This is a genomic window from Anaerocolumna sedimenticola (assembly GCF_009931695.1).
GTDB lineage: Bacteria > Bacillota > Clostridia > Lachnospirales > Lachnospiraceae > Anaerocolumna > Anaerocolumna sedimenticola.
In genome coordinates, this window is the sequence record NZ_CP048000.1 from 4,922,230 (window position 1) to 5,037,572 (window position 115,343).

Here is a 115,343-nt window from a genome sequence, read left to right on the forward strand (position 1 = left end):
TTCCATTTTCTATTCTAAACAAAACAGGTTTTATATTTCTGTTAAAACCGATCATATGATATTAATTCACTTAAAGATTTTCTAGGTTTTGCCTCCGGACTTTCATCCGCATACCCAATAGCAGCCAAAATCGGAATCTCATAATTATCGGGAACATTAAGAATTTTTCTTACAACTTCCCTTTCAAACCATCCAATCCAGCAGGAACCCAGCCCCTCATTCGTTGCTGCCAAGATAAGATGCTCCATGGCAATTGCCGTATCAAAAGCCCTGTCTTTTTCACAACAGGCTGCAACCAGAATCGGTGCGTCAAATAAAAAGTCCTGATGACATGCTTTGGAAGCTATCTCCCTTCGTATATTATCCTGCCTTACAAATATAAATCGATATGGCTGATGATTATTTCCCGATGGAGCTGCATTCATAGCTTCAAATAACCGCTGTAACACATCCTCCGGCACAGAATCCGTTTTATATTTACGGATTGCTCTTCTTAACGAAACTACCTTAGTAAATTCCATTTAAACACTCTCCTTTTTAATTAAATATTTTATAGGCATTTGCGAAACTATATAGTTTTCTGAATATACCATACAATTGATACGAATTTCAGAGCTTCAGTTGCCCTATGGGCAAAATTCAGCTCTGAAATTGTATTAATTGCATGGTATATAGATACAATATGTGAGTTTCGCAATTACCTATAAATTATTTTAGTTAATGCCCTTCTCTAATATCCCTCATTTATTTAAGTACTTCCTGTTATTTTGCCTGGGTTTTATATGCAATAATTATGTAGTAACTTTCGCTTTATCAAACATTTCATTTAATAATGCTGCCCCTAATATAAGAAACCCTCCGATTACCTGGGGAATGGTCATATTTTCCCCCAGAAAAATGTATGACATAATAATAGCTGAAATCGGATCTATATAACTTAAAATTGCTGTAGTCTGCCCATTCAGTTTATTTATAGATGTAAAATAGAGCAGATAAGCTAAACCTGTATGTATAATACCAACTATTATTAAATAAAGAATTGTTTTCCCGGACCACTCATGGATTGTAATCTTCTCTGTTAACAAAACATACGGCAATAAAACCACGGAAGCCGTACTTAGCTGGATTATCGTTGTCTCTAAACCGTTCAGGCCTTTCATAAACCTGTTTAATAGAATAACTCCAGCATAAAGAACGGCAGCACAAAATCCATAACCTATTCCCACCATATGGTTCTTTCCATACCCCCTCCAACACCAATGAGTAAAAACATTCCGCTTACGGCGCCTGCTATACTTATGGTTTTAACCAGGGTTAAACGTTCTTTCAGAAAAATTGGGGCTAAGAACATAACAAAAACCGGTGCAAAATAATAACTTAAAGTCGCATTGGATATGGTAGTATATTTATAGGCCTGAAATAAAAAGATCCAATTAAATCCAATTGCTGTACCGGACAGGATTAGAAATATCAGGTTTGATTTAATCGCTTTCCAGGATAATTTTTGCCTCATAGCAAAACCGGCGGTAATTAAAAATATACTTCCTATACATCCACGTACCAGAGCAACCAGACTTGACGCCAAATCAATATTTCGTACAAACAGCCCAATACTGCCGAATATGAGCATTACAAATATTAAATTAATTTTTATTTGGGTATTTTTCAAAAATTATTATTTCCTTTCGTTCTTTTCAATCTAAACAATCAATGTGAAATTCCATTGTTGTATTTATAATACCATACCATTAATACAATTTCAGAATTTATAAATCTAAAATATGATTTAAACACTTACCTAAAGTTCTTATTGACTTAATTATAACCGATGTATCATAACTTTCAAGTCATAATAATAAATCTGTAAAAATATTCTGTAAATTCATTTATTTTCTGTAAAATTTTAATTTCTTCAATTGACATCTTATTGATTATATTCTATCATCAGAGGTAAAGCAATTACAGGAAATTATTCCAGTCTAATGCTTTATTAAATTAACATTAAATTACATATTTACTAAGAATGGAGAAAATCTATGGAAACCTCAAAGGTATATTTTACGGATTTTAAAGCTACTTCAAATTGTAATCTTTTACAAAAATTAGATAAGCTGGTCAAAAAGGCAGGTATAACCAACATTGATTTTAATAATAAATATGCAGCAATTAAAATACATTTTGGTGAACCTGGGAACCTTTCCTATCTGCGTCCCAACTATGCTAAAGTTATTGTAGACCTTGTAAAAAAACAAGGCGGCAGACCTTTTCTTACAGACTGTAATACCCTGTATGTGGGTAGAAGAAAAAATGCATTGGATCACCTTGACTCTGCTTATGAAAATGGATTTAATCCTTTTACAACCGGCTGTCATGTAATTATTGCTGACGGATTAAAAGGTACGGACGAGGCTTACGTGCCTATTGACGGTGAATATGTAAAGGAAGCTAAAATCGGCCGTGCCATTATGGATGCAGATATTTTTATTTCACTGACCCACTTTAAAGGCCACGAATCAACTGGTTTTGGAGGTGCTCTTAAAAATATTGGTATGGGCTGCGGTTCCCGTGCAGGCAAAATGGAGATGCATAGTTCAGGAAAACCCAATGTGGATAAGGATATCTGTAAAAGCTGCGGTGCTTGTGTAAAGAATTGTGCCCATGATGCCATAACATTTGATGAGAACCGTAAAGCTGGTATTAACCATGATACATGCGTCGGCTGCGGCCGTTGTATCGGTGCATGTAATTTTGATGCCATCAATCCATGGGGCGATCAGGCAAATGATATTCTTAATTATAAAATTGCAGAATATTCATATGCCGTATTAAAGGACCGCCCACATTTTCATATCAGTCTGGTTGTTGATGTTTCCCCTAACTGTGACTGTCATTCCGAAAATGATATCCCACTTGTACCAAATATAGGTATGTTTGCTTCCTTTGACCCGGTTGCCCTGGATGCAGCCTGTGCAGATGCGGTAAATAAACAGCCTGTAATTGCGGGCAGCCAGCTGTCAAAAAAGAAACTGAACCATCATGATCATTTTACCGATATGCACCCAACTACAAACTGGAAAAGTTCCATTGACCATGCTGTCAAGATAGGTTTAGGTAATAAAGATTACGAACTGATTACGATTAAATAAACGGAATAGTTTAAAAAGTCTGTTTAAAAGAAAGGGTTATACCAATTCTTTCAAACAGACTTTTATATTATGAAACGGAACCTGTTGTAATTTATCTATCTCAAAACCATCATAGCCCTACGAAATTTATCCAAATAAATAATTTAATTTTCTTTATTTTTTTCATTGGCTCCAATATCAGTAATTCCTGATGTTTTTATCCGTTTATAAATAAAATCGGCAAATGCCTGATAACCAAAGTTATAAACCAATGTAAATCCCAGTATCAGTATCAACTGTATTATAATTGCTCCGGGTATTTTTACACCAAAGATCGAGATGCCTATCCCATAATTTAAAATGCATAAAAAAATTGTCTGTATTACAGAGCTAACCCCTACAGCCAGAAACTTATTTAATTTAAGATAGCTGGTAATCCCAAGTGATACTCCAACCACACCATTTGTAAACAAAAACATCAATGCTTCATGGGAACTCACAAAGAGGACAAGAATCACAGTTACAACATAGGATAAAGCTCCTGACATAGGATTAGTCCTTGCTGCCGTATAGATAGGAATTGCGCTTAATATGGTAAGTAATGCAAAGGCCTCGGATAAAAAGAACGGAATTGATTGAAAAATCGTTGCAATCCCGGCCATTAAAGCTCCTATCACAATTATTTTTGTACGGTTCATATATTATCCTTATTAAATATATTTATGGATTTATTATATGATTTTGTATATGATTTGTTAAACAGCGTAAATAAAACCTCAATCTGAATATACCATACAAAAACCTGGTTTCGTAATTGCTTTTTTATTATATATTATGATTGAATTATTATAACGATTCATAAGAAACATAAGCTTCCAGTGGAAGCCTTGTTTTGATATGCCTGTCAGGTGATGCTGCTTCTCCCTCCGGATAACCGATTACCAAAATACTTATCGGTTCCAGATTATCCGGTAATTGAAATTCTTCTCTGATCACATCCGGTTTAAAATAACATACCCAAACAGTTCCTAAGCCTAATTCCGTTGCTTGCAACATCATATGATCCGTTACAATACTGGTGTCGATATCATGGTATTTTTTACCGTCAAAGGGACGTGTCCATGACCGGTTAACATCTCCGCAGACAATAATCGCTAATGGTGCATCGTATATACCGGCTGCTTTACTTAATTTCTCCAGACCTGTCTTTTCCTGTAAGACTATTAATTTCTGAGGCTGACAATTAGCAGCGGTTGGTGCAACAAAAGCCGCTTCCAAAATTTTATCCAGTTTCTCTTTCTCTACTTTCCTGTCCTGGTACTTTCTGCAGGAATATCTTGTTTTTGCAATATCAATAAAACTCATTCTGTTACCATCCTTTCCTTTTATAAAGTTATCCTGGGTAATTGTGATACTATTTAGCTTCTGAAAATACTAATTTTATTTCTTAATTACCGATAGAAAACTATCCCTTTATTACAAGGTTTTATCATAACAAATGTTCCAACGAACATGTTACGTTTGCCATGAATGATAAGATAACCTCTTGTATTTCATATATGAATTATGATATGATTTTATCACTATTTTTCTATTTAACAAGTATGTACTTTATTGTAATATAGTATCCAAAAGGAAAGTGTAAAAAAGAAATTTAAAAGACCAAAATTCTTTCGAAAGAAGGTAAAACCATGAATCAGGTAGAAAGTAACCACAGCCGTACTGCGGTCTGCACAGAAAAAAAAGAAAATACAGATAAATTAAGCAGTAAATATAATTGCCCTATTGAAGCCACCCTTGACTTAATTGGCGGAAAATATAAATCCATTATATTATGGCATTTAACCAACGGAACGCTTCGCTTTAACGAATTAAGTAAAGTAATTCCCCAGGCTACTCCGAAAATGCTTACACAGCAACTACGTGAATTAGAAAATGATGGGCTAGTTAACCGTGTCGTGTATCCTGTCATACCTCCAAAAGTAGAATACTCTTTAACCGATTTCGGCAAGAGTATCATACCTATTTTGGATAGTATGTGTACCTGGGGAACCCGTTACTTGAGAGATTTTAAATGTGATTGAATAATCACATTCTCACCCCTAAAGTCGTAATTATTTATTTTTTTCTCTTTTTGAAACAACATCAAAAATTACTGCAGCGAGTAATACGAGTCCTTTTACAACTTTTTGATAGTTAGCGTCTACACCCATAATACTCATACCTAAATTGATAACACCCATTAAGATAGCACCGATTACAACACCCGGAATGGTACCGATACCACCGTATGCAGATGCACCACCGATAAAGCAGGCTCCGATAGCATCCAATTCATAGTTGGTTCCGGCTGTAGGGTTTGCTGAATTTAAACGGGCAATCGTTACCATACCCGCAACAGCTGCTAAGACGGCTAAATTTAAATAAGCAATAAAATATACTTTATTTGTATTGATACCGGAAAGTTTCGTTGCTTTTTCATTACCACCTACGGCATAGAAATAACGTCCGGCTGTTGTTTTAGAGGTGATATAAGCATAAATTCCAGTAATTACTCCTACCCATATTAAGACAGTTGGAATTCCTTTATATTGGGCAAGACGGAATGTGAATGCAAGAATGGCAATGCAGATAACTGCACCTTTAACGATTACACCTGTAAGCTTCTCCAGTTCATAACCATTTTTGACTTTATTCATGCGGCTTTTTATAATAACAAAGACATAAATAAGACAACCTGCTATACCTACAACCATACAGGTTAAGTTAAAGTTTTTCGGTCCTCCTAACACATCCGGTACATAGCTGTTAAATAAATTCAAATAATTATTTGGCATCGGGGCAACTGTTAATCCCTTTAATACTACGTTGGAAAGCCCTCTGAATATAAACATACCGGCTAAAGTTACTATAAAAGGCGGTATTCTTACATAGGCTATCCAGAAGCCCTGCCATGCACCGATAAGGCCGCCGACTACAAGCATAACCAGTATACAGACAAATATATTCCATCCGCTGTTTACCATTAAGGTACCGCCAATGGCACCAACGAAACAAACTACGGATCCTACGGACAAATCGATATTACCTCCGGTTAAGATACATAATAACATACCTGCTGCTAATATAAATACATATGCGTTCTGTGCAATTAAGTTATTTACATTTGGAGGCAACAGCATTTTACCATTGGTTACCCAGGTAAAAAATAATGTTACAAGCAGCAAAACCAGGACCATTGTATATTTTTTCATTACTATTTTTGCGTTTTCCATCGTTACTCTCCTTTACCTGATTTTAAAATATAGGACATAATCAATTCCTGTGATGCTTCCTCACTACTAAGTTCTCCGGCAATTTTTCCCTCATTCATAACATAGATACGGTCACACATACCTAAGACCTCAGGCAGTTCGGAGGAAATCATGATCACTGACTTGCCTTCCGCTACCAGGTTATTGATAATACAATAAATCTCATATTTTGCACCAACATCAATACCTCGGGTCGGTTCATCCAGAATTAAAATATCCGGATCTGCAAACATCCATTTACTAAGCAGTACTTTCTGTTGGTTGCCCCCGCTTAAATTACCTACATTCTGTTCTACTGTGGTACATTTTGTATTAAGTTTCTGTTTATATTGAACGGCTACTGCATATTCCTTATCTTTATCTATGATGGAATTATTGCTGACCGCTTGAAGATTTGCCAGTGTGGTATTTATTTTAATAGGATTGCTTAAGATTAAGCCGTTCCCTTTTCTGTCTTCCGTAACGTAAGCTAATTTTTTATTAATAGCCTCCTTTACGTTATTTAACTTCACTGCCTCTCCGTTAATTTTGAGATCTCCTGATATATTGGTTCCATAACTCTTACCAAATATACTCATAGCCAGCTCGGTTCTGCCTGCGCCCATAAGTCCGGATATCCCTACTACTTCACCGCTTCTTACATTTATGGATACGTTATCTACCACTTTACGATCCGTATACAAGGCGTGATAGACTGTCCAATCAGTAACTTCCATCTTAATATCGCCGATTTTTTTCTCTTTTCTTTTGGGAAAACGGTCAGATAGCTCTCGGCCAACCATTCCCTTAATAATCCTGGCTTCACTGATATTATCTTTCTTTTTATCCAAAGTCTCAATAGTAGCGCCGTCACGAATAATTGTGATTTTATCTGCTACGTAAGAAATTTCATTCAATTTATGAGAAATAATAATGGATGTCATGCCATTTTTTTTGAATTCCAAAAGTAAATCCAATAAAGCTTTTGAATCTGATTCATTTAAGGATGCGGTAGGTTCATCCAAAATTAATAGTTTTGCATTTTTAGCAAGGGCTTTTGCAATTTCAACCAATTGCTGTTTACCTACTCCTATATCTTTAACTAGAGTTCGGGAGGATTCTTTCAAACCTACGGTTCGAAGCAGGGTATCTGCCTTTCCATAAGTCTCATTCCAGTTAATTGCTGCCTTTTTTCCTCTTTCATTACCAAGAAAAAGATTTTCTCCAATGGACATGTAAGGAATTAAGGCCAATTCCTGATGGATGATAACAATTCCTTTTTCTTCACTGTTCTTTATGTTAGAAAATTTACATACATCACCATCAAAGATAATATCACCCTCATAGGATCCGTAAGGATATATACCGCTTAACACATTCATTAGAGTGGATTTACCGGCACCGTTTTCCCCTACAAGAGCATGGATTTCTCCTTGTTCCACTTTAAAATTTACATTATCCAATACTTTAACACCGGGAAAGGTCTTTGTAATATTTTTCATTTCCAGCAGTATTTTACTCAATTCATTCCCTCCCAATCTGAATTACAGGCGAGTAATCAAGACTCGCCTGTAGAATATGATGACGATTAGCTGTGTAACAGATGATACATTATAAGTATCAAATGTATCTCGCTAGCATTTTTTATGCAATAGGGATGTCATTTCCTATTGCATAAAAATTATTACTGTAAATCTGCTTCTTTATAATATCCTGAATCAATTAACAATTCTTTATAGTTCGTAGCATCTGCAAATACCGGTTCACACAGATAAGTAGGAATAATTCCTGTACCATTATCATAAGACTCTGTATCGTTAACCGGTGCTTCACCGCCTTTCATGATGGCATCAACCATTTGAACAGTCTGTTTAGCTAGTTCACGGGTATCTTTAAAGATTGACATGGATTGTTTTCCGGCAATCATATTTTTAACATTGGCGATATCACAGTCCTGACCGGTGATAACAGGATATTTTCCTGTGTAAGATGCTGCAAGAGCATTGGTTACACCAAGAGCGGTAGAGTCATTGGAGCAAAGAACAGCATCAAGATTCGTTCCGTCACCATAGTTGGAAGCAATGATAGCATCCATTCTGTTCTGTGCGTTTTCAGTTGACCAGTTAGCAGTTGCAACTGCTTCGAAATCTTTCTGTCCGGATTTAACAACTAATTTTCCGGCTTCAATATAAGGATTTAATACATCCATAGCACCGCCGTAGAAGAATTTTGCATTGTTGTCTCCTGGGTCACCAGTGAAGATTTCAATATTAAAAGGACCTGCTGCATTGTCTAAATCAAGAGCATCCCTGATATATTCGCCTTGTTTTGTACCAACCATATAGTTATCAAAAGTTGCATAGTATGTAACCGCGTCAGAATTCATAATCAAACGGTCATATGCAATTACAGAAATTCCTGCATCTTTTGCCTGTGTTAATACGGTTCCTAAAGAATCACCGTCGATAGAAGCGATTACTAATAATTTACATCCGTTTGCAATCATGTTTTCGATCTGGGAAACCTGAGTTGCAATATCATTACTTGCATACTGTAAGTCAACCTCATAACCTGCTTCGGTTAACAGTTTCTGCATATTATCACCATCTTGATTCCAACGCTGTAAATCTTTCGTTGGCATGGAAACACCTACTAATCCTTTTTCCGTACTAGCAGCCGGTTCTTCCGCTGTAGCTTCCGGTGTTGTTTCAGCAGTTTGTTCTACTGTTGCTTCGGCTTCTTTGGTATCAGCCGGTGCACTTGTGTTTTTAGATTTTGTACCGCAGCCTGCAAGCATAGATGCGGCTAAGGTAAGAACTAACAAAACACCAAGCATTTTCTTTTTCATAAAAAATACCTCCTATTTTTTCATGTTTTAAACATGTTTTTGTTTACAAATAAACTATACCATAGATGAAATAGCATTATTTTTCGATTATCTGTATATTTTTTTCTGGATTTTTTTTATTTTTGTGCTAGAGCAAAGTTCCAGACCGCTGATACTTTCGCTCCTGAACGGATTGCTTCGCAATATTTTTTCCTTTCCGTGGGTTGCGATCCCACCGGTCAGGTTTTTTATCATATAGGACACAATTTCTTATAAGATAAAAACAACCCGGACCTTAGCATTTTTTTGCTAATGTATCCGGGTTAATAATTAAAATTCTGCTTAGTCTAAGGGTATATTCTTAGATCCGCTGTTCTTACTTGTAAGGTTAAATTGCCGGTTATTTTTTGTCCTGTTCCTCTTTGGGTATATTTAAATAAACATCTTCCTCCAGGTGATAATCCCCGACAATAACCTCGTCCATATTATCTTTCGTAACCGCAATCGGTTCCAGTTTCTCATAAGGTACATCCTGCACACCGTCAAAAAAGGTATCTTTCGTTTCAACTTTTTCACCCTTTGCCATTGCTACCGCGTATTCCGCTGCCAGACTGGCCAATTTCTCGACTGGTTTATATACCGTCATATTCTGGGTACCCTCTACGATTCTTTGGCAGGCATCCAAATCCGCATCCTGTCCAACCACGCAAATCTCCCCAGCCAATCTTCTCTCGGCCAGCGCTTTTATGGCCTGACCTGCCAGATTATCATTTCCGCACATGATACCATCAAATTTACTGCGTACCATAAGATATTCATTGGTTACGGTAAAGGCTGTTTCCGGATGCCATCCTTCTGCGTATTCCGTTCCAATGACAGATAATTTCGTACCTTTAATGCCCTCTTTAAAACCGTCCATAACCAGTGAAACATTATTATCTGCCAAAGGTCCGCAGATCATTAAAATTTTGCCGTTAGAAGGTAAACTTTCTTTCATATAGTCTGCCATTAAGGCACCAACTTTTTCATTATCAAAAGATATATATAGGTCCACGCCGGAATTTAATACCAGACGGTCATAGGCAATTACTTTTATACCTGCTTTTTTCGCTTTGGTCACCGCATCGGAGATGCCCTCGGAATCAATTGCTATAACTACAATAACATCCATTTTCTTGTCAATAAAATACTCTATCTGTGATATCTGCTCCTTTAAATCCCCGTTGGCATTCTGTACATTCACTTCCGCTCCCAGTTCTTTGGATTTGGATACAAATACATCACGATCCCTTTGCCAGCGTTCCAAAATAAAGGAATCAAAGGTCATACCGATTTTAATGGAGGCTTTCTCTTCCTTTTCCTTTATGACCGGTTCCTGGCCTTTTTTACTGCATCCGGCTGTTAAAATAACTATCAGAAGATACATTAAGAGTAAAGCCGTCATTCTCACAATAACGCCCATGCTTTTGGGCCTTAAATCGTGAAGAATAGCTGCTTTTGCTATTCTTCTCAAGTCTCTTATTTCGAGACTTTTGGCTCGTATGTCTTTCGCGAGATAATTCATACCATCCCTCCCTCTTTATATTCCGTAGGTGTTTTACCGGTGTATTTCTTAAAGATGCGGCTGAAATAATTAGGATCACTGTATCCCACTTCTCCGCAGATCTCTTTCATGCTTTTTTCATTATCCTGGAGTAATATCTTAGCTTTTTCAATACGGACATTAGTAAGGTATTCAATAAAATTGGTTCCGGTATATTCTTTGAATATTTTACTGAAATAATAAGGGCTGATATCCAACTCTCTGGAGATATCATCCAGAGATATGTCTTTTTTATAATTAAGCAGGATATAATCCTGTGCTTTTTTTATCATGCTGTTAGAATTTTCTTCTTTCTTTATCACAATATTATGACAGGCTTCCGTTAACTTTGATACAAACCAGCTTTTTAATGCCGTGCTGTCCTTAAATTCAGTAACGGCTGCAAGATAATCCTCTCTTCCCGAAAATACATAGTTGGAACCGCCGCTTAAAAACACTTCATGTTCTGCAAACAAAACCAACTCCAATACTTTCAGTTTTACATTCATATCCCCCGATGGATACTTCTCAGTCATCCAGTCAAAAAATACATTGGCCTGCCTGATACAGTCTGCCGTATTTCCTTCTCTTAAGCTGTTTAAAATGGACTTTTCAATATCCACAGGATACCCCTCTTCATTATTGTAGCGAGGGGTTACATCATCCACATGAGCCACACTTCCCGTGGTATTTAATAAGGATTTTAAGGCTTCATTATAGGATTCCATAGATTCATTCAATGGCCGTATGGAGCCGATTCCGATACGGAAAGAGATGCCCAGGGTGTTTTTTAATTTACGTGCAAGATTTCTGGATTTCTCGATTAAGTCGATACGCTCATTATAATCCAGCTTCTTATTTTCACAGGGAACGAAAACCGCAATCTTATTGGACATAATGGAGCCTATGATACAGGGATATTCTTCTTTTACCAGCTCTCTGATCTTTTGATAGTTCATCTGGGTCTTTATGCTGGTTCCAACCGCGTTGGTCATATAATTACCTTTTTGGCTTTCTCCTGAAACCAGGGCAAGCATATAGCCATATTCTTCCGTTATACCAAGCATATTCCGGTAATTATCGATATCCTCCGTAAAATGTTCCTGAAACATGATGGAATAAATAAAACCATTTTCAATAATCGGTACAACGATTTCAAGTTTTTCTTTAATCATTAAATCATTGCTTCTTTTTTCCCTGTTTTCATCTACCAGTTTCATTGCTTTCTCTAATACTTCCACGATAACTTTCTGGCTTACCGGTTTATTCAGATATTCGATTACTCCTAAATTAATAGCTTTTTGAGCATAGTCAAATTTATCATAAGCAGACAGAACAATAAAAAGTATTCCAGGATTACTTTTCCGTATTTCTTTCATGGCATCGATTCCGTTAATTCCCGGCATTTGAATATCCATAAATGCGATATCAGGCCTGAAATGTTCCGCAAGTTCGATAACATTCCTCCCGGTTTTGGCAAACTCAACCTGGCATTTTCCTTTAAAATTCTTCTCAATAATAAATTGAAGAGATTCGATCACAATACCTTCATCATCTGCTAACATAATTTTATACATTTGCTACCTCCCCAGGGTATACAGGAATATGAATGATTACTTCTGTTCCTTTATCCTTACCTTCACTTTTTATTTCCAAAACATCTTCCCGGTTAAAATAAAGTTTCAACCGACTGATTACGTTTACAAGTCCTACCCCGTTTGAATTATACGGTAAATCCGTATCTAATTTCTGTCCAGCCAGGATTTGTTCAATTTTATCCTGTTCTATCCCGATTCCGTTATCCGTTATACCAAGACAGATGTCATTTTCACCACGGTATAATGATATTTTTATAATCCCGTCCCAATTAATACCGCGGATCCCGTAATTGACGGAATTCTCTACGATTGGCTGAAGTACCATTGCAGGTATCTGGGTATTTAAAAGAGTTTCATCGATTTCCCTTTCAAAATTAATATCACCGGAAAAACGTACATTTAAGATATAAATATAACTTTCCACCAAACGTACTTCATCTGCAATGGTCACCACCTGATCCATTTTGTTCATGTTGTACCGGAAGAATTCCGCCATATGTTCTATGAACAGACAGGTTTTATCCGCACCCTCCATCATGGCAAGCTGTGCTCCGGCATTTAACGTATTAAAGAGAAAATGGGGATTAATCTGTGCCTGGAGATATTTTAACCTGGCATCCTTTAAATGCCCCTCCATACGCAGTTCCTTTTCCTTTAATACCCTCTCTTTTTCCATGTTATCCCGAATCTGTTCGATATAAACCCTTATATTAAGAACCATCTTATTAAAAGCATTGGATACTACCCCTACCTCATCCTCTGACTCCACTTCTACCGGATCAATATATAATTTTCCTTTTGATACTTCATTCGCAACTTTAGCTAAATTATTTAACGGCTTTGTAATGGACCTGGTAAGTAAAATAATTAATCCTATATTAATTACGGCAATGATAATTAATATGGAAGTACTGATAACTTCCATATACCGAAGAGTATTTAACATTAATTGATAACTTACGGAATTATATTTAAATTGTTCATTATTCAGACTGTATATAAAGGCATTGATATCTTGAAATGCTGTTTTGGCAACTTCATAATTATCTTTATATTTTTCTACGTTCCGCCCCCGCTTTGCCTGTATGGTATCAAAAGCCGTATCCAGATAATTTTCCGACATGTTTTTTATATTCTTTTCCATTAAAAGCATCTCATTATCGGTAATGCTTACATTCAGTTTATCCAGTAATTTCCGATACTTTTGTTCATTTCTGTAATAAGAATCAATGGCATCCGAACTTTTTGTATTTAAATAATCTGTCATACTGTTTTGCAGGTCATTCAGGGAATCTGACAATTCATTTAAATTGATATTACTGATATATACCTCGTCAATTTTACCCATCATCTGATTCATGTTAAAATACATAATAAAATTAACAATCAGCATAATAACCGAAGTAAATACAAAAACTGTTGTTAATTTCCACTGCAGGGAGAGTTTATTCCATTTAATACGCATCAACTGATTTCTATTTTTCATATAACCCCCCTGTTTCATTCTGTTTCCGTGGTGCTATTGTAATATTCTGAAACATTAAGAGAGGTAATTAATTTCGTATCAACCGGCAAATATTCACTGACATGTCCAGTTAGGGAATACTCTTCCAATGCTTGTACACACAGACTTCCCATCTGCTCTGTATCTACGGAAATAGAGGAATATATAATGCCTTTTTCGATGGCACTTAAAATATTTTCAGAATCATAGTATCCTATTATATTTATTTTTCCTACTTTATTATGGTCTACCACCGCCTGATATGCACACCGGGTATAAGTTGAATCCAGGCATATCATAATATCAGGTACATTTTCCGAATCCATAATAATATCCCGGATTGTTTCCTCCGGACTGAAATCATCTTCATTATTTACAACAACCGCTTTTATTTCCATTCCATGGTTTTTACCAAGGGTTTTTTCGATGGTTTCCCTTATTCCCAGCAGGATAATGTTCTGACTGCTGTCGGGACTGTTTTCATCTACTAATACAAAAATCCTCTTTGTATTCTGATTACGCAGTTTAAGTACCTGTTTTCCATATTCCTGTCCCAGATTATAGCTGTTAATGCCGACAAAACACTGGCGTATACTATTGCTGGAATCTTTCAAAACCGTAATTACGGGAATCCCCTTATTTACTGCTTCATTAACCAATTCCCTGGTTTTATACTCGCCGTCACCTTCCAGAATAATTCCATCCACGGCAGCATCAATTGCCATTCTCATTAGTTCATCTTTATTATAATCGGAAAACAGTTTATTTCCAAAACGTTCCACATATATACTCTGCTCTTTCCCTTCCTTTAATGCACCCATATAAACTTCATTCCAGAAATCCTGCTCCCGGTTATTAGAAATAAAAGCATAATGTTTTTCATAAATGTCGTATCTGTTTTTTTGTGTCTCTTTAAATCTACTATTAAAATATTGAAAACTGAAAATTGTCACTAATACCATGAGAATGGTATTCCCTAATATAAAGAAAGAGGAAATTTTATGTTTATTTTTATGTGTTTTACTTTTTTTATCTTTCATGGTTTCCTCCCTTTGAACAGTTTTGACAAAACTTTAGGAATACCTTTCTGTTTTATATAGTTTATTAACAAAATTATGTGATAGTAATTATTATAACAAAACTGAATGGTATGTCAATAAAGGGGTTTACATTATAATTATTTTCCAGCTTGGTTTGTTCTAAATGAAAAACCTTCGGATATTTTCGTCCGAAGGTTTTATTTGATACTGTATATTACTTTCGATTACTTTATAAGTTAATTATCCAGTCAGAAATGTACTTGCTGCTAATCGGTAATTTCTTAAATTCGGCATTATTTAGCAGTCCTTTATTACATCTGGCAAACCTTATGAGGATTTAAGATATTTTTTGGGTCAAAAGCTCTTTTGATTCCGCGCATAATTTCTACGGTGGCAGGATCCATTGCTTCCATTAAATAAGTTTTCTTAGCGTACCCGATTCCATGTTCACCGGAAACCTGGCCGTTTAATTCTCTGGCTTTGCCGTAAATCTTGTCCATGGCAGCTTTCATTCTCTTCTCCCACTCTTCTTCCTTTAAATCATCTTTTAATATATAAGCATGGAGATTTCCGTCACCTGCATGACCGAAACTCTTTATTCGGACATTTACTTCCTTATATAAGCCATGAATATATTCTACCATTTCATTAACACAGCTTCTGGGTACTACCACGTCAACTTCGTCCATGTAGGTGGTAGATCACTTTACTGCTTAATTTATCAGTATCGATTTTACATTCCACAATTTCACCGGATTCTTCTACCTCTCTCTCCGGTGCATCCATAACTTTATAACGAACGGTCGCCATCTGAGGTCTGTGGTTCGGAGTCAGTATCTGAGCCATGATATTTCCGCCAAAAGCCGGTCTGATCTGTACTAAATCCGTATTTTCATTAATATCAAGGATGGTGCAATCCGCCGTCAGTCCGGTTTTTAATCTGGCCGCCAGCCTGGGTGCCAGCTGGCGTCCGACAGGGGTAGCTCCCATTAATATAGCAGTTGGTTTTACGTGGTTCACAAAGTCTTCAAATACAGCAGTATAGGGCTCCATGATGAAACGTGCTAATTGTTTTTGATCATAAACATATACTTTATCTACCTTATAATGAAGCAGTTCACGGCATTCTTTTGTTACATCGCTTCCCATCATGATTGCATAAACCGGGTGATGAATCTTTTCTGCCAATTCTCTGGCTTTTCCGATTAATTCATATGTTACCGGGTGAATCACTCCGTCGATATGATCTACATAAACTGCAATACCCTTCCAATTTTCTTTATCTATCGCTTCTTTTGATTCTTCCACATATTCAATAGCACCGGCTGGACCTTTTTTCACACACAATTTACACATTTTACAGGCTGCATTAATAAGCAGTTCTCCGTTTGTTTCTTCCATTGCTCCAAAGGGGCAAATACTGATTACTTCCTGTATATTTCCTACCTTAGTTTGGTTAATTACTAACTTTGCCATGCTTATTCCCCCTATACAAATTTTAATTCCCGTAATTTATTAAATAATATTCCAGTAAGTTCTTCCCCGGTTCCGTGATGGATTTCTCTGTGTGCATTGACCTCCGGAGGAAAGATACGCTGTACCTGCGTAGGTGAACCGTTAAGGCCGTAATGAAGTTCATTCTGATCATCCAAATCTGCCAGGCTGATTACAGTGATTTCACGCTCCTTGGTTTCCTGTTTTTTTACATAGGATGGAAGTCTTGGCATAAAAATATCTTTATCTACGGTAAGAAGGCAGGGGAACTGTATTCTGGTTATTTCAATATCGTGAATCATATCCATTTCCACTGTTATATCAAACTCATTTATCTCCACTATCTTTGATACGTTGGATACACATGGAATGTTAAGCCATTCGGAAACCTCCGGTCCTACCTGAGCCGTATCTCCATCCGTAGTCTGTTTTCCGCAGAGGATTAAATCAAACTCTCCCATAGTTTTAATTCCCTGAGAAAGAGTGTAACTGGTTGCCAATACATCCGCACCGCCGAATTTTCGGTCAGAGATTAATACTCCTTTATCAACTCCCATTGCAAACGCTTCACGGATTACCACGGCTGCCTGTCCGGGACCCATTGTAAGTGCATAGATGCTTCCTCCCATTTGCTCACGTATTCTGAGTGCAGTTTCAATGGCATATAAATCATAGGGATTCATTTTGGATTCCACACCGTTTCTTTTTAAAACTCCGGTAACCGGATCCACCTCCACCTTATTGCTGTCAGGTACCTGTTTAATGCATACTAAAATATTCATACTTTTCACCTTTCCCTTTTATTAATTCTTGATCATTGCGAAATTACAATATTGTATCTATATGCCATGCAATTAATACAATTTCAGAGCCAAATCTGTCCCGGAAGGCAAATGAAGCTATGAAATTCGTACTAATTGTATGGTATCTTCAAAAAACTAAATAGTTCGCAATTGCCTATAGCTCTGTTTATTCTCTGGTAAATTAATTACCCTAATAACTGGGCTCCCATATAAGTTAAGAGACCTACAATTCCTAAAAATAAGAGATAATATTTAAAAGTACCTTTTAAAAGCACACTTTCTTTACCCTGTAATTGAACCGCTGCAACAGCAACCGCGATACTTTGAGGAGAAATCATTTTTGCCGTAATGGCTCCTGCCGTATTGGATGCCGAAATCCAGACCTGGTTCAGATTGAGAGCTGCTCCGGTTTCAGCCTGTAAACCGCCGAATAATACACTGGCGGATGTACCGCTTCCCGTTACAAAAGTCCCGATAGAGCCAAGAAGCGGAGCAAATAACGGGTAAAAAGATCCGGTAACGGTAACAAACATAAGAGACATGGAAGCTATCATTCCGCTGTAACCCATTAATTTTGCTGTAGCCATAATAGAGATAATGGTTACTATTGTCTTAAACATCTGAATCATAGTCTTTTTCAATACGGTAATCATTTCGAAAAAACTCGCTCCCTGCAATTTCCCGCCTAAAAAAGCAGCAAGAATAATCCATAATCCGGGAGTGGTCAGCCAGGAGAAAGTATACGGAACAGCATCTTTTCCGGTATATATATTCACGGATGTTTTCACACTTGCCAATAATTCATTCAGCGGTGCAATTAATTTAGACGTTCCGAGTAAAAACAGGAAGATTAAAATAAAAGGGCTCCAGGCTATAAGAGCTTCTTTTCCGGTTATTTTATTTTTACTTTTCACTTCCAGACAATATTCGGAATTTATATCTTTTTTACCGAATAACTTAGCCGCACCTGCCGTACACAACATGGAACAGACGGAACCGATTACGACAGGCAGTTCGGCACCAAGAAATTTTGCTACCAGAAATTCAGGAATTAAAAAGGTTAACCCGGATATAAGGGTAATTAATCCAATACCTTTAAATGGATTTTTTGATCTTCCTGGATCTGAATTTCCTGTTGTACTTCTTTTGATCTCTTTTCCTTTTTCCGTTTTCCCTGTTAAATATACCAGGATAAAAGGTGTTAATAAAATCAAAGGTGCCAGCAAAATTACGGTATCGGTAGATAATCCGAACACATCAAGGTCTGTAATCTTGGCTAATGTTGTGGTGGGTATTCCGATAGATCCAAATGCGGTTGGAGTTGCATTGGCTATCAGGCAGACAATTGCAGCAAATACCGGATTAACCCCCAACCCCCACAGCATACTTGCCGGTATGGCAACTGCAGTGCCAAAACCTGCCATTCCCTCCATAAAACCTCCGAAGCCCCAGGCGATAATCAATACTAATACTCTTTTATCATTTGTGACACTCGCTAACATCTTTTTGATCATTTCCATCTTACCGGTTGCAAGACATATGTTGTAAGTAAAAATAGCGGCAATAATTACAATAATTATCGGCCATATAGCCAGGGCACTTCCCTCCGCCACAGCCGTGATACTGTCAGGTAACGGCATTTTCCATACGGTAACTGACAGTATATATGCAATAACCAGTGCTATGGCACATGCTTTAAATCCGGGGATTTTAAAAGCAGTTAAGGCCACAATCAGCCAAATGATCGGGAGTAATGCTAAAATAAATGCAACCGTCATATTCATTTTTTGCTCCTATCTACCTGCAAGCAGGGAACTTTTGTCGTATCTCTCAGCTTAGTTTCAATTGGATTGCATTTTTTAATCACGTGATTTTTTGTAAATTGGTAGGACCAATTTTGAAGTAAAAAAATAAACAGGAGAGTTTTGTAACACCCCTGCTCCACCAATCAAGTTTAAATTGGTAGGACCACTTTTGTAGCTTTATTATACTTTTCTTTTTTATCCCTGTCAACGAACGACAATTTTTTAACAAGTGATTTGTGATAAATTACTTTTTCAGGTTAATATTTATTAATTTATCACTATTTAACTGCAATTTTTCGTCAATTATACCAAAATGTTTGTTAATTGCTTCATAAGCAAGATTTTTATCTCTGTTTATCAGGCTTTTAATCATTTCCGTATGGGCTTCTTTTAGTTGCAGTTTACTGTCATTTGAGCTTAGTATCTCTCTTCTCAAATCAACAATAAACTGGTCAATTAACTCAGAAAGGGCCTGAAGAATGTCTACAATCAATGTATTATTGGAGGCTATGGCAATATTATAGTGTAGTTTCTTATCTAAAATTACATTATTCTCTTCCGTTTCATGCTCCAGTTTGCTGTTTATTTCATCCAGTTTCTTAATATCCGCAGTTGATATATTATCTATGGCCAATAAAAGTGCCTGCAGCTCAAGGCCGCGTCGTAATTGGGATATCTGCTGGTAATTGATTTGATTTAATAAAAACATCATTGACATGGATTCTACCAGATTATTTTCAAAGTTACCGGTTAAATAATTACCTGCACCTTGCTGACTTGATATTACACCCATAATATCCAAGGTACGGATTGCCTCCCGTACGGAATTACGGCTAACCCCAGAATCATGGAAAGTTCTCTCTCAGCGGGCAGTTTTCCCCCCATACTTAATTTACCATCCCGGATCTGGTTTTTAATATAATCGATTACCTTAATATAAGATTTTTTATGCAGCTCCTTATCTTCCATCGGTATCTCTCCTTGTCTATTCTTTCATTTCATTTTAACGGGATGTTTCATAAAAAGCAAATATTTTCTATTTTTATGTGCATTATAATATTTATCAGAAAATATATTATTTTTCATTACTGTTAAAAGAAAGTGTGTTTTTCTCTCTTCCTCCGATTATAGGAACACTTTAGTATGAAAACCATCTTCTGGACATTTTTTTATCTATGTATTAAAATAACAATTATCTTGTGTATAATTATATACTCAGTAAAGAAAGGAATCATTAAGATGAAACAGGTAAATTGGGGTGTTTTAGGAACTGCAGATATTGCCAAAGGATGCGTAATTCCTGCTATTATACAATCGAAAAATGGTAATTTATATGGGATTGCCGGAAGGAATAAAGAGAAGACAGATACTTTCTTAAAGACATATGGATTTGAAAAAGCTTATTACAGCTATGATGATTTATTGGAGGATGAAGCTATTGAGGCTGTTTATATTCCACTGCCAAATACTCTCCATAAGGAGTGGGTATTAAAAGCTGCTGCCAGGAAAAAACACATATTGTGTGAGAAACCGTTGTCCGGATCCGAAAAAGACGTAATAGAAATGGTACAAGCCTGTGAAGATGCGGGTGTTTATTTTATGGAGGCCTTTGCCTATTTACACAGTCCTATAGTAAAATCCATAAAAGAAGCTCTGAATTCCGGTGTAATCGGAGAACCAAGATTTATTGAGACGACTTTCTTAACACCAAAACCAAAAGATAATGACATTCGCTTAAGAAGAGATACCTTAGGCGGAAGTATTTATGATTTGGGCTGCTATAATGTAAGCTTAATTTTATCACTTCTTGGTGAAGAACCCAGTAAAGTAAATGCTCTGGCTAATTTTACCGATGAAAAAATAGATGATTTCACCGCAGCATATTTAGAATTTCCAGGCGGCTGCAGAGCATCCATAGTAACCGGGATGTGTGCGAATCAAAGAGGCGATCGTTATTATATCTATGGTACAAACGGGACAATTGAAGCGCCGGTTCCATTCAATGCCAGCGGATTATTAAAGTATTACATCCACACAGAGGACAGCACCAGGGAAGTTACGGCAGAGGTGCCAAATAATTATATGCTTGAGGTTGAACAGCTTGACAGATGTATCAGGGAGCAGGAACAGCCTTATGTCACTCATGAATTTTCTATCAAAACCGCCCGAACCATGGATAAAATTCTTTCCATTATCGGTTATTAAATAATTTAAATCTGTCAGGATGCATAAAACGCAGTTTTGGTCATCCTGACAGAGTGTTAGGATTAAATTGCTTAAATCGTGTTCCCTCTATTTATATTCTTGCAAAACGCTTTCTGGTATACATAATATAATATATAATAAATAGTACGGAAGTAGTAAACCATGTCAGCGGATAACTAAAGATTACGGTTTCAATATTCGGCCATATTGGTACAGCGACAAAGATCCACAGAATACGTAAAACGCATACCCCTAAACAGGTTAATATCATCGGTATAAAAGCGCTTCCCATTCCTCTTAAAGAACCGGAAAAAATTTCTATGGAAACATAAGTGAAATAAGTCGGTGCCAGAAAACGTAATATTTCCATTCCCTTGTTTATAACTAACTGGTCTTTGGTAAATAACTGAAAGATATAAGAACCTCCAAATGATAAGACAATACTTAAACTTACGGCTGAAGCCATAGCCATAACAAAACATACCCTGATTCCTTTTTTAACCCGGTCGTTTTTACCTGCACCAAAATTCTGACCGACAAAAGTCGTTACGGAGATACCAAAGGATCCCATGATCATCCAGAAGATACCGTCGATTTTACCATATGCTGTCCAGGCCGCTATGGTATCCGTACCAAACTGGTTTACGGTGGATTGGATTAATAAATTGGATAAGGAATACATAAGTGACTGGAAACCTGCGGGTATGCCGATATGTATGATTTTGGCCAACATTTCTTTATGGAAACGGATTTTATTTAAATACAGGCGATAACATTCATTTGTCTTAATTAAAGTAAGACAAACCAGAACTGCACTGAAGAATTGTGATATAACCGTTGCAACGGCCGCACCCACAACACCCCATCTGAAATATAAAACAAACAGAAAATCCAATGCAATATTTAATAAGCAGCTAAGTATCAAAAAGTATAAAGGTCTTCTGGAATCACCAATTGCTCTTAATATACCGGCCCCAATATTATATATGAGGTTTGCAATCATACCGCAGAAATAAATCCGCATAAAAACCAGAGAGTACGGCATAATTTCATCCGGGGTATCCATAAGTCTTAAAGCTGCCGGTGCTCCAAGAATACCGATAACCATAATAACGGCGCCGCCTGTAATGGCAAGCATGATAGCCGAATGAACTGCTTTACTTACGTCTTCATACTGCTTTCCACCGTAATATTGGGAAATAGTAACTGTCGCACCGGTTGATATTCCAATAAAACATCCTACAAATACATTTATAATAGCCGAGGTTGTACCGCCAACCGCCGATAAAGCTTCTTTTCCTACATATTGTCCTACGACAATAGCATCTGCCGTTGTATAAAGCTGCTGAAAAAAAGTACCAAACAGCAATGGAAAGAAAAAGAAAAGCAACTGCTTCCAAATGACTCCTTCTGTAATACTATATCTGCTTGACTTGTTCTGCCTCATAATTAGCTCCTTTGCCTTCGTATACTTTTTAACACCTGATAGTAAATTATACCCGATTATTATAACAGTTTCAATTATTTCAGTTTAATAATTTTGTATTACAAAAAGTGGTTTTAATTACTTGTTAAAAACAATTAATTCACCAATCTTTCCCATAATACATAAAATAACAATCTGGTAATTTCAAAATTTTTTTCTCAATCAAAAAATATGCATCCCATAATTTCTTTGAATCTGTTTATACTATAGATAAACTCAAGGAAAGAAAGGAATTTATATATGGACAATAATAAAAACAGAATGAAAGACAGAGAAAAAAGCAATCCTGAACTTAGAAAAATGAAACCTAAGGAAAATGCAGATGTTGGGATAGAAAACGGACAAATCATTGGTGTACACGAAAGAAAACATGAAAAAAGAAGATCTGAGAAATAGATCTGTTTTTTTAGAAATGATTGAGACTTATCATAACAACGCGAAAGCAAAGTGAGAATTAGCAAGCTTGCTTGCAATAATTCGAACGCGCACGCGAACCGAAGAAACTCGCAAAGCGTGTTTCTTCCGGTTAGAGATTTTTATCACATTTTAGGGTATCAAAATAGCATGTGATTATTATCCAACAGAGACACGTTCTCACTCGTTTGCCGCACATAGCGGTACCTAAGGCCGTGGCAAATAAGTGATTCTGCCACAACTTAAGTACCGATGGCGGCAAACGGTCTCTTAATGGATTAATAATCACACGCTAGTCTTTTACAAATCTATGTGATAAACATTCAAGATTTCTGAGGCGCCGTCCTAAGTCATTTTGCCGATAAATTCGGCTTCTATTACAACTTGTGATTGCCTTAAGTAAATCTCCCGATTTTCGTGTATCTACCAGTTATCCGTATCTTATACTCACCATGATATCAATATATAATTCAGACAAGTGTGACATTGTACTCTCCCCTTCGTTAACTGGAAACATTTCACGTATAGTCAATGATTTTTCAGTATTATATAATATCCATGCAGGGCTAAAATAGTCCGCGTGCGTCAGCTTCTTAGCGGGTAAACCAACCTATACAGCTTGCTTTCGCAAAAAATATAATGCCACAGGAAAGGCAGACGGGAGAGACATATGAAAAAAGTGGGGGTAATTTTACTTATATTTTCACTTATCGTTAGTATTTTTCCAAAAACAGCATTCGCTGCAGAAAATACTAATTTTGATCAGGAACTGGTACAATACTTAAATGAGGTCAGTGGGGAAAGAGGATTTGAGGTAACGAAAGAAGACATTGAAGCAATCCTTTCCACATATGATGAAAAGCTTGAAGATTTTGATTCGGTGGCGGACTTAAAGAGTTCCCTCGGAGAAGTCATTAAGTCAGATTTTAGTAACTTAGCAGGAATTTATGAAGACAATGATTTAGACCAGGAGAAACTTCAGCAATTACTTAAGGATAATGGTGAAACCTTAGATGATTATATTTATCTGAATGACCTGGTATTTGCCGTTTATTTTTATCAGGAAGACGGTGAATTTGTAAGAGATCCGGATTTTGACCGGAAATTCACAGAGTATTTAACGAAAATCAGCAGCGAAAGAGGTTTTGAAGTAACAAAAGAAGCTGTTGTAGCTGCTCTGGCAGGTTATGATATGAGTTTGGATAATTTTGAAACCGTTGAAGAAGTAAGTGATTTCTTAGGAGAGGTTATTAAAGCCGATCTTAGTAATCTGGATTATATTTATGAGACTTATGATCTGGATAAAGAAGCACTTCTGCAATTATTAAAAGACAATGGGAAAGATATCAATGATTTTATATTCCTGGATGACATAGAGGAAATTGTCTGGTCATCAAATGGGGGCGAGTTCCCTGATCTCGATGATGTTCTTGGCGAGATAACTTCTATAATGGGGAAAATAGGTCTCACCGAAGGTGAATTACAAAATCTTATGAATTATTTTCTATCCATGGAAGACTATTTCTCGAACCCTGCATTAGAAGAACAGTTAGATGCCATAGGAAACCGCTTATTACCTTTTTATGACTTAGCAGATGCCAAGCAGCTTACCAACGAACAGATTTCTGAATTAGCTTCCATCTATGAAGATTTACTGTCCTTCTTTAAGCTGAATGCTGATTTAACCCTTAAAACAAATGGTAAAGAGACCTCCATATCCTTTGAAAAATTATTTCAGATGTTAAATAATAAGGAGTTAAAAGACTTTAACCTAATCGTGGAATTACGCGGTTCCGATTCCCAGTTACTTGCTGATTTTAATATTTCAAGTGATATATTCGGAGAAGTAGTTGACGTAGTAGAAGATTCTACTGAAGGTGTAATCAATGCAGTAGATAAACCTGCTGTTACCAAGCCGGTAAAATCAAAACCGGAAGTTAGAACCGTAAAAGGCGGAAAACTGCCAAAAACCGCTTCCGATTATTTACCTAATGCCTTAATCGGTCTTTTCTTCGTTATCACAGGAGTTGTACTATACCGAAAGCCAAGGAATGAGAAAAATGAAATTATCAAAGAAAGCACCCAAGTGGAATAAATTTGTATTTTTTCGAATCTTTTCATTCATTATTATCATATCCGGTTTAAGTTTTACAGCAGATAATCTGTTTAAGTTTTCAAAAGGCTTTTTTGCTACCGGTAATGATGGATATATATCAGCAGCAGATACTTTAGATATGGAAACCAACGATGAGACTAAAAACAAAGTAATATCCAAAGCTTCTGATGATGATTCAAAGAATACAGGTTCTGATGACACAGCATTATATCCCGTTCGACCGACAATGGGTGAGAACATTGGAGAATTATATATTCCAAAAAAAGATGCTACCCTTCCAATATATGAGGGTACGAATGAGGATGAACTGGAAAAAGGTGTTGGACATTTTGCAGAAAGTGTTTTACCCGGTGAAAATGACAATACGGTATTAGCCGGTCATCGCGATACCGTATTTCGAAAACTTGGGAAAGTAGGAAAAGGTGATTTACTTATAGTCCGTACTTCTGCCGGAGAGTTTAAATACAAAGTGAAAAAAGTACGAATCGTTGATAAGGAAGACCGCACCGTTATAGTTCCAAAACCAGGTGCGACTCTGACTGTCAGCACCTGTTATCCCTTTGACTATATTGGCTCCGCTCCAAAACGTTATATTCTTGTAGCCTATCTTGCTGATGAAACCTTGAATTAATAAGTTCATATTGCAAAGGAAAACTCAAGACTATTGAAAGCTTGAGTTTTTCTTTGCTTTAAACAAAACACAGGTATAAAATTCCAGATTAGATATGTTAATTAAATAATTATTGTGATAAGTTAATAAAATCATTCATCAGCGTATGAATTTTTATTATTGTTCCTATTAAGATAATACGCACCATTTTCTTCTTCCCATTATATGAATAAGAAAATGTAACTTTGCCATATTGATTGGAGTTCACCAATTCTATCATTCTATTACAGATATTTTCAGCTTCTTCATTTTCAACATCTGAATAATCATATATCGAACAAACTGAATTTTCATTTTTAACCTCATTAGATAAATAATAAAAAACTATTCCGTTTTTTTTGCTCTGAACACTCTGATTTACAAAATCTACTTTTAAAAATTTTTCTATATCATTGGCAGTAAATCTCCATACACCGTCTACTTTTTCGCCGGATAAAAAACCTTGAATAATATAATTTCTAAGTGTTCTTGTAGATAACATTGTCATTACAGACAAGTCATCAATAGTAAAATACTCTTTCATACAAAACCCCTTTTCTTTTATTTGTTTAACCATATAAACTATATGGTTATTATAAAAAGAATTAGAGGTTATTTCAATTTGAAAAGTACCATGTTTTTCCTATCAATAAAAATTCATAGAGGTATTAAAGGTTTAATCGGAGTTTCTATCGTGTAAGCATAAATTTACAATCTAACATCATAACTTTCACGCCTACATCATAGATATTGATCCACAAAATCATAACTAGCCTACCTCTTTTACCTCATCCAATTCTTCTGCCTTTAAATTCAAAGAGAAGATTGTTTAAGCTACTGTAATATACTGAACAACGTTAAAATTACCATCTTTTTATATTATAATAGAGAAATGAAATTTCATAGTCTGAGGAGAAAGAGCGTTGCAGCCTTCTATTCCAAGACCGGCATTTTAACCAATACTTTATATACCATATCCTTTTTTACATCTTTGACAATACCGCCGTCTGCTAACTTGCCGTCTACATAAACTTCCGTTGCCTCAATTCCGGATTCCCTTTTTATTTCAATCTGAAGTTCTGCTCCTCTGAAATTACGGATAACACTTGCTTCCTGCCAATGGGATGGTAGTTTTGGATTAATGCTTAGCCCGTCTTTTATTCCCTTTAATCCAAACAAACCATCCGTCAGGCAGCGGTAATACCAGGATATAGTTCCGGTATTAAATAAATGGCTGGAACGTCCGGCGGTACGCGGGAATTGTCTGTAAGCTCCACGATAATAATTTGGTATAAATACTGGTAACTGTCCTCTTCTGATGATATCTTCCATATCCGGTCCCGGAAGCATCTTACGGAGTAAACGGTAAGCATTATCATTTTCCCCTACGGTATACAAGGCATAGATATAAAAGGCGGCGGCATGATTATAAACCGCACCGTTTTCTGCTGTTCCCGGATGTTTCTGGGTTACACGTCCAACATCTTCACGCATGGATGTATAAGAAGGTGCCAGTTTTTCAACACCATAAGGAGTTTCAAGCTGCTCTGCTACGGATTTTAATATTTTCTCTTTCTTGCTTTCATCTGCTGCTTTGCATAATAAAGACCACCCCTGGGGATTAATAAATATCTTTCCTTCTTTATCTTTACTGATACCAAAAACCACATTGTCATCCGTTATACCACGGCCGTACCATTCTCCATCCCATAAATATTTATTGATTATTTTGTTAGACTTATCAGCCTCTAAGCGGAACTCACTGCTAACCAAACTTCTGCCGTTTTGTTCACAGATATCAGCCCAGATAATAAAAGCATAGGCAGAAGCCATAGTAAGCCAGCCGGATACACCTTTTCCTTTATACCCTACCATATTCATAGGGTCACACCAGTCACCCTGTTTAATATAATTAAGGCCTCGGCCATCACGGTCACTGATTAACCAGCGCATTGCCCTGTCGATATGCTCGTTAACAGTCACTTTTTCCTTATTATCTGCAAATGGCACTAATTCATTTAAAATAGTAGAATCCCCTGTTTCTTCCAGGTATGCTCCGATACAAATCGGAAGCCATACGCAATGATCCGTATGGGGAACCTGGTTAATGTACTTTAATTCCGCATCTTTGTGTAAAAGAATACCATCCGGCATTGCACCGTTTTCATTCTGCTGGCTTAAAGCATGAAGAAAGGCAGCTCTTGCAATTTGGGGTTTAATATAACTCATACCCATATTATCCTGCAGGTAATTTCTGGTCTGAGGGTCAGTCGTAAGCCGGTTGGTAATGCCGTGGTAATACATTTGTCTTGGCAGCCAGTGATTTACAAAGTTATCAAGATCCTGATCCGGTGTATTTATCTGAATACATCCTTTTCCTTCCGCTATATAATCCGCATACTCTTTTTCAGCCAGGCGGAAACCGTCCTTGCCATTTTGGTCCTTATCTAAGAAATATTTAAAACGGATAGAATCAATCTCTTTCTCATCCTTGGCAGGGCCGAATAGGAAACGGTATTCCTTTTCCTCACCCGGTTTCATATCTAACTTATATTGAAAAACACAGACCGGCATCTCATATCTGGAATCCCCTTTTGCTAATTCCTCTTCCAGCACCGCAGACGGCATTGTAATACCGCCCTCTCCCTCAAACGCTTCTTCACTGACTTCCCAGGAATATGGCTTTTCTTCTGCTAAAAGATATGTCTTATCACTGAAATTCTTTATTGTTGCATAATCCTGATATTTCTGATAAGGTGAAACGGAAGAACATACAATGCTTTGTAACTCTTCGTTATATTCACCGCTTTGGTTCATCCAGGACATGTACCCTACTGTAAAATATGGATAAATACTTATTTTTCGATTCTGTTTTGACAGATTGATAACTTTTACCCGCCACATCTCTGCTACATCAGCTTTGGGCAGACTGAGACTCATTTCAATTACAATGTCTCCGCTTTGCACTCTCCATTTGATATCATGTTTACCTACTGAAAATTTATACTGATCCGGTAGTTTACGCACTGGTTCATAAGGTGCTGAAAAAACTTCACCGCTAACCTCATCTTTCACAAAAACAAACCGGCCGGGATGATTGATATAATACGGCTGCTCCGGCTGCATAAAGGATTTTGCCTCCATATTAGGGCCATGAGAGTATTTTGCAGGTTCCGGCTGCATAAACTGTGCCACTGCATAACCCCTGCAATTCACCTGAATCATCATCTTTTCATTCCATAAAAACCCGGTTGCCTTAGGTAGGCTTGTGGGACTGGTTAGTTCATAATAATTATTGTCTTCTGTTGCTCCAATCATAATATTCCTCCATTCCTGCATTTGATTTTTGTGTGTCTTAAATTATGTGCCGGTAATTAGGCAGATACACAAAATTAATAGTTTCGAAAGCGCTTTCTGTTTAAAGCCGATTTCTTTTTTTGTTACCATTTGGTAATTATTTGCAAACCTCAAATTTTTTATATTATAACAAATTTATATCAAATTGTATACCGTTTGAATGAATGAAACAAAATATCATTAAAAATAAGTAAAAAATGAGTATTAAAAATAAACACTAAAATTCTTTCTGTTCCCAGCCTATTTCACAAGGAATGATTGACAGAAACTCAAATCAGCATTATAATATCGATATTCGGATACTGATATATTCAAAAAGTATTAGTGAAAGAAAATATAGTTAAGAAAAGGATGCCGTATAAGATTTTATAATCTATTTTTCTGGCAGTGGGACTGTAAAATATGAACGATTTTAACGATTCCCCCATTTCAATTTCAACACAGGCATTGGAGCGTATGCCTTATTATCTTCAACATTTAAAGCAGCTTCAAAAAGAAGGGATTACCGTCATTGCCTCACCTGCAATTGCAGCAGATCTTTCCTTGAATGAAGTTCAGGTAAGAAAGGATTTAGCCGCTGTCAGCACTTCCAAAGGAAAGCCCAAATCCGGATTTATCATATCCGATTTGATTTATAATATGGAAAATATATTGGGATACCATAATGTGAAAGATGCTGTTTTAGTAGGTGCCGGTTACCTTGGCAGTGCACTTCTTTCCTATAAAGGATTTGATAGCTGCGGAATGCATATCGTTGCAGCTTTTGATATTGACGATACGATTGTAGGCACCGAACTATGCGGTAAAAAAGTCTTACCGGTTAATAAGTTAAGCGGAATGTGCAGACGTATGAATATTCATATCGGTATTATCGCAGTACCGGAAGACCAGGCTCAGACAGTATGTGATCAACTTGTTGCCGGCGGCATTCTGGCAGTCTGGAATTTTGCCCCGGTTCATTTAAATACACCGGAAACCATTATGGTAAAGAATGAAAATATGGCTGCTTCTCTGGCTATTTTATCAAAACACCTACAGGAAAAAATAAAACAATCGTAAATTAAATGGAGGTACACAGATTTGAACACATTATATTTTAAGTATGCTGTTGAAGTTGAACGCTTAGGATCTATTACTCAGGCGGCAGACAACCTCTATATGGCTCAGCCTAACTTAAGCAAAGCAATCAAAGAACTGGAGGACAGTCTTGGTATCTCCATCTTTAAGAGGACCTCAAAAGGGGTTATCCCCACTGGGAAAGGTGCGGAATTTTTAAGATATGCTAAAAATATATTAGCTCAGATGGATAAAATAGAAGCATTAAACACTTCTGAAGAGTCAGGAAAGCAATGCATCAATATCTCCATCCCACATGGAAGCTATATTGCAAAAGGCTTAACCAGCTTTGTTTCCGAGTTAGACCAGGATAAAGAGATCGTCATTAATATTAAAGAAACCAATTCCATGGAGGCAATTAATAATATAATATACGATAAATTTGATTTGGGGATTATCAGGTATCAATGTATTTATGAAAATTACTTTTTTAATTATCTTGCAGAAAAAGATTTCAGTTATGATCTCATATGGGAATATGAATATCTGGCTGTAATGTCAAAGAATCACCCTTTAGCGTCCTTAAAAGATATTCATTATGGGGAATTAAGCAAATTCATGGAAATCACCCACGGAGATATTTCTGTTCCTTATATTACCGGTGGTGACACGAAAAAGATCAAAGAACCCAATCCATTAAAAAAGAGAATCTATGTTTATGAACGCTGCAGTCAGTTTGACCTGCTCTCCCATATTCCAACCACATTTATGTGGGTATCACCGATTCCGGAGGATTTACTGGAGCGTTACGGCCTCATTCAAAGAAAGTGTTATGTACCCAATCACCAATATAAAGACGTCCTTATCTACCCAAAGGGTTATAAATTCACTCCACTTGATAAAAAATTAATCGATAAAATTTATGAAGCTAAAAATGAAGTAGCTTTTCGTGAGTATTGTTAAATTTAAAGGCATGTTAAGAATAACTTCTATCGCTCTGATTTTAGAATTCTGTTTTTTCACAACACTTTTCATATACATTAAAATAATGCAGATTACTTTATTATTAATCCATTCAGAGACCGTTTGCCGCCATCGGTACTTAGGTTGTGGCAGAATCACTTATCTGCCACGACCTTATGTACCGCTATGTGCGGCAACCGAGTGAGAACGTGTCTCTGTTGGATAATAATCACACGCTATTTTGATACCCTAAAATGTGATAAACATCCCTAACCGGAAGAAACACGCTTTGCGAGTTTCTTCGGTTCGCGTGCGCGTTCGAATTATTGCAAGCAAGCTTGCTAATTCTCACTTTGCTTTCGCGGAATGAAAAAGGGCCCGCATTTAGTGCGACAGCCCTTTTTTTACTTTGATACACCAAAAAAAACTCAAAATTACACCGGATTAGAATAAAATTTGTTTTCGGTAATCACTAGGAGAAATTTTGAACTCTTTGCGGAATACTTTTGCAAAGTAATTATTATCATAATATCCAACCTGCTCAGCAACATCTGTAATAGGCATTTGAGTTTTCTCTAAGTATTCCTTTGCTTTTATTAAACGAATATATTCCAGGTATTTTACTACGGTCATGTTTTCCTTTTTCTTAAAATAATGTGACAGATAGCTGGGAGAAATATAAAATTGTTTTGCCAAATCATTCAGAGAAATATTCTCATTAAAGTGATTCTGTAAGTAAATACAGATTTCGGTAGATAAATCCTTTGTTTTCTTAATTTTATTTATATCCTCGATTAATTTCTCACCCATACTGCATAAAGAATTTGTAATTTGCTGGTAAGTGTATTTGACCAAAGCAAATGGAAGCATACCTCTATTAACATTTTCCGGAACATGCAAATCATTTTTGTTATATTGATTTATTATAAATAAGATAACCTGTTGATAATAGGCATTCAGTTGAACGGTATTCTGAGTTTTATATATCTCATCCATTCTGCTGCAGATCTGTTTATGTAAAATTTCGGTATTTCCATGTTCCACTGCATAGTTAAGGATTTCCAGATTTTCCACCTTATATTTTTTCTCCTGATTCGTATTGATACATATATATTCACATCTCCGAAAAAATCTAAGGTTAAGTGTGCATTCAATATTATGCATTACCTGCTCAAAATTATCCTGGTTCAGATATTGACTGATAAATATTCCTTCATTTTTCCTATTAAAGTTTTTACTTACTTTTACCAATTTTTCATTCATAATATACTTATTGGAAAAGTAAAAAAGGCTTAGTGACTTTTCGTCTTTAAATAGAATTCTCTCTAAATTACTGATCTTTTTAAGATTTAAATATAAATCCGCAGCCTCATAACTATTAATAAAATTATTATTCTGACAGCTGTATACAAGAAGTATAGTCCCGTTAAGTACTTCGCCTGATAAACTCTCTTTAAATTCATCACAGTATATGTCTTCTTTGCATGATAGTAAATTCTCTGATTTTTCTTTATTTAATAAATCAATGGCCTTTTTTAAAATTTCCTCAAATTCTTCCGTAACAATCGGTTTTTGAATATAATCAAAAACGGAAAATTGTATTGCCTGTCTCATAAACTTAAAATCACTGTATCCGCTGATAATAATAAATTTAGTCTTGTTATTAGGGTCTTCTTTTGCTTCTTTAATAAATTGAAACCCATCTTTGTCAGGCATATTAATATCCACTAAGAAGATATCCGGGCTATATTTATAATAAAGTTCTAATGCTTCGTCTCCATTACTGGCAAATCCTTTAATTTCGATATCATAGGAAAATGCTATAATTCTTGCTTCCAAACTTTTTTGAACGTAATATTCATCTTCTGCTATACAAATTGAATACATCGTTATCACTCCCTAATAGGTATCCGTATTTCAGTTTTTGTTCCATAATGTAAATTGGTTTCCATCATAAAATCACATTCATTTCCATACTGTAGAAAAAGCCGGTAACATGTATTCATAATACCGATATGTCCGGAATATTGTACCTTTTGTCCGCTTTTTATTCGTTTGATTTTATCCTGCAGCTCCAAGAAATCTTCCTCTGGAATGCCATCGCCGTTATCAATAATATCAACATATAATTGATATTCCATTTTTTTAATAACAATGGTTAAATTATTATCTATTGGTTTTTCCCTAAAACCATGCTTAATGGAATTTTCAACAATAGGATGAATTATAAATTTTAAAATGGATAAGTTCATTACTTCATCATCTATCTCGTAGGAAACTGTCAGTTTTCCATTTCTGCATTGAATAATAGCCAAGTAATTCTTAACGTAGGACAATTCTTCTTTTAGTGATACAAAGTCTTCATCTCCCATATCATATCGATACATTTTTCCAAGCATTTCGCAGAAACGAACTGCTTTCATTTCCTGGCCTGACAGTATCATACCATTCATTATTTCAAGTGTATTACATAAAAAATGAGGATTGATCCGCTGCTGTAAAATTTTAAGTTCAGCCTCCTGCCTCAGTTTGTCTTTCATCCTGTTCTGCTGTATCAGATTCGATAATGCGGTTGACATTTCATTAAAACCATCGATCATCTGTCCGATTTGATCATTATAACGATTTGGTATTGTGATTCCAAACTGATTATTCCTTATTTTCTTCATGGCATTTGTACATAGGACTATGGGCTCAGTTAAATATCTTAAAAAAGAAGGGATATAATAAGTAAAATAATTACAACCGGCGGCAAAATAAGAAAGGCATAAATATATTTGCTGAAAGTATCAAATAAAGGCCTGTTCTTTTTAAAAATCCAAACATTCCAATGACCATTCATTAATGTATTTTTATATACTATATACCCATCTTTCTTAATTACTTTATCTGCCATTTCTTGATTTAGGATTCCGGTAATATCATCTGTATTGTCAAAATTGGACAGCACATAGTTACCATATTCATCTCTAATGATAATATATTCATCAACCGATGCTGCTTCCCGCAAAAAATCAAACTGATTATATCCCAGATTTACAGCATAATAACCAAGTAACTTAAAATTATAAATACTGTTTACAAGATAATAGACAGAGATAGACCTTTTCACCGTATTGTTAGTAAATAATCCACCTCCCGAATAATCAATATATTTATGATCTTTAAGTAATTTTCCATACCACGCCTCGTGTGTAATACTGTAGCCATTTTTCAGCTTAAAACTATTATTATTCTTTACGAATTTATTGTCCTTTGAAATGATGACACAATTCATATCATTATTAATGGTCGAAATGCTATTTAAAAAGTGTGTAGCATTTGCTTTATATAACTGATAATCTGCCTCAGAAGAAAACATAGTTTTGCTCAGCAGCTGCTGTGCCCACTTACTGCATACCACCGTATAGGAAGTCATAAACTGTTCATTCATAAATGTGTCCAATAAATCTTCTGCCCTATGATAATCTGCAGTCAATAATGCTTTGGTATCCCGAATCTCACGCCGGCTGAAAATAAAAGTAATAACAGTAAAACAAAGGATAAATATGATAGTAAAAGTGAATAAAGCTAAATATGTAAATTTCCAATTTAAATTTAGCTCCTTTTTATTATTCCTGACTCTTTTCATCATATAATTAGTACCCTTCTTTCAGTAATTAGCCAGCTGTTAAGTTTTATTTTCCATGGTAAAAGATGAATTATGAATTTATTTATTTTTAAAGTTGAGTTTGTAACGCACTTCGCATAGTAATCGCTTTTTTAGCAGTCTCCGCTGCAGTGGCTGCATCCGGAGTATAAAAATCTGCTCCGATTTGTTTTGCATAATTATCATTAACCGGTGCACCGCCAACCATAACAATGTATTTATCCCGGATACCTTTTTTATAAGTATGTCAATGATATCTTTCATATTGGACATTGTTGTTGTAAGTAAAGCAGACATGCATATAATATCGGCATCTTCTTCTTCCGCCTTATTAACAAACACTTCAGCATCAACATCTATTCCTAAGTCTATGATTTGAAACCCTGCACCTTTTAGCATCATAGAAACAAGATTTTTTCCTATATCGTGCAAATCGCCTTTAACTGTTCCAATTACAGCTTTTCCCAATGGTTGATTCCCAATTTCTGCCAATATAGGTTCAAGGAGCGAAAGTCCGGCATTCATAGCTCTGGCTGCGACCAGGACTTCCGGTACAAAAACTTCATTATTTTTAAATTTTTCGCCAATACAGGACATACCAGCAAGTAATCCCTCATTTAATATTTTTTTTGGATTCTCTCCTTCATCCAGTAATTGTTGTACTAATACTTTTACCTGTTTCGCTTTTCCTTTTTGTAATGCAGTTGAAATCTCCTCAATAATAGTCATATTTAAGTCCTCCTTTTGTATTTAACGTACCAGACACACCTGGGCATTTTTTTTGTTAAAGTTCAGGTAATTATTTGTATATTCATCCCATTTTATATATAAATAAATATTTGACAATTAAAATACTAAGCCACAAAACTTTGGATTGATAACACCTGATATTTGATAGATTATATAAGTAATTATATAATTTTTTAAAAAATCTTTGTGTATTAATTTTAGGTTTCATGTATTTATTTCAGGTATTTTGTGCTATTATTATAGTATTACATATAATGACTTAATTTTATATTGGATGGTGTAAGAAATGCAACAGCCTTTAATGTATTCCTTTGTAGAAAAAAAGCAATTAAATGAGATGATGGTGACTTTCCAGGAATGCCTGGATTTACCAATCCAGGTTATTGACGATCAGGGTCTAATTTTACAGTCTTGCGGTAAATTGAACTTTTTTTGCAGCAAGTTTCAGCACTATTTACCTATGGATGATACTTGTGAAAAGCTACATATTAATGCCAGTAAAAAAGCAATAAATTTAGGAGAAACCTATATTTTCTCCTGTCATGCAAACTTAAATCATATCGTGTTCCCATTACTGAACAACAAAGTTTTTCTGGGTTCCATTTTAGTAGGACCTTTTCTTATGGATTATCCTGATTCAATCCTGTTTCAGGATATAGCGAAACGCTATCAGATTCCAACAAGTAATCTTTTGGATTTGTATGATGAAGCCAGAAATATAAAAATACTTACCCCAAAATTGGTAACCCAGGTCAGCAAGTTATTATATTATCTGTTTTCTAATCTTATAACAGAGAGTAAGCAGCAGTTAATTATGAATAAAGGGAAATTATATCAACAGGCTAAAATAAATGAATCCATTCAGATGTATAAGTTTAATAAGACGGAATCCGATACTCTTTATCCTTATGAGAAAGAAAAAGAACTGCTTACAAAAGTGAGAACTGGCAATATTCAGGATGCCAAGGGAGTTTTAAATGATTTACTGGGTTATGTTTTTTTCTCAGCCGGCAGCAGCCTTGATATAATAAAATCACGTGCCGTTGAACTGTGTTCTCTTTTGTCACGGGCTGCAATAGAAGGCGGGTCACCTTCAGATACTATATTAAAAATAAATAATAATTTTATAAAAACACTACAACAGATTACCAGTTTTGATAACTTATGCTTTAAGTTACAAGAAATCGTGGAAGCATTTATGGAATCCATGTTTATATCTGTACCCACGAAACAGAATGAAATCACAAAAAAAGCGATCAATTTTATAGCAAAAAATTTTGCAGATGATATTACACTTGAAAATGTGGCAGAACATGTCCATCTAAACCCTTCTTATTTTTCCACCATATTTAAGCAGTACACGGGTTCATCCTTTAAAGAGTATTTAAACATGGTAAGGATTGAAGAAAGTAAACGGCTGCTTGCCAATACGGATTACTCTATCATTGACATAGCAGTCGCTACTGGTTTTGATAATCAAAGTTATTTTTCTAAGGTTTTTAAGAAATATACCGGTTTATCACCGAGACAATACCGATAATTTAGTTTTCACCGGTTAAATATTTATTCCTTTTCAGATCTGCCGCTGCCTTAAAACATGCAGTTAACTCAGTATTATCCGGAAGAATACTGACATACTTTATAATGCCGTCCACAACGATAGTGGGTACGTTTGTTGCTCCTAATTTAAGCATACAGGCTATACCCTCCTTTTGTTTAATTTTATGTTCAATTACCTTTACTTTGTCTCCTAACGGCAAAGCTGATGTTAACACAGCTTCCATTGTGTATTGGCAAGCGGCACAGCTCTCTGAATCAAGTGTAATACAATCCACAATTACCTGCTTTTCATTTGAATAGTCGGGAAGTTCATAGTCTGTAATATTAAGAACTTCATTCTCATCAAAAATATCAGTCATATTACCCAGGACTGTACTGGTAATTGCTTTAACATTCTCTATAGGAGTAGCATAAGGCATGTCACAACCCGGTGATAAAATAAATCCTTTTGTTCCACCAATAGTCATACAGTTCTTTGCATCATTTACATTATCCATTCTTGACCCGAATAACATGGTGAGGGTCAATTTAATATTGCCTCCTACAGATACACCATAAGGTTTGCAGGTCTCAATAACATATTCCAGCGGAATATTCTCATCAATAGAGATATTGTCCGGCTTAGTCCTGCACATTACTTCAATATTGCGTTTTGCATTACCGCAGACAAAAAAAGAGGATCCCTTTTTCTGTTCCCTGATATATTCCATTACAGAACTTACATAGGGCGTTACAAATTCATCAAAATTATCCGGTGAGATCTGGGATGTCATAGGATCGACAACTGCAATAATATCACACCCGGCTTCCATATACATTCTGGCAGTATTAATACATACCTTTTTACAAAATTCCATTAAACTTTTCACATCATCCGGCTCATCTAACATTTCATAGAAAATTTCTGTACCTTTTAAATGAAGAGCCAGGGTAAAAGGACCGGTAATCAGACCATAAATTGCAATTTTCTCTCCCAAAGCCTTAACAATTCTCCTGGTTGCTTCCAAAGCGACAGGGAACCTGCCGTCTTTCTCTGTAGGGACTTTGAGGTCTTTAAGTTGAACGCCTTCCTCCAGTATATGACTTGATACTGCCGGCGGATTATCCTTAGCGTAGATTAATTTGCACCCCATAGCTTCTGCTTCTAGCTGCAAATCAAATAAAGCCGGCAGTCCATCCGGCTGATACAGTTCATAAGCCCTGGTTACACCCTTAACGATAAGATCTGCATTCTTAAAATATTCTTCTGTGTCAGCATTAATTAAGCTCGCTGCATGACATCCAACAAAAGGTACCCATGGAATTCTCTCTACCTCTTTGTTATAGAGAGCATCTAATACTAACTGTTTTGAATTCATGACTACTTCTCCTTTTCTTTTGTATATTAATCTGGCATCCATCAAAATCATTATAAATCATGGGCTTTTTATCAAATACTGATTCCCAGGCATTCAGGATTTCTTTTTTAAAACCTGCTGTATTCTTCCCTACAATTGCTAATTTACTTGTAGTAAGTATATCCTTAATTCCAGGTTCTGCTTCAAATATTTTGACATCACCATCTACGACATCTACCTGCCACCAACCGTTGTTGCTTTTTTTCATAAATCCTTTTATTCGAAAGGAATAATTTTCTATAATCTGTATGAATTTTTTAATTTTTTCTTCCATAAATATCTCGTCACTTTCCAAAGAATACGTAGCCGGGCGATTGCTGGTCCGGTTGCTGGTTTCACCGAGATATCCGTTATCAATCAGCTTTTCCTCCAGAACAGGTATTGGTACTTCAGAATATATGGTTTTATAAATAAATGCAGATAAATTAATCCCATGAATCTTTTTTTCAATTTCCATAACCATAGACTGGTCTGCCTTATCTATTTTATTAATAATGATAAAGTTACTGGAAGCAATTTGATTCTGTACAGGTGCTAATACCCGTACAAGTTTTAAGAAGTTTACACTGTCTACAATACAGACTGCACCTTTATAGTTCAAAGACCTGTATGTCTTATTTTTCAATTCATCTAAAATCTGGTGCATATTAGAAGGATCTGCCATACCTGAATTCTCAATTAACAAAAGATCAATATCCGATTTAGAAAGTTCAATTAATGCTTTTACAAAACTTCCCTTAAGACAACTGCAGAAAATAGATCCATTATTTATCTCAATTAGCTCAATACCCTCCTTTTCAATTAATCTGCCATCAATTCCTATACTGCCGAATTCATTTATCAGAACCCAACCTTTCTACCCACCAGGTTTTTCAGCATATTTTGTAAGAAAGTAGTTTTTCCGGAACCTAAAAATCCGGAAATGAGATATAAGTCAATTTTTTTTTCCAATATATATTCCCCTTTCATAATATGAATACTCTAGATGATTTTTAAGGAGTATCCAAAGTTTTTACCAGAGTTTATATATATTATAATTAATTCACTTTTTTAACAATTGTAATAAATTTATAGTATTATTATTTTTTTAGTCTAATTACATAATCTTTAATAACTTAATACACTTTTCTTCTGTTTTTTCTTTATTTTTAACTATATATTTTATAGAAATAATATATCTTCAATATTTAAATTTATATTTACTATAACAAATCCAAAAATATTACAAATATCCAATAATAAGAAACACTATTATCTATTGTAATTATGTTTTAGTCAAAATTTATATTACATAAAAATTTTTACGAAAAAAATTGTAATTACATTTTACGCAGAAACAACGGCTGCTGACTCGTTTCAGCCAGCAGCCGTTGTTTCGTATATATTCAGTTTTAGTTCGAATAAAAATTCATCTTACCAACATCATTTGAAACAGTAATCTGTTGTAATTTAAATTCACCCGCCATAATTTCTAGCCAATTCCATCGCTATTCTTTCCCATTTAATCAAATTCTCAGGATGAAAAGCAACACTGCTTATATCCTTAAGTACTAAATCAAAAGAACAGCCGTTGCGGTAACAAGCATCAAAAATGTGTGTTAATTCACTGCGTATAGCCCTTCATCCACATTAGGTATTGCTACTGCTGCCGGATTCGCTTTGGCTGCCATAACATATTTCTTTCCAATACACTCAGCAGCGATATCAAAATCAGCCCAGGGCGTGACAGATATTTTCCTCAAGTTAGGTATTTTGGATACAATATCAATCTGATTATGCAAAGGTTCACAACACCCATAGTACACCAGCCCGAATTGTTCCATAGCCCTGCACATATAAGGAATATCAAACTCATTCCTGGCTTCTGGTGACGCAGACGCAAAAACCTGTGCTGCTCCTCTCCCCCACACATCCTTAGCTTTAAAATGTGTTCCGTCAAAATTTTTCGATGGTAAATCATCCGAATAAGCCGTGGTACTGTGTACCGTATCCTGATAACCTTCAAATAAATTTAATTCCTCATACTGACGTACTTTATCAATAAAAATTGATGTTAGTTTCTCTGCAATATCATGCATATACTCCGGACGAACCAGCAAATCAATCAGTGTATTTTCAACACCATGCAGTTGGGCAACATCATCCCAGAGAGTGTCAAATACCCAACGGTTACCGGTCAGCTTTACGGGAATAATATCACCAATCATGTTTGCAATCAGATTATAACGTCGTTCCGACTCTTCTTTATCATAAGTAATGACTTCATTATGTAAAAGTTCCAGACAGGACTCATCTTCCATCTGATCAATAAATTTATGGGAAACAATGTTATTCTCAGAATTTGTAGAAACCGTTTCTTCATTAATCTGCAATCCAATACCTGTTGTATGTATAACTTTACTAACTCCGATGAAAGGAGGGATTATCATATCGCCAGGAATATACTTCCATTTATAGAGTGTCTGCCTTATATATCTTTCTACGCTTTTAAGATATGGATCTTCGCATTGCAGGGTTAATTCACCGTTTTGATTTAGTTCGTTCCAGGGCAGTTCATCTATTAATATTACAGGGCGGACCATATGTAAGTCTACCACTGCTTTATGCAGTTCTTTCCGTTTTAGATTCATATCATCATTTGCTGCCACAGCGAACTCCCTGGACAATTTTCTTAATATTTGTTCATCATGTGTCATAGTAAGTATCAACCTCCTAATGTATTTATCAAACTTTGGGAAGCTCGCCCTATAATTTAGGCCGTTATAAAGATACTCCGTGCATCATTATCTGAAGTACTGATGCTTATCTGTATACTGCCGTTCTCTTTGCGTTCCCAGTCATTGGTTCCTATTATATTTACTTTTATGTCTGGATCTATAGGTTGCGTTAAATAGGAATAGGTCCAGACCATCTTGTAAAAATCCCAATCATCCCATTCCCGCTTTTATAATCTATTTTTTCATATATTTCCAGGTTCGACCCAATAGAACCGGTATTTACCGGATAATTTTCTACTACAGCTTTCGCAACTTTTTTATATGACTTTATAAAACTGCTTATTACATTTATCTCCTTTACGCTAAGACCTAACAAATCGCCCCATATTCCATTTCCGCCAAGTGTCATAGAAGTCATTGCGTTATTCCGGACCACAGTTGGTCCATCAGGGAAGAAATGTGCCAGAAATAGTATGGAAGGAATGAAAAATCATACAGTAAATTCTGTCTGCATATTTTTGACCTCATAACTCCCGGAAAACTAAATACATTCATAAAAGGCTCCATGAACACTTCTCTCTCATTTCCAAATAGCCGTAAATTCTGAGGTAATTCAAAATCCTTTGCATAAGGCCCATTATTAACATGAAAATACTTTCCAACAGAAAGATATCCTAAACCGACAAAACGCTTTTCTTCCGTAATATCATAATCTACTATAACATCAGGGCATAGTAATGCAACTTCTTCAACAACATGTATCATACTTAGCCCCATTTGATAGCTGTAACAATCCAGCCTTTCCTGTACCGAATTATTCTCCCCGCCATGATGGTGTTTCGTACTTTGACATCCATATTGTCCCACTGCATCCCATTTAAAATAACTGACGCCCATTTTGTGATACATATTTACCATAACCTGTATTAAATAATCAGAGTATCCCGATGCCAGACAAACCTCATAACTCTCTTCTGTTTCCCAAATATTTCCCAAGTTCCTAAAACCATTATGTTCCTCAATTACATATTCAGGATGCTCTAAAAATATTTTGGATGTTTTGGCAACCGCAATTGGATTTAACCATAATCCAAGCTTCATACCATAGGAATTCAGTTTTTCATATATTGGCGCAAGTCCCCTGGGAAAACGGTTACTATCAACTTCCCAATCACCGGTTTTTTGATACCATCCGGTATCTAATACAAAAACATCGATTCCTAATTGATGCGCCACTTCAATCTCTTTTAGCATATGTTCTTCATTCATAGCAGAAAGATAGGACTCGTTCTTAAAATTCCGGTTACGTTCTTGATTATTCCAGGTATTATAATATATATATGGAGCTCTGGAAGCATTGTGAAGACTAATATATTTTAAGATAAATTCTCTATAATATCGAAACATATCCTCCATATTACCTTCACAGACTGCAAATTCAAACCAGCAGGTCAGAAAAGGATTTTCAGAAGTAACTTTTTGACCTGAATAATAATTACCTTTTTTCGCAAGCAGCATAATGCTTAGTCCACCAAAATTTTTTATTTCAAATTCCAGATACCCGTCAGGATATTCCGCACCGTGTTCGTAAGCCATTAAAACACAATCCGTATCGCTGCATGCAAGAACTATCGGACCTACAACAGAAATTTGCTGTTTTTCAATATTGGTATTAATGGTATGCAAATATGGATGATAACTATGAACAATTGGGTTAAAATCTGCAAACTGTAATTCAGCACAGTTGTTAATATTTTTATCTATTTTAATAGATGTATAACATATGGCATCTTTACCTTTGTTTTTTGTTAAGACAACTGAGTCAGAGCTGCTTAGTTTATATCTGTATTTTATGACTGGTGAATTTGGGAATACCCTTAGCTGAACATATAAATCCAGTAACTCCCCACTCTTATATAATACTGTTATCTCTTTTCCGCCATTATTTAAATGCCTTTCATCTTCTATAGATACAAAGCGGAATTCATTTTCTCTATATTCTTTTCCATTTATTTCAAATACCGGCAGAGATAATGCATATCTCTTTTTCTTATGGGTAATTACCTCTAAAAGGTATTCATCTTTTCCATAACTTAAAATTGCATTATTTTCCAAATTGACACATAGCTCTTTCATCAAAATCCCCATATATTACTTAATTTTGATTAATGATTAGGGCTATTAATTCAATTGGTTCATTGGTACGATTGTAGACAGCATGGCCAGAACCGTGAGGTGTAACCAAAATATCCCCAACATGAGCTTCCATTTCCGTCCCGTTATCATCCATAACACAGCAGCCTTTTGCAACATAAAAAGATTCCATTTCTCCCTCATGTTCATGATAAGCTATGCTGCAACCAGGTTCAATTGTAATACGTGCATACATCCGGCCTTTATTATATAATTCTTCCGGTTCCTGCAGAAAATGCAGATGGACACCATCCTCTCCGATATGGATCCGTTGTTCTTCTATTTTATGAAACATAATATCATCCTTTCTTTCAGAATCATAAAAAGTTAACACCATACTATTAAGTTCTGAATCGACACTCAGTATAATTTATAATAAATATTCATGTGCCATAACAAGGAATACACTTGACGTCCAGGTGTAAGCTCTGTCCCTTAATCCAATTCCTGTGAGGGCATCAAAATTTTCAGCACATCCACTCTTTTGAATCATACCGCAGAACTTATTTGCTACATTCTTCACCAAATCAGTTTCACCGCATTTATAAAGTCCATCCAATAAAATCATGGTGCTTGGAGCCCAAATTGGTCCCCTCCAGTAACCATCCGGTTGATAGTATTTACTTTTAGGACTTTCTGTAGCATATCCATAATCCGTTAAGAATTTATCACTTTTTAATACTTCAATCATATTTTTACGTATTTCAGCGGGTAAACGATTTCCCAGTACAATTGATTCATAAAGTATTAAGCTGTCATTCTCAATGATTTCGTGAGTAGTATTCTTTACCGCTTTGGGAAGGCCGTTTTGAAAGCAATGTTTCAGCATAATCTGAAGCATATTTTCGGATTTAAGCTGCCACATTTCAGCTTCTTCCTCTTTCTTCAATTGCTTTGCAAGTTTTGCAAGTACTTCCATCTGTAAAATCAGAAATGCTTGTAATTCCGGCAGTTCCACCGGAGGCAAAATTCTAAAAGCAGTGGAATTATCCCACCCGGAATCATTACCGTGATTATATTCACATATACCGTCATGGTCATGATCACGGTATGAAAGCCACCAATTTGTCCACTTGGTTATTCGGTTATATGCTTCTGCTGCCTGTTCATCCGTTAATTTCATATGCTCCATCATCTTTGATAAAGCCCAGCCGTGTATCGGCGGCTTACAATAATTCCAGACAATATGTACGTCATTAACACTATCTGGTATTAATCCTGTCTTATCCTGAAAATCAAACATAAGAATAAATTGATCCCATGCCAGTTTTGCATTATTATAAGAAAGAGCTATTGCATTAAAGCAATGATCCCAGCTCCATACATTACACATCCAATTTTTTGACATATACATGGAATCTCTGGTAAGAAATCCATCCTTTCTTACAATACTGGACCAGTTTATATATGATGCTATTTCATGTTCATTTTTAAATTGATATGGAACGCTTGGCATGGATTGTGAGAAATTCAAAAAATCTCTTTCCGTTTTTTCTTTACACTCTTCATATTGAAAAGCATCGTAAATTCCGTCCCATTCTGTTTCTACTTCTTTTAAAATAATTAAGAACTTTTTATCTTTTGGTGCAAAATTTATTCTGCTGTATTCTGCACTACTTTCGTTCCAAACCTGATCTATTTCTGTTATACCTTCCTGTGCCCAAATCAAATATCTGCAATTATTTTTAAAACAATTTGCCATGTAACGGGTTTGATCCTGACCTGTTATTTCATAAATGTAATCGTATTGGGCATTATTTGTTAAAAAATCTAAAGTTAAACTTACATTTTCTCCAATACCCTTTAATAATATTGTATTTTCATCAGCAAAACATATTCTGATCTGATCCTCTTTCATTGTGATACATAGTTCCGCCGGCCTGGCTTCGCATACATATTCAACCATTTTATTATCTACCTTGGGAATCAATCTGGCAACGAAAGGTACATAAGACGAAGCATGGATTGTTCTTAAATATAATCCTGCCTCATTATTCTTTCCATGAAAATTAGCAGCATTGTCTGAAATCGCCATATAAGAACCGGATCTGCTAAATGGTATCTGCTTTAAGTCAAATTTCATTATAATATCCCCTTTTTCCGAATAAATCGTTAAAACTACTATTATATATTTTTCTGAGTCAACCTTTCAATCCAGAGAAAGATATTCCTTCTATAAAGTAGCGCTGTGCAAAGAAAAATACAATTATCATAGGAATAATGGCTACGGTTGATGCCGCCATAAGTAAATTCCAGGAACCCGTATATTGCCCAATAAATATCTGTAAACCAAGTGACATGGTTTTTAAATAATCTTTATCCAGATATAATAAAGGTCCCATAAAATCATTCCAGGTACTCATAAAAGTAAATACACCTACAGAACATAATGCCGGTTTCGCCATAGGCAGTACGATACGTGAAAAAATCACCAGATAGTTAGCCCCGTCAACCAGGGCAGCTTCATCATATTCCTTCGGAATCCCTCTTAAAAACTGACATACCAGAAAAATATTAAATGCATTTCCGAAAAATGCAGGTAAAATCAAAGGCCAGTAAGTATTATATAAACCTACGCTCTGCCAAAGAATAAACTGGGGATCATAATTACCGTATAAGGTATCATCATGGTAGAAAGAATCATTGCAAACCAGAAATTTTTTCCTTTAAAATTAAATCTTGCAAACCCAAATGCAATAAAACTGGAACTTGCAATCTGTCCGATAACATTTACTACAACCAAAAATATGGAATTTTCAAAATATCGTAAAAACGGAGCACGCTTAAATGCAAGTACAAAATTATCAAAGCTGTACGATGATGGCATCCATTGAATGGGCATCGACATAATTTCCCTATCAGACATAAATGAACTTCTTACCAGCCAAAAGAATGGAAAGATCATTATGAGCGAAAGTAAAACCAAAGCCGCCATGCTGAATTTATTACTGAGTGATTTCATTTTCATTATTTATCTCCTCCTGTTTCGTAATAAACCCACTTATTCGATGTAGAAAATATCACTAACGTTAAAGCACCGACTATAACAAATAAAATCCAGGATAATGCAGCTGCATAACCCATTCTTCCGAACTTAAATGCATTACGGTAAATTAACAAGGAAAAGAACAGACTTGAATCCGCCGGGCCGCCGTCCGTCATAATATAAGACTGGGTAAATGTCTGAAGACAGCCAATGGTAGTCATGACAACGTTATAAAAGATAATTGGTGTCATAAGCGGTATCGTTATATGACGGAATGTTTGCCTGCCCTTTGCCCCGTCAATTTTTGCTGCCTCATATAATTGGGGAGACACACCCTGGAGACCGGCCAGATAAATAATTACCGTATTTCCTGCACCCCATACGGCCATTACAGCCAGGCAGGGTATAACACTATTGGGCCCATATATAAAATTCTGGGTAGGCAGCCCCGTATTACGTAAGATACCATTTAATAAGCCATAGGTCGGATTATAAATATACATCCATATTGCAGCACTGGCTACAACCGGAACAATGGAAGGAATATAAAATATCGTCCTGGCTAAGGAGATTAACTTTACTTTCATATTCAGAAGCATGGCAACAAGAAACGAAACAGCTACAACTAACGGTACAGTTAATACAGTGTAATATGCCGTAACTTTTAAAGACTTCCAGGTTAGTTTATCACCGAAAGCTTCTGCATAGTTTTTTAGTCCGATAAATTTCATAGGTGTAATAATGTTCCAGTCCATGGTACTAATATACAGACTATAGAGCATAGGGCCCAGACTAAAACATAAAAAGCCAATAATTCCAGGAGTGATAAAAATATAACCCCATTTTAAGTTTGATTTTACCAGATTATTTTTTATAGGTTTATTTTTATTCAAAAGTACACCACCTTGTCATCTTTAATAACAGCCACTCACCTGCACTAACTTTAATGCAGGTAATGAGTGGCTATTATTATTAGTTTTTATGTAGTTATGTTATTTCCAAGAACCTTCCAGCTTAGACTTAAGTGTATCTTCCACTTCCGCCATTGTTTCTTTTGCTGATTTAGAACCCAACCAAACCAGATCCATTGCAGGCACCAGAGTCTCGTCCATGATAGTGGAAAAATTCTTTAGTGTTACATTTTCACCAACACGGGATGCACCTGTTAAAATACCGGATGAGACTTCAGCCATTGTCGGATCATAAGCTTTGTTCCAATTAGCATATTGTTCTGATGACGGATCCAGTGTTGTTTTTGTACTTGGAAGAGTTCCAATACCTACTCCTGTATCAAGAGATACTTGTACGGTATTATCAAAATCAGCCATAAAATCAAGGAATAATGCAGCTTCATCCGGATGCTCTGTTTTAGCAGACATTGAGTAAGCAGCAGACCAAACCATATTGCTGGCCGCAGCTCCGTTTGATGTAGGAATCTGGGTAATACCAACATCAAATTTTTCTTTAGTAAAGTTACCGAGCAAAAATGTTCCGCCTATAAACATACCCAGCTGTCCATTCATTAACATAGCTGATGTATCGGAAAATGCGCTGTCCATTACACCGGCCGTAGGTGCACATTGGTGAACCAGGGACAAATCTGCAATCGACTGAAGAGTATTGATAGCTGCATCAGAAGTAATATTTAGAGCATCACCGGCATCATTGGCAATTGAAGTACCGCCTGAATAAAGCAGTGGTAACCAATAAATCCAGCTGTTTGTCATAGTAGTTCCGAACTGTGTGCAGCTGTTATAATCAAATCCAGAATCTTTTGGTCCTTTTCCATTTACATCTTTTGTCATAGCAATTGCTGCATTAACATATTCATCCCATGTCCAGGGTTTTGTTGCATCAGTACCGGGAGCTTCAATTCCGGCTGTTTTAAGCATATCTTTATTATAATATAAAACGATTGTTGTGGAACCGTAATTAATACCATAAAGCGCATCGCCGCTCTTATAAAGCGCAGTATCAATCCATTTATCATCAGGATTGATATTCATTTTCTTGAACTCCGGAGCCAGGTCTGCAGATACACCGGAACTGCCCCAGTCATTAATAAGGTATTCATTTAAGTAATATACATCCGGAAGCGTATCGGCAGCTACCAATGTATTCAATTTGCTTAAATAGTCACTTTGTGCAATATAGGTAGGTTCTACATTAATATTTGGATATTTCTTTTCAAAAGCTTCAATTAATGCATTTCCCATCTCCTGTTCTGCATCTGCCCACCAGGAGTAGAAAGAAATAGTTACTTTCTCGTCGCTGCCTCCATTCGTGTTTGAATCTGCTGTTGAACTTGAAGAACCCATAGTGGCATTGGTACTGTCTTGTGTACCTTTGGAGTTACTGCATGCTGATAATGAAATTATCATAGCAGCAGACAGTAGAATGCACACAGCTTTTTTAATTGTCTTATGCATATTGTCCTTTCCTTTCTTATAAAATTCATTATTTTGTAATTTTTGTACTATCAGTTTAGCACTTTTATGGAGAACCTTATAGTAAAATTTTATTAATACAATAGTAAAATTGTGCTGTATTTTATTTATTCTTTTTTGGAGAAATAATAGCATAGACAGTTATTCCATATTAAGGTGATTCATCACCTTAGTATGATATGCCTTAGTATATCGATATTACAATACCGATATACTGATTTTTATATAACGGCACAAAATCTTAACGTTTGCTTGAATATTTTAACATACTGTCTGTTCATTAATTTTGTATGATTTTTTTATGTTAAACTATATGCATCTATATCCATTCTGGCATATCGATAACAGTATATCGATATGCCATCTTTATATTACAAGATAAAATCAGAGTTTGTTAAAATAATAACGATAAAATACAATCAACAAGATGTATCACACAGTTACGTCTTTAATAGGCATACTGTAACATTTACGGTCGCCTAAGCGGCCATGTTGCGTTCGTGTGAAAGAAAATATACTTAAAGGAAGGAATGCCACATTAAGATTCTTTCGCACTTTTTATTTTTGACAATAGAATGCATGTCTTATCTGAAATCTATTGTTTGTGGCAGTAACACATCTGCGAGCAGATGTGTTATGCAATGGGTATTAATATGAATCAAATAATAAAAAAACAAATATTAAATCCCACGGTTACATTAATGGAGATTGATGCACCCATGATAGCCAAAAAAGCTGAACCGGGTCAGTTTATCATTCTTCGTGTGGATGAAAACGGTGAGAGAATTCCATTAACGATTGCTGATTATAACCGTGAAAAAGGTACGGTGACCATTATTTTCCAAATCGTAGGCGCGTCAACAGAAGCCTTAAATCACTTAAATACGGGTGATTATATTCAGGATTTTGCAGGACCTTTAGGAAAAGCAACGGAAACAGAAGGTTTAAAGAAGGTTGCCGTAGTAGGCGGCGGTGTTGGTTGTGCTATCGCTTATCCGGTAGCGAAAAAACTTCATGAACAAGGCTGCGAAGTACATTCTATCGTAGGTTTCCGTAATAAAGATTTAGTTATCTTAGAAGAAGAATTTAAAAATGCCAGCAGTAAACTGGTATTAATGACAGATGACGGCAGTTACGGAGAAAAAGGGCTGGTAACCGATGCACTTAAAGCATTAATTGAAGACGGTAACCAATATGATACCGTAATCACCATAGGACCACTTATCATGATGAAGTTTGTATGCAGCTTAACAAAAACATATGGAGTTAAAACCATTGCCAGTATGAACCCGATTATGATTGACGGAACCGGTATGTGCGGCGGCTGCCGCTTAAGTGTCGGTGGTAAAACCAAATTTGCCTGCGTAGACGGACCGGATTTTGAAGGCTTTGAAATAGATTTTGATGAAGCTATTGCCCGCTCATCCATTTATAAACCATTTGAACTTAAAGCTCATGAAACGTTATGTAATCTATATAAAATGGAGGTGAAATAACATGCCGAATATGTCTCTCATTAAAAATGAAATGCCTGCCCAGGCACCCGAGATAAGAAATAAAAATTTCCTGGAAGTAACTTTAGGTTATACAAGAGAGCAGGCAATCGATGAAGCAAAGCGCTGCCTTAACTGTAAAAATAAACCTTGTATCGGCGGCTGTCCGGTACAGATTCATATTCCGGAATTTATTGAAGAGGTTGCAGAAGGTAATTTTGAAGCTGCTTATGAGATTATTACACGTTCCAGCTCCCTTCCCGCCGTATGCGGCCGTGTATGTCCTCAGGAATCCCAATGCGAACAGAAATGTGTCCGCGGTATTAAAGGGGAAGCTGTTGCTATCGGAAGACTGGAACGTTTCGTAGCGGATTATCATAATGGGGGCAGTATTGCTAAGGCAGTGAAACCTGCTTCTAACGGACATAAAGTAGCTGTTATCGGTTCCGGCCCCTCCGGACTTGCCTGTGCCGGAGACTTAGCGAAAAAAGGCTACGAAGTTACCGTATTTGAAGCATTACATCTTGCAGGTGGGGTTTTGGTATACGGTATTCCTGAATTCCGTCTTCCAAAAGCTATTGTGCAGAAAGAAATCAATACCTTAAAAGAACTTGGTGTTGAAATCGCTACTAATGTGATCGTAGGTAAAACCTTAACCATAGAAGAATTAAAAAATGAATACGGATTTGAAGCAGTCTTTATCGGTTCCGGTGCGGGACTTCCAAGATTTATGAATATACCGGGAGAAAACCTGAAAGGTGTTTATTCCGCCAATGAATTTTTAACCAGAGTTAATCTTATGAAAGCATACAATTCCGATAGCACCACACCAATACAAAAAGGAAAAAAAGTAACGGTAGTGGGAGGCGGAAATGTTGCCATGGATGCTGCCAGATGTGCAAAACGTCTGGGTGCAGATGTTACTATCGTTTACCGACGTACGGAAAAGGAACTTCCGGCAAGACTTGAGGAAATCGAACATGCCAAGGAGGAAGGAATTAACTTCCTGTTTTTAACCAATCCCCTTGAAATTAAAGGAGATGAAAATGGCTGGGTTTCCGGAATTCGCTGCCAGGAGATGGTCTTAAGTAAACCGGACGAATCCGGACGTGCAAAACCAATTCCTTTAGAAGACAGTGATTTTGATGTGGAAACAGAATGTGTCATTATGTCAATAGGTACCTCTCCAAACCCTCTCATCAAATCAACTACCAAAGGACTTGAAACCCAAAGATGGGGTGGAATTATTGCAGATGAAACTACCGGATTAACTTCTCTTCCCGGAGTATATGCCGGAGGTGATGCCGTAACCGGTGCAGCTACGGTAATCCTAGCCATGGGTGCCGGAAAGGCTGCGGCAGCTGCTATGGATACGTACATTAAAAGCAAAGGGGAATAATCATGATTTATAAGTCCATTTCCACGCAAACATTACAGCGGCTTCCAATGTATCTGAATTACCTGAAATCTTTGCCTGATAATCAGATTTTAAATATTTCAGCTACAACGATCGCCGAGGCATTAAAGTTTAATGATGTGCAGGTAAGGAAGGATTTAGCAATAATTAGTTCCGGCGGCCGGCCGAAAATTGGATATATTACGAAAAACCTGATCTTTGATATAGAAAAATTCTTAGGTTACGATGATGCAGACAGTGCTGTTATAGCCGGTGCCGGAGATTTAGGCCGTACTCTTCTCTCCTATGACGGTTTTTCCAAATATGGCCTTGATATTATTGCCGCATTTGATGTGAGAGAGGATATTATCGGTACTACTATTAATGGTAAGAAAGTACTCTCCTCTGATAAGCTGAAAGATTTATGCGGCCGTATGAAAGTCCGTATCGGAATAATAGCCGTACCGGCATCGGAAGCGCAGGAAATCTGTAATTCCATGGTAGAAAGCGGTATCCTTGCCATCTGGAACTTTGCGCCGGTTAATTTAAATGTACCGGACAGCGTTCTGGTTCAAAATGAAGATATGGCCTTTTCACTGGCTAAGTTATCCAAAAGTTTATCAAAGAAATTGTGTCTGAATTAGTAAGCTCATCATGTAATTTAATAAAAAAAGTTCATTTTCAGAATGGAGGATTATATGAACGAAACATTTGACTACAAGGTTATCGATGGAATCATCGATGAGCTTGGAAGTAAGCAAAGTGCTATTATCGCTATTTTGCAGAATATCCAGGAGTACTACCGTTACCTGCCGAAAGAAGTATTTCCTTATCTCTCGAAAAAACTTGGAATCAGCCAGGCTAAAATATACAGTGTGGCGACCTTTTATGAGAACTTCTCTCTGCAGCCAAAAGGTAAATATGTCATCAAAGTTTGTGACGGAACTGCCTGTCATGTAAGAAAATCAATTCCGATTTTGGATAGACTTCGTAAAGAACTAGGTCTTTCGGAAATAAAAGCCACTACGGATGATTTATTATTTACGGTTGAAACAGTATCCTGTCTTGGTGCCTGCGGACTTGCTCCGGTACTTACCGTAAATGACAAAGTATACCCTGCCATGACACCGGATAAAGCTACGGAACTTCTGAATGAATTAAAGGAGGAACAGTAATGCTTAACAATAGAGAAGATCTAGTAAAACTTCGCAGTACCTATGAAACAAGCCTTACTGCGGAAGAGAAAAAAATACTGGTTTGCGCCGGTACCGGATGTATCTCCAGCGGTTCCATGGAAATATATGACCGTTTGACTGAAATTTTAAAAGAACAGAACATCCCTTGCGACCTAGAGCTTCAGGAAGAGCCTCATGGGAATGCCATCGGAATGAAGAAAAGCGGATGCCACGGTTTCTGCGAAATGGGCCCTCTGGTAAGAATTGAGCCACAGGGTTACCTCTATACGAAAGTTAAACTTTCCGACTGTGAGGAAATCGTTGAGAAAACCATTAAAGAAGGAAAACACATCGAACGTCTGGCTTACCAGAAAGGCGGTACAATCCATAAAAAACAGGATGAGATTCCATTTTATAAAAAACAGACCCGTCTGGTATTGGAACACTGCGGACATATTGATGCTACTTCCATTTTTGAATACCTTGGAATCGGTGGTTATACTGCATTTGAAAAAGCTCTGTTTGATATGAGTGCGGATGACATTATTAATGAAATTTCAGAATCCAACTTAAGAGGCCGCGGGGGCGGCGGTTTCCCTACCGGAAGAAAATGGGCTCAGGTAAAACGTCAGAATACGGAACAGAAATATATCGTATGTAATGGTGATGAGGGAGATCCCGGTGCATTTATGGACCGAAGCATTATGGAGGGTGACCCTCACAGAATGCTGGAGGGAATGATGATTGCCGGCCTTGCCTGCGGTGCAAGTGAAGGTTACATCTATGTACGTGCGGAATATCCTATGGCAGTAAGCCGCTTAAAAACTGCTATTACACAGGCAAATGAACTTGGGTTGTTAGGGGATCATATCCTGGGTACGGATTTTAGCTTCCATCTACATATTAACCGGGGTGCCGGTGCTTTTGTATGCGGAGAGGGAAGTGCCTTAACTGCTTCTATCGAAGGTAACAGAGGTATGCCGAGAGTAAAACCTCCAAGAACCGTAGAACACGGGCTATTTGATAAACCTACCGTATTAAATAACGTAGAAACATTTGCAAATGTTCCTCTTATCATTTGCAACGGTTCCGACTGGTATAAAGGAATCGGTCCGGAGAAAAGTGCCGGAACTAAAGCATTTGCTTTAACCGGAAATATTGAAAACACTGGTCTCATTGAGGTGCCTATGGGCACTACCTTACGTGAAGTTATCTTTGACGTTGGCGGCGGTATGAGGGACGGCGGTGAATTTAAAGCCGTACAAATCGGCGGACCATCCGGTGGGTGTTTAACCAAAGAACACCTTGATCTGCCTCTGGACTTTGATTCTCTGAAAAAAGCGGGTGCTATGATTGGTTCCGGCGGTTTGGTAGTTATGGACAGTAATACCTGTATGGTGGAAGTTGCCCGTTTCTTTATGAATTTTACCCAGAACGAATCCTGCGGTAAATGTGTTCCCTGCCGCGAGGGTACGAAGCGGATGCTTGCTATTTTGGAACGTATCGTAGAGGGTAATGGCCAGGATGGTGATATCGAACTTCTTCTTGAACTGGCAGATACCATTTCCTCCACTGCACTTTGTGGTCTTGGTAAAACTGCTGCTTTCCCGGTAGTAAGTACCATTAAGAGTTTCCGTGAAGAATATGAAGCTCATATCTATGAAAAACGCTGTCCGGCCGGAAGCTGCCAGAAATTGAAAAAGATTCAGATTGACCCGGATTTATGTAAAGGTTGTTCCAAATGTTCCAAATCCTGCCCTGTTAATGCTATTTCCGGTAAAATCAAAGAACCGTTTAAAATTGATGAAACAAAATGTATTAAATGCCAGGCTTGTATTTCAACCTGTCCATTCCACGCTATTAAGGAAGATTAAAAAAAGAATATAGGTAATTGCGAAACTATGTAGTTTTTCGAATATACCATACAATTGATACGAAGTTTATAGCTTCAGTTGCCCTCCGGGGACAAATTCGGCTCTAAAATTGTATTAATGGCATGGTATATAAGATTCAATATTGGAGCTTCGCAATTACCTAAGAGAAAAATAGTATGAGAGGTAAGAGTGAAAGAAAATATAGATAAAGAAAGGTTGCCACAAGGTGATTCTTTCACTCCTTTTTATCTATGACAATAGAGTGTTTACTTTGTCTGCATTCTATCGTATGTGGCAGTAACATATCTGCTTGCAGTTGTGTTATGCAATAGGTGTAAAATATGAATACGAATAATTATATGATAATAGACGGAATGCCGGTTGAAATAAACGGAGAGAAAAATCTTCTGGAAGTCATTCGCAAAGCCGGTATAAAACTGCCTACTTTCTGCTACCACTCTGAATTATCCATATACGGTGCCTGCCGTATGTGTATGGTTGAAAACGAGTGGGGAGGACTGGACGCCGCCTGTTCCACACCTCCCAAACCGGGTATGCAGATTAAAACCAATACCCAGCGTCTTAGAAAATACCGCAAAATGATCCTGGAATTACTTTTGGCAAACCACTGCAGAGATTGTACTACCTGCAACAATAATGGAAAATGTAAGTTACAGGATCTGGCTATTACCTTTAATATCGAGGGCGTACGCTTTCCTAATACGGCTGCGGAACCTAAGATTGACGATTCTTCCAATTGTATTACAAGAGATCAGAACAAATGTATTCTCTGCGGTGACTGCGTACGTATGTGCAATGAAATCCAGAATGTCGGTGCAATAGACTTTGCTCACCGTGGTTCCAAAATGACCATAAGTACTGCATTTGACCAGCCAATTGCTTCTTCCCCCTGTGTAGGATGCGGTCAATGTGCGGCAGCATGTCCTACCGGTGCCATCGTTGTTAAAAATGATAAAAACAAAGTATGGGAAGCCCTGGATGATAAAAATGCGAAAGTTACGGTTCAGATTGCTCCTGCCGTGCGTGTAGCTATCGGCAAAGAATTAGGTCATTCCAATGGAGAAAATACCATAGGTAAAATCGTTGCTGCCTTAAGACGTATGGGCTTTGACGAAATCTATGATACTTCCACCGGTGCCGATTTAACCGTTTTGGAAGAGTCCAATGAGTTTTTAAAACGGTTGGAAGCAGGTGATAACAAGATGCCGCTCTTTACTTCCTGCTGCCCTGCCTGGGTAAATTTCTGTGAAAAAAATTATCCGGAATTGCTTCCTAACGTTTCTACCTGCCGTTCTCCGATGCAGATGTTTGCTTCCGTAATTAAAGAACAGAACAAAACTTCCAGCAGAAAACCTGTCCATGTAGCTGTAATGCCATGTACCGCTAAGAAACAGGAAGCAGCCAGGGAGGAATTCAAAGTAAACGGAGATCCGAATGTTGACTATGTTATTACTACCCAGGAATTGATTCAGATGATAAAAGAATCCGGTATCGTATTTGCAGATTTAGAACCGGAGGCAGTGGATATGCCATTTGGAACTATGACCGGAGCGGGTGTGATATTCGGTGTAACCGGCGGGGTTACGGAAGCCGTATTAAGACGTCTTTCTTCCGATAAATCTTCTACTTCTTTAATGTCAATTGCTTACCAGGGTGTTCGCGGTATGGAAGGTGTTAAAGAAACCAAAATTATGTTTGGTGACAGAGAACTTCGTATTGCCATCGTCAGCGGTCTTAAAAATGCAGGTGATTTAATTGAAAGCATTAAAGCCGGTGAGCATTATGACTTTGTAGAAGTAATGGCTTGTCCGGGCGGCTGTGTCAGCGGAGCAGGTCAGCCTTTCACTTCCCAGGAAGAAAAAGAAAAACGCGGAAAAGGACTTTATTCTGCTGATAAATTATCAAATATTAAACGTTCTGAAGAAAACCCTCTGATGATGTCCTTATATAATGGTCTGTTAAAAGGCCGTGTGCATGAGCTTCTGCATGTTCATTATGCAGACAGCGTTAAGGAGGATAAATAAAATGCTTGAACTTAGTGTCTGCATAGGAAGCTCCTGCCACTTAAAGGGTTCCTATAATATAATACAGCTCTTTCAGCAAATGATTGAAGAAAATGCCTTACATGATAAAATCGATTTTAAAGCTAATTTCTGTATGAAAGAATGCCAGGGCACCGGTGTTGCAGTCTCCTTAAACGGAACTGCCCACCATGTACAACCGGAAAATGCCCGTGAATTTTTTAAAAATACAATTATGCCTAATTTAAAAATGCCTAAATCAAAGAACGAATGAATTTAAAGGATTACCTGATTATAGGAATAAACAAATTTAAATACGCCTATATTTAAATTTTAAGTCTATGCCTTATAGAATACTATAATAGATAGGAAAATCACTTTAAAGAAGTAAGAAACATAGTAAATCTATGTTGCAACGTTCAAAATAATGTTCGCTAAAACAATTTTTTAACCTCTGTTAATATATATAGAAAAGCCGCACTCCAGGTAAGAAACGAAAATTATTTCTTATGGGAGATGCGGCTTTTTGCTATTATCTTTCCTCTTAAATAAACTATCCTTGACAGTAATGCTTTCTATGCTGGCCGTTTTAATTTCACTTTCAATTATTTAATTCTCTAACTTTCCAGCTCTGCAGTTCTATAATATTTCCCTCCGGATCCTTTGCATATACAAAAACGGCCTGTTTATCCGGATAATCCGCAGTAACTACGCCTCCAACCTGCCCTCCGCCGGCTTTTAAAATTTCTTTTAGAGTAACTTCAACATCATCCACTTCAAATGCCAGATGAGCTATTCCATAAGTATTAATAAGGGCTTCTTCTCTGTCATACATACTGTCATAGGAAAATATCTCTAATGTAGGATGATCTTCCCCGTATCCAGGCAGGCAAAGATGTTCACCTACAATGTGTGCTTCCTGGATTCCTGTTAGCTCATCCAACCATTTCCCTTTTAAATCTCTGCTTTCACCTATGCTTTTACAATGCAGTACCTCTTTATAAAATTGAATCAGCTTAGTATAATCTCTCGCTATAATATTAGTATGTACATATCGAAACATCTGTTTTACCTCCTTAGAAAAATAATTAACAATATAACGATTAAGGTTTAATCTATGAATTTTATTGTTTTAGCAATACTCTGAATGTTATTTTTATCTGCATACATGATAAAGAAATAATATTGATTTCCATTATTTTTTAAAACCTTTGGATATTTTATAATAACCTCCGCCTGATTATTAAATTCTTTTACCTGATCTTCAGACGGTATAATCAGTCCTGCTTCCTGTCCATCGATCACCCATTCTTCTGCCTTTAGCCGTACATTAATATCAGACATTTAATTTCGTTCTTCCCTTAAAATATCCATATATACCTCATCATAAAACCTTCCTTTTAAATAATAAGCTTGCCTTCTTCTCCCTATTTCTTTGAACCCGACCTTTTTATAACAATTTATTGCTCTTTCATTAAAAGAAAAAACTTTTAACATGATATTATTCAAATTTAAATAATCAAATCCATAATCTACCAATAAATTAAGTGCTTCCGCTCCATATCCTTTATTACGGTTTTCTTCTTCTCCAATAAATAATCCCACTTCCGCACATTGTCTTAATTGTTGAATATCTTGAATTCCACAATTACCAATGAGTTGATCATCTTCCAGACGAATTATTGCAAACTGGTACTGTCCTGAATTATGTTTAACCCATTCTTTTTCATTTTCCAAGGATGTAATTCTATTCGAGCTTCCCAGTCCATCCGTTATGTTGAAGTCATTCAGCCATTTAACATAAGTTTCGGCATCTTCTACGTTCATGGGTGATAAATACACCCGGTTACCTACTAATTTTTTAAAGTATCTCATTTTTTTATACCTCTCTCTCTTATTAGATGAATTTATTAGTCTGACTCCGGGTTCTTTCTTTTTCTATTTGTTTTTATAAGATATATAACACCAACTATTGATATCATAGCTGGTATAATAGTAAGAAAATTACCGGCTTGTGAAGCTGCCACATATATAGTTGTCGGTCCATCTGCTCCCCCTATAATACCTACGCTACTTGCATCTTTTAAATCGAAATTAAATTTATAGGAAAAATAAATTGGAAGTAAAAACTTATATGCTGCTTGGAATAAGGATATTATGATTGATAAAACCGTAATAATAATAATTAATTTTCTTTTTAAATTCAATGATTTTACCTCCGTGTTTTTATTATTTTTTATGTAAAATAACATGATGAAAAAATGCGATTGATTTAAACTCTTCCAATTCACTGACTTTCATTTCCATGGCAAGCATCTGTTCCTGCCACATTTTGTCCTTTTGAATTTCCTGCTGTTGCTGCAAATCCCAAAAAGTTCTCATTCCTAATATTTTATCAATTGCAAAATCATGGGACCATTCCAGAATATCGTTATCCTCATAGTAATTGATGGTACCAAACCTCTCCGCATGTCCCATTCCGCCTTCCAATAATTCATTTGCATGTTCAAAATTATTTAATAACACTACCATTTGCATTACCCGTCCGGCCTTATTATGTTTTAAAATCGACAGGCAGCCGCCTTTTTTTAATACACGCGCGAATTCCTTAATAATCACTTCTCTTTCCAAAGCATACTCTAAAACATTATGGCACAACACCACATCAAAAGATTCATCCTCAAAATTCCTGATATCATCCAGCCCGCCTGTTATCTGTGTGTATTCATTTACGGAAAACCTATTTTCAACCATCCTTTTGTCAGGTTCAATTGCTATCACTTCATTATCTATTGCCAAATGGTCAGCTGTCATACCATTACCGCTGCCAAAGTCCAGTACTCTCTTATTATGTATAAAGTTTAACTGTTCCCATGTCATTTTCTTTTGTAATAGCTCCCAAGGAGCAATTAAATTGGTATCCATTAGACTCTCCTATGATTAGATTTTAAATTTACTATTTTGTTTAACACTTCCCCGTTTATTTTTGTGCTCATTCAATAATTAGTTTTCATTCGATTAAATCTTAATGCTTTTTCATTATTGCTGTATCATATATGAACTGTCTTAGTAATTAATCAACATTTCCTATTTTCTTCCGTATGAAATTAGTAGTCCTTGAACAAATAGAAATGATTTATTTTTTTCATTACTTTGAAAATATTCAGCAATTGAAGATTGCATCTTAATATAAGCTTCTGCCTGAACTCTGTCTACTTCCCTGTTCATAAAGTATTCAATGGTGTTTTCATTATTGATTCCGGCAAATGATTTATCCCAACCATGAATAGCCATAATATCCTGCATTATCTGCTCATAATCCTGCATATCAGGACTCACATACAGAACTCTGTCATTCATACGGATATCAATATCATGCAAACCTAATTGATGCATATAAAACGGCAATCTCATTCCGATTGCATAATCTCTGCCCTCCTGTTCCAACTCTTTCTTCCACACTTTATGAAAATCAAATGCGGTACATAAATAACTATAATCCATACCATCTATGTATAATCCATCATTTTCAAATTCCCTGTTAACATCAATACAAATGATAATACCACCTGTTTTTACGGAGTTCGTCATTTTCTGTAAGACTTCCAGTGGTTTATTCATATGCCGTAAACCAGCCTGAATAATGGCTATATCATATTTTTTATTGGTTTCAAAGGAATAAATATCTGAATTGATAAATGTTGTATCAAAATTTGAGTTTTCAAAATTAAGCTTGGCTTTATCCGTGAAATACTCATTATCAACTCCTGTATAAGTACTTCCATTGGGTAAAATACCGAGTAATTGCTTCCCTAAATAACCCTGGCAGCATCTGAATTCAATTACATCCACCGGTTTTTCCACCTGCCAGACATTGTAAATGAGAAACTGCAGGTAATCATCATTCCAAAAGTATTTTCGGTTTTTGTAAAGGTTATTTTCCCTGCCGTTTGAGGTGTCATGATTATCTGAATTTCTTGGTATATATTCTTGATGGTGCAGGGGTTTCAGTCCTAATAATTCATCTACTGATATATTAAAATACTCTGCTATAACTGGTAATAAGGTAATGTCAGGCATTGTTATACCTGTCTCCCATTTACTAACGGATTGATATGATACACCTAGAACATCTGCTAAAGCCTGCTGCCCTATTCCTTTTTCTTTTCTTAATTCTGCAATTTTAAGTTTAACTGTCGCCATATAATAACCTCCTAAGTTTAATAAAATAATGTTAATATAACTATTCAGTTAAACCAATAACTTAACAAGCGAATTTACTCGCCTGTTAGGTGAAGCAGAAGCTTTGGAATCTTTCAATTTTTATCTTTGCTTTAATATCCACCTGTCAGCAAAAGCCTTATTAACAAATTCTTTTTTAGCCATATATTCTCTTAATAGATCCTTTAAATAGACTCCATTATAACTTACATTCTTATTATTTTTTAATGAAGTATAACCCGTTCCTCTTTGAAGATAATCTGAGGATGCGACTGAGTACCACTTTTCATGATTAAGCTTCTCTCCATTGATGAAAATGTTTATTATTTTTCTTCCACTATATTCAATAACTGCATTGGATACATGGAGCTTACCTAAATATTTGCCTCTGGATCCCGGTCCCGCTCCATCCGCATAGCAATAATCCGTGTCCAGGGAGTTTTGTAAAGCCTCCCATATAAACTTTCCCTGTATCTCAAAACGGGTAGGATTTAAGTATGAGGGACATAACTCCAGGATTTTTTTTAATGTAACATTACCTTTTCTGATACCTCCGTTTATAACACCGCTGTTTATCAATCCCAAATCACACTTAAATACATCCTCTAATGCATCTGCCAGTAAATTGGTCATAGGATTTTCTTCTACCACATCATGCCACAAATCAGTATCAATAGCATAGATCGGCTTACTTAATTCATCTAATGCCTTTTCTTTATTTTTATTTAATATATCAATGATATCATCACAAACCTCACAGTTTGTGGTGTCTATATTTTCACCGGATAGAAGTTCAACCTTATTATCACTTACTTCCAAATTTAATACCCCTAAATTCTTTGCGTAAGACCCTGATGTAAATATAATTTTACCATTCAATATTTCAGGCTTGTCCATTAATATGTGGAAATGTCCGCCTATAATCACATGAATTCCATCAAGCTGTTCTGCTATATTTTTATCTTTGTCCATCCCAAGGTGCGATAATACGATACAAACATCGTATTTTCCATTATTCGAAGCTATTTCTTCTCTGATTACTTCAATATAATCTTTAATGTGATAACCCAATAGCTCATTAAAGGGTCCTAAATCCGGTGACGCGCCGATAATTAAAATCCTTAATCCATTTTTATTTAACAGTGTGCTTTTTTTCACACAATTAACTTCATTAAACTCCAATCCGCATATGTTACTGCTTAAAAACGGAATCTTGGATTTACCGGCCATATATTTTAAGGTTTCGATTCCGTTAAAGGTTTCATTATTTCCAACCGTAATAGCGTCATAACCTGCATATTCTAACAGCTCTACGGCGGCTATTCCATTTGTTCCCTGTAATTCTATTTTTTTAAAATCCGCAAAATCACCTGCATCCAGTATAATGGTATTCTCATTCTTTAGTCCTTTGATTTTGCTTACTAACTTTGAAAAATTCTCGAAATTACAATGTATATCATTCGTATGTAATATATTTAATCTCATTTTTATCCCCATCTCATACCGCAGACTTGTCCGCGGTACCGCCTAAAATAAAACAGGTTGAAAATCATATGGCATCCTTTCACTAATAGTATTTTCTTTCAACCCTACTCCCATTTCATAAATCATCTGCTTTTACTTTTCTTCCAATGCTCGTTTTTCTATTGCGAGACAACTCACATACACTTCTTATTGTAATGATTTTAATAGCCTGCTTATCATTTATAGGGATAATAATTCTCTGATTTTAACTGAATAAAGATTATCCTGGTATATAAATTGCTTAATATCCCATTTAATTACATTACCTTTTTCATTCCAATCTTAAATTTATTCGTTTACTTTTGTAAGGACACCATCTTTTTTACATATTGCCTTTTTTCATTCTTTTCCATTTTGTTCATTATCTCTTGTTCTAAGTTAATCCCTAGAAGTTCTGATAGTCCTAATAGGTAGATTGCAACATCAGCCAATTCTTCACCCAAATCATCTTTCTTTTTCAAATATGCTTCACAAGCTTCTGATAATTCACCATATGTATAACAAAATTCTTGAAAAATATCAGTAACATTAAATCCTTTCTCAATTTTATTCTGATAAACTCTTTTTTGTAATTGTAATAAATCAATCATTTTATTTTCCATTGCATAACACATCTGTTCACAGATGCGTTACTGCCATTCCTTTCTTTAATTAAATTTTCATTCACACTAACGCTCCCATGCTTTATGGGCATAAATCCTGAAGAATAGCGCCTTTTGCTAAGTTCTCACAGCAATGATTTCAGCGATGGAAACGTGTCCCTCCCTTATTAGAACCCTGTATGAAGTGAGCTACTCATTTCGAGATTATCATGATTAATGATCTGAATACATGATTAGATACATCTGGATGACAAAATTTTAAATTCCGGTTGGGTTACATACGAGCTATAAAATACTTTTCCATCAAAATCAAGAATATTCTTAAATCTCAGTAATCCAGCCGGTGATGTGATATATTCCAAAACTTTCTCTTTAGGAACCCAAATTACCTCACTTGTTTCATTAGAGGTTGTTAATTCACCCTCTTCATAATCACAAATAAAATCAAAGATCACTTTCGTTGGAACCGGTGTGATACCATCATAATATATATTTTGTCCTACATTTGAATATACTCCGCTAAGACATCTGACAGATGCTTTTACCCCGCTTTCCTCCATTATTTCACGCAACACACCCTCTTCAAGGTTCTCACCTACTTCAATTTGACCTCCGGTACAATCCCAACCCCTGTTATGAGTTTTTACAATAAGTATATTACCTTTTTTGTCAAATACAAATCCCCCTGCTGCTACTATATGTGTTGGCCATCCCATAATAATTCCTCCCTTATAATCACTAGCCAGGCAATTGCCTAAATCACTAATCATTAAATTATTATAATATATTCAATAGTTCCGACAATTCATCAATTCTGTAATCTTCATTAAATGGAATTGAAATTGGAAGATTTACATTGTCTGGATTTATCCAAACACAATCCATTCCAATTTGCTTGGAGCATAATACATCCAGAGGTTGGTCTCCGACATAAAGACATTTATTAGCTTCCAACTGAAGTTCGTCAAGAATAATTTGCATAATACGTATATTAGGTTTTGCCACGCCTACAACTTCGGATATTATGATTGATTCAAAGTATGCTGCCAGACCGCTCTCTTTTAAGTATTCCATCAACCAGGTATAATGATTTGATACAATCCCTAAACGATAGTTACATTTAAGAATGTTTAAAACATCAAATACACCAGTAATTATTTTCATTTCCTGTTTAGGAATTTCGACTTTGTTTAATGTTTTCATGTGACTTTTTATACTGTCTTTATTATTTGTAATACATAACAGGGCAGTTTCATCTAATAATTTTATTAGTTCTTCCTCTGATATAGATGGGCTTCCACATTGTTCCTTGTGCGTCTGTCTACCAATCGCCCAATTCACTTCTTTTGAAATTTCTTTTGCTTTTTTATCAGATATTTGATAACCCAAACCTCTTAACCTATCTCCATAGATTTGAGCATAGTTGGGACTATATTCAATTAAGGTATCACTTACATCAAATATTACGGCATCATATTTCAAAATGGCTCATCCTTTCTATTTCCAGCCATTCCGTTGCATACTTATCACAAACGGCAGGATATTGATAATTCCACTTATTTGCAGTCTCAACGGATAATTTTCGAAATAAAACCATGGTTGCATTCAAAGCTCTGATAATATCTTTTTCCGAATAAATTGCATAAATATTATGGAACTCATTTACAACCCAGGGTTCTGCCCATTGTTCTATAAACCTTCCATTATGCCATGTATCGTAATCTTCACCATGTGAAGCATAGGAATCATATTCTATCATTTTTAGCAATATTGCTTTCATATAACCATCAATGCAGTTTATTGCTACCCAGAGCTCACCCCGTTTCACTTTTTTCCCGGCCCATATAACGTGGAACCAGAATTCATTGATAAGGTTTTCAAATTCTTTTTCTGACGGTTTGGAAAATACTTTTAATGATTTTGCTGCCCTCTGGATTATATTTGTAAAATTGCCTTTATCCAGAAGTATTTTGTAAGCTCTGGAAACAATCTCCGATACTTCATCGATTCTACTGAGATCTTCTGCATTTAAAAATATAAGATCCACATCCAGCGCACTCTCAAAAACAATTCGTCTTTCCATACCTCCGGCAACCGTCTTCTCAACAAATGATATGTAATGTGTTCCAAGGTAGTTTATCCATTCATCTGAATTAATAAAATAATCTATATCAGTAACAAATACAATAATATCAATATCCGAATATTCATCGGCAAGGTTAAATTGCCTTGCCTGGGAACCAATGAGAACTTCTGCTTTAATGAGCTCAGATGTTTGTCCGTATTTTATTAAATTGTTCATTATATTTTCATATCTAATGTTCAAATGAATATGCCGCCTTTCTCTTATAAACTATAACATTCCTAAGTACTTTTTTGCTCCGATACAAAAGGTATCGTAACGAATTTGCTTTGAGGAGTCGCTTTCTTCTTTCCAGACATCAAAGATATGCTCTTTTTCCAAATATAGAATTTTACAATATTCAAAAGCTGTTAACTGATCTTTTTCTACGACCTTAGTATAACTCATAATACGATGATCTAAAGTCTTATTCCATTCATCTTTTGAATTAACACCGGGTATGTGATCTATACTGTCGGTACATATACCATCCTCATTAATGTATATACAAGGTCCACATATGTCATCTTTTCCCGATGTTAATTGAATTTTGATTTCATGATTATTCATTAATTCATTTGCAACGGAGTAAAAATTATGCTTATACTTTTTATCAGGAACGAATTTTTCAATCCCCTTACCGTATAATTTAATTACGTCCAAAAAGTGGTGCGGTTTGATTGTAATCATTAAATCACCTCATTTTTTTCATCTTCTTTTCAAACACTACTAATTTAACCGGTCCTTCGTTAAATTCCTTAACAATGTTATAACCCATCTTTTTATAAAAATAATGATTTCTCACCTTATCAGCAGGTGTCTCTAACGTCCAGAGGTTGGCATCCGGGAACTCCTGTTCAATAAACTGAATGGCACTCTGCCCTATTCCTTTATTTTCATAATCCGGTATCACACAAAGGCAGCTAAGATAATATGTATTATCTCGATTATCTCTAATGCTAATATTGCCTACAACCTGGTTATTACAGATTATTTTATAGGAAATTTTATGTAAAATTGATTCCATCATTTGTTTTTTTGTAATATTATATCCAGGACATACACCATATTTTATATAGTCTTCGTAAAAGCACCGGTTTCGAATTTGAATCAATGTTTCCGCATCATCAATCGTTACTCTTTCAAATTTAATCTCCATTCTCTGCCTCCTTATTCGGAACATAACAATACTATATCACTTTTGACAAAAATTAGCAAAGGCTATTGACTTTGAATTGTTTTTCAAAGCCAATAGCCCTATTTACTTTAATTTTCTTCAATAATACATAAATTCCAAGGTTTAATCGTTAAGACGTCCCCTTCCTTTACTTCAATATTTGTAAACAACTCCTGACCGTTCTTATGGAAATAACAAACCTTTTGATCTTCTCTGGAATAATTCAAATAATAAATAACTTTTTTTCTTTTTGTATTGGTACCTTTACGGATAATAACAGGGAAGTTAATTTCCTGGTCCGGACTCCATATTCCTGTTTCTTTTAAAACCTTGGCAAACAGTTCTTTTAAATAAGCCGTACTGGTTTTACACCCAATATACACTGCCCAACCTTTGCCGTAAAAATTACTGGTCACAGCAGCATATTTGCCCCAGTTATAATGATCATAACTGGAAATCACCTCAGCCCCCTGTGGTTTTAGCAGTTCCATAAATAGTTCCGCTTTTCGTTCTTCCTCGGATACCGGAAAGGCGTCCCCTTTTAATCCAACATCAATCGGAAAAGTAAACTGATTATAAGTAACACCCATACATTGATTTAAGATTCCCGGCTGTTCTTCTGACCAGACCTTAACATTCTCATTGGCAAATGCGGTTTTAAAGGTGGCAACCAGGCAGCCTCCATTTTCTACATATTGGTTTAATCGTTCCAGAACTCCCCTGTCAATGGCATACAGGGCCGGTATAACAATCATTTGATAAGGGGAAAGATTCTTATCGTCTGCGGATATAAAATCACATTCCACATTCATTTCGTATAAAGCATCATAAATCCACCTTACGATATCATTATAATTTCTTCCGGTTATTTCCCTGGCTCCGGCTTCTATTTTAAACCAGTTCAGCGCAGATAATGCTTCGTTGCTTACCATAATGGCTACAGCATTACTTTTCTTAAGATGAATCAGATGGTCACTCAGTGCTGCAAATTCCCGCCCTATGGTTACAGCCTCCAGATAAGTATCATTTTCCTTAAAGTCATGGCTTAATAACCCTTTCCAATACGTCTCAAAGGAATTATGAATGGAATGCCAATGCCAGTACATAACCGAATCCGCACCGGATGCCAGGTGGCTGAAAGCCTGCAGTCTAAGCTGGCCCTCATATGGAACCCAGCCGGGGAACCCCTGTGCCTGGGTTTCCAGGATAAAGTAATTATTCTTTTTCGTTGACCGGATTAAATCTCCGCCAAATGCAATTTCTTTCCCGGTTAAGAAATCCTGGGTAGGATGATAAATATCACAGCCGGATATGGTTAAAGCTTTTGCTGCCTTAAAATGATCCAGGTTGGGCTGAACACCAAAAGACTGATTCCGCCACTCATAATCGAAATTATGAGTTATAAATTGATCTTCTCTTTTATATTCATTTACAATACCCGCCTGCCAGGTTATAAATTCTTCTACTAAGCCACGCTGAAACTTTTCAAATTCACATCCCAGGCTTCCGTTAATCGTCCCCCTCACATCCGGGAAATCCTCCCAGGCATTAATCCGGTTACTCCAGTAATCCAAACCGAATTCATGATTAAAAGCGTTAATATCATCCTCAAATTTAGTCCTGATATATTTTACAAAGGCTTGTTGAACATTTTCTGAGGAAGTACCGTAGTGTTTTGTTTCATTATCCAGCTGATATCCTATCACACATTTTTTGTGGCTGGTTTCTTCCATTAACTTACGTATTATCCGTTCTGCATAATACCGGTAGGCAGAATTGGTAATGTCCATAATCTGTCTGGCACCATATAGACGCCTGCCTGTACGGTCCGTAACCATAATATCCGGATAAGCTTTGGCTAACCAGGTTGGAATGGCATAGGTTGGTGTGCCGATGATCACATCAATACCTGCTTCCTCCATAGCATCCAGTACTCTTTTTACGGAACTAAAATCAAAAATTCCATCCTGCGGTTCATGGGTGCTCCAGGTAGATTCAGCGATACGTACCACATTAATCCCCGCGGTTTTCATCATTTTTATATCTTCTTCTAATCTTTCATATGGCATATATTCGTCATAATATGCCGCTCCATATAATAACTTATTCAATTCATCCTGCTACTCAAAATATGGACAAATATACACATATTGAGAATATTCCTGCTTCGACCTATCTGTCCTCGCTTATCTGCTACTAACATTTGATATGATAGTCCACAGGCGTAAATTCCCGACTAAGCCATCGGTACATATCTATAATAGCTTACCTATGCTATTTTATAGATTTTTGCATCTCTTAAATTAAGACTTGCATTGTAATCTCTATCTTCTATGTAACCACATTCACATACATAAATTCGATCTGATAATTTTAAATCGGAATTTATTCTTCCACATTTATGACACCGTTTACTGCTGGGATAGAACCTGTCTACAATTCTTAATTCAATTCCGAGCCGTTTGCACTTATTTCCCAATTTACTTCTGAATTCATAAAATTTCTGCCCGGCTACAGCTTTTGAAAGATGCTTATTCTTCATCATGCCTTTCACATTCAGATCCTCGATTGTAATATATTTTGGTTTGGTTTTTACCAGTTCAATTACAAATTGATTGATATAATCTGTCCTGATATTATCAAGTGTATGATGAAGTTTTTGTACCGTTTTAACTTGTTTTTGGATATTTTGTCCGGTAGCTTCTCCTTTCTTTGGTTTATTTCTTTGTTTTAAGCTTTCATATTTCCTTGAAAGCTTTCTCTGCTCTCTTTTATACTTTTTTGAAAGTTTCGAATGTACATACTAACCGCCATGTTATTTCCAACGCGCCTCATGTTTGCGCCGAGGATTTCGCAGGCACAAACATGTGTGTGAATTATGCCTTTCAATAATTCACACTATCATCCTATTTCATAAACCCTGGTTCCATATGGCTCAATTTCTATTTCACCTGTTTCTTCTATATCCTCATATAAGTTTTTAAGGGTTTGCTGTAACAAAATCGTGACAGGTTTCTTTGAATAATTAAGTACGAAAAGATATTTCTTTCCGTTTTTACTTCTAACTGCAATTTCACACTCATCGGGAGCTTCAATTATTTTCTTATATGGAGAAGCGATTCCTAAAACCTCTATAAAAACTTTCGCAGTTTCTTCCGTAAATGCTCCGCCAAAATAATAAACTTTACCCTTACCGTACCTGTTTTCAATTAATCCGGGACAACCTTTATAATAACTGGATATATAGGTTCCTACTGTTTTGGCATCTGCTCCCAAAGGCTGCAACAAATCATTAAATACTGCTGCTTCTACTTTGACTCCGTCCCAGTCTATATATACTTTACCCTCATCCGGAGCGATAAAAGAATACTCTGTGACATCAACTCCTGTCAAAGGCTGTAATAATCCCGGTAATTTTAACATGACACATTTACCGGTCTCATCCTTATATCCGGTACGGCATCCAAAAACGAGACATCCCCGTTAGCTGCATACGCTTCCAATAATTTTACTTTTTGTTCTGTTAATATGGTAGCATGAGGATAAAATAATACCGGGTATTTTGCTAGCTCCTGAACCGTAGTATTATCTCTCAAATAAATATAATCCATAGGGGTATGGGTAAGCTGGGAGGCTTTGAATATACTTTCCTGACTTAATTTCTCAACACTTTTATGCCAGACATCAAGCTGTGAATCCCAGATATTATCGTAATCTTTAATAACACCAAAGGCAGGTTCATAAACAGAACCGGCTATATCCTTTAGTTTATTCATTTTATCGTGTATTTCTTTTACTTCCCTTAACCGTCTGTTATCACGATTCGAATAATCCAGTATTCCGTGCCAGTATATCTCTGTTCCCATGGTACAGGTTCTCCATCTGAAATAACTGATGTAATCCGCACCGTGAGCAACACTCTGCATGGTCCATAAGGTCATCTGTCCCGGTCTTGGTGTTGGTGCTTCCATAGCGGTATTCCAGCCATTTGCACCGGACTGCTGTTCCATAATACCAAAAACAGGGGAAATGGAACGGACTTCCGTTAAATTCCTGCTCCACTTTCTATCATTTAAATCCGTACTGTGTTCGGGATCCGTTCCTATGCAATAAGCAAAGTTAGGATAGGAATCATACATTATAAAATCCAGGCTTTCTTCCGTCAAACGGTGATTATCCAGGTTTCCAAATAAACCGTTGGTTGTTACAAAATCTCCCTTTTTTATGTACTTTTTAATAATGTCACTTTGTATTCTGGCAAACCTGCAGGCACTGTCGGAAATAAATCTGGTATAATCCAGTACTTCGTGAGGATTAGTCGCATTGCTTATGGTTGTTCTTGGAACAAATATTTCTTCCCATGCAGTATAGGTCTGATTCCAGAAAGCAGTTCCCCAGGCTTGATTTAAAGCTTCCAGCGTCTGATATTTCTTTCTAAGAAATTCACGGAATGCAAAGGTATCACTTTCGGAATAAAATTCATTTTTCTCACAGTTAAGTTCATTGTCTATCTGCCACCCTATGATACTTTGATGGGGTGCGTAATGTTCCGCAATTTTCTCAACAATTCTTTTTGTTAACTCCTGATAGGTTTCTGAATTATAGTTGTAATGTCTTCTGGCACCATGTCGGTACAATACTCCGTCCATCGTTGCATTTAAACATTCCGGATATTTCGTGGTAAGCCAGGCCGGCGGGGTTGCCGTAGGCGTACCAAATATTACTTTCATTCCGGTTTCTTTTGCAATTTCCAAAAATTCATCAAAGAATTCAAAGGTAAAATTACCTTCCGTCGGTTCAACTTTACTCCAGGCAAACTCCGCTATACGGATGGTTTCAATACCGTTCTCCAGCATCCGGAGCAAATCTTCCCTCCATAAACTTTTATCCCAGTGTTCCGGATAATAGCAGGTACCAAGAGATATTCTGTCTGCTTTTAAAGATTTATTCATTATAACGTGACTTCCTTTCTTGTCTTTTAGGTATGGGCATTGGGTTCCGATTAAGTACACTGTTATCAGCACCCAGGCCATACTGCTTATTAAATTATATGTACATCCTATTCTTTAATTGCACCTGCTGTTAAACCGGACATAAAGAACTTGGATGCACTTAAGAATGCAATTAACAGCGGCAGGACCGCACAGGTACTTGCAAGCATCATGGCACCATAGTCAGTACCGCGGTCACTGACCATTGTTTTTAGCAATAACGGTAATGTCTGCAATTCATCCTTACGAAGGATCATTAAGGGCTGCATAAAGTCATTCCATACGTTAACGAACTGCATGATTCCAAGGGATGCATAAGCTGGTAATAGTACCGGAGCTATGACACGGAAAAAGATAGTCCATTCACTGCATCCGTCAATTCTTGCCGCTTCCATCAGGGAGGTGGGTACATTGTTCTGGCAATACTGGCGCATCCAGAAGATACCAAAAGCATTGGCGCAGCCTGGAATAATCAAAGCTTTAAAATCGTTGATCCATCCGAATCTGGACATCATAATAAACCAGGGAATAATACCGGCGGTCCAGGGAATCATCATGGTTGCCAAAAGAATGGCAAATAATTTCTTTCTTCCGGGAAAATCATATACTGCAAACGCATACCCGCCCATGGAGCAGAATAATAAAACCAATGTAGTATAGGATATGGTAATTATACAGCTGTTTAAGAAAGCCCGGGGAATATTTACGGCTGCTGCCATATTCGTAAAGTTCTCACCTAAGCTCTGCCCAAACCAGACAGCCGGCGGAAAAGAATAAATTTCATTGGTAGTATGGGTTGACATAACAAACATCATATAAAAAGGAATCAGCATAATTAATGCAATACAGCCTAATATAAAATACGTGGAGAATTTCCTGCCGCCCGGAATAAATTTAGCGATTGCAATTAATACAACAACGGTAATTAAAATAAGAATCAGTAATGTAATCATTTAATTTTCCTCCTTTTTACCGTGTCTTTTTCATCCGTAACTCTGTAAACACCAATAGAAATTAATATAATCATCATGGTTATGACATAAGCTACGGCAGAGGCGTATCCATATGCCGTACCGCCCTGAGGTGCTTTATTTAATAAATACATCATCAAGGTCAGACCACCGTTATTCTGGCCGCCGGTCCAGCTGGAATTGGTTAAAATAAACGGTTCCGTAAACAGGTTAAACATACCGATACTGGATTGGATGATGGTAAATACGATAATCGGCTTAAGCAGCGGAGCCGAAATATTAAAAAATACCCTGAAATGGCTTGCACCATCGATTTTGGCAGCTTCATATATATCATTGCTGATACCCTGCATACCTGCCAGATAAATAACCATGTTCCAGCCAATCCATTTCCATGCGAACATGACAATTACCGCAACTTTAATTAATGAGCCGTTACCACCAAGCCAGTTGATAGGCTCTTCTCCAAAGAAGCTTAAGATATAATTAATTAGCCCGTAATTGTTTCCGAATAAATTCTGGAAGATGATTGTAATCGCAACAGAACTGGTAACCATAGGCATAAAATAAATGGTTTTAAATATATTCTCACCTTTTACGATTTTGGAATTTAATACATAGGCGAGTGCCAGGCCGCCTAAAAGAATGGGGATATGGGCGATAATACCAATAATAAGTGTATTGCTGAGGGCTTTCCAAAATAAGGTATCTTTAAATAGATTAATATAATTGTCAATACCGATAAAATGCATGGCGGATAATCCGTCCCACCTGAAAAAACTGATATAAAAGCCTGCTGCGATTGGAAATATACCAAAGATTGCAAATAGAATATAAAAAGGTGCTATATAAGCATAAGCAACTTTATACCGCTTAATTTCTGCCCATCTGTTATGTTTTGCCCCAACTGTTTTTACTTTTGCCATAGGATATATCCTCCTCTATTCAGATAAGGCTGCTGCAAAAGCTAAGAGTTAAAATTTGCGGGAGAATATTTCAGACGCAATTTAAATCATTATAAACTTTTGCAACAGCCGTATAAGCTCAAAAACAATGAGCTATCTATTATTTATCCCATAGTCCGGCGTCTTTGAGCACCTGGATCTGCTGTTGTTTTACTTCAGCCGTAGCTTTCTCAATATCAGAAGCTACCAGGTCACGAATCTGCTCTGCACTAAGCCCCTGTTCCAATCCTGCATTTACCGAACTATAGATACATCCCTCCGCTGTGGTATCCATCATTGTTGTATTTACAGGCTGTAATTCGCTTGCGATTTTCGCCCAAAGTGCTTTTGTCTTTTCACCGCCAAAGTAGGGATCTTCTGCATCATAAATTGTTTTATCATCCCATGCAGGTTTATATGCCGGATAATAATCCACTGCCTTAAACATGTCATTTTGTCCTTTTGCAGTTGCCAGCATATATTTAATAAAAGCCCATGCAGCCTCTTTGTTCTCACTTTGTTTCGGAATAACCAGGAAAGAACCGCCCCAGTTGGAACTCTTTACAGCCCCGGTAAAGTAGTAACTGCCCAATGTCCTGCACCATCAGGATCTATATCGGTTTTTAAGAAACCTCCGAACCAGGCTCCGGTAAATACGGAAGCACAGGTTCCGGCCGCATATCCTGCATAAGCCTCGCTGCTCCACATATCTACATTCATATCCCATTTGTTCTGTCTCATTTTTATGACCGCATTAAGGCAATCCAAATCTCCGTCACGTTGGATTTGCAGATTTAAATCTTTATCATAATAGTCACGGTTACAGAATAATTCAAAATACAGATAGGAAGCATCCGGAATAAGCCATCTCTTTCCAGGAATATTAACTGCCTCAGCTACTTTTAAGACACCGTCCCAGGTGCTCATTAATTTAGCTACTTCATCCGGATCGGTAGGCAGGCCGACTTCCTTAAATACATCGGTGCGGTAGAAATAACTGCATGGACCGATATCCCAGGGAATAGCTACCAGTCTGCTGCCGTCGGCAGAATATGTCTGATTCCATTTATAAGCAACAAAATCATCTTTTAATTCTCCTGCATTATAGGGTTCCTCCAAAAGATTTGTTAATGCGGAGGAATCTCTGTATTGCGCTATGTAAGCTCCCTCAACCATTGCTACATCGGGGGCATCGCTGCCTGCTGCCAAAGCAGTCTGTAATGCCTGATGATGGCTGGTGGTATCGGTAAATTGTAATTCTACTTTAACATCCGGATATTGTTCATTAAATCCAGCCATGGCAGCTTTAAAAGCATCGTCACCGGATGGCCAGCCTCCAACGGTTATTTTACCAGAAACCTTGCCATCAGCTGCACCACTTGTACTTTTACTGTCCGAACTTTTACATGCGGTTAAAGATGATATTACTAATACAATTGTAAATAGTATTGCCGTGATTCTTTTCATGTTATTTTTTTTCATAATTTTCTCCCATCTCCCGTTAAAACGGGCAAATTCGTTAAGGAACGCGAATATGCTTTTTCCTACCTTTGTAAGTTACCGTTATGTAATATTCCCCCGAATATTCTTTACACTTTCACCCGGCATGATTTTAACAGGTAAGTGAATAACCCGTTTCACTTTTTTCCCCTCCAGCATATCTAACAAAACCTCTGTGCATTTACCGCCCTGCTTTTTCGCAGATAAGTCCACTGTAGTCATAAGAGGGGAAGTATACCTTCTTGCAAAAGTACCGTCAAATCCCATAACAGAGACATCTTCGGGTACCCTTACTCCCATCCTTTTGAATTGATTGCAGACTCCAAAAGCAAATACATCATTAAAACAAAGAATTGCCGTAGCATCTAATTTTCGCTCCAAAAATAGTTGTGCAGCCACCTCTCCTTTCCCGTAAAAGCTCTCTTCCACCGTAAAGTTATTCCCAGTCTGCTCCTCTATAAATCGAAGGAGGCGTTCATCCTCACCCATATCTTTTTTATGTATTCCCAAAACATACCTTTTTATATTTTCTTTCAATAAAGGTCTTAATTCTTCCAGATAACCATACATTCTGGCATTGGCTGAATTAAACTCATACGGTATTCCCAGCGCTATTTTTTCATGTCCGTTATCCCTCAGATATTGGATGGCAATCTTTGTCGCTTTGTACATATCAATTTCTACCCTGGGAGCGGCTTTGGAAAAACAGACCGGATTACCGTAACTGGCTGTTACAACCGGCAAAAAGTAATTTTTCCCGGAGGATTCCAGATACCACTGTGCCGCATTTTCATTTGGCATAATAATTCCGTCAATCATTGTTTCTTTGATACTTTCAAAATCCAGTGAACCATTGAACACAACCATGTACCCGCGTTCTTTCGCCGTCTCCATCATACCCTGATACATTTCAATATTGAATGAATTCTGTAAATCTTTGCAATAAAATAATATCTGCTTGGTTCTTCGCTTCTGTAAGGACATAGCCACAGGATGCGGATAGTATCCCAACTCTTCAGCAATTTTTAAAATTTTTTCTTTTTTGTCTTTGTCAACATAGCCACTATTGTTCAGTGCTCTGGAAACTACTGAAACAGATACGCCGGCCCGGTTTGCAATATCTTTTCTGGTAGCCATATTTCCTCCTATACTACTTGTGATTGTCTTTGCTTTAACATAGACATTTTGACTATAAAATGCGCATTTTTTTATCAATATTGTAGTAATTGATGTGTTTTATGATTTTATAATAATACATTTGAATATTATGTGCAATTCTCTTATATGTGGTCGCGTGTCCATGTGTTATATTGCACATTGATGTCGAAAAACTAATTTAATTTGGCTCTTATTTTGTTATAGATAGATTTATATGCTGCTTATACTCGGGTTGGATAGAAAAAAGTTGCTGTAAGATAGATCAACCTTTTTACTGGTCATATATTGTCTATTTTACAGCAACCCTAACGATTTTAATTTATTTAAGTGTATTGAAAATTATATTTATTATTTTAAATTACCTGCTTTTTTTTTGCTGAAATCAATAACATCATAGGTCTTCTAAGTTCATCCATCATTTCTGCAGAAGTATTTAATAACTTTTCCTCCGGTTTTGGTTCCACAATACCGATTATCTCAAATCCTGCTTTAATAAGTGTGTTCAAGTAGGATGATAGTGTCTTATGATACTTAATTACTTCCTCACCTAAAAAAACAGCTTTACGATCCCCCTCTTCAAAGTACCTGTCCACCGGCCAATGGAGGCGATTGCCCTGATTATCATAGTACCAATCCTGGGAACCGTTTGCGGTAAAAACAGGATGTTCCACCGAAAATACAAAATCTCCGCCTAAGGTCAGAAATTTATTAATTTTGTCCGCAATATTCTCAAATGATTGAATATAATGAAAAGCCAGAGAACTAATGACAACCTCGAAGGAATCCGGTTCGAATTCTATGTCTTCCATAGGCAGGCAAATATACTGTATTTTTTCGGAACCTGTTTTACTCTTTGCCTCATCTAACATCTTCTGTGAAATGTCAATTCCAATTACTGACTCAGCTCCCTTTTCAATTGCGTATCTGCAATGCCACCCAAAACCACAGCCTAAATCCAAAACTCTTTTGTTTGTAAAATCAGGCATCATCTTTCTTAGTTCATGCCATTCTCCGGCAGCCTGAAGTCCATATTTGGATCGATCCATGTTACTGTATTTATTAAAAAAAACAGGATCATCATATTTATTTTCTTTCATTTCTGCACCTTCCCTTTGGAATTATTTCAGTAGAAAATATTTTATAACAATACGAAGAAATCATTCAAGATAAAATATATTTCTGTATTATTTAAGGAAATCTAATTTTGGGATATGCTTCTCATCTTTTCCGCCATTTCTTTTTCCTTATCCGGTTGTACACGATATGCCACAAATAGATTCCCTAAAGAAAATGCTGCTGCCATAAAGAAAACCCACTGACTGCCCCACCTAGTCCATATAACTCCGCCGGCTAAAGCTGCTATAATGGAAACTACATGATCTAAACTGATTCCCATAGACAAAGTAGAGGTTACTTCATCCGGATTCCATGCAATTGAACGCAGATAGATTGAATTAACCATACCAATCTGCATGGACAGCCTATCCGATATAAACAGCAGATAGATAAACCAGACAGCCAATCCATGGTCAGGGAGTTTTCCTGATAAAATGCCCCAAACCACAAAGCCATATATAATGTAGACCCCAATAAATGTAAGCGCATCAAAATACATCATTTTCTTAATACCAAATTGATCCATCCATTTTCCCAATAGATTGTAAAAAAATATGGATATAAATCCGACCACTATGGTAAGTAAAGCAAGCGTATCGGCTTTCTTTGATAATAAGTCTACAATTACCCAGGTACCATATACAAACGCTATCTGCTTCTGCACGCCATGAAGAATGGTAAGCAGATAATAGTATCGGTATTGTTTTCTAAGAACCAGCTTATTCTTTTTTGGAGCCGTTTTCGGCGGTTTTACATGGCTGATCATAACTGCGGACATAGCAGCCGCACAAAGGAATGCAACCCCGGCAATAAGAAACATTAGTTTAACGGGAGATTCAAAAGTAAAGAATCCTGTACGGAATCCAAAAAATACAAGCAAAGCGGCAATTAAATTAAATCCTGCCCTTACACTGGAGAACTGACCCATACGAACCCCTATCTTGTCAGGTTCTGCAAGGGACATCCCGATTGCGTCCTGAAGAGGCATAAATAAATGCATACCCAAGGAGTTAATAAATAGAAAAATCAACATGATACCAAAAGCAGGAGTGAATACACCCAAAACTGTCACACCTGTCAATGCTAAGATCTGTGCAATAAAGGCCACTCTTAAATCCCCCAGAAAGCCTATGAAACCAATAACGATAGCACACAATAATCCCGGCAGCTCACGGGGAAATTCAATAAAACCCCTTTGAAATGCAGTAACATGATACACTTCTTTAAAATAATTCGAATAAACCCCGTCACTTAAACCATTGGCAAAGGCCACTGCCGAAATCAGTATAAAAAACATCAGGATTTCCGTATGTTTCTGTAAGATTCTCTTTTTCATAAAACGTATTTCCTTTCCGATATGTACAGATTTTATTTTATGTATATTTCCGAAACACTAATAACCTGATTTTACCATAACACCAATATAATTCATAGATTTTTTGAAATAAAAATTCATTTATATTAACTCATGGAAAATCCCATTATAATAAACCGGAAGAAACATGCTTTGCGAGTTTCTTCGGTTCGCGTGCGCGTTCGAATTATTGTAAGCAAGCTTACTAATTCTCACTTTGCTTTCGCGGAAATCAAAACGGACAAGTTCCCATCAACTCCCTAAAAAATAAACCGCAAACCGGAATTATTTACAGTCTGCGGTTCAATGCCATAATATTAAGAATATTATGAACTAAAATACTTTTCAATTATTTTTTCTGCGGTACGTGTTGCTAATGCCTGGGTGGTAAGCGTGGGATTGGGCCCGCCCAAACCATTAAATAATACGCTGTTATCCGCTATATATAGTCTTTTAACCTGATTTGCTTCGCAATTTGTATCCGTCACATAGCCTATACGCATGGTACTTTGAATGTGAATAAAGATTCCCGGCGGCCAATCGGAACGTATTACTGTTTTTGCACCGGCTTTTCTCATAATATCTGTTGCTATAACAGCCAGTTGATCCCGTTTTTCCATATCACTCTTACTTGGCTGGTAATTAATTACCGGTATGTATCCATTTTCATCTTTTAATTCCGGATCTAAAGTAATGGAATTACTTTTATTAACATCATCATCCGTAAATATCAAAACACTTAATGTCCTCCGGTAATCCCTCATAAATTCTTTCAACTGTTCACCAACCACCCGTCCTTCCACATCCCAGGGTTTCTGTGGATATTTCTTATTTAAAATATGATATCCTTTATCGCTGGTTCCATATAGCATAGCAGAATATAATCCCGGGCTCAAACCGTATGTTTCTATTACACCAAGTCCCGGATAATCAAACCTGGCTGCGGCATTTTGACCAACATAAGGTTTAATATCGGATACTCCCAGCTGATCCATTAAAACCTGCTCTTCAAAAATACCGGCTAAGCAATCAAACCAATGGTTAATCAAACCTTTACCAACCCATTCGTTTTCCGGTAATCCGGAATTCAGCCAAAGTCTGGGAGTTTCAACAGCTCCTGCTGCCATTATAATTACATCCGCGCTTAACTGCCCCACCTCACCGGACCAGGTATCCCGGTATAATACGCCAACAGTATGTAATCCCTCTGTGGCATCTTCTGCCGTTAGTATTTTTGTAACAAATGTATTGGGCCTGACTTCAACATTACCGGTACGAAGACCACGCGGTATGTAACTTACTAATGTAGATCTTTTGGCTACCCCATCTACCGTAGGCCCTATATGGCATCCATTTATGCAATGTCCCCTAAGTGTACAGCCTACAGAAGTATTCGTTTGAAAATTAAAATCCGGGTCACTTAATGAGGGATTTGGACGTAAAATTGCATTTGGCTGAGGCCGGTATCCAGGACCGGTCAAATTCGGTGTATCAAGGAGCTGCCATCCGGCTTTTCTGACACCTATATAGAACAATTCTTCTTTTGCCGTAACTGGCGCCGGCCTGACAGGCAGTGTCTGCTCTACTCTTTCATAATAAGGAATTAATTCTTCATAAGAAATAGGCCATATATTATTAACAGACTGAGGGTAGGCACGGGGTGAATTGGCCCAATAATGGAGCGTAGTACCTCCTACTCCCGAATTTTGCCAGGTATAACCTCCGGTAGTTATATTTCTCAGCCAGGCTCCTTGCTCCCTGTTTGCAGGCCCCCAGCGGAATTTACCCGTAACAAAATCGTTCATATCATCTTCTAAATCCGTAAAGCATTCTTTTAAGATTTCAATACTCAAATCATCTGCACTTGTGCTGCTTACCCCACCCGGTTCGGCATTAGGCTTCGGCCATTTTTTATTACCGTACCACGGTCCTGCCTCCAGTAACAGTACTTTGATTCCTTTCTCACCAAGTTCCTTTGCGGCAACTGCTCCGCCTCCTCCTGCTCCTATAACAATAACATCTGCATCCTTATCCATATTAACTCCTACCTACCCCATTATCTCTAAGCATGTAATCGGGTATTCTTTCATAATTAAATGATATCCAAACCTATCAGTTACTACGGTTAAAAGACCTGCGATACCTGTGTATACTCATTTCTTAAGGCACGATACCCAAGGGATGGACCCGGATAACCTACCTGTTCCCAACTTAGGGGATAAAACTCTAATTTACGGTTATCCGGAGATTCCAAACGGGTTGAACCGTAACCTGACCACTCCGAATAATATCCCATCATGGTATATCTGCTTAAGTCGCCGGTTATGGTCAAAGCTAATCCTGAATTACCTTTAAAAGGTTTCGGTAAATCTAAGATATAAACCTTAAGCTGCTCCAATAGAGTTAAAGCGCGGAACCGGTCTATTGGTGCAAGGGCAGCAAAGGTTCCTCCCACCGGGAATCTGGCAAAATCCAGCAATCTTGTGTTCCCACCGTTAAATACCAGCTGGTCCGCTGCCAAATCCAGCATTAATGCAGTAGGTTCTGCCAAAGGGATAGAATAGAAATTCAGTGTATATACCATATACTCATCTATATGTAAATTCAGGGCTCCATAATATTGTATTTTACCATACTCTTCGGCAAGTCCGGGTGTCCGCGGAATAATAGCATCTACCAATGCTTTAAATGTATCCAGGGTATATTGAAGTGAGTAATAGTTTTGATCTTTTCCAGTTCTATCATTTGACACAGAATGTCCCATGCATTATCCCACCTGTCTTAATTTTATCGACTATTAGAATTAATATGATATTTCTTGTTGATTTATTACAAATAAATAATTCTCATTTATGGAACAATATCCTGTGCAACAAAGAATGCCGATATATTTGGTTTTATTTCAAAGAGGGTTGTTGAAAAATGATTCAACAACCCTCTTTGATAGTAATCATAATGTTATTTTAAAAGCTTAAAATATTTATAATCCGTTAAATCTTCTGATTTATTACTTCTTTGACCGTATCAGACACTGTCTGATACTCAAAAACTTAGGGATATGAATAACTTTATTATTCCGTTTGGTCATCTTTCATATCATTCCCTTTACCATATTCATTATCATATTCACTGCTGAATCTATCGTCATATTCTTCTCTATAACTATCTCCGAATCTTCTTCCGCCAAAATGCCTGTGACTGCTGAACCTGTCATGCAGATGTTTGATCATTTCCTCATCAAATGGGGAACGGCCATGCGGACCCCTTCTTCTGAATTCCCTATCATCTTCACCAAATTGCTGCTCCAGGTTCCCTTTGTTATGATTTTTTCCAATGTTTCAATTAAGTTCCGCAAAATGTTCTGTACGGACAGGCTGATTTCTCGGGGAGTTTTGCGTACTCTGCCTGTTTTGTTGTATGGGCGTAAGGATGGGACAGTACCTGTAAAAGCCGTTCCATTACACTGAAATCACCATCGTCCACAGCTGCTTTCAGCGCCTCTTCTACACGATGATTACGGGGAATCAGTGCTGGATTGGAATTAGACATTAATTTTCTTACGGCTTCTTCGGATTCATTCTGGCGGTTTAACCTTACCTTCCATTGCTTTATCCAATCAGAAAATTCCGAGCTGTCAAATAAAGGTGAACCAAAATAATTACCAAAAGTTAATGCCAGAAACGTATTACTATAATCTGCTTCATATTTTTTCATCAAGTTTAAAAGTTCCTGTATCAGATCTTTATCCTGTTCTTCTTCTGTAATTAATCCGACTTTAGCTCTCATCCCGGCAAACCAGTTATCAGTATAAAGTTTCATATATTCTGTGATTGCATTCTGTGCCATATTAACTGCTTCTTCTTCCTTCTCATGAAGAAGCGGCAAAATAGTTTCAGCGAACCGGCAGAGGTTCCATTCTCCGATTTTCGGCTGATTTCCATAAGCATATCTTCCTCTGGTGTCAATGGAACTAAATACCGTCGCAGGATCGTAAGTATCCATAAACGCACAAGGCCCGTAATCTATGGTTTCACCGCTGATAGCCATGTTGTCGGTATTCATTACACCGTGGATAAATCCAACCAGCTGCCATTTTGCAATTAGAACAGCTTGGGATTTTATTACTTCCTTAAGCAGGTGAAGATAAGGATTTGGAGAATTCATATTTTCCCGGAAATGCCTTTTGATAGTATAGTCTGCTAAAGACTTCAGTTCCTTTAAAGTACCCCAATGTGCTGCATATTGAAAGGTTGCAACACGAATATGACTGGCAGCAACACGGGTTAATACTGCACCGGGAAGTTTTGTTTCCCGGATGACTGCTTCACCTGTTGTTACAACTGCTAAACTTCGTGTAGTAGGAATCCCAAGAGCATACATAGCTTCACTTATTATATATTCCCTTAACATAGGACCAAGTGCAGCCCGTCCGTCACCTCCTCTTGAATAGGGAGTTGGTCCGGAGCCTTTTAATTGAATATCAACCCGGTTTCCCTTGGGTGTAATTTGTTCACCGAGAAGCAGGGCTCGTCCATCACCTAACATATTAAAATAACCAAATTGATGTCCGGCATAAGCCTGAGCTAAAGGTTCAGAACCCTCCGGTAGTTTATTGCCGGCAAATACCGCAGCACCGCCGTCCTTTTGCAGTGCGTCAGCATGCAACCCCAATTCCTCTGCCAGAGATTGATTTAAAAAAACCAGCTTTGGTGATTGTACCGGGGTTGGATTAAGTTTTGAAAAAAATGTTTCAGGTAATTCCGCATAACTATTATCTAAATTCCATCCATATGGATTCGTTTCATTTTTCAATGTCATAATAAACTCCGTTTCTCTATGATTAAATAGTAAGAGACTTAAATTTAGAGGTATTCTTAGTGTTTACTGCTGACAATTTATTATTCTATATGAAGTTAGGATAAAAATAAAAGCTGATGCGGATTAACCTTAATCGAAGTAATAAATACCTTTCTTTTATAAATTCCAACAATTTTAAATCCTGTTCCTATTGGGCATTATCTTTTTAATATCTCAAATCTACGCTTTCCTACCTGCTGTTTTTCTAAACGTTTAAATTTTTCATTGGTATTTTTTTGTGATTTATCCATACAAATCCCAATTACCGTTTCATTATTGCAAATCTGATATAAACTGTCTAATAACAGATCTACGTTTCCGTTATCGGCTCCCTCCCAGGAAACGATATCTCCATAAGGCACATCCGTTATAATGATATCCGGTGTTTTACTTAAAGTAAGGCTTTCGAAAGCATTCGCTGTAAAAACGCGGGTTATAATATTGCTGCTTTCAATCCTCTTATGAAGCCTTATGGCACTTTGTACTGCCTCTTCATGAGATTCTTTCCCGTATAATCCGGCTAATTCTTTTATCTGTTCCATACGTTTATTAAGTCCGTCTGCATGCAATAATTCCAGGTTGTTTTTGCTTTAGTTACTGCATCCGGATTAATATCACTTCCAGTTATTTCTGATATAATATCTGCATTCATAAATCCTAAAATGGTAAGCATATATCCACCGCCGCAACAGCAATCGTATATACCTATGTCATTTTTTTTATTCGAATACTCCAGACACCGTCCAAAAATCTCCTGAGCAAGTCTTGCAGGGAAATTAGTAATTCCTTTATAATTATATATAACTCTTCCACTGGCGAAATCTTCAAAATTTTTGTTATTACTGTATCGATATTCCATAAATACCTCAATTCGTTAAAAAATTATCTGGTACAGGTAAAGGCTTAATCATCTATATAAATCAGATTATTTGTTTCCGATTCGTTTAATCATATATAAACTGCCGCCGCTGTCTACTGCAATCTTGTAATCTTCACTTTCATACAAATGTATTGCGGCAGGATTATCTTTAAAAACGTTCAATCCTAATACCTTATAACCCTTATCTTTAGCTTCCTTTTCAAAAAACTGAAGAATCTTTCTTCCATAACCTTTGCCTCTTTCAGCTTCATCCAGCCGGATGTCAGCTATAAACGCCACATCTTCGTCCAATATATTCTGTATTAGGTACCAGAAAATACCGACCCTTATTCCATCTGCTTCCACTATATAAAGACAGTTTTTTTCCGTATTCTTGCCGTTCTCAGGTGTAAGGGATTCAAATGTCTTTGAAGCTTCCTCCACCGCTGTATCCTCAGAAACTCTTCCTGCTGTTACTATCTCTTTTGCATATTCTTTTATTGAAGTTTTCTTATATTCCCCAAACTCTTCTTCTTTCATTTCCCTTGTTGTTATCGTAACTCCCATTTGTTATACCCCTCATTCAATTAGATTGCCGGCATTACCCTGCCGCCGCATACCGGTATATAAGCTCCTGTCGTAAAAGCAGCCAGGTCAGATGCAAGAAAGCACACCATGTTGGCAATATCCTGGTCCGTTCCACGGTGTCCCAGCGGTACCGTCCTGTCATAATCCGGCTGTACTTCCGTGTGCTCCTTACGGGCTCTGTCACTGATCGTCCAACCTGGTGCCACCTGATTTACCGTTATATTATACTTACCTATCTCTTTTGCGAGACAGCGAACGATACCATCCAATCCTCTCTTTCCCGCAACATATGCGGCACTGCCGGCATCTGAAAGAGCAGCACACTCCGTATTCATCACAACAATCCTGCCATATTGCTGTTCAATTAAATGTGGTACAAACGCCTGATTCATATATATATTATGCATCACACAACTTTCAAACTGACTGAAGAAATCTGCAGGGTCCTGTTCCAGGATATTTTTCCAGGTGTACTGTATTACGGCATTATTTATAATGATATCCGGCTTGCCAAACTGCTCATATACTTTATCCCGCATATCATAAATACTTTGTTCCTTCGTGATATCAGCCTGAAAAACACCGGATTTTTTTCCCATTGCTTTAAGTTCTGCGGCTAACTCTTCCGCCTTTTCTGAATTCTTATGATAATGGATGGCAACATCAGCACCACACTGGGCTAATGTACGTACTATACAACGCCCTAATTGACCGGAACCACCTGTTACAATTGCTTTTTTTCCCTTTAGATTAATTTCCATGGAAACCTCCTTTATATCTGCCTTTAGTACCAGCTTCACTCTGAATTTAGTTAAAGATAATTATTAATCATTATAACACTAATGTAAAAATTTACAATTACTTCTATTCTTAAAAATAACTGACCTGAAAGACAAATTCACGTATTAGGATACACCAAAAACCGGCCGTCCTGGAAATGATCCCTGACTGCCGGTTAAAACAATTGTCTATTTATAATTATCGAAGTAGGATTAAAGATATTTTAAGATGACTGTTATTTCGTTAGGGTTACCGGTATGTTCTGTATGCCGGAAAATTCCGCCAATTTATTTCCAGACTTATCAATAAGTATTGGTCCGGCTGCTACGTTTAAATAAAGCTCAGAACTTCCAAAACCTGCCAATCCCTCTCTGTCAGCTGATCCTAATGTAATGGTAAGTCTTGAATCACTGCTTACCACACCAACCGAGCCGGTTCCCCAAACATTACTTAGCTGATAGGTTTTATTAAGGGCTGAGTCATAAAGAGATATCTTTGTAACATCTACCTTATCGTTTACCTCACCCGCACCGGTTACATTAACAACGATTGAGCTGCCGGAGACAACATAATTTGCTGAAGTAATTCCGGTTAGTGTAGGTATAATATAATCTACTTTTAATGTAGGGTTTTTAACCTCACTGGTTACTGCCTGTTGGTCTGCATTATACAGTTTTACGGAAACCTTGCCGCCTTCTGGTATAAGTGCCTTTAATTCTTCATTGGTAGGAGTTCCATCGGATGTAGTAAATGTAACTGTAGTATCTGCAGCTTCAATCGTATTATCAACCGCTACTAATTTAGAACCTACATATAATTCTGCCTTACCGCCAACAGCCTGCCCTGCAATGATATCTGCAGCTGCGGTCATATAAAGAGTTGTACTGTTTAATGTATTTGCCGCCACATTTAACCCTACCGGCATTATTTTAATATCTGTTGGCAAGTCGAGGCCAGGAATTTCCGTAGCAACATCATCACCTTTTACATTCACTCTGACACCAAGTTTATTTGCTATGTACTTAATCAGAACTGTCATTTTCTTGTCATTTTTGGCAGTGAAAATTCCTGAATTCGTATCAGCTGCTCCGTTTACCATAACTGTTTTATCCTCAAAGTTAATTACAATTACAGTAGTGCCTTTGGTTACGGTAAGAACGGCTGTATCTTTGTTAAAGTCAACTGCTGCTCCCATACCCTGTGTGACTGGTTTGATAGGCAGCTTATATTTGCCGTATTTAATTACCGGTGAAGCCGATATCTTAAAATTTTGTTTCTTTTCTTTCACCTTGACATTCTTTTTGTTGTTTTCTGTTTTTTCGTCGTCTTCTGCTGTTTCGCTGTTTTCTGTTGTTTCGTTGTTTTCTGCTGTTCCGTTACCGTTTTTTTGCTTTGCTCTGTGACTGGTTTTTGCTTTGCAAATGCTACGGAAGTAGATGAGAATAATAAAGTTGCCGTGATTACATAACATAAAATCTTTTTCATGTAATACTCCTTTCTTTAGTCAAATTATAACAAGTACTTTTAGATAAAAAATTCCCTGTTATTATTAATTTCGATACTAATATCTAATTTTTTGGGGTATGTATTAAATTTTTATTCAACATTTTTAATTACTTAATAAATTCAAGGTCAAAACGCCAAATTAAAAAGCAAGCTTGCTAATTCTCACTTTGCTTTCGCGGAAATGAAAAAGGGCGCTGCATTTAGTGCTACAGCCCCTTTTACTTCTTACCATCATACATTTATACATAACACCCGGAAGGCCGGTTCTTCTTATTTTCCCCGTAACTTATCCTTAGCAGCTACAAACACACTTTGAAGGACGATAAAAAAGCAAAGCAGAGCGGCAATTACGATCTTAGTCCACCAGGAAGATAAGGTACCCTGAAAAGTAATAAAGGTTTCAATGGTACCTTTAATCAATACCCCGAATAAGCTTCCGATTACATTGCCCACACCGCCTGTTAACAGGGTACCGCCGATTACCGCAGAAGCTATGGCCTCCATTTCAAACCCTTTTGCCTGTTCTACAAAACCGCCGCTGGTATTTAAGCAGAACACAAAACCGGCCAGAGCGGCCAGAAAACCGTTTATAATATAAACTTTCAGTTTTGTCTTTTTTACATTTAACCCCATCAATAAAGCAGACTGTTCATTTCCGCCTACGGCATAAATTGATCGGCCGAATCGGGTATATTTTAGTAATAAATAAACCAGTACCAGAACCAGCAGTCCAATTACCACACTTGGATAGAGATAGGGTTGTATCAGGATTCCTTTTCGGTTGACTGTCCCGCCAAAAGGCAGATAAATTTTAGCTTTTGACATAGCTAAGAATGTTTCATTTTTTATGGTAATCATCTCAGTGCTGATCATTGCTGTCATTCCTCTGGCAAAAAACATTCCTGCCAGAGTAACGATAAAGGGTTGAATATTAAGGTAAGCAATCAGCCAGCCCTGTACCAGACCGAAAACAATCCCGGTAACCAATACAATAAAGATTGCTGTGATTGCTCCTATTCCTTTCTTTTCCATCATCCAGGCTAATAGCATACAGGTCATTGCCACAACGGAACCAATGGATATATCAATACCACCTGTAATCAACACGATTGTCATACCTACTGCAGCAACAATTAGTCCTGCATTACTGATAAAAAGATTTAAAAATACCTGTAAATTACCAAAGTTTTTATTCCTGAAAATAAGTACTCCCGTACCATACATCAGAATGAACAAGGTTATTGTTATAAACAGTAAAAAGGTATTGGAATCCAGTTTATTTTTTATTTTCATTCTGCTACCTTCTTTCCTGTATCTTTAATAACACTTCTGTTTTTTGTATTCAGATACATTCTTTTTAATTCCGGCGACTGGAGGGCTACAATAATAATGACCACCACTGCCTTATATACAGGCAGCTGATCTGCCGTAACTTTCATTGCATATAATGAGGTGGTCAGTGCCTGAATGGTAATTGCGCCGATTACACTGCCGGTTAAGGAGAATTTTCCGCCTCCCAGGCTGTTTCCGCCGATCGCAACCGCCAGAATGGCATCCAATTCGATATTCAGCCCTGCATTGTTGGCATCAATGGAATATACTCTTGAGGTTATGATCATTCCGGCGATACCGGCACATAAACCACAAAAGGTATATGACAAAAACTGGATGAACGATGAGTTTAAACCTACCAGTCTGGCAGCTTTTGCATTAATACCAACCGTTTGGATATACAATCCCAGAGCAGTCTTCTTCATTACAAATGCGGTTATAGCCACAACAAAAAATGCAATAAAAACAGGAGTAGGTAAAGGTACCCCCGGTATGGAATTGCCTAAATACTTAAACTGCTCTGTTCTCACATAAAGAATAAACCCCTGAGTCAGAACCTGGGCAATCCCTCTTCCTGCAGTAAATAATATAAGAGTTGCCACCATAGGCTGAATTTTTAATTTTGCTACCAGAAAACCATTCCAGGCTCCGCATAACATTCCCGTCAAGGCTGCTAATAATAAAGCGGCAAAATAGGGCATCCGGTATTCCGAAGCACTCGTGCTGCCTACCAGCGCATATACACAAACCGCACCGGATAAGGCACTGACTGCTCCCACTGAAATGTCCGTACCGGCGGAAGCAGCTACTACCAAAGTCATACCAACCGCCAAAACGATAAGCTCACTGGACCGGTTAATTATATCAATGATATAACCGTATAAAATCCCATTTTTTATAGTTATTTGAAAAAAAGCGGGGGTTTTAATTAAGTTAATGATTAATACGATAATCAAGCAAAAAATAGGTAAAAATAAACGGTAGCCGGTTATTTTTTTCCACATTGATTTAATATTACTCATGCCTGCCTCCTGACTTTCCTTTCATGAAACGGCTGGATTTTTTATTTTTTTTCATCTTCTCTGTTATACTTCTACTGTTAATATTTTTCTTATATGTTATGTCTCCTTTTATATCACTGTAGTTTGAAGCTGTATTATCTGGCTTTTCTGCTTCAGGGGTACCGCCGCCGGCTATGGCTTTCATAATCTCATCCTGATTGAGAAGCTCCTCTTTTAATTCTCCTACTTTACTGCCGTCCCGCAAAATTACCATTCTGGAACAGATACGTAACATTTCTTCAATTTCCGAAGAAATGAACATAACAGCTTTTCCTTCCTTTGCCAGGGAAAGGACTAATTTCTGAATTTCTGTTTTTGTTCCGACATCAATACCTCTGGTTGGTTCGTCCAGAATCAGAAATTCCGGATTTGTTAAGAGCCACCTTCCAAGTATTACTTTCTGTTGGTTTCCGCCACTAAGCTTCTTGACCGGTACTTCCCTGTCAGCGGTCTTAATGTTTAATAATTCTATGTATCTATCCGTAAATGCCTCCTGATTGCTTTTATTTATCAGTTTAAACAAACCTTTTCTGGCCTGAAGAGCTATGATTATATTTTCCCTTACCGATAAATCTGCTATTATTCCTTCCGCTATACGGTTTTCCGGCAGATAAGCCATTCCGGCTTTCATGGCATCGATAGGTGCATTGATTAAAGTTTTTTTTCCATTTATCCTTAACTCACCCTTATCCGGTTTATCAGCGCCATATAAGACGCGGGCCAGTTCCGACCGTCCTGACCCTAACAGACCGGACAAACCAATAACCTCGCCCTTATGGATTGAAAGCTTGAATGGCTTAATAGTACCCAAATGCCCCAATCCATCCGCTTCTAAAAGAGAGTCCTTTTCTCTTTTATCCTGTGCTGTTTTTTCCTGATTTTTGATCACAGCCAGATCATCAAATTCCTTACCAAGCATCTTAGCCACTAATTGTATTCTTGGCAAATTAGCGATTTCATACTCCCCCACCAGTTTACCGTTTCTTAGTACGGTAATCCGGTCACAGATTTCATATACCTGTTCCAAAAAGTGGGTTACAAAAATAATACCCAGGCCTTTCTCCTTTAATTGCCTCATGATGGAAAATAATTTAGCAACCTCAGATTCATCCAGGCTGGAAGTAGGTTCATCCAGTATCAGGACTTTAGCCGAAATATCCACTGCTCTTGCTATGGCAACCATCTGCTGTATGGCTACCGAATAATTTTCCAGCGGTTTGGTAACATCCAGATCAATATTCAAATCTTTTAGAATTCCATCCGCTTTGGCATATATGGTCTTCCAATCAATCTTCCCCCTTTTTTTCGGTTCCCGTCCGATAAATATATTTTCTGCCACTGACAGATTGGCGCAAAGATTGACTTCCTGATAAACCGTACTGATTCCGTTAGCCTGTGCTTCTTGTGGTGATCGATTTATAATTCCATGTTCTTTCCCCTCAATTTTGATTTCTCCGGTTTCAAATTCGTAAGCGCCGGTCAGCACCTTAATCAAGGTAGATTTACCGGCACCGTTTTCCCCCATAAGTGCATGAATTTCTCCGGCTCTTAAAGTGAAATCCACATCAGAGAGCGCAACTACTCCCGGGAAATGTTTCTCGATATGCCTCATAGTTAATATAGTCTTCTGACCGTTCACGTGAAATACCTCCCTGAACAATATAATAAGGGCTGTACAAAAGTCCTTAAACTAATTAAAGCAGCAATTCAGGTGCTTTTAAGGATCATTTGCAGCAGCCCCGCATTAAGTTATTTATTTGTAACTATTCTGCACTATTTTAGTATAAACGAGAATCAATTAAATCTGCTGCTGTCTCAGCAGGAAATACACCTTCATCTACATATGCAATTTTTTCTACGGATTCTCCTTTTTCAAGTTTCTGAATAATTTCAGCAACTCGGGGCCATGTAATGGATTACACTCCACCGAAACATTCATATCACCGGCTATCATTGCTTCAAATGCCGCTTTAACTGCATCAAAGGAAACTATTATGATATCTTTGCCCGGAACTTTACCTGCTGCTTTTATGGCATCAATTGCACCAAAAGCCATATTGTCATTTTCAGCAATTACAACATCAATATCATCATAGGATTTTAAAAAGGATTCCATGACTTCCTGCCCTTTGGATTGGGTAAATTCTCCGGTCTGCCGGTCAAGCATGGTCCAATTCTTATGTTCAGGCATTTTATCTTCCACTCCCTTAGTCCGCCCTACTTGTGCGGAAGATCCAATAGTACCCTGCAAGGTAACTATGTTAATCTGTTCATCACCTCTGCCCTGTTTCTCCAGGTAATCGTTAAGCCATGCTACCGCATCTTCCCCTTCTTTAATAAAGTTACCGCCAACCCAGCAGGTATATAAGGAATCATCGGATACATCAATCATACGGTCGGATAAGATAACCGGAATTCCGGCTTCTTTTGCTTCGCCTAATACCGTCTCCCAGCCAGTTTCCACCACAGGTGCCAAAACGATATAATCAACATCCTGTTGTATAAAATTCCGGATTGCCTTAATTTGATTTTCCTGTTTTTGCTGAGCGTCGTCAAATATCAGTTTATATCCGTTTTCTTCTACAAAAGTAGTCTGAAATGATTTTGTATTAGCTGTACGCCAATCCGACTCTGCTCCAACCTGTGCATAACCTACTACAATCAGGTCCTTATCTGACTCTGCCGCATTATCCTGTTTGCCTTCTGCCGCAGGTTCTGCTGTTTGTTTAGAAGCTGAACCGCAACCCCATAATGACATAGTAAGTACACCTGCCAGTAATACCGTTAATACCTTTTTAAACCTCTTCATACAAAATACCTCCACCTTTTTAAGAATATACAAAATTCCAATGGCAAGAGTTAAGCCTGGAATCTATGTATCTCCCGATTTATTGTTACAGTTTTATTTTTACAAAATTTCTCAAATTATACAATTCATTATCTTTGGATGAAGTTTTACAATTTTTCTCTCTATTAATAAAAAGTTTGTATTATAAGTTAAAAAGTTAATTTTTTTATTATAAAATTATATTTTTTACGAATTAGATCCGTAAGGCTATTCCAAGGTCAGTACAATATCCGCTTTATACTCTGCGGGTAATATAACCTCAACTTCCGTACCAACCTGATATCTGCTTTTAATTTTAAGCCCATATTCTTTCCCGTAATATAACTGGATTCTTTCATTGACATTATATAACCCATAAAAGTTTTTCTCTAATCCCTTATCTTTCTTATTTAACGCTTCAAGAACCTGCTTTAACCGTTCTTTTGACATACCTAAACCATTATCCTGAATCAATAATCGAATATTTCTGCCGTCCTGATCTCCGCTTATGATTATTTTTCCTTTTCCCCTTTTATTTTTAATTCCATGATAAAGGGCATTTTCCACCAAAGGCTGAAGCGTTATCTTTGGAACAAGGCAGTCGCCTAATTCACCTGGTATGTTAATTTCATATTCTAAAATATCTTTATATCTGGACTGTTGTATCTGCAGATAACTCCGGACATGCAGTTCTTCTTCTTTTAAACTGATTCTGTCGTTGCCTTTGCTTAAAGAAGTCCTGAAATAATTTGATAATGCCCCTACCATATCCACAACATCAGCCCCTTTATCTGCCTCCGCAAGCCATATAATCGTATCCAGGGTATTATATAAAAAATGGGGATTAATCTGAGCCTGTAATAGTTTTAATTCTGCCTCCCTTAAGTTTGCCTGTTCGATTTTTACAGTTTCGATAAGCTCACTTAATTTTTCGATCATGATATTTAAGGAATCACTTAATACTTTTACCTCCGCTCCCTTTTTAATATGCGACCGCACCGATAAATCCCCTTTTGCAACCTGACCCGTAATGCCGCTTAATTCTTTAATTGGCCTTGATATACTGTTAGATATGATGACGGAAAAAAACAAGGCTCCTCCTATCATGATTGTTAGCATGATGACACTGAGTTCCACCGTTTTAAGAGTCTGTTTTTCCATGGTAATCCTGACTGATTCCATATCCAGAGTATCATAATAAATGTATTCCAAAACAGTATCCTGTATTAAAGAGGTAAGTACCCTGATATCGTTATCCAGAATTGAGATGTTCTCATCATAATGTCCGGTTTCTTTTAGGTTGTCTTCAATTTTATGTACATGTTTTTTTAGATTATTTAAAAATTTATGGATCCCCTCTGCCCGGTCTTTATTACCCGCGGTCCTTGCCGCAAGCTGTAAATCCAGGGCAACTTTCTGGGCAGCCTCAATATCCTCATAGGGTTTTGCCTCCTTAAAGGCTTCACTTCCTATAATGATACGATACATTTTATAATCAAAATCACTTTTAAAATCAATGCTGAAACCACTGGCTGTAGTTGCACTCTGAACAATCTGGTTATATTCCCGGTTATATTTTACCAGGTTGGTAAATAACAGCAGTGCAACCAGACAAAACTGCGCTATAATTCCCCCAAAATATAAACGAATTTTTACATTCAGTTTCAGATTCCCAAAAGTTTTTAACCAAAATCCTTTCATACTTTTCTCCGTTCTTTACGGGACCGCAACATCATCTTAAGTCCTGCTCCTCCCGTTAATCGTTTAATGTCAGCATAAAATTATGAAGATCGATATTGCTTTGGTGTACAATTCTGTGTTTTTTTGAAAAGATAAGAAAAATAATGAGGATCTTTATATCCTACCATATATCCAATTTCAGAAGTTCTTAAATACGTACATTTTAAGAGTTCCTTAGCCTTGTTCATACGCATGTCCGTTAGATATTTTATAAAAGTCTGGCCTGTTTTCTGGCTGAAAACCGTACTAAAATGACTTGGACTTATGTATACACTGGCCGCCACCTGATTCAGGGACAATTCCTCCTCGGAATAATGTTCCTTAATATATTCCTTTGCCCTGTTAATAATTCCGTTATAATGTTTGGCAACTACTTCATCCCTGATTCCCATAGCCTTCAGAAAAATATTCTCAATATACCCTTTGGTTAATTCCAGGGATGAAATCTGGATATTCATTTCTCTGCTGTCCTTAAAAGGTTTCTCAATCACCTCTGTCCCAGATCCCAAATCCTCTAAAAATCCCGTAACAATAAAATACATGTCCATTACCAGGTATTGTCTGAACAGTATGGAATTTCTGCACTCACTCCCCATACTTTTTAAATATTCTTCTACAAAATAAGGTACTTCTTCTATTTCGCCGCTTTTAAGAAATCCTTCCACTTTTCTTTTATCCAGCTGAGTTATTTTTTCCATGTTAAAATCAATGGCCTGTGCAGCAATTTGTGATTTGGGTATGGTTTCGTAGTCAAATATCTCATTTATATCCCAGATATACCGGTAAGCAAAAGCACGGCTGGCTTCATGGTAGGAAAGGTTAAGTTCCCCCAAACGCCCAACCGGTTTACCTACTCCTCCAAAGTAGGATATCCTGCTATCCCTATCTAATATATCTCTGATACTGCTAATGTAATAATCCCTGGTTTCATTTATCTCATCCATACTACCGCCTTTTAAGAGTATTGCTTTACCCTCTATGGAGCAGTCAAATAAAATTCCATTACCTTTTGCCACTGCCAGGGAGTCTATTTCCCGCCATATTTGCGGATAGGTTTCCCTTTCTTTTTTACCGTCTCTGGTGTTACCGGTCTGAAGCAGGATTATATTATAGAATGGTGCACTTAATTCCAGATTCAGTTCTCTTCCCCTATCCAGAATAGAAGCGAGGGAATCGGAATTACTGACCATATCATGAAATAACCGCCTTTTTTCTTCTATTTCATTTTCCTTCATATCTTTTAGGAATTTATCTAAATTTTCTTTTTCTTCCTGTTCTTTTTTATAATTTCTGCTATACCTTTTACACTGGATAATAAGCTGGCCCCATTGATTGGCTTCAAAAGATATTCCGTTATACCGATATTAATTGCTTCTTTGGCGTACTCAAATTCTCCGTATCCGCTTAATATAATGATTTTAACCTTAGGCATCTCTTTTTTGATCAAACGGCTAAGCTCCAGCCCGTCCATAAAGGGCATACGGATATCCGTAATTACGATGTCCGGTTTTGCTTTTTGAATTAAAGGATATGCTAATTCTCCGTCACTGGCCTCTCCGCAAAATAAGAACCCATTTTCCAACCAATTAATGTTATTTTTTATCCCCTCCCTTACCACGACTTCGTCTTCCACAAGAAAAATTTTTATCATAATAACCTCTTTCCTGTATATCCAATTTTTAATTGGATATTCATTAATCTGAAGTTGAAAAAAAGTTTTTTGCTTTTCAACCTACTCCTTCTCAAATTAATTTTCCCATAAGTTTTACTAATCCGGTCATTTTTACTAAATTATACCACTTTATGTAATTGTTTTCCATTTATATTGCTAAGTTTGAAGATAAATTCTATTTTCTCGTACTCTTTTTCGTATCTTTTACATCCAGCCAGGAGGACTTCGCGGAAATAAAATACTCCGGATAGGGTTTTTCAGAGAAATACCCTATCCGGAGCTTATAGCGTAATAAGAAACTGCTCTGCAGCTTCTTTTCCATGTAATATTTGCGGTCTTTAAACAGCCATGTTGCGTTAGTGTGAATCGTCTCGTAAAATAATGCAGGCCATTAATTATTATTTGAAAAGCACTGCTTCCAGGCCGGAAGTTTACGCATTAATTCTTCTGCAGCCTTATGGGCAACCACACTATCCAAGCCCTGTGTCTTCATAATAAATTCAGACATACTTTTCTTTTTCTCCTCAAAGGACTGCATGGAACCATCGGCACGGGAACAATGGACACAATAATCCTTTGATTGATCTTTCAGAGGATAATCCTCCGCATTTTTCATTGGCATACCGCAAGAAATACATACTTTCATATAAAATTTACCATCCTTTCTTAATAATAAAACGCTTTTGTATTTGAATATTAAAAAGTCAACCATTACTTTTAGCTAATTGTGAAACTACTATTATAAAAGATAATCCGTAATTCCAAGGCGATTGCCAAACATGTCTTCGAACTCGGCTGCATGTCCTGTTCCAATCTTGTACGGCTCTCCTAAAAAAGTTACACCTTTTTCTTTAAGGAATTGATAGTTATCTTCCACACAATCTACTTCAAACCAAATAGCAGGTTTTGCATCCGGAAAATGATGTATATCCTTTAATATAATTGCCGGTTCCTCATCCCCTACCTGTACAGCCGCCATACCTTTCTCAGAAAAATCAAATTTCAGGGACAGACCAAGTATATTCTGATAATAATCTTTTGCTTGTACCAGATTATTAACAGGTAAAAAAAAGTTATCATATGTTTTCATCTTTATCTCCTTTCATACAGCACTTAAACTTATACATATTTAGTTTATAATATTTTAAACTTACCTATTTAGTTTACATTATTTTAAACTTATAACACTTTAGGAAGTTGCGAAATATTCTTATAACATGACATATTTAAACGAAATCGTTCCCCAATATTTTATTCCAGCATTTTTATAAAATTATGAATCAGTTCATCCTTATACCTGATAAGAACAGAACCTTCCGGTGCGAATAAATCCTGGTTTGAGAGATAATAATGCAAAAGGCTTATCCAGGAATTAAAGATAAAATATATAGGAAGTTTTTTAATTTTTCCATCTGTCTGATATTTTTCAATCACCTGAGTTAAATGAAACGATACCGTTGATTGAATTGAAACGTACACATATTTCACCTGTTCCGGCAGCTGACTGCTTTCCGTTATCAGCCTTTTATAAAATTCCTCATGTTCACTTAAAACATTAATATGGGCATTTAATATCTCTTCCAGCCGGCTTCCATCTGCTGCTAAATCATGCAGCCGTGTGTTTATGTCCCTGCCGAACTGTTCCAAGAGGCTGACTTTAAGATCATCCACAGTTGGAAAATGCACAAATATACTGCCGTGAGCTATCTGCGCTTCTTTAGCGATAATACTTGTTGAAGCACTAAATCCCTCTTTGGAGTAAACCCGATAAGCCGCCTGAATAATTATTTTTCTGGTTGCTTCTTTTTGCATCTGCCGTTTATTCATAAATTACCTCCGAAACCTCTTTTACCATCTGAGGATATTTCTTTGTTAAACGGGTTTTCGAAAGGTTTGCCTTTATAATTTTACTAATATCCTTATCTTTATAGGACGCATAATTCTTTAATAATTGAAATCCCTCCTCCGGCAGTTCCGCCGTAAAAACACTTATGCAATATTGAAGTCCTTTTGATAGTACACTGAACTCTTCTGTTTTACGGCTTTCATCTCCTGAGGTTATGATATCTTTTAAGATGTCATCACTCAACCTGAGACTGAACCGGACAATATCTTTATTTTTAAGAATGGGAGGATGTGCCAAAGCTGCAAGAAAAGCTCGTTTTTCCAGATAGTTGGAATCCTTATACCATTTTGTAAAATATAATCTGACAGGTTCAAACTCCATTTCTGCAATATACTGAAACCCCATTGCAACACCTTCCCGTACCCTCCATCTCGTATCGTTCATAGCTTTTTTTAATTGCTCCATGATTCTTAACTTAGTGTTTTCTTCTGTGTAATAATAATGAGCTCCTAATGCCAGGATTGCACAAAATGGCAGATATTCTTTCCGATCATTTACCGGGGCCGTTTCTTCCGGTATGTTTGCCCATTGAAACAAACAATCGATTAATTCTTTTCTGACAAAAGCCGTTTTAAAATATCCAGCAAACTTATCGGCCAGGGTCAAATTACCTCTGGGCCCGGGCAGATTGGAATTCATACAAAGATATTCTTCAATTTTTGTATATTTTTCCGGATCATTAAATAAAGGTAGAATTTCATCTATTATATCTGTATTTTCTTTCATTTCCCTTATTACCTTTCATTTTCAATGAGTTATAACTCATTGACTATACACTCATTATAAAACTTCAATCTTAACCTGTCAACCCTAATAAGAAATTTAACTGTTAAAAACTTTTAAAGAGGCTTTTATCTGGCTGCTCATGCTTCTATCTTAACCGAAGAAACACGCTTTGCGGGTTTCTTCGGTTCGCGTGTGCGTTCGAATGATTGCAAGTAAGCTTGCTAATTCTCACTTTACTTTCGCAGAAATAAAAAAAGGGTGCTGTAAATTTTTAAATTCTGAAACCTCAGGAACTTCCTGATATGAAATCAGTGAAAGTTCCATCTATCAGATCTTTGAATTTTTACAACACCCTTTTTCTTAATTTTTATCGTATAAGAACCGTTCCGGTAAAGTTAATTTAAAATCAACCGCCAAATCCCTGAAATTCTGAGGTTGAATGGTTTGTAACTTATGAGGTGACATGGATAAGGTTTTTACCAGAATCTCCGCCGATTTCTCCACCGTATGCATTAGACCGAAAGTCAGGTCAAAATCAATTCCGGAACAGAACATGCCATGATGGGCCCATATAGCTACATCATATTTTTTCATCAGTTCACTGGTTGCTACCGCTATATCTCTTCCACCCGGAACCATCCACGGTACTACGCCTACCCCATCCGGAAATACCACCGGACACTCCGTTGCCATCTCCCATAATTCCCTGGTAAACACTTCATCCGATAAGGGAAGTACAAAGGTCAATGCTATGGTATTTGTAGTATGTGCATGATATATGACCCTGTGACTGCCATTTGTAGCTATTTTTTTCACTTCATGATTCATTAAATGGGATGCAAGCTCGCTTGTCGGTCTTCCCCCATCTACCAGTCCCCAGCAGATTCTGTAGTTTTCTCCAATATTATCCAGTTCAATTATGGCAATACAAGCCTCAGGATCCACTATAATATTACGAAAGTATTTACCACTTCCTGTTACCAGGAAAAATTCACCCGCTAATCCCGGTACTTTTGTACCAATGGGTGACCATTCCCCATTAGTAAAAAGCCTTGTTCTAATACTATCCACTTCTTCTGTCTTTAGCCTGTAGGAAAGATTACCGCCATTACGTTCATGCCATCCTTGCATAAATCCATCATTTGCCATCTTAATAAATCCTTGTACGAATACCGTATCCAACACTTTCATAAAGTTCCTCCTTTAAGATATGTTTTTGTAGTATTTAAATCAAATATTCTCACAGTAATTCTTTATTACCTTTAAACTTAAAAACTAAATTTAACAGCCGATTTTTCTGCCGTCTGTTTTGTATCTTTATTGTACAATTAATTCCGGAAATAGTTAACATCTTCATTTGCAAATTATTGTATCCTGTTTCTTACTTTTTCTATTCGCTGAGTTATGTATACTGATATACTTTTATATAAACGACTGAGGGACAAAGAATTTAACCGCTTTGTCCCTCACCCATATACCTGATAAATTCTGGAAATTTCCTTTGTGACCCAAAAGAGTCTGGCAAGCCAGACTCTAACGCCGACGAGTAATCCTTCGGTATAATTTTTCTGTGCCGCTCCAGATACGAAGTTTTATCTCATTTTATTTGAATTTATTCTTTTTTCATATATTCCCAGAATAACCGTAAAAACCAGAATGGAAACAATCATACCCATGGTCATTCCGACTATAATTACCGGAATATTCTGAAAAATTAAATAAAGTATAATAAAGAGTAATGAAGCAGTTATATCCGTTATAAATGCATATGCAGCTGCTTTGGTAATAATGGCTTTAAAAATCTCACCCGGCTGAACAAAGAAATACCGAATGTAATAAAGAAAAGCCCAGAATCCGAGACAGGTTTTGTATTCAGTAAAAATTCCAAACAAGCCTAATAAAGCGAGAATACTTACATATCCCAATATATTTTCTTTATGTATGGAATTAAAAGGCAGTATTTTTCGATCATTTTTTTTATTTTCCTTTGCTTCTTTCTTATTCTCGTACTTTTTTTGCTCTAAATTAGTATCTGCTTGCTGCTTTTCTTTCAAATCATCCTCATTCTGTCTGTTACCCTCTTGTTTACTATTTTCCTCGATATTTTCCGCCGCCGTTTCCGTAACTGTCTTATCACCGGGGTATTCCAATACTTTATCTATAATGCTGGCACTAAAATAACGGACAATATCAGGTTCTTTCTGTTCTTCTTTACTTTTAACCAGATTAACTGCTTTTTGAACTGCTGCGGAATAAGTAATATTTTTTTGAGATAAATTATCGGACTCTTCTGCATTATTTTCTTTCCTATCCGGCTCTTTTATATCGGGCTCTTTTTCCCTCGGCTCTTTATTATCTAACTCTTTTATATCCGGTTCTTTTTCCCTCGGCTCTTTATTATCTAACTCTTTTATATCCGGCTCTTTTTTGCTCGGCTTTTTATTATCTAACTCTTTTATATCCGGCTCTTTTTTGCTCGGCTCATTTACATCCGGTTCATCTTTATCCTCATATCCGATACTGATAAGTGACAGCTTACAGTCAACTTCTTCTATAATACACTTTTCTTCCTCCACAATGGCCTCTTTGTTAATGTTTTCGATTTTTTCCATTTTATCCTGTACTTCTTTATTCTTAGTTTCATTTACTACATTGCTTTTAACAGTACTGCTTTTTTCTGTATTAACTCTACTGCCATTTTCTTTTCCCATATGACTAATACTATTATTAGTTTTGTTCGAATTGCTTTTATATGAATTTCCTTTATTGGAATTACTCTTATTGGAATTACCTGTATTGGAATTTCCCTTATTGAAATTTCCCTTATTGGAATTTGTTTTGTTTGTATTGCCCTTACCTGTATTACTATTATTGGAATTTCCCTTATTGGTACTTGCCTTACCTGTATTAGTCTTGTTAGTATCTGACTTGTTTGTATTTGTTTTGTTTATATTTGTCTTATTTGTATTAGTCTTGTTTGTATTAGTCTTGTTTGTATTAGTCTTGTTTGTATTTGTCTTATTTGTATTTGTCTTGTCTGTATTTGTCCTGTTTGCATTTCCTTTATACGTATCTTCCCTGCTGTCTTTCGTAGAATTCGTACTGCCTTCCTTTACCCTGTCTTTGGCCTGACTGGAATTTTCTTTTTTAACTTTTGCCTGGACTCCGGCTTCTTTACTTCCGGCATTTTTTACCGCATTTCCATTTCCTTCGGTCTTTAATTTTTTTCTTACCGGCTTACTCTGTACAATATATTTGTACTCCATGGATGTCAGACGGGTAAGAGAACTTGCACAGTCTACTTCTTCAACAACACAATCGCTGTTTTTTTCCGTATTGTTATCCGTCATATCTTTTAATTGCTCTTCTGCTTTTAATTTGCTATATAAGGACTTTGGATCATAAGCTGATTTATCTATTCGAATTCTATTTATTTCCACCAACCATCACCTCATATTATTTTTTTTTAACAGCACAAAGTTCTAAATTGAATTTCATAAGTTAATTTATTATCCTTTTTCCTGATATTTTCTCAGGTCCGCCACCCAGTCTTTCAAAGATATCTCCAGGTATAGTTATACATTTATAATATATGCGGCTGATTTAAAAAGTAGATTTAGAATTAGTAGCACTTTAGACGAATTAACATAAAATAGAGTTATGATAAACTTATATTGAAAGGTTAGGTTATTTATGCTGCCTCCGCTTTTAAGTTATATTACTTTTAACCGCTTAGGTTTAACTATTAAAAATTTGAGCGCAATTCTTGAATCCAGTGAAGATTTTGAAATGCACATTATAGATAATAATTCAACCGATGATACATGGAATTATATCCAGAGCTTAAAAGACAGCCGTATTATGTCAAAAGCTCGTATTACGCTTAATTTTGGCCAGATCTATGCATTGAATATTAATCTCTTAAAAAGAAGACCTGATCAATATTTTATAACGGTTGACAATGATGTTTTTATAGAAACAAAAGATTGGATATCCCGTTTCTTGAAAGTATTTGAAACATTTCCTGAAGTAGGATTACTTGGAGTACAAAGGGGCGCCCCTTATACGGACCCGCTTCCCCCTGTTATCCCCAAAGTAAAAGACAGCGTCTTTTACTTAGAGCTGGATAATACTACTCCTAACATAGAACAAAATTATATTCCAGGCAGCTTAATGTGCCTAAGACCGGAGCTCATCAATCAGATTGGTTACTGGTGTGAAGAAAATTGCTACGGTGATATTGAATTATCCAACAGGGTGAATAATTTCACTCCGTTCAAAAGCGGCTTTATGACGAATATCAGCATTAAGATGCCACAAACAGCAGAGTGTGAAACTTGCCCGTATAAATCTCAGTGCACACTGAATAAAATAACGGAAACCTGTTTTACAAATTACCATAAGCTTTATAAGAACGAAGAATTCAAACGTAATTTTAAATGGAAGTTTGATGAAACCTTAATCGATTTATCAAGCGGTGCCCGTCCGGTATATTGTGCTTCCGCAAATGATGTTGCTTCTACAATGGATCATATATATAACAACGAATGGGCAATGGAAAATTTTAATTATTTTGTAAATAATGCAAATTAAATAGATTTAACCTTACAAGTAAGTCACCACATCTTAGCATAGGGGTGGGTCCTGGGCTTACTTGTTTCAGACGGAGTTCATGCTCCGACTGAAATACCCGCATAACGGGTATAAGGTTATGAGCAAGTAGCGTAGCGGATCTAAGAATATCCGCTTTAACTTCTTAATTTAATTGCAGGCTCAAGGAGGTGTAATACAAGATGTTAGAACCTTTTGCAAAGCCTTTCTATATCACACAGCCCTTACTGCCTGATATGGATGAATTGAATGAAATGCTTAAAGAAATATGGGCAAGCAAACAGTTAAGTAATAACGGAAATATGGTAAAACAGCTGGAAAAAGATCTATCCTCTTACCTCGGCGCCAATTACCTCTCTGTATTCTCAAATGGAACAGTTGCATTACAATTAGCATGTAAAGTTTTAAGATTATCCGGCGAAGTTATCACTACACCCTTTACTTTTGCTGCTACTGCCCATTCCTTAGTTTGGAACGATATTAAACCTGTATTTTGTGATATTGAGGAAGATTCCTTTAATATAGATACCGACCAGATTGAATCCTTAGTAACGGAAAAAACTACTGCAATCATGCCCGTCCATGTATTCGGTTACCCCTGTAATGTAGATAAAATACAGCAAATTGCAGATAAATACGGCCTTAAAGTATTGTATGATGCGGCACACGCATTCGGAGTTAAAGTGAATGGTAAGCCTATCTCAGGCTTCGGCGATATCTCCATGTTTAGTTTCCATGCGACAAAAATATTTCATACCATTGAGGGGGAGCTTTAACATTTAAAGATCCGTATCAGAAAGAAAGAGCTGACTCTTTAAGAAACTTCGGTATCCGGAACGGTGAAAATGTTATGGAACCAGGAACGAACGGAAAATTAAATGAAATCCAGGCTGCTGTTGGTATTTTACTGTTAAAGCAAGTAGAAAGTGAAATCGAAAGCAGAAAAGAGATTACTAATTTGTACCGTCAACTGTTAAATGAAGTTCCCGGAATCATTACAAGCAAAGATAGAGACGGTGTTTGCCATAACTATTCCTACTTTGTTGTTCGGGTAGATAAGGATGAATATGGCCTGTCCCGTGACGAACTCTATGAGAAATTATTGGAATACAATATAATAGCCAGAAAATATTTTTATCCTCTTTGCAGTAATTTTCAGTGTTATAAAGATTTTCCTTCATCCCGGAAGGAAAATCTTCCGGTAGCAAATAAAATTTCTGATATGGTACTGTCTCTTCCGTTACATGGACGAATGCAAAGAAGTGACGTAGAAAAAATCTGCGCTATCATAAAAGCTATTCAAAAGGGTTGATTTTAATGAAAGACATCGTTATCATCGGCGCCGGCGGCTTCGGAAAAGAAGTTGCCCAGCTGATAAAAGATATAAACAAGGATAAAAAGACATGGAATTTGTTAGGATACATTGATGAAACAGTGGAAAAACACGGTTCATTAATTAATGAGACTCCCGTACTCGGAAGTTTTGACTGGTTTGAAAAAAGCAGTAGAAGCAAAGTATGGGCAGTTTGTGCACTGGGAAATCCACGAGATAAATATAAATTAATTCAAAAAACTTCGGCTTATCCTATTAATTATGCCACAATAATACACCCTGATGCAAAAATAAATAAGTACAGTGATTTGGGATTTGGCTGTATCATTTGCTGCAACTCTTTTATATCCGTAAATACAAAGATAGGGAATCATGTATGCATTAATCCAGGCTGCGGTATCGGTCATGATACTATCATAGAAGATTATACTTCCCTGTACTGGAATGTTACCTTATCCGGAAATGTATTTATCCACGAAGGTTGTGAAATAGGCTCAAAAGCAATCGTAATACAAAAAAAGACTGTTGGGAAATGGAGCATTATCGGCGCTGGTGCAGTTATCATAAGGGATTTGCCTGAATACTGTACAGCTGTAGGTGTACCTGGGAGAACGATAAAAATATCAGAACCATGAACCAGCATATTAGATGAACGGCGGTAAAAAAACACCGCCTTTTATCGGAACTTTGGATACCAATTTCCGATAAGCATATTTATAGAAAGGACTGCTGAGATTGAAGCAATCATTTAGTAATAATATCAACCGCTTTACCGATACGGTAAAAGATATAAAGGAAAAGTTATTCAGCAAAAATAATAATTATGTAGAAAGCTATGAGGCGGAGGAAAGTCAACTAGTAAAGAAAACAGATATCAACAAAATTCCTCCGTTTATAAACTTTGTAACGTTTAACAGAATGGGACTGACGATAAAAAACCTGAATAATATCCTTGATTCTGAAGAAGATTTTGAATTACACATCATTGATTGTAACTCAAAAGATAATACCTGGGACTATATCCAGAGTTTAAATGACAAACGGATTAAATCCAAAACACGATTCACCTTAAATCTTGGTCCCATTTATCCCTTAAATTACAGCCTGACCAAAAGAAAACCCGGACAGTATTTTATTACCATTGACAGCGATACTTTTATTAAAACCAAAAATTGGATAGCAAAATTTATGGAAGTATTTGATGCTTTTCCGGATGTAGGTTTATTAGGGTTATGAGAGATCGCCCGTATCCAAGGTACCTGCCTCCTGTCATTGCCAGAGAAAAAGGGAATATAAACTATCTGCAATTAAAAAACGCTGCGGTAGGTGTAGATCTTGATTTCGTACCTGGACAGCTGCAATGTTTGAGGCCGGAATTGATTCAGGAAATAGGCTATTGGAGTGAAGAATGCGGTTATGGTGATGCTGAAATCTCTCCCAGGATTGTTCATTATACCAATTTTAAGGTTGGATACTTAACCAATGTTGAGATTGATATGACCCAGTATATCGGATGTAACCAATGTCCGGGCAGAGATATCTGCAAACTCAGCAAGAGTGTAAATTCCTGTTTTTCACTCAGTAAATCTTCGAATTATAATGAATCATTTGTAAGAAAACACGGCTGGAAATATCTCGAAACTTTTAAAGAACTTGAGGCAGGTAAACGAACTGCTTATTGCGCTTCCGTTCATGACCCGGAATCAATGAAAAATCATTATTATAATCAAATATGGGCTTCTGAAAACTTTGATTATTATATCAAAAATTCAAATTAACAAGCAATTACAAAACCATAAGTATTATTAAAAGATAAATGTTAATAAACGGTCCGCTTATATTTGATTACTTAAAACAACTTTCTCATGAACTGCAATTATTATGGCAGGAGGAAGTTGTTTTATATTTTGTACCTTTCTGTAGCTTTTTGTAACAACGGCTCGTATAGCCACATACTATATAATTATACCAGACAAAAATATAGCCATTACAGATTACTTACACATGAAGTTTTCTGTACGGAATATGGAGGTTTATTCATGACACCACCTTTAATCAGTTATTCCACTTTTCACAGAATGGGCTTGACCGTCAGGAACTTAAATTCTCTATTAAGATCTACGGATGACTTTGAGCTCCATATTATAGATAATAATTCACAAGATGATACCTGGGACTATATCCAAAGCTTAAATGACAGCCGTATCAAATCGAGAGTCCGTTTTCCTTTAAATTTCGGGCCAATTTACCCCATAAATCTGAATCTGACCCGTAGAAGGCCGGATCAGTACTTTATCGTATTGGAAAGTGACGTTTATTTATACACTCCTGATTGGATCAGCCGTTTTATGAGAGTCTTTGAGACTTTTCCGGAAGTTGGACTCCTTGGAGTCCCAAGGCCTATCCCGCTCCCTGGTTTTGAACCTGAGGTTGTTACCATGGAGAAATATGGCATTAGCTATAATCAGTTAAAATATTGTGAAGTAGGAACAATACGTGATTTTGTACCCGGACATTGTCAATGCCTTAGACCGGAACTGATCAATACCATTGGGTATTGGTGTGAAGAGAATGGTTACGGTGATGCTGAAATTTCAATTCGAATTAATAAATACACATCCTTTAAAGCGGGACTTACAACGAATATACCTATTGATCTGACTCAAACCATACCTTGTCAGATATGTGAGGGAATCCAGTTCTGTAAACTGAACAGAGCTGTAACCACTTGTTTTGACATTCGCAATAATAAATACAAAAATGTGTCCTTCTCTGCCCTCAACCGTTGGAAGTATTTTGAGTATTTCAACGAACTAAACCAAGGAAAAAGAACTGTTTATTGCGCATCCATACATGACCCTATCTCTTACGCTACACACCTTTATCATATGGACTGGGCTACGGAAAATTTTAATTATTATGCAATAAATGCAAATTAAATAATAAATACGATGCAAAAGATAAATTCAGGGCCAAACCCTTGCTTAGCCCTTACTTTTACCGAGATAACAAGAATGGAGGTATAAGACTTGATGAGCGGTAAATTAACGATACTTGATGACTATTTTCCAAATCTGACTACAGGTTTTCGTATATCCGAATTTAATTACTATCTGGAAAAGTTTCCTGCCAGTGAAGTAATCTCCACCAGATATGACACTCATTATGCTGAATATGTAGCAGCTTATCCGCAGTTTGTAAATAGAGTTAAACCTTTCACACAGTTTGACTGGACCGGACAATCCACATCATTATACTATTCGGTTTTTTTAGGAAACGCCTTTTCTTTTTATTTTATGTATGAGATGTTTCAAACACCGTATGTATTTGAGTTATATCCGGGCGGTTCATTCTGGATTAATGACCCGGAGATTGATGCTAAATTAATAAAAGTTCTTCAATCGCCGTTATTGAGAAAAGTCATTGTTACCCAGAAAATGACTTATGATTATATTGTAAACCGGGGTTATTCGTCACCGGATAAAATTGCCTATATTTACGGCCTGGTTACCCATCCCCAGTATTTCCTGCTGACACCGCCGAAAAGACACTACGGTACGGAAAAACAAACCTTTGACATCTGCTTCGTAGCTCATAAATATATGGCACAGGGACTTGACAAAGGTTACCATATCTTTATTAATGTCTGCAAACAACTGGCGGCTGCTGCCCCGCATATGGTATTCCACGTTGTTGGTAATTTTGACCGGACTGATATAGACATTACCGGTTTAGAAAACAGGATCATATTCCATGGTTTAAAAGACCACAAATTCTTCCCGGACTTTTACGCAGGAATGGATATCATTGTTTCGCCTAATGCACCATATATCCTAATTCCGGGTAAAAGTTTTGACGGTTTTCCTACCGGTTGTTGTATAGATGCCGGTTTACATGGTGTTGGTGTTTTTTGTACCGATCCCTTAAATCAGAATGTCCATTTTGAGCATAGAAAGGATCTGTTCTTAATCAACCTTGACCCGAATGTTATTACTGCAAATATTCTGGAATATTACTATGATCCTCAGAAATTATATCAGATGTCAGCAAATGGCCAGGCAAAATTCAAAGAAGTATTTGATTTTAATAAACAGATGAGTCAAAGGGCTGCCGTTCTGGAGCAATTCATGTAATTACCGGATATCACTTTCTGGGACTGTTACAAAATTACAAAACCTTTAACTTGTGTCTGGAATTTGGAATTTTAGAACAGCCCCTCCCGAAAAAGCTTTTCACATGGAATAGACCAGTCTGTAGCTTTTATTTATACTTAAGCCAATAACCTGAACACTTTTACATAATTCTTAATATAGTATTATGTGGAACTTTACAGATTAACCATTCATAGACCAAAAAACATGTCTCAGAAAGGAGATGCTACTACTTTGGAAACTCAAACCTTTCTATCTGCCGGTACCACCTTTGTATCAAGTACTTTAGCACCTTATAACTTATCAACCAGTGCCGTAATTGCTGTTGGAACCCATCCGGTATATCAAGACAGTATAAGTTTTCTTAGATTTGACTTATCATCCATCTCTGCTGCAAATGCAAGCAGCGCTGTACTTCGTTTATTTGTATTTGAAAAAGAAGGTGCAGCACCTAGTCCGGTCGTAATAAACAGGGTAACCTCAGATTATGATATTAATACGGTAACCTACAATACAAGACCTGCTTATGTTAATACAGAAATCACGTCTGAAGTTTCATCAGATGAAGTTATTAAATATATAGAGATTCCCGTTACCACACTGGTAAACCAATGGCTGAACGGGGATTTTCCCAATTACGGATTTGCTTTAACCAATCCAGACGGAACCACATCCGTACTGTTTGGCGGGAAACCTGTGGGAGCGTCTTATGAACCCCAGCTGGTTATCACTTACTCATCGGAAACACCTGGCAAATTAACAGGAATCCAGGCACAGCTTCAAAGAAGTCCTGGTACAATCATTGCTGATGGTGCCAATGTTATTTTTGATTCTACTTTAACGGACCAGTCCGAAAGTATTTCCTATAATCCCGCAACCGGAGAATTTACCATTTCGAAACCCGATAATTATTATATCAGCTGGTGGGTAACAACAGATGGTTCAGCAGGGCCGGTTAATATGGTATTTGGTTTAGTTGCTGACGGTACCACAATTGCCGTGGGTAATTCACCTGATGTTACAGGACAGGTGGATGGCGATGGCTTTTTAACCGTTTCTAATGATCCTGTTACTTTAACATTGGTTAATCAGACCGGTGCGGATGTTTTATATGCAAATATACCGGTACAGGCAAATATTTCAATTATAACAGTCGTAAGTGATTCAAGCGTATGATTTGATTTGCAGAAATAAATAAGCTGCTGTTCCTGGTAATTTTACAGGACTGCATCTGAAAGTGGGTTATATTTCCCGGTAATTGTAATTCAATCCCGCAATTACCAATGGGATATACCCACTTTATAATGAGTTTTCCGGATTATCCGGCTGCTTAATCTTAAATTCCTCAATTAAGTTAACTGCCTGTTCCGCCCACCTTATATACGCTTTATATACCTGCTCCCCGAAAAGGACCGTGAGGTAATAATATAAATGGTCCGTATTTTCCGCCATAACATTTTCCAGATTTTTTTCAAAAAGCGTTATCATTTCCAGATTTCTTTGATGCTGTTCTCTAAATGCATTAATTCTGCTTATATTTTCTTCTGCCGAGATACGGCTGCTGAAAAAAAGTTTCAGCAGGATTTCATATCTCGTATATTCCTTTGTCTCTGGAATCTCCAGCCATTCTTTTAACACCACTCTTCCGGCCCCGGTAATGCTATATAGGTATTTTTCCGGACCTTTGGAACTCTCAGCAGATTTCTTTGTGATCAGACCTTCGGACTCAAGAGTCTTTAGTGTAGGATAAATCTGTCCATATCCAACCTCCCAGAAATAACGGATCATAGAATCAATTCTTTTCTTAATATCATATCCGCTTAGTTCCTCATGATCTAACAGTCCCAGAATGATATAGGCAGTAGTGTTGGATTTCGCCATATTACTTCCATTCCTTTCATATATTATAAAATCTTTACTTACAACTATATCAGTATGATATAGTCATGTCAAGACTGAATGGAATTCTCCCCAGAATAAGAATAAATTTTACCATCATTAGAATTGATTTTAAAATTGCTGCTATTATAACTACATAAAAATTAACTATTTTAATATCAATATTAATAATATTAATTAAATAATTAATTATTTTAATTTAAATATTGACAATCTAAAATATTAGGAGTATAGTAAAACCATCAATTTACATTAGGAGGTTGAAACCATGAAATACAAAGCCCCTGGAAAATGTCCGGTATGCGGAGAGAAACTGGCAATCACAAAACTGGGCTGTCCCAAGTGTTCAACAGCCATAGAGGGTGATTTTCAACCCTGTGAATTCTGCCGTCTTCCGGAAGAGGATCTTGATTTTGTCAAGGTGTTTATCAAATGCAGAGGTAACATTAAAGATGTGGAAAAAGAACTTGGTATCTCATATCCTACGGTACGCGGCAAATTAGATGCAGTTATAAGAGGGCTTGGGTTTGAAGTACCTGTCAAAGATACGGTCAAAGAGAATGATGCTAAGGCAGCACTGCGGAATGAAATCCTGGATCAGTTATCAAAAGGTGAAATTACTCCAAAAGAAGCAACAGAAAAAATTAAAAATTTATAAGAATATTGTGATTAGTCTCGCAAAATTATGGGAGCCAAAAGCCTCGGATACGAGGTTTGGGAAGAATAGCAAATAACGCTATTCTTCAGGATTTGTACCTGCGGCTCAAAGTTTGCAGGTTATGAGAAAGGGATGGTTATTACTATGAATGAACAGCTAAAAATATTGGAAATGATTGAAAAAGGCCAGATCACAGCCGCCGAAGGTATGGAATTATTAGAAGCACTTAATGGGAATAAAGAAACGGAAATACCCGCCGTTATCGCACCAAGCGGGAAAAGAAATTATAAGTTCTTAAAAATCAAAGTTACTTCCGATAACCATACGGTAAATGTTAATGTTAATGTACCAATCCGCCTGCTTACTACTATCGGAGAAATTGCAGACAAGATGACTTCTATTGTACCGGCAGACGCACGTAAGGAAATGGCCTCTAAAGGTGTGGATATTACCAGCATGGATTTTGCCCGTATCATTGAAGAAATAATTAACGGCACTTTGGACGATCCCAATATTGTTGATATAGAAGCATGGGATGAAACACATCAAGCAATGGTGAAGGTTAATATATATGTGGAATAGAAATTTCCGTATTATATGGTTCAGGCTCCAAATGGAAAAAAATCCGTATTTTGGATTTCCATTTCCGATTCCATTATATATGTTCACTGAGATATTGGATTGCATCTTGGATTTGTTATCTGTTATATGCCTTTTTGTACCTAATTCTCAACCTGCTTCTAACACTGTATCCTTATATACCATAAAAAATCTTGTGGAAATAATAATAAAATTGCTGGATTCCATAGTGGATGGTGGACCTTATGATCTTGTCGACGTGACGGCCGATCATATCAGGGTTTCAATTAAAATCAGATAAGACTATTCCGTAGGAGGTTACTATGTCAAAACTTTTATTTAAATATTTATCAATTATATTAACCATATATTTATTATCAACCATAATAGATGGTATATATATTGGTGATATTTCCTCATTACTGGCTATGGGATTAGTTTTATTGGTGATTAATTTAATAATAAAACCGATACTGCTTTTAATTACCCTGCCATTTAGCATCCTTACCCTCGGATTATTTACTTTTATTGTAAATGCCTGGACCATTATGATTGCCGACCATTTTATATCTGATGTAAATATGAACGGATTTTTAAATTCTTTACTGGCGGCATTTATTATTACAATCCTGTATCACCTGTTCCGGGATATGAACAAAGCCTAATACTATCATAACCAAAGGAGCTGTTGCAAAATTCAAAATTTATATTCTCTCCCAAGCACAATAAGTTTATTATTTTGTAACAGCCTCTTTTGATTATACCTATATGAACTAATATCCCAAATCATCATTTATAATAATAACCTTTATCCTGTCCTTTATAAATTGCCCGGTAATTAAGACAAAATCATTACAAATACGCTGCTTATGCCTGCAATCAATGCACCGGTTAAGGGATACACAGGGAGTTTCCTTGCCCAGCCGTTTTGCATCCAGAGGAGCCGCAACCTGTCTTGTTCTTTTTATTGCCGAATCAACATCATCCGTAAGTTTATTGATACCGATAATAACGATAACCTGTTTCGGTCCATAAAGCATTGGTGCCACACGGCTTCCGTTTCCGTCAATATTAAAGATTTTGCCGTCCAGGGTAAGGGCATTGGTACCGGTTATAAAGGTATCCGCCGTAAAATTTTTCAGATAAATCTGCCGTTTATCTTCCAAAGTTAAACCAGGTGCAAATTTATCATAAAATTCATAATTTCCTCTTCTGAGAAAATCAAATACGCCTGTTTCCTCTAAAGTAACCGAATCTCCGCAGCCTACAATTGAACCCTCCGGAACCAGTTCGATAAGCAGATGAAACAATTCTTCTTTGCTGTTTACATAATATCCTGCCATATTGTTTTTATTTAAATTGGTTATTACTTTTTCTATTATGGGATCCATAATTACCCCCACTTTACTTTATTATATCCTCTTTAGCCGCTGCTCTTTTTGATATGATACAAATGTGCCGTTTGTAAGAATTCATTTAATAAAAATAAATTAACTTTATCATGGGTTTGATATAGTTTAGAATTCCTTTCACTTTCCAATATATCGGTACATTCGCCGCATATATCCATACCTATTACTTTTTGATTGTTCAGTATTGTCTTTAACAGACTGCTTAATGTATCTAAGGAAACTTTTCCCTGATCCCAATTGGTTTTTACTGTTTCCGCACTTAATACATCTTTGTCAACGGAAATATATAAAGGCTCTTTTATAAATGCATTTTTAAACCAATTTAATGTCTTCTTATTTGCTAAATCTTTTTCAGAAAACCATACTACCTTTTCTTTATATTGATATAATACTGAGAAAATATATTTTTCATCAATTCCCATCAAATATATCTTATTTAAATAGGGATTGCACATCATATCCTTAACCCATGAGCCGCAGGACAAAACATTGCCGAAAGCAGGCGGCTGCATATCCGTGTGATGATCAAATAACAAAAGGGAAAATGGCTCCGTAATCTTATCCGCCCATAATTTACTTACATAATGATAATTGCCCGAATCAATAAAATGAATCCCATAAGGAGAATAAGGATTCATTAACATTCTTAATTCACTCTCTGCTATTTCATCACAGTAACAATTCGTTCCAAGTATATATTTGCAATCTATCCATTGAAACTCTTCATTTTTATAAAAATTCTCTTTTTCATAAACACCTGAAAAATTCATAACTATGATAGGATTTTTCATCATAAACACCCCTTATAAATAACTCACAAAAAATCAGTTATAAGCCAGTCTGTCTAGTTTTGAAGTTCCTGCATAAATTACCCATAAGAATATTATAAGACATTATTTGACGGAATTTCAATACTCATTTGAAATTTGTTTCTGATTTGACTGATATTTAGTAGTATTTTCCTATTGGGGAGGGGTTATTCAAACAATTGCTTTGTAACTTTTTTTCTTTGCTCAAAATCATATAAAATTAAGAATCTCTATTTACTTTTCTGTTCTCTCATCTGCAAAATCCCACTATTTTTTATTTGCTTTCGAATTTTCCCTGCATTTTCTCTTCACAAACTTTGATGCCATGGTAAAACATCCAATTCAATGGTGTTTCTATCCCTAATTCTTTTCCAAGTGTTACTACCTTACCTGCAAACATTTCAATCTCCGTCATTCGTCCGTTATCCAGATCCTGCAGTGTGGATGGTTTATTCGCAAAAGGCAATCTTTGTATTGCAGGTTCCTGTCGTTTTATATCTTCTTCTCCTAAATCAATGCCAAGACGGTTAGCAATTCTAATTACCTCCCACATTGCATTAAGCCTGATTGCATTAGCATGGTCACTTACCCGATATGCTCCGAAAGGAATCCCTAACATGGCACAGGTTAAATTTTCACCTACATTACACATGAATTTAAACCACATACCCCGAATCATATCCGCCTCGATTCTGTATGCTATATTGCTTGCTTCAAATAAATTTTGCACCGCTTTTACCCGGTCTGTTAATTCCGTATTTTTTGCCTCTCCAAAATACACCTTTCCCAATTCCGGGTCATAATCGGCGGCACCGTCTTTCATAACGATAGAAACCCGCATATAAGAATACATAACGTGTTCCCATCCATAAACTTCTGCAATCTTCTCCTCACTGTCTATTCCATTCATAACGCAAAGTATCTGTGTCTGTGGTCCTACCTGATTTCGAATATCTAAAATTGCCTGACTAAGACCTGTATCTTTTACCGCCATAATAATAAGGTCGGCTGCATCCTCTTTTATATCCGGTGTCATAAAATTAAATTTATAATTAATTCCGTTTACCGTTACGCCTTTAGTCTGTAATCTTTCCTTTCGTTCCCCATCGGCAAGAACTCTGAAGTTCTCATTACCCAGATATTCCTTTAACTTTGGTGCAAAAAATACACCCATAGCCCCTAAACCAATCAGGGTTACTTTTTTTATTTCCATAATGATCTCCTTTACTCTTACAATATATTCTAAACATTTGCATAATTACTATAATAGTTACGGAAACTGAAATTGAATATTTTATTGCATAATCTTACACTATAGATAATTATATGTCCGGAATTATAACCTTGTCAATTTTATTAAG

General features: G+C 36.7%; 109 protein-coding genes and 6 pseudogenes. 28 read left to right on the forward strand and 87 right to left on the reverse strand.

Features of this window, described 5'->3' with window-relative positions; translation table 11 throughout:
• Positions 1 to 41: 41 nt before the first annotated feature.
• The 3 genes from Ana3638_RS21940 to Ana3638_RS26645 all read right to left on the reverse strand — a co-directional run bounded on the left by Ana3638_RS21940 (position 42) and on the right by Ana3638_RS26645 (position 1,669).
• On the reverse strand, positions 42 to 521 hold the full coding sequence (locus tag Ana3638_RS21940; RefSeq protein WP_161839933.1) for a nitroreductase family protein: 480 nt from the start codon (positions 519 to 521) through the stop codon (positions 42 to 44).
• 270 nt (positions 522 to 791) lie between these two features.
• On the reverse strand, positions 792 to 1,229 hold the full coding sequence (locus Ana3638_RS26640; RefSeq protein WP_330587737.1) for a DMT family transporter: 438 nt from the start codon (positions 1,227 to 1,229) through the stop codon (positions 792 to 794).
• Positions 1,217 to 1,669 (reverse strand): DMT family transporter, encoded by a 453-nt coding sequence (locus tag Ana3638_RS26645; RefSeq protein WP_330587738.1) that lies wholly within the window; start codon positions 1,667 to 1,669, stop codon positions 1,217 to 1,219. The genes Ana3638_RS26640 and Ana3638_RS26645 overlap by 13 nt, the downstream gene beginning before the upstream one ends.
• A gap of 367 nt (positions 1,670 to 2,036) precedes the next feature.
• Between Ana3638_RS26645 and Ana3638_RS21950 the strand changes: the two genes are divergently transcribed.
• Positions 2,037 to 3,146: a DUF362 domain-containing protein gene (locus Ana3638_RS21950; protein ID WP_161839934.1), complete on the forward strand. Its 1,110-nt coding sequence runs from the start codon at positions 2,037 to 2,039 to the stop codon at positions 3,144 to 3,146.
• Positions 3,147 to 3,289: 143 nt separating this feature from the next.
• Here the strand turns inward: Ana3638_RS21950 and Ana3638_RS21955 are convergent, their stop codons facing one another.
• Both Ana3638_RS21955 and Ana3638_RS21960 read right to left on the reverse strand, forming a co-directional pair.
• Entirely contained in the window at positions 3,290 to 3,823 is a 534-nt protein-coding gene (locus tag Ana3638_RS21955; RefSeq protein WP_161839935.1) for a YybS family protein, read from the reverse strand.
• A gap of 148 nt (positions 3,824 to 3,971) precedes the next feature.
• Complete coding sequence (locus tag Ana3638_RS21960) at positions 3,972 to 4,490, reverse strand: nitroreductase family protein (protein WP_161839936.1); 519 nt, start codon at positions 4,488 to 4,490, stop codon at positions 3,972 to 3,974.
• A gap of 326 nt (positions 4,491 to 4,816) precedes the next feature.
• Here Ana3638_RS21960 and Ana3638_RS21965 point away from each other — a divergent pair, with 326 nt between their 5' ends.
• Entirely contained in the window at positions 4,817 to 5,209 is a 393-nt protein-coding gene (locus Ana3638_RS21965) for a winged helix-turn-helix transcriptional regulator (RefSeq protein ID WP_161839937.1), read from the forward strand.
• Positions 5,210 to 5,239: 30 nt separating this feature from the next.
• Here Ana3638_RS21965 and mmsB read toward each other — a convergent pair whose 3' ends face one another.
• The 13 genes from mmsB to Ana3638_RS25495 all read right to left on the reverse strand — a co-directional run bounded on the left by mmsB (position 5,240) and on the right by Ana3638_RS25495 (position 20,040).
• Positions 5,240 to 6,400 carry a multiple monosaccharide ABC transporter permease gene (gene mmsB / locus Ana3638_RS21970; protein ID WP_161839938.1) on the reverse strand — a complete coding sequence of 387 codons (1,161 nt, stop codon included), beginning with the start codon at positions 6,398 to 6,400 and terminating at the stop codon, positions 5,240 to 5,242.
• A gap of 2 nt (positions 6,401 to 6,402) precedes the next feature.
• Entirely contained in the window at positions 6,403 to 7,941 is a 1,539-nt protein-coding gene (mmsA, locus tag Ana3638_RS21975; RefSeq protein WP_161839939.1) for a multiple monosaccharide ABC transporter ATP-binding protein, read from the reverse strand.
• Between the two features lie 161 nt (positions 7,942 to 8,102).
• Positions 8,103 to 9,266 carry a multiple monosaccharide ABC transporter substrate-binding protein gene (gene chvE, locus Ana3638_RS21980; RefSeq protein ID WP_161839940.1) on the reverse strand — a complete coding sequence of 388 codons (1,164 nt, stop codon included), beginning with the start codon at positions 9,264 to 9,266 and terminating at the stop codon, positions 8,103 to 8,105.
• Positions 9,267 to 9,645: 379 nt separating this feature from the next.
• Positions 9,646 to 10,707, reverse strand: a complete 1,062-nt coding sequence (locus tag Ana3638_RS21985; protein WP_161840662.1) for a substrate-binding domain-containing protein — start codon at positions 10,705 to 10,707, stop codon at positions 9,646 to 9,648.
• A 98-nt stretch (positions 10,708 to 10,805) separates the two neighbouring features.
• Positions 10,806 to 12,404 (reverse strand): response regulator transcription factor, encoded by a 1,599-nt coding sequence (locus Ana3638_RS21990; protein ID WP_161839941.1) that lies wholly within the window; start codon positions 12,402 to 12,404, stop codon positions 10,806 to 10,808.
• Positions 12,397 to 13,911 (reverse strand): sensor histidine kinase, encoded by a 1,515-nt coding sequence (locus tag Ana3638_RS21995; RefSeq protein ID WP_161839942.1) that lies wholly within the window; start codon positions 13,909 to 13,911, stop codon positions 12,397 to 12,399. Before Ana3638_RS21995 ends, Ana3638_RS21990 begins: the two co-directional genes overlap by 8 nt.
• A gap of 14 nt (positions 13,912 to 13,925) precedes the next feature.
• Entirely contained in the window at positions 13,926 to 14,969 is a 1,044-nt protein-coding gene (locus Ana3638_RS22000; protein WP_161839943.1) for a substrate-binding domain-containing protein, read from the reverse strand.
• 311 nt (positions 14,970 to 15,280) lie between these two features.
• Positions 15,281 to 15,658: an FAD-binding oxidoreductase gene (locus Ana3638_RS22005; protein WP_161839944.1), complete on the reverse strand. Its 378-nt coding sequence runs from the start codon at positions 15,656 to 15,658 to the stop codon at positions 15,281 to 15,283.
• Positions 15,645 to 16,445, reverse strand: coding sequence for a hypothetical protein (locus Ana3638_RS22010; protein ID WP_161839945.1), 801 nt, complete (start codon positions 16,443 to 16,445; stop codon positions 15,645 to 15,647). Before Ana3638_RS22010 ends, Ana3638_RS22005 begins: the two co-directional genes overlap by 14 nt.
• A gap of 11 nt (positions 16,446 to 16,456) precedes the next feature.
• The gene (locus tag Ana3638_RS22015) at positions 16,457 to 17,245 is read right to left on the reverse strand and encodes an electron transfer flavoprotein subunit beta/FixA family protein (RefSeq protein WP_161839946.1); all 789 of its coding nucleotides are present in this window, start codon (positions 17,243 to 17,245) and stop codon (positions 16,457 to 16,459) included.
• A 206-nt stretch (positions 17,246 to 17,451) separates the two neighbouring features.
• Entirely contained in the window at positions 17,452 to 19,050 is a 1,599-nt protein-coding gene (locus Ana3638_RS22020) for an L-lactate permease (RefSeq protein WP_202621524.1), read from the reverse strand.
• Positions 19,051 to 19,315: 265 nt separating this feature from the next.
• Positions 19,316 to 19,864: a FadR/GntR family transcriptional regulator gene (locus Ana3638_RS22025; RefSeq protein ID WP_330588058.1), complete on the reverse strand. Its 549-nt coding sequence runs from the start codon at positions 19,862 to 19,864 to the stop codon at positions 19,316 to 19,318.
• The gene (locus tag Ana3638_RS25495) at positions 19,855 to 20,040 is read right to left on the reverse strand and encodes a GntR family transcriptional regulator (RefSeq protein ID WP_246240502.1); all 186 of its coding nucleotides are present in this window, start codon (positions 20,038 to 20,040) and stop codon (positions 19,855 to 19,857) included. Before Ana3638_RS25495 ends, Ana3638_RS22025 begins: the two co-directional genes overlap by 10 nt.
• 270 nt (positions 20,041 to 20,310) lie before the next feature.
• Here Ana3638_RS25495 and Ana3638_RS22030 point away from each other — a divergent pair, with 270 nt between their 5' ends.
• On the forward strand, positions 20,311 to 21,276 hold the full coding sequence (locus Ana3638_RS22030; RefSeq protein ID WP_161839947.1) for a Gfo/Idh/MocA family protein: 966 nt from the start codon (positions 20,311 to 20,313) through the stop codon (positions 21,274 to 21,276).
• Between the two features lie 91 nt (positions 21,277 to 21,367).
• Here the strand turns inward: Ana3638_RS22030 and Ana3638_RS22035 are convergent, their stop codons facing one another.
• On the reverse strand, positions 21,368 to 22,723 hold the full coding sequence (locus tag Ana3638_RS22035; RefSeq protein ID WP_161839948.1) for an MATE family efflux transporter: 1,356 nt from the start codon (positions 22,721 to 22,723) through the stop codon (positions 21,368 to 21,370).
• A gap of 279 nt (positions 22,724 to 23,002) precedes the next feature.
• Between Ana3638_RS22035 and Ana3638_RS24740 the strand changes: the two genes are divergently transcribed.
• The 3 genes from Ana3638_RS24740 (at position 23,003) to Ana3638_RS22045 (ending at position 25,923) form a co-directional block, all read left to right on the forward strand.
• A complete protein-coding gene (locus Ana3638_RS24740; protein ID WP_202621525.1) occupies positions 23,003 to 23,158 on the forward strand; it encodes a hypothetical protein in 156 nt (51 codons plus the stop codon).
• A 688-nt stretch (positions 23,159 to 23,846) separates the two neighbouring features.
• The gene (locus tag Ana3638_RS22040) at positions 23,847 to 25,271 is read left to right on the forward strand and encodes a processed acidic surface protein (RefSeq protein WP_161839949.1); all 1,425 of its coding nucleotides are present in this window, start codon (positions 23,847 to 23,849) and stop codon (positions 25,269 to 25,271) included.
• Positions 25,237 to 25,923, forward strand: a complete 687-nt coding sequence (locus tag Ana3638_RS22045) for a class D sortase (protein WP_161839950.1) — start codon at positions 25,237 to 25,239, stop codon at positions 25,921 to 25,923. The genes Ana3638_RS22040 and Ana3638_RS22045 overlap by 35 nt, the downstream gene beginning before the upstream one ends.
• Positions 25,924 to 26,032: 109 nt before the next feature.
• Here Ana3638_RS22045 and Ana3638_RS22050 read toward each other — a convergent pair whose 3' ends face one another.
• Both Ana3638_RS22050 and Ana3638_RS22055 read right to left on the reverse strand, forming a co-directional pair.
• Positions 26,033 to 26,485 carry a helix-turn-helix domain-containing protein gene (locus Ana3638_RS22050; RefSeq protein ID WP_161839951.1) on the reverse strand — a complete coding sequence of 151 codons (453 nt, stop codon included), beginning with the start codon at positions 26,483 to 26,485 and terminating at the stop codon, positions 26,033 to 26,035.
• 389 nt (positions 26,486 to 26,874) lie between these two features.
• Positions 26,875 to 29,259, reverse strand: a complete 2,385-nt coding sequence (locus Ana3638_RS22055) for a GH36-type glycosyl hydrolase domain-containing protein (RefSeq protein ID WP_161839952.1) — start codon at positions 29,257 to 29,259, stop codon at positions 26,875 to 26,877.
• A gap of 441 nt (positions 29,260 to 29,700) precedes the next feature.
• Between Ana3638_RS22055 and Ana3638_RS22060 the strand changes: the two genes are divergently transcribed.
• On the forward strand, positions 29,701 to 30,357 hold the full coding sequence (locus tag Ana3638_RS22060; protein WP_161839953.1) for a redox-sensing transcriptional repressor Rex: 657 nt from the start codon (positions 29,701 to 29,703) through the stop codon (positions 30,355 to 30,357).
• Positions 30,358 to 30,378: 21 nt separating this feature from the next.
• Positions 30,379 to 31,317 carry a LysR family transcriptional regulator gene (locus tag Ana3638_RS22065; RefSeq protein ID WP_161839954.1) on the forward strand — a complete coding sequence of 313 codons (939 nt, stop codon included), beginning with the start codon at positions 30,379 to 30,381 and terminating at the stop codon, positions 31,315 to 31,317.
• A 444-nt stretch (positions 31,318 to 31,761) separates the two neighbouring features.
• Here the strand turns inward: Ana3638_RS22065 and Ana3638_RS22070 are convergent, their stop codons facing one another.
• The 4 genes from Ana3638_RS22070 to Ana3638_RS22085 all read right to left on the reverse strand — a co-directional run bounded on the left by Ana3638_RS22070 (position 31,762) and on the right by Ana3638_RS22085 (position 35,695).
• Complete coding sequence (locus Ana3638_RS22070) at positions 31,762 to 33,204, reverse strand: response regulator transcription factor (RefSeq protein ID WP_161839955.1); 1,443 nt, start codon at positions 33,202 to 33,204, stop codon at positions 31,762 to 31,764.
• A gap of 5 nt (positions 33,205 to 33,209) precedes the next feature.
• Positions 33,210 to 33,986, reverse strand: coding sequence for a sensor histidine kinase (locus Ana3638_RS22075; protein WP_161839956.1), 777 nt, complete (start codon positions 33,984 to 33,986; stop codon positions 33,210 to 33,212).
• Between the two features lie 38 nt (positions 33,987 to 34,024).
• Positions 34,025 to 34,951 (reverse strand): hypothetical protein, encoded by a 927-nt coding sequence (locus tag Ana3638_RS22080; protein ID WP_161839957.1) that lies wholly within the window; start codon positions 34,949 to 34,951, stop codon positions 34,025 to 34,027.
• A gap of 75 nt (positions 34,952 to 35,026) precedes the next feature.
• Entirely contained in the window at positions 35,027 to 35,695 is a 669-nt protein-coding gene (locus Ana3638_RS22085) for a cobalamin-dependent protein (RefSeq protein WP_330587741.1), read from the reverse strand.
• A gap of 307 nt (positions 35,696 to 36,002) precedes the next feature.
• On the opposite strand from Ana3638_RS22085, the gene Ana3638_RS22090 reads away from it, so the two are divergent.
• The gene (locus Ana3638_RS22090; RefSeq protein ID WP_161839958.1) at positions 36,003 to 37,256 is read left to right on the forward strand and encodes a PocR ligand-binding domain-containing protein; all 1,254 of its coding nucleotides are present in this window, start codon (positions 36,003 to 36,005) and stop codon (positions 37,254 to 37,256) included.
• 1 nt (position 37,257) lies between these two features.
• On the opposite strand, the gene Ana3638_RS22095 is transcribed toward Ana3638_RS22090, so the two are convergent.
• From Ana3638_RS22095 to Ana3638_RS22145, 12 genes are all read right to left on the reverse strand, one after another.
• The gene (locus tag Ana3638_RS22095; RefSeq protein WP_161839959.1) at positions 37,258 to 38,634 is read right to left on the reverse strand and encodes a uroporphyrinogen decarboxylase family protein; all 1,377 of its coding nucleotides are present in this window, start codon (positions 38,632 to 38,634) and stop codon (positions 37,258 to 37,260) included.
• Positions 38,597 to 39,517, reverse strand: a complete 921-nt coding sequence (locus Ana3638_RS22100; protein ID WP_161840664.1) for a GTP-binding protein — start codon at positions 39,515 to 39,517, stop codon at positions 38,597 to 38,599. The genes Ana3638_RS22095 and Ana3638_RS22100 overlap by 38 nt, the downstream gene beginning before the upstream one ends.
• Entirely contained in the window at positions 39,514 to 39,642 is a 129-nt protein-coding gene (locus Ana3638_RS27175) for a GTP-binding protein (RefSeq protein WP_408609484.1), read from the reverse strand. The genes Ana3638_RS22100 and Ana3638_RS27175 overlap by 4 nt, the downstream gene beginning before the upstream one ends.
• A gap of 629 nt (positions 39,643 to 40,271) precedes the next feature.
• Positions 40,272 to 41,369, reverse strand: coding sequence for a hypothetical protein (locus Ana3638_RS22110; protein ID WP_161839961.1), 1,098 nt, complete (start codon positions 41,367 to 41,369; stop codon positions 40,272 to 40,274).
• A 190-nt stretch (positions 41,370 to 41,559) separates the two neighbouring features.
• Entirely contained in the window at positions 41,560 to 41,808 is a 249-nt protein-coding gene (locus Ana3638_RS22115) for a hypothetical protein (protein WP_161839962.1), read from the reverse strand.
• The gene (locus Ana3638_RS22120; protein ID WP_161839963.1) at positions 41,805 to 43,526 is read right to left on the reverse strand and encodes an alpha-galactosidase; all 1,722 of its coding nucleotides are present in this window, start codon (positions 43,524 to 43,526) and stop codon (positions 41,805 to 41,807) included. The genes Ana3638_RS22115 and Ana3638_RS22120 overlap by 4 nt, the downstream gene beginning before the upstream one ends.
• Before the next feature lie 19 nt (positions 43,527 to 43,545).
• Positions 43,546 to 43,878, reverse strand: a complete 333-nt coding sequence (locus Ana3638_RS22125) for a cupin domain-containing protein (protein ID WP_161839964.1) — start codon at positions 43,876 to 43,878, stop codon at positions 43,546 to 43,548.
• A gap of 75 nt (positions 43,879 to 43,953) precedes the next feature.
• A complete protein-coding gene (locus Ana3638_RS22130) occupies positions 43,954 to 45,666 on the reverse strand; it encodes an amylo-alpha-1,6-glucosidase (protein WP_161839965.1) in 1,713 nt (570 codons plus the stop codon).
• A 58-nt stretch (positions 45,667 to 45,724) separates the two neighbouring features.
• Entirely contained in the window at positions 45,725 to 46,132 is a 408-nt protein-coding gene (locus Ana3638_RS25500; protein ID WP_246240504.1) for a carbohydrate ABC transporter permease, read from the reverse strand.
• Positions 46,133 to 46,155: 23 nt separating this feature from the next.
• Positions 46,156 to 46,551 (reverse strand): carbohydrate ABC transporter permease, encoded by a 396-nt coding sequence (locus tag Ana3638_RS25505; RefSeq protein WP_246240507.1) that lies wholly within the window; start codon positions 46,549 to 46,551, stop codon positions 46,156 to 46,158.
• A complete protein-coding gene (locus Ana3638_RS22140) occupies positions 46,551 to 47,462 on the reverse strand; it encodes a carbohydrate ABC transporter permease (RefSeq protein WP_246240510.1) in 912 nt (303 codons plus the stop codon). The genes Ana3638_RS25505 and Ana3638_RS22140 overlap by 1 nt, the downstream gene beginning before the upstream one ends.
• A gap of 99 nt (positions 47,463 to 47,561) precedes the next feature.
• Complete coding sequence (locus tag Ana3638_RS22145) at positions 47,562 to 48,998, reverse strand: ABC transporter substrate-binding protein (protein WP_161839966.1); 1,437 nt, start codon at positions 48,996 to 48,998, stop codon at positions 47,562 to 47,564.
• A 671-nt stretch (positions 48,999 to 49,669) separates the two neighbouring features.
• On the opposite strand from Ana3638_RS22145, the gene Ana3638_RS22150 reads away from it, so the two are divergent.
• The 7 genes from Ana3638_RS22150 (at position 49,670) to Ana3638_RS22180 (ending at position 57,270) form a co-directional block, all read left to right on the forward strand.
• A complete protein-coding gene (locus Ana3638_RS22150) occupies positions 49,670 to 50,512 on the forward strand; it encodes a sulfide/dihydroorotate dehydrogenase-like FAD/NAD-binding protein (protein ID WP_161839967.1) in 843 nt (280 codons plus the stop codon).
• Between the two features lies 1 nt (position 50,513).
• Positions 50,514 to 51,908, forward strand: coding sequence for an NADPH-dependent glutamate synthase (gene gltA, locus Ana3638_RS22155; protein WP_161839968.1), 1,395 nt, complete (start codon positions 50,514 to 50,516; stop codon positions 51,906 to 51,908).
• 2 nt (positions 51,909 to 51,910) lie between these two features.
• A complete protein-coding gene (locus Ana3638_RS22160; RefSeq protein WP_202621526.1) occupies positions 51,911 to 52,549 on the forward strand; it encodes a redox-sensing transcriptional repressor Rex in 639 nt (212 codons plus the stop codon).
• A 54-nt stretch (positions 52,550 to 52,603) separates the two neighbouring features.
• Entirely contained in the window at positions 52,604 to 53,080 is a 477-nt protein-coding gene (locus Ana3638_RS22165) for an NADH-quinone oxidoreductase subunit NuoE family protein (RefSeq protein ID WP_161839969.1), read from the forward strand.
• The gene (nuoF, locus tag Ana3638_RS22170) at positions 53,080 to 54,954 is read left to right on the forward strand and encodes an NADH-quinone oxidoreductase subunit NuoF (RefSeq protein ID WP_161839970.1); all 1,875 of its coding nucleotides are present in this window, start codon (positions 53,080 to 53,082) and stop codon (positions 54,952 to 54,954) included. The genes Ana3638_RS22165 and nuoF overlap by 1 nt, the downstream gene beginning before the upstream one ends.
• 341 nt (positions 54,955 to 55,295) lie before the next feature.
• On the forward strand, positions 55,296 to 56,999 hold the full coding sequence (locus Ana3638_RS22175) for a [FeFe] hydrogenase, group A (protein ID WP_161839971.1): 1,704 nt from the start codon (positions 55,296 to 55,298) through the stop codon (positions 56,997 to 56,999).
• Position 57,000: 1 nt separating this feature from the next.
• Complete coding sequence (locus Ana3638_RS22180; RefSeq protein WP_161839972.1) at positions 57,001 to 57,270, forward strand: (2Fe-2S) ferredoxin domain-containing protein; 270 nt, start codon at positions 57,001 to 57,003, stop codon at positions 57,268 to 57,270.
• 327 nt (positions 57,271 to 57,597) lie between these two features.
• Here the strand turns inward: Ana3638_RS22180 and Ana3638_RS22185 are convergent, their stop codons facing one another.
• The 46 genes and pseudogenes from Ana3638_RS22185 to Ana3638_RS22405 all read right to left on the reverse strand — a co-directional run bounded on the left by Ana3638_RS22185 (position 57,598) and on the right by Ana3638_RS22405 (position 101,970).
• A complete protein-coding gene (locus tag Ana3638_RS22185; protein ID WP_161839973.1) occupies positions 57,598 to 58,059 on the reverse strand; it encodes a VOC family protein in 462 nt (153 codons plus the stop codon).
• A 47-nt stretch (positions 58,060 to 58,106) separates the two neighbouring features.
• Positions 58,107 to 58,340 carry a hypothetical protein gene (locus tag Ana3638_RS22190; protein ID WP_161839974.1) on the reverse strand — a complete coding sequence of 78 codons (234 nt, stop codon included), beginning with the start codon at positions 58,338 to 58,340 and terminating at the stop codon, positions 58,107 to 58,109.
• A complete protein-coding gene (locus Ana3638_RS22195; protein ID WP_161839975.1) occupies positions 58,341 to 58,871 on the reverse strand; it encodes a GNAT family N-acetyltransferase in 531 nt (176 codons plus the stop codon).
• Between the two features lie 35 nt (positions 58,872 to 58,906).
• A complete protein-coding gene (locus Ana3638_RS22200) occupies positions 58,907 to 59,203 on the reverse strand; it encodes a sodium ion-translocating decarboxylase subunit beta (protein ID WP_246240513.1) in 297 nt (98 codons plus the stop codon).
• Between the two features lie 22 nt (positions 59,204 to 59,225).
• The gene (locus Ana3638_RS22205) at positions 59,226 to 59,921 is read right to left on the reverse strand and encodes a class I SAM-dependent methyltransferase (protein ID WP_161839977.1); all 696 of its coding nucleotides are present in this window, start codon (positions 59,919 to 59,921) and stop codon (positions 59,226 to 59,228) included.
• A gap of 162 nt (positions 59,922 to 60,083) precedes the next feature.
• Complete coding sequence (locus tag Ana3638_RS22210) at positions 60,084 to 61,199, reverse strand: DNA (cytosine-5-)-methyltransferase (RefSeq protein ID WP_161839978.1); 1,116 nt, start codon at positions 61,197 to 61,199, stop codon at positions 60,084 to 60,086.
• Positions 61,200 to 61,319: 120 nt separating this feature from the next.
• Positions 61,320 to 62,702, reverse strand: coding sequence for a bifunctional metallophosphatase/5'-nucleotidase (locus tag Ana3638_RS22215; RefSeq protein WP_161839979.1), 1,383 nt, complete (start codon positions 62,700 to 62,702; stop codon positions 61,320 to 61,322).
• Between the two features lie 335 nt (positions 62,703 to 63,037).
• On the reverse strand, positions 63,038 to 63,343 hold the full coding sequence (locus Ana3638_RS22220; RefSeq protein WP_202621527.1) for a MazG-like family protein: 306 nt from the start codon (positions 63,341 to 63,343) through the stop codon (positions 63,038 to 63,040).
• Between the two features lie 233 nt (positions 63,344 to 63,576).
• Positions 63,577 to 64,059, reverse strand: coding sequence for an NUDIX hydrolase (locus Ana3638_RS22225; RefSeq protein WP_161839980.1), 483 nt, complete (start codon positions 64,057 to 64,059; stop codon positions 63,577 to 63,579).
• A 61-nt stretch (positions 64,060 to 64,120) separates the two neighbouring features.
• Entirely contained in the window at positions 64,121 to 64,825 is a 705-nt protein-coding gene (locus Ana3638_RS22230; protein WP_161839981.1) for an HAD family hydrolase, read from the reverse strand.
• Complete coding sequence (locus tag Ana3638_RS22235; protein ID WP_161839982.1) at positions 64,815 to 65,669, reverse strand: aminoglycoside 6-adenylyltransferase; 855 nt, start codon at positions 65,667 to 65,669, stop codon at positions 64,815 to 64,817. The genes Ana3638_RS22230 and Ana3638_RS22235 overlap by 11 nt, the downstream gene beginning before the upstream one ends.
• A gap of 27 nt (positions 65,670 to 65,696) precedes the next feature.
• Positions 65,697 to 66,155, reverse strand: coding sequence for a DUF1284 domain-containing protein (locus Ana3638_RS22240; RefSeq protein WP_161839983.1), 459 nt, complete (start codon positions 66,153 to 66,155; stop codon positions 65,697 to 65,699).
• Between the two features lie 4 nt (positions 66,156 to 66,159).
• On the reverse strand, positions 66,160 to 66,624 hold the full coding sequence (locus Ana3638_RS22245) for a GNAT family N-acetyltransferase (protein ID WP_161839984.1): 465 nt from the start codon (positions 66,622 to 66,624) through the stop codon (positions 66,160 to 66,162).
• Between the two features lie 107 nt (positions 66,625 to 66,731).
• Positions 66,732 to 68,753, reverse strand: a complete 2,022-nt coding sequence (locus Ana3638_RS22250) for a beta-galactosidase (protein ID WP_161839985.1) — start codon at positions 68,751 to 68,753, stop codon at positions 66,732 to 66,734.
• A gap of 158 nt (positions 68,754 to 68,911) precedes the next feature.
• Positions 68,912 to 69,433, reverse strand: a pseudogene (locus Ana3638_RS22255) (RNA-guided endonuclease InsQ/TnpB family protein); the annotation flags it as partial.
• 110 nt (positions 69,434 to 69,543) lie between these two features.
• Positions 69,544 to 70,065, reverse strand: a complete 522-nt coding sequence (locus Ana3638_RS25510; RefSeq protein ID WP_246240515.1) for a beta-galactosidase trimerization domain-containing protein — start codon at positions 70,063 to 70,065, stop codon at positions 69,544 to 69,546.
• Complete coding sequence (locus Ana3638_RS22260; protein ID WP_246240517.1) at positions 70,059 to 71,594, reverse strand: beta-galactosidase; 1,536 nt, start codon at positions 71,592 to 71,594, stop codon at positions 70,059 to 70,061. The genes Ana3638_RS25510 and Ana3638_RS22260 overlap by 7 nt, the downstream gene beginning before the upstream one ends.
• 107 nt (positions 71,595 to 71,701) lie before the next feature.
• On the reverse strand, positions 71,702 to 72,586 hold the full coding sequence (locus Ana3638_RS22265) for a carbohydrate ABC transporter permease (RefSeq protein ID WP_161839986.1): 885 nt from the start codon (positions 72,584 to 72,586) through the stop codon (positions 71,702 to 71,704).
• Positions 72,583 to 73,530: a carbohydrate ABC transporter permease gene (locus Ana3638_RS22270; RefSeq protein ID WP_161839987.1), complete on the reverse strand. Its 948-nt coding sequence runs from the start codon at positions 73,528 to 73,530 to the stop codon at positions 72,583 to 72,585. Before Ana3638_RS22270 ends, Ana3638_RS22265 begins: the two co-directional genes overlap by 4 nt.
• 139 nt (positions 73,531 to 73,669) lie before the next feature.
• Positions 73,670 to 74,140 carry an extracellular solute-binding protein gene (locus Ana3638_RS25845; protein WP_202621528.1) on the reverse strand — a complete coding sequence of 157 codons (471 nt, stop codon included), beginning with the start codon at positions 74,138 to 74,140 and terminating at the stop codon, positions 73,670 to 73,672.
• The gene (locus Ana3638_RS25850) at positions 74,110 to 75,030 is read right to left on the reverse strand and encodes an ABC transporter substrate-binding protein (RefSeq protein ID WP_202621529.1); all 921 of its coding nucleotides are present in this window, start codon (positions 75,028 to 75,030) and stop codon (positions 74,110 to 74,112) included. The genes Ana3638_RS25845 and Ana3638_RS25850 overlap by 31 nt, the downstream gene beginning before the upstream one ends.
• A gap of 81 nt (positions 75,031 to 75,111) precedes the next feature.
• Positions 75,112 to 76,185, reverse strand: coding sequence for a LacI family DNA-binding transcriptional regulator (locus Ana3638_RS22280; protein WP_161839988.1), 1,074 nt, complete (start codon positions 76,183 to 76,185; stop codon positions 75,112 to 75,114).
• A 374-nt stretch (positions 76,186 to 76,559) separates the two neighbouring features.
• Complete coding sequence (locus Ana3638_RS22285) at positions 76,560 to 77,303, reverse strand: class I SAM-dependent methyltransferase (RefSeq protein WP_161839989.1); 744 nt, start codon at positions 77,301 to 77,303, stop codon at positions 76,560 to 76,562.
• Positions 77,304 to 77,404: 101 nt separating this feature from the next.
• Entirely contained in the window at positions 77,405 to 78,658 is a 1,254-nt protein-coding gene (locus Ana3638_RS22290) for an MFS transporter (protein WP_161839990.1), read from the reverse strand.
• Positions 78,659 to 79,002: 344 nt separating this feature from the next.
• A complete protein-coding gene (locus Ana3638_RS22295; protein WP_161839991.1) occupies positions 79,003 to 80,712 on the reverse strand; it encodes a GMC family oxidoreductase N-terminal domain-containing protein in 1,710 nt (569 codons plus the stop codon).
• Positions 80,713 to 80,801: 89 nt separating this feature from the next.
• On the reverse strand, positions 80,802 to 81,440 hold the full coding sequence (locus Ana3638_RS22300) for a hypothetical protein (RefSeq protein ID WP_161839992.1): 639 nt from the start codon (positions 81,438 to 81,440) through the stop codon (positions 80,802 to 80,804).
• Between the two features lie 307 nt (positions 81,441 to 81,747).
• Positions 81,748 to 81,906 (reverse strand): hypothetical protein, encoded by a 159-nt coding sequence (locus Ana3638_RS22305; RefSeq protein WP_161839993.1) that lies wholly within the window; start codon positions 81,904 to 81,906, stop codon positions 81,748 to 81,750.
• A gap of 112 nt (positions 81,907 to 82,018) precedes the next feature.
• Positions 82,019 to 83,494 (reverse strand): protein adenylyltransferase SelO, encoded by a 1,476-nt coding sequence (locus tag Ana3638_RS22310; RefSeq protein ID WP_161839994.1) that lies wholly within the window; start codon positions 83,492 to 83,494, stop codon positions 82,019 to 82,021.
• Between the two features lie 197 nt (positions 83,495 to 83,691).
• Positions 83,692 to 84,392: pseudogene (locus Ana3638_RS27180) on the reverse strand (hypothetical protein).
• A gap of 66 nt (positions 84,393 to 84,458) precedes the next feature.
• The gene (locus Ana3638_RS22325) at positions 84,459 to 84,959 is read right to left on the reverse strand and encodes a GNAT family N-acetyltransferase (RefSeq protein WP_161839997.1); all 501 of its coding nucleotides are present in this window, start codon (positions 84,957 to 84,959) and stop codon (positions 84,459 to 84,461) included.
• A gap of 20 nt (positions 84,960 to 84,979) precedes the next feature.
• A complete protein-coding gene (locus Ana3638_RS22330) occupies positions 84,980 to 85,741 on the reverse strand; it encodes an SDR family NAD(P)-dependent oxidoreductase (protein WP_161839998.1) in 762 nt (253 codons plus the stop codon).
• A gap of 254 nt (positions 85,742 to 85,995) precedes the next feature.
• Positions 85,996 to 87,048 (reverse strand): stalk domain-containing protein, encoded by a 1,053-nt coding sequence (locus Ana3638_RS22335; protein WP_161839999.1) that lies wholly within the window; start codon positions 87,046 to 87,048, stop codon positions 85,996 to 85,998.
• Positions 87,045 to 87,245: a hypothetical protein gene (locus tag Ana3638_RS22340; RefSeq protein ID WP_161840000.1), complete on the reverse strand. Its 201-nt coding sequence runs from the start codon at positions 87,243 to 87,245 to the stop codon at positions 87,045 to 87,047. Before Ana3638_RS22340 ends, Ana3638_RS22335 begins: the two co-directional genes overlap by 4 nt.
• A gap of 291 nt (positions 87,246 to 87,536) precedes the next feature.
• Positions 87,537 to 88,559, reverse strand: coding sequence for an ABC transporter permease subunit (locus Ana3638_RS22345; protein WP_161840001.1), 1,023 nt, complete (start codon positions 88,557 to 88,559; stop codon positions 87,537 to 87,539).
• Entirely contained in the window at positions 88,556 to 89,620 is a 1,065-nt protein-coding gene (locus tag Ana3638_RS22350; protein ID WP_161840002.1) for an ABC transporter permease, read from the reverse strand. Before Ana3638_RS22350 ends, Ana3638_RS22345 begins: the two co-directional genes overlap by 4 nt.
• Before the next feature lie 160 nt (positions 89,621 to 89,780).
• Positions 89,781 to 91,271: pseudogene (locus tag Ana3638_RS22355) on the reverse strand (sugar ABC transporter ATP-binding protein); the annotation flags it as partial.
• Between the two features lie 166 nt (positions 91,272 to 91,437).
• Positions 91,438 to 92,468, reverse strand: a pseudogene (locus tag Ana3638_RS22360) (ABC transporter substrate-binding protein).
• A gap of 246 nt (positions 92,469 to 92,714) precedes the next feature.
• A complete protein-coding gene (locus tag Ana3638_RS22365; RefSeq protein WP_161840003.1) occupies positions 92,715 to 94,187 on the reverse strand; it encodes a sensor histidine kinase in 1,473 nt (490 codons plus the stop codon).
• Between the two features lie 80 nt (positions 94,188 to 94,267).
• Positions 94,268 to 94,924, reverse strand: a complete 657-nt coding sequence (locus Ana3638_RS27185; protein ID WP_408609534.1) for a helix-turn-helix domain-containing protein — start codon at positions 94,922 to 94,924, stop codon at positions 94,268 to 94,270.
• A 150-nt stretch (positions 94,925 to 95,074) separates the two neighbouring features.
• A pseudogene (locus tag Ana3638_RS27190) lies at positions 95,075 to 95,877 on the reverse strand (response regulator); the annotation flags it as partial.
• Between the two features lie 412 nt (positions 95,878 to 96,289).
• Positions 96,290 to 96,544, reverse strand: coding sequence for a zinc ribbon domain-containing protein (locus Ana3638_RS22380; RefSeq protein WP_161840006.1), 255 nt, complete (start codon positions 96,542 to 96,544; stop codon positions 96,290 to 96,292).
• Positions 96,545 to 96,637: 93 nt separating this feature from the next.
• Positions 96,638 to 96,988, reverse strand: a complete 351-nt coding sequence (locus tag Ana3638_RS22385) for a VOC family protein (protein WP_161840007.1) — start codon at positions 96,986 to 96,988, stop codon at positions 96,638 to 96,640.
• A gap of 161 nt (positions 96,989 to 97,149) precedes the next feature.
• On the reverse strand, positions 97,150 to 97,725 hold the full coding sequence (locus tag Ana3638_RS22390; RefSeq protein WP_161840008.1) for a TetR/AcrR family transcriptional regulator: 576 nt from the start codon (positions 97,723 to 97,725) through the stop codon (positions 97,150 to 97,152).
• Positions 97,718 to 98,530, reverse strand: coding sequence for a hypothetical protein (locus Ana3638_RS22395; RefSeq protein ID WP_161840009.1), 813 nt, complete (start codon positions 98,528 to 98,530; stop codon positions 97,718 to 97,720). The genes Ana3638_RS22390 and Ana3638_RS22395 overlap by 8 nt, the downstream gene beginning before the upstream one ends.
• Positions 98,531 to 98,890: 360 nt before the next feature.
• Positions 98,891 to 99,721, reverse strand: coding sequence for a rhamnulose-1-phosphate aldolase (gene rhaD, locus Ana3638_RS22400; protein WP_161840010.1), 831 nt, complete (start codon positions 99,719 to 99,721; stop codon positions 98,891 to 98,893).
• A 401-nt stretch (positions 99,722 to 100,122) separates the two neighbouring features.
• Entirely contained in the window at positions 100,123 to 101,970 is a 1,848-nt protein-coding gene (locus Ana3638_RS22405) for a DUF3796 domain-containing protein (RefSeq protein ID WP_161840011.1), read from the reverse strand.
• 253 nt (positions 101,971 to 102,223) lie between these two features.
• Between Ana3638_RS22405 and Ana3638_RS22410 the strand changes: the two genes are divergently transcribed.
• The 8 genes and pseudogenes from Ana3638_RS22410 to Ana3638_RS22440 all read left to right on the forward strand — a co-directional run bounded on the left by Ana3638_RS22410 (position 102,224) and on the right by Ana3638_RS22440 (position 109,801).
• Positions 102,224 to 103,123 carry a glycosyltransferase gene (locus Ana3638_RS22410; RefSeq protein ID WP_161840012.1) on the forward strand — a complete coding sequence of 300 codons (900 nt, stop codon included), beginning with the start codon at positions 102,224 to 102,226 and terminating at the stop codon, positions 103,121 to 103,123.
• Positions 103,124 to 103,395: 272 nt separating this feature from the next.
• Positions 103,396 to 104,453, forward strand: a pseudogene (locus Ana3638_RS22415) (DegT/DnrJ/EryC1/StrS family aminotransferase).
• Between the two features lie 5 nt (positions 104,454 to 104,458).
• Entirely contained in the window at positions 104,459 to 105,109 is a 651-nt protein-coding gene (locus Ana3638_RS22420; RefSeq protein WP_161840013.1) for an acetyltransferase, read from the forward strand.
• Positions 105,110 to 105,209: 100 nt separating this feature from the next.
• Positions 105,210 to 105,710: a glycosyltransferase family 2 protein gene (locus Ana3638_RS26650; protein WP_330587746.1), complete on the forward strand. Its 501-nt coding sequence runs from the start codon at positions 105,210 to 105,212 to the stop codon at positions 105,708 to 105,710.
• Positions 105,707 to 106,252 carry a hypothetical protein gene (locus Ana3638_RS26655; RefSeq protein WP_330587747.1) on the forward strand — a complete coding sequence of 182 codons (546 nt, stop codon included), beginning with the start codon at positions 105,707 to 105,709 and terminating at the stop codon, positions 106,250 to 106,252. The genes Ana3638_RS26650 and Ana3638_RS26655 overlap by 4 nt, the downstream gene beginning before the upstream one ends.
• A 261-nt stretch (positions 106,253 to 106,513) precedes the next feature.
• Complete coding sequence (locus Ana3638_RS22430; RefSeq protein WP_161840014.1) at positions 106,514 to 107,413, forward strand: glycosyltransferase family 2 protein; 900 nt, start codon at positions 106,514 to 106,516, stop codon at positions 107,411 to 107,413.
• A 93-nt stretch (positions 107,414 to 107,506) separates the two neighbouring features.
• Positions 107,507 to 108,607 (forward strand): glycosyltransferase family 4 protein, encoded by a 1,101-nt coding sequence (locus Ana3638_RS22435; protein WP_161840015.1) that lies wholly within the window; start codon positions 107,507 to 107,509, stop codon positions 108,605 to 108,607.
• Positions 108,608 to 108,859: 252 nt separating this feature from the next.
• Complete coding sequence (locus Ana3638_RS22440; protein WP_161840016.1) at positions 108,860 to 109,801, forward strand: DNRLRE domain-containing protein; 942 nt, start codon at positions 108,860 to 108,862, stop codon at positions 109,799 to 109,801.
• A gap of 123 nt (positions 109,802 to 109,924) precedes the next feature.
• On the opposite strand, the gene Ana3638_RS22445 is transcribed toward Ana3638_RS22440, so the two are convergent.
• The gene (locus Ana3638_RS22445) at positions 109,925 to 110,506 is read right to left on the reverse strand and encodes a PadR family transcriptional regulator (protein ID WP_161840017.1); all 582 of its coding nucleotides are present in this window, start codon (positions 110,504 to 110,506) and stop codon (positions 109,925 to 109,927) included.
• Positions 110,507 to 110,792: 286 nt separating this feature from the next.
• Here Ana3638_RS22445 and Ana3638_RS22450 point away from each other — a divergent pair, with 286 nt between their 5' ends.
• The 4 genes from Ana3638_RS22450 (at position 110,793) to Ana3638_RS22465 (ending at position 112,426) form a co-directional block, all read left to right on the forward strand.
• Entirely contained in the window at positions 110,793 to 111,182 is a 390-nt protein-coding gene (locus Ana3638_RS22450; protein WP_161840018.1) for a DUF2089 domain-containing protein, read from the forward strand.
• A 144-nt stretch (positions 111,183 to 111,326) separates the two neighbouring features.
• Positions 111,327 to 111,764 carry an SHOCT-like domain-containing protein gene (locus tag Ana3638_RS22455; protein ID WP_161840019.1) on the forward strand — a complete coding sequence of 146 codons (438 nt, stop codon included), beginning with the start codon at positions 111,327 to 111,329 and terminating at the stop codon, positions 111,762 to 111,764.
• A 31-nt stretch (positions 111,765 to 111,795) separates the two neighbouring features.
• Complete coding sequence (locus tag Ana3638_RS22460) at positions 111,796 to 112,062, forward strand: hypothetical protein (RefSeq protein ID WP_161840020.1); 267 nt, start codon at positions 111,796 to 111,798, stop codon at positions 112,060 to 112,062.
• Between the two features lie 22 nt (positions 112,063 to 112,084).
• Complete coding sequence (locus tag Ana3638_RS22465) at positions 112,085 to 112,426, forward strand: phage holin family protein (protein WP_161840021.1); 342 nt, start codon at positions 112,085 to 112,087, stop codon at positions 112,424 to 112,426.
• A 108-nt stretch (positions 112,427 to 112,534) separates the two neighbouring features.
• Here the strand turns inward: Ana3638_RS22465 and Ana3638_RS22470 are convergent, their stop codons facing one another.
• The 3 genes from Ana3638_RS22470 to Ana3638_RS22480 form a co-directional block, all read right to left on the reverse strand.
• Entirely contained in the window at positions 112,535 to 113,152 is a 618-nt protein-coding gene (locus tag Ana3638_RS22470) for a lactate utilization protein (RefSeq protein ID WP_161840022.1), read from the reverse strand.
• A 32-nt stretch (positions 113,153 to 113,184) separates the two neighbouring features.
• A complete protein-coding gene (locus Ana3638_RS22475; protein ID WP_161840023.1) occupies positions 113,185 to 113,967 on the reverse strand; it encodes an arginase family protein in 783 nt (260 codons plus the stop codon).
• 289 nt (positions 113,968 to 114,256) lie between these two features.
• A complete protein-coding gene (locus Ana3638_RS22480) occupies positions 114,257 to 115,195 on the reverse strand; it encodes a ketopantoate reductase family protein (RefSeq protein WP_161840024.1) in 939 nt (312 codons plus the stop codon).
• Between the last annotated feature and the right edge of the window lie 148 nt (positions 115,196 to 115,343).

Coding starts and splice junctions, on each gene's coding strand:
- Ana3638_RS22060 (WP_161839953.1), top strand. CDS start 29,701: ATGAACGATTTTAACGATTCCCCCATTTCAATTTCAACACAGGCATTG.
- Ana3638_RS22290 (WP_161839990.1), bottom strand. CDS start 78,658: ATGAAAAAGAGAATCTTACAGAAACATACGGAAATCCTGATGTTTTTT.
- Ana3638_RS22050 (WP_161839951.1), bottom strand. CDS start 26,485: ATGAAAGAGTATTTTACTATTGATGACTTGTCTGTAATGACAATGTTA.
- Ana3638_RS22470 (WP_161840022.1), bottom strand. CDS start 113,152: ATGGATCCCATAATAGAAAAAGTAATAACCAATTTAAATAAAAACAAT.
- Ana3638_RS22310 (WP_161839994.1), bottom strand. CDS start 83,494: ATGACATTGAAAAATGAAACGAATCCATATGGATGGAATTTAGATAAT.
- Ana3638_RS22395 (WP_161840009.1), bottom strand. CDS start 98,530: ATGAAAGAAAATACAGATATAATAGATGAAATTCTACCTTTATTTAAT.
- Ana3638_RS21960 (WP_161839936.1), bottom strand. CDS start 4,490: ATGAGTTTTATTGATATTGCAAAAACAAGATATTCCTGCAGAAAGTAC.
- Ana3638_RS22030 (WP_161839947.1), top strand. CDS start 20,311: ATGAAACAGGTAAATTGGGGTGTTTTAGGAACTGCAGATATTGCCAAA.
- Ana3638_RS22020 (WP_202621524.1), bottom strand. CDS start 19,050: ATGAATATGACGGTTGCATTTATTTTAGCATTACTCCCGATCATTTGG.
- Ana3638_RS22145 (WP_161839966.1), bottom strand. CDS start 48,998: ATGCATAAGACAATTAAAAAAGCTGTGTGCATTCTACTGTCTGCTGCT.
- Ana3638_RS22080 (WP_161839957.1), bottom strand. CDS start 34,951: ATGATGAAAAGAGTCAGGAATAATAAAAAGGAGCTAAATTTAAATTGG.
- Ana3638_RS21985 (WP_161840662.1), bottom strand. CDS start 10,707: ATGGGCGTTATTGTGAGAATGACGGCTTTACTCTTAATGTATCTTCTG.
- Ana3638_RS22265 (WP_161839986.1), bottom strand. CDS start 72,586: ATGATTACATTACTGATTCTTATTTTAATTACCGTTGTTGTATTAATT.
- Ana3638_RS22090 (WP_161839958.1), top strand. CDS start 36,003: ATGCAACAGCCTTTAATGTATTCCTTTGTAGAAAAAAAGCAATTAAAT.
- Ana3638_RS22085 (WP_330587741.1), bottom strand. CDS start 35,695: ATGACTATTATTGAGGAGATTTCAACTGCATTACAAAAAGGAAAAGCG.
- Ana3638_RS21940 (WP_161839933.1), bottom strand. CDS start 521: ATGGAATTTACTAAGGTAGTTTCGTTAAGAAGAGCAATCCGTAAATAT.
- Ana3638_RS21965 (WP_161839937.1), top strand. CDS start 4,817: ATGAATCAGGTAGAAAGTAACCACAGCCGTACTGCGGTCTGCACAGAA.
- Ana3638_RS22480 (WP_161840024.1), bottom strand. CDS start 115,195: ATGGAAATAAAAAAAGTAACCCTGATTGGTTTAGGGGCTATGGGTGTA.
- Ana3638_RS22070 (WP_161839955.1), bottom strand. CDS start 33,204: ATGTATTCAATTTGTATAGCAGAAGATGAATATTACGTTCAAAAAAGT.
- Ana3638_RS22130 (WP_161839965.1), bottom strand. CDS start 45,666: ATGAAATTTGACTTAAAGCAGATACCATTTAGCAGATCCGGTTCTTAT.
- Ana3638_RS22300 (WP_161839992.1), bottom strand. CDS start 81,440: ATGGGACATTCTGTGTCAAATGATAGAACTGGAAAAGATCAAAACTAT.
- Ana3638_RS22435 (WP_161840015.1), top strand. CDS start 107,507: ATGAGCGGTAAATTAACGATACTTGATGACTATTTTCCAAATCTGACT.
- Ana3638_RS22385 (WP_161840007.1), bottom strand. CDS start 96,988: ATGAAAACATATGATAACTTTTTTTTACCTGTTAATAATCTGGTACAA.
- Ana3638_RS22165 (WP_161839969.1), top strand. CDS start 52,604: ATGAACGAAACATTTGACTACAAGGTTATCGATGGAATCATCGATGAG.
- Ana3638_RS22465 (WP_161840021.1), top strand. CDS start 112,085: ATGTCAAAACTTTTATTTAAATATTTATCAATTATATTAACCATATAT.
- Ana3638_RS26640 (WP_330587737.1), bottom strand. CDS start 1,229: ATGGTGGGAATAGGTTATGGATTTTGTGCTGCCGTTCTTTATGCTGGA.
- Ana3638_RS22240 (WP_161839983.1), bottom strand. CDS start 66,155: ATGATTACAATCAAACCGCACCACTTTTTGGACGTAATTAAATTATAC.
- Ana3638_RS22215 (WP_161839979.1), bottom strand. CDS start 62,702: ATGAGATTAAATATATTACATACGAATGATATACATTGTAATTTCGAG.
- Ana3638_RS22160 (WP_202621526.1), top strand. CDS start 51,911: ATGATTTATAAGTCCATTTCCACGCAAACATTACAGCGGCTTCCAATG.
- Ana3638_RS21955 (WP_161839935.1), bottom strand. CDS start 3,823: ATGAACCGTACAAAAATAATTGTGATAGGAGCTTTAATGGCCGGGATT.
- Ana3638_RS25850 (WP_202621529.1), bottom strand. CDS start 75,030: ATGAAAAAAAATAACATGAAAAGAATCACGGCAATACTATTTACAATT.
- Ana3638_RS22120 (WP_161839963.1), bottom strand. CDS start 43,526: ATGAAAGAGCTATGTGTCAATTTGGAAAATAATGCAATTTTAAGTTAT.
- Ana3638_RS22245 (WP_161839984.1), bottom strand. CDS start 66,624: ATGGAGATTAAATTTGAAAGAGTAACGATTGATGATGCGGAAACATTG.
- Ana3638_RS22075 (WP_161839956.1), bottom strand. CDS start 33,986: ATGAAGAAAATAAGGAATAATCAGTTTGGAATCACAATACCAAATCGT.
- Ana3638_RS22190 (WP_161839974.1), bottom strand. CDS start 58,340: ATGTCTGATATTAATGTACGGCTAAAGGCAGAAGAATGGGTGATCGAT.
- Ana3638_RS22380 (WP_161840006.1), bottom strand. CDS start 96,544: ATGAAAGTATGTATTTCTTGCGGTATGCCAATGAAAAATGCGGAGGAT.
- Ana3638_RS22055 (WP_161839952.1), bottom strand. CDS start 29,259: ATGATTGGAGCAACAGAAGACAATAATTATTATGAACTAACCAGTCCC.
- Ana3638_RS22350 (WP_161840002.1), bottom strand. CDS start 89,620: ATGAGTAATATTAAATCAATGTGGAAAAAAATAACCGGCTACCGTTTA.
- chvE (WP_161839940.1), bottom strand. CDS start 9,266: ATGAAAAAGAAAATGCTTGGTGTTTTGTTAGTTCTTACCTTAGCCGCA.
- Ana3638_RS26655 (WP_330587747.1), top strand. CDS start 105,707: ATGAGAGATCGCCCGTATCCAAGGTACCTGCCTCCTGTCATTGCCAGA.
- rhaD (WP_161840010.1), bottom strand. CDS start 99,721: ATGAAAGTGTTGGATACGGTATTCGTACAAGGATTTATTAAGATGGCA.
- Ana3638_RS22015 (WP_161839946.1), bottom strand. CDS start 17,245: ATGAATATTTTAGTATGCATTAAACAGGTACCTGACAGCAATAAGGTG.
- Ana3638_RS22475 (WP_161840023.1), bottom strand. CDS start 113,967: ATGATGAAAAATCCTATCATAGTTATGAATTTTTCAGGTGTTTATGAA.
- gltA (WP_161839968.1), top strand. CDS start 50,514: ATGCCGAATATGTCTCTCATTAAAAATGAAATGCCTGCCCAGGCACCC.
- nuoF (WP_161839970.1), top strand. CDS start 53,080: ATGCTTAACAATAGAGAAGATCTAGTAAAACTTCGCAGTACCTATGAA.
- Ana3638_RS22260 (WP_246240517.1), bottom strand. CDS start 71,594: ATGAATAAATCTTTAAAAGCAGACAGAATATCTCTTGGTACCTGCTAT.
- Ana3638_RS22330 (WP_161839998.1), bottom strand. CDS start 85,741: ATGGAAATTAATCTAAAGGGAAAAAAAGCAATTGTAACAGGTGGTTCC.
- Ana3638_RS27185 (WP_408609534.1), bottom strand. CDS start 94,924: ATGGAAAAAATAACTCAGCTGGATAAAAGAAAAGTGGAAGGATTTCTT.
- Ana3638_RS22325 (WP_161839997.1), bottom strand. CDS start 84,959: ATGGGAGTTACGATAACAACAAGGGAAATGAAAGAAGAAGAGTTTGGG.
- Ana3638_RS22125 (WP_161839964.1), bottom strand. CDS start 43,878: ATGTTTCATAAAATAGAAGAACAACGGATCCATATCGGAGAGGATGGT.
- Ana3638_RS25510 (WP_246240515.1), bottom strand. CDS start 70,065: ATGTTAAAATTACCGGGATTATTACAGCCTTTGACAGGAGTTGATGTC.
- Ana3638_RS22185 (WP_161839973.1), bottom strand. CDS start 58,059: ATGTTTCGATATGTACATACTAATATTATAGCGAGAGATTATACTAAG.
- Ana3638_RS22295 (WP_161839991.1), bottom strand. CDS start 80,712: ATGGATAAGGATGCAGATGTTATTGTTATAGGAGCAGGAGGAGGCGGA.
- Ana3638_RS22340 (WP_161840000.1), bottom strand. CDS start 87,245: ATGAAAAAGATTTTATGTTATGTAATCACGGCAACTTTATTATTCTCA.
- Ana3638_RS27175 (WP_408609484.1), bottom strand. CDS start 39,642: ATGAAAGGGGAATATATATTGGAAAAAAAAATTGACTTATATCTCATT.
- Ana3638_RS22450 (WP_161840018.1), top strand. CDS start 110,793: ATGAAATACAAAGCCCCTGGAAAATGTCCGGTATGCGGAGAGAAACTG.
- Ana3638_RS22005 (WP_161839944.1), bottom strand. CDS start 15,658: ATGGACGAAGTTGACGTGGTAGTACCCAGAAGCTGTGTTAATGAAATG.
- Ana3638_RS22110 (WP_161839961.1), bottom strand. CDS start 41,369: ATGACACATGATGAACAAATATTAAGAAAATTGTCCAGGGAGTTCGCT.
- Ana3638_RS22180 (WP_161839972.1), top strand. CDS start 57,001: ATGCTTGAACTTAGTGTCTGCATAGGAAGCTCCTGCCACTTAAAGGGT.
- Ana3638_RS22420 (WP_161840013.1), top strand. CDS start 104,459: ATGAAAGACATCGTTATCATCGGCGCCGGCGGCTTCGGAAAAGAAGTT.
- Ana3638_RS22040 (WP_161839949.1), top strand. CDS start 23,847: ATGAAAAAAGTGGGGGTAATTTTACTTATATTTTCACTTATCGTTAGT.
- Ana3638_RS22305 (WP_161839993.1), bottom strand. CDS start 81,906: ATGATCAAACATCTGCATGACAGGTTCAGCAGTCACAGGCATTTTGGC.
- Ana3638_RS22010 (WP_161839945.1), bottom strand. CDS start 16,445: ATGGCAAAGTTAGTAATTAACCAAACTAAGGTAGGAAATATACAGGAA.
- Ana3638_RS22460 (WP_161840020.1), top strand. CDS start 111,796: ATGGAAAAAAATCCGTATTTTGGATTTCCATTTCCGATTCCATTATAT.
- Ana3638_RS22000 (WP_161839943.1), bottom strand. CDS start 14,969: ATGAAAGATAAAAAAAGTAAAACACATAAAAATAAACATAAAATTTCC.
- Ana3638_RS22035 (WP_161839948.1), bottom strand. CDS start 22,723: ATGAGGCAGAACAAGTCAAGCAGATATAGTATTACAGAAGGAGTCATT.
- Ana3638_RS22455 (WP_161840019.1), top strand. CDS start 111,327: ATGAATGAACAGCTAAAAATATTGGAAATGATTGAAAAAGGCCAGATC.
- Ana3638_RS25495 (WP_246240502.1), bottom strand. CDS start 20,040: ATGGAAGATAAGGAGCTGCATAAAAAATCTTATATTAAGGTAATCGAT.
- Ana3638_RS22445 (WP_161840017.1), bottom strand. CDS start 110,506: ATGGCGAAATCCAACACTACTGCCTATATCATTCTGGGACTGTTAGAT.
- Ana3638_RS21995 (WP_161839942.1), bottom strand. CDS start 13,911: ATGAAAAATAGAAATCAGTTGATGCGTATTAAATGGAATAAACTCTCC.
- Ana3638_RS24740 (WP_202621525.1), top strand. CDS start 23,003: ATGGACAATAATAAAAACAGAATGAAAGACAGAGAAAAAAGCAATCCT.
- Ana3638_RS22150 (WP_161839967.1), top strand. CDS start 49,670: ATGAATCAAATAATAAAAAAACAAATATTAAATCCCACGGTTACATTA.
- Ana3638_RS22390 (WP_161840008.1), bottom strand. CDS start 97,725: ATGAATAAACGGCAGATGCAAAAAGAAGCAACCAGAAAAATAATTATT.
- Ana3638_RS22045 (WP_161839950.1), top strand. CDS start 25,237: ATGAAATTATCAAAGAAAGCACCCAAGTGGAATAAATTTGTATTTTTT.
- Ana3638_RS22025 (WP_330588058.1), bottom strand. CDS start 19,864: ATGGGTGTAATATCAAGTCAGCAAGGTGCAGGTAATTATTTAACCGGT.
- Ana3638_RS22365 (WP_161840003.1), bottom strand. CDS start 94,187: ATGAAAGGATTTTGGTTAAAAACTTTTGGGAATCTGAAACTGAATGTA.
- Ana3638_RS25505 (WP_246240507.1), bottom strand. CDS start 46,551: ATGAAAATGAAATCACTCAGTAATAAATTCAGCATGGCGGCTTTGGTT.
- Ana3638_RS22220 (WP_202621527.1), bottom strand. CDS start 63,343: ATGGAAAATAAAATGATTGATTTATTACAATTACAAAAAAGAGTTTAT.
- Ana3638_RS21990 (WP_161839941.1), bottom strand. CDS start 12,404: ATGTATAAAATTATGTTAGCAGATGATGAAGGTATTGTGATCGAATCT.
- Ana3638_RS22115 (WP_161839962.1), bottom strand. CDS start 41,808: ATGACTTCTATGACACTTGGCGGAAATGGAATATGGGGCGATTTGTTA.
- Ana3638_RS22195 (WP_161839975.1), bottom strand. CDS start 58,871: ATGAGATACTTTAAAAAATTAGTAGGTAACCGGGTGTATTTATCACCC.
- Ana3638_RS22205 (WP_161839977.1), bottom strand. CDS start 59,921: ATGGATACCAATTTAATTGCTCCTTGGGAGCTATTACAAAAGAAAATG.
- Ana3638_RS22175 (WP_161839971.1), top strand. CDS start 55,296: ATGAATACGAATAATTATATGATAATAGACGGAATGCCGGTTGAAATA.
- Ana3638_RS22430 (WP_161840014.1), top strand. CDS start 106,514: ATGACACCACCTTTAATCAGTTATTCCACTTTTCACAGAATGGGCTTG.
- Ana3638_RS22095 (WP_161839959.1), bottom strand. CDS start 38,634: ATGAATTCAAAACAGTTAGTATTAGATGCTCTCTATAACAAAGAGGTA.
- mmsB (WP_161839938.1), bottom strand. CDS start 6,400: ATGGAAAACGCAAAAATAGTAATGAAAAAATATACAATGGTCCTGGTT.
- Ana3638_RS22210 (WP_161839978.1), bottom strand. CDS start 61,199: ATGGCGACAGTTAAACTTAAAATTGCAGAATTAAGAAAAGAAAAAGGA.
- Ana3638_RS22280 (WP_161839988.1), bottom strand. CDS start 76,185: ATGGCTACCAGAAAAGATATTGCAAACCGGGCCGGCGTATCTGTTTCA.
- Ana3638_RS22410 (WP_161840012.1), top strand. CDS start 102,224: ATGCTGCCTCCGCTTTTAAGTTATATTACTTTTAACCGCTTAGGTTTA.
- Ana3638_RS22285 (WP_161839989.1), bottom strand. CDS start 77,303: ATGAAAGAAAATAAATATGATGATCCTGTTTTTTTTAATAAATACAGT.
- Ana3638_RS22345 (WP_161840001.1), bottom strand. CDS start 88,559: ATGAAAATAAAAAATAAACTGGATTCCAATACCTTTTTACTGTTTATA.
- Ana3638_RS22225 (WP_161839980.1), bottom strand. CDS start 64,059: ATGGGATGGCCAACACATATAGTAGCAGCAGGGGGATTTGTATTTGAC.
- Ana3638_RS22270 (WP_161839987.1), bottom strand. CDS start 73,530: ATGGCAAAAGTAAAAACAGTTGGGGCAAAACATAACAGATGGGCAGAA.
- Ana3638_RS21950 (WP_161839934.1), top strand. CDS start 2,037: ATGGAAACCTCAAAGGTATATTTTACGGATTTTAAAGCTACTTCAAAT.